Here is a 104,710-nt window from a genome sequence, read left to right on the forward strand (position 1 = left end):
ATGGTGATGACTACATATTTGACACCGCGACGTTTGCCTTCCAACAAAGCATGCCCAGTCAGGCGTGCGCCAGAAACACCATAAGGGTGACCAACGGCGATCGCTCCACCATTCACATTCAATCTATCCATAGGAATGCCTAGCTTGTCGGCGCAGTACAATACTTGCACAGCGAACGCTTCATTCAGTTCCCACAAACCGATATCATCAATGCCTAAGCCTGCACGTTTGAGCAATTTAGGAATCGCAAACACGGGGCCAATTCCCATCTCATCTGGCTCACAACCAGCCACTGCAAAACCACGAAACACACCCAATGGCTGCAAACCTTTACGTTCAGCGACTTGAGCATTCATGACGATAGTCATCGCCGCGCCGTCTGAAAATTGACTGGCATTGCCTGCCGTGATGACGCCATCTGGCAATGCCGTTCTGATTTGAGAAACTGCTTCTAAAGTTGTCCCTGCGCGTATCCCTTCATCGGCAGCAATCGTCACTTCACGCAAATGATGTTCGCCTGTTTCATTATCTGTAACGCGCATGGTCGTCGTTACTGGAATAATTTCCGCATCAAATAAACCGGCTGCGAAGGCAGCACTAGCACGTTGCTGGCTGCGCACACCATATTCATCCTGACGTTCGCGTGAAATCTGATAACGCTTGGCGACTATCTCTGCAGTTTCTAGCATAGGCATATAGACTTGCGGAATATGCTGTTGTAGCCATGGATCACTGAGCATGTGCTTATTCATTTCATTTTGCACACAAGAGATAGATTCAACACCACCCGCTGCGATGATATCGATCTCACCGGACATCACACGCTGCGCAGCCAAAGCGATAGATTGCAATCCGGACGAGCAATAGCGATTAATTGTGATACCTGGAACTGTGACCGGGCAGCCAGCACGTAATGCGATTTGTCGTGCGATATTGCGACCATTCGCACCTTCAGGAAATGCGCAACCGACCATTACATCTTCGATTTCAGCGTGCTCAAGATTGGCTCTTTGAATAACAGCAGTGAGCGTCGGCCCCGCCATACTCGCGCCGTGTGTCATGTTAAACGCGCCCTTCCATGACTTTGCTAATCCGGTGCGCGCTGTCGAGACGATCACTGCGTCTGTCATTTTTGTCTCCGTATACTTTTTGAGTTATTTAAAATTCTGCGGTGAGTTTTACTTGCTTATCGTTGACACTGAGATGTGCGGTTGAGCCTTGCATCAAGCTCGCTTTATCGTCGCAATGACCAAACGGTAGCCCAGTCACAATAGGTGTCGTGATAGTCGCGCGCAAAAACTTCAACATCGCCGCGAAGTCGTAGCCATTATCTTGTGGTGCTAAGCGGTAAGCAGAAAAATTTCCCAATACGATCGCCTTTTGTTTCGCCAACACGCCTGCCATATGAAGTTGAAGCAGCATGCGCTCAACACGATAAGGATGCTCTGCAATATCTTCCACAAACAGGATGCCACCTTCAATGTTTGGAAAATATTCGGTTCCAAGCAGATGACAAATCATAGCCAAATTGCCGCCCCATAATCTACCTTCGACACACAAATTTGCTTCTTGATCCGATTCAAATTCAAGATGGGTTTTGCGCTCACGCAAAGCTTTAAAAAATTGGTCTTGTGTAAATGGATGTAGTTCTTCGCGAGTAAAATCATTGCACAGCATAGGGCCGCATAAACTAGCCGTATCCGTCTTTGCCAACATCGCCAATTGCAAGGCGTTGAAGTCACTGTAGCCAACCAACCATTGACCGCTGCTGGCTATCTTTTGTAGATCGATATTTGGCAAAATTCTCGACAAGCCATAACTACCGCGCAAGCCCATCACGATATCGACCTCAGGATTGTCGATCGCGGCATTTAATTGATTCAAACGTTCTTGATCTGTCGCTCCAAAGCGTTCAAAACGCTCTGTATGCTGGTAGTAATTGATTACCTTAAATCCGGCGCTCTTCAGCGCCTGTAAACCGGCGTCAATATTCGTATCATCTAAAGCCGCACCGCTCGGTGCAACGATAGCGATGCAAGGATGTTCAGGGAGAATTTTGGGGAAAGAAATGGGCATCGCTAATACTCGTCTGTTCAGTAATCAGCGATCGATAATGGCTATCACTCGCCTAGCTTGTCTGATGGAATACGCGATTCTACCGCGGCACGGCGGCGCTCAGCAAAAAAATCCTTGAGTAGTTGCACACATTCCTCTGCCAACACGCCAGAGATCACTTCGGCATGATGATTGAGCTTTTCTTCTTTAAATAAATCGACAATCGAACCACATGCGCCAGTTTTGAAATCATGCGCACCAAACACGATACGAGAAAAACGTGCATGCATTAATGCACCAGAACACATGACACAAGGCTCTAAGGTGACATAGAGTTCACAACCAGGAAGACGATAATTGCCAAGAACTTCGGCTGCAGCACGCATAGCGACGACTTCGGCGTGCGCAGTTGGATCGTGGGTCGCTATCGGTTGATTAAAGCCACGAGCGATGATTTCGCCGTCCTTCACGACTACTGCGCCGACTGGGACTTCCCCTGCTTGCCAAGCCAACTTTGCTTGAGCGATGGCTTCAAGCATAAAAATTTCATCACTGATCATGGATTTTATTTAGACCGAAATGTTAGCCGCTATGTCGTGCCATTTAATCATGTAGTGAACTGTCTATTTATAGCGTTGGGGCTTATTTATTTCTTTTTGAAAAGAAATGTCCTAACAAGTAGGCAAATCCTGTACTAAATGTAATCGTTCGAGAAATGTGTGGCCAATCTGCAATTTCTAGGAAATGTAAAATTAAAACCCCGAACATAAAGCCCGCAACTGTAAAGAGAATTACAACTTGATCCTTTGGGCTCATTCTTCTAGTTCTTATTTTCGTAGATTCAATCGATTGCCTAGCCGTCAATCTCCGCCCAGCAATTAGGCGTTTCGTATAGCGTGATTTTCGTCAGAGATAAATGGCGACCATAACGATCGTGATAGACATCTTTGAGCATATCGAAGGCGATTTTGGCCAAGTTTTCAACCGTAGGAACGCGATCGATTACCACCGTTTTATGTCCAGGCATGCTTTCTAAGAATTGACGCACCGCCGTGTCTTTTTCATACACAATAAATGCATGGTCCCAAAGATCGACCAGATGTTTATTGGCAAGTGCTTTGATATCACCAAAATCCATGATCATGCCGTTATCAGACTCACCGTCTTTTTCGACGACATCACCAGTCAAGGTAATCAACAAGGTATAGCGATGCCCATGCAAATTGCGGCATTGGCTGTTGTGATCGGGAATCCGATGTCCGGTATCGAATTCAACTTTTCTGGTAATGGTTAACATGTATTGCCTGTGTACATAAGGTCAGACAAAACGTCATAGTCACGTCATGTCGACAGCTAATAAAAAATTATTTAAGGAATCTGCAGCAATTTATGCGTCTGCAAACTCAATTTCCATTTTGGATGCGCTTTGCAATAATCGATGGCTTTATGCAGATTGTCCTGCAATAAAGGCCCATCCATTGCTTGCAAATAATGATGTGTAAAATCGAGCGCTTCGTACGCATTTAAGTCCTGCCCCAACTGCGGAATCACGACTTTCAACTCATCGCCTTTGAGCACCACAAGTTGCGAACCCATTTTTGGGCTAACACAAATCCAATCCACGCCAGTCGGCACTTCTATCGTGCCGTTCGTTTCTATCGCAATTTCAAAACCCACATCGTGCATCGCATCGATTAAAGCCTCATCCAGTTGCAGCAATGGTTCTCCGCCAGTGAATACGACGAATTTACTGGCGGTATGCGTTTCAGGCCATAAAGAATTGATCCGAGCAGCAACAGCTTGTGGCGTCTTAAACTTACCACCACCTTCGCCATCGGTTCCAACGAAATCGGTATCGCAAAATTGGCAAACCGCTGTGGCACGATCTTCTTCACGCCCGGTCCACAAATTGCAGCCAGCAAAACGACAAAACACCGCAGGACGTCCAGCATGTGTGCCCTCGCCCTGTAAAGTGTAAAAAATTTCTTTAATGCTGTAGCTCAAAAGAAATCACTCCCACTCGATTGTCGCCGGTGGTTTTCCGGAAATATCGTAGACAACGCGATTAATTCCACGCACTTCATTGATAATGCGATTGGAAACTTTACCCAACAATTCATGTGGCAAATGTGCCCAATGCGCTGTCATAAAGTCTTGTGTTTGCACCGCACGCAAAGCCACCACATATTCATAAGTACGACCATCACCCATCACGCCAACCGATTTGACTGGTAAGAACACAGCAAATGCTTGGCTAGTCGCGTCATACCAAGTTTGTGGTTTTTCTGCGTTCGGATCAACGTAAGTATTACGTAATTCTTCGATAAAAATCGCGTCAGCACGGCGCAATAAATCGGCGAAATCTTTTTTAACTTCACCCAAGATACGCACGCCCAAACCAGGGCCAGGGAAAGGATGACGATACACCATGCTATGTGGTAAACCTAAAGCCACGCCCAATTTGCGCACTTCATCTTTGAACAATTCACGCAGTGGTTCTAATAACTTCAGATTCAAAGTATCTGGCAAACCACCGACATTGTGATGACTCTTAATTGTGTGTGAGCCTTTTTTACCTTTGCCTGCACTTTCGATTACGTCTGGATAAATCGTACCTTGCGCCAGCCATTTTGCGTTCTTAAGTTTGCCAGATTCTGCTTGGAATACTTCGACAAATTCACGACCGATGATTTTGCGCTTGGCTTCTGGATCAGTAACACCCGCCAGATGCCCCATGAACTGTTCTGTGGCATCTACATGAATCACCTTCACACCTAGATTGTTCGCGAACATTTCCATGACCATCTTGCCTTCATCGAGGCGCAACAAACCGTGATCGACAAAGACGCAAGTCAATTTATCGCCAATAGCGCGATGGATTAAGGCCGCTGCAACACTACTATCGACACCACCAGACAAGCCAAGAATTACCTCATCATCACCGACTTGAGCGCGTATCGACGCGACTGCTTCAGAAATATAATCTGGCATATTCCAGTCAGATTTGCAGCCACAGATATCATGCACAAAGCGACCAATAATCGCCTCACCTTGAATCGTGTGCGTGACTTCTGGATGGAATTGCACTGCATAAAAACGACGATCTTCATCCGCCATTGCGGCGATTGGGCAATTGTCGGTTGATGCCATCAACTTGAACCCTGCTGGCATTTCATTGACTTTATCACCGTGGCTCATCCATACCTTGAGCATGCCGTGACCTTCTGGTGTCACGAAATCGTTGATGCCTTCTAATAACTTAGTATGGCTACGCGCGCGAACTTCAGCGTAACCAAATTCACGTACTTTGCCGTTTTCAACTTTACCACCGAGTTGTTCTGCCATAGTTTGCATACCATAGCAAATCCCTAAAACTGGCACACCAGCGTCATACACCGCCAGTGGTGCACGTGGAGTATCGCCTTCAGTCACACTACTTGGGCCGCCAGATAAAATAATCCCAGCTGCGCCATAGTTGCGAATGAATTCATCGCTGACATCGTAAGGATAAACTTCAGAAAATACGCCAGCATCGCGAACACGGCGAGCGATCAATTGAGTAACTTGGGAACCAAAGTCGAGGATAAGGATTTTTGAATGCATGATTCTATAAAATAATCAAAGAGTAATATCGATTTGCTCTGGACTGGCCTGAACAATAGAATTGTTTTCTAATCGCCGAGCAGCAAGTAGGGCTTTTTCTGCGGAATGAATAAAAGTTTCAGGTGACACATTGGGGAAAACAGTAGTTGATGCAATCCCTATACTAATATTTATTTCTAATGTCTCACCCTCGAGTACTTCTGGATGTGTGATAACGGCAAGTCGTATGCGTTCTGCGACTGCGGCTGAGACTAGACTTGACGCGCCGGGCAATACTATCAAAAACGCGTCACTTTCAAATCGACCTAATGCATCAAATGGGCGTATGCAAGAACGAATTCGGCTAGCGAGCTTTAACAGGAAAGAGTCTCCCGCACCACTACCCAAACGCTCTCGTACATTCTGATACTGATTGACACCGAGATAAAGTAAAGATACTGGCTTTTCTGCCTTTAAACAGCGCTCTAACTCTATTCCTAATGAACGTGAAATAGCAGATCGATTCCACATTCCCAACACAGGATCAAGCAAAGCATCACGCTTCAAGTTACGGATTTGTTTTACCAGATCAAGTTGCTGCAATTTGAGCGCACCAATCACTAATTCCCGCTCAACCATCGACGCTAAATCAGCGAACAATAAACGAGATTCGTCATCAAACTCATGCTCAGCATAGTCAATCAGATAAATACAGCCAACAACTTGATCATTGGTATCAAAAATAGGATGCTGCGCGCAAAAGACAATGTGCGGTTCACCTTCTACCGAAGGATGTTTTGAAAAGTCTTCTTCAAAATTCAGATTATTGTAAATTCTGATTTCTTCAGAAAATCCTAGCATCTCACAGAAGTTAGCTTCGATACTCACCATAGAATGCTCGCTACGATCAAAGCGTTCTAATAACTTACCGAAACTAACTATGCAATTCGCAACCCCAAATAGACGTATTCCTAAGCGCTCAAACCTGGCAACTTTTGCCTCATACTTATCGAGGTCGACACGGGTATTACCCGAGCCTTCTAAAAACAACTCCATGCGACTAGCACGTTCCAAAGGTGTCACCATTTAGCTGCTCCGTAGTTGAGGCGCTATCGAATTTTAAACAATCGCGGCTTAATCGGCACGATAGTTAGGAGCTTCTTTGGTGATCTGAACGTCATGCACATGAGATTCACGCATACCAGCAGAAGTAATTTCGACAAACTCTGCTTTATCATGTAAATCTTGGATTGATGCGCAGCCGCAGTACCCCATAGAAGAACGAACGCCACCCACCATCTGATACAGAATCGCCAAGACGCTACCTTTATACGGCACACGTCCTTCGATACCTTCCGGAACCAGTTTATCGGCATTATTCGCAGCGTCTTGGAAATAACGATCAGCGGAACCATCGGCCATCGCGCCTAAACTACCCATGCCACGATAAGATTTGTAACTACGTCCTTGGAACAGAATAACTTCGCCTGGCGCTTCTTCGGTACCCGCAAACATACTACCCATCATCACCGTTGATGCGCCAGCAGCCAAAGCCTTGGACACGTCACCAGAGAAGCGGATACCGCCATCAGCGATACAAGGCACACCAGTGCCGCGCAAAGCAGCTGCAACATTGGCAATCGCTGTAATTTGTGGAACGCCAACACCAGCAACAATACGAGTGGTACAGATTGAACCTGGGCCAATACCCACTTTAACGGCATCCGCACCGTGCTCAACCAAGGCTAAAGCCGCTGCGGCTGTCGCGATATTGCCACCAATGACCTCGATATGTGGGTAATTGGTTTTCACCCAACGTACACGGTCCAAGACACCTTTGGAATGTCCATGAGCAGTATCAACGACAATCACATCGACACCTGCTTTAGCCAACAGATCAATACGCTCATCATTATCCGCACCGACACCCACCGCAGCACCCACACGTAATTTGCCTTGTTCATCTTTAGAGGCTAGTGGATGTTCTGTGGATTTTTGAATATCTTTTACGGTAATCAGGCCACGCAACTCAAATGCATCATCAACGACTAATACGCGTTCGAGGCGGTGCTTATTCATCAGACGCTTCGCTTCACTCAAATCAGCGCCTTCTTTCACGAAGACCAATTTTTCACGTGGCGTCATCTTTGCGCGCACTTCAGCATCTAATTCTTGCTCAAAGCGCAAGTCACGATTGGTGATAATACCAACGACAGTCTTACCTTCAACCACCGGGAAGCCGCTAATACCATGTTGAGAACTGAGTGAGATCACATCACGGATCGTCGTCGAAGGCGCAATCGTAATTGGATCACGCAAAACGCCAGATTCAAAACGTTTAACCTTAGCGACTTCACGAGCCTGCTCTTTGGGAGTCAAGTTTTTATGAATAATACCAATACCACCCTCTTGCGCCATCGCAATCGCTAGGCGACCTTCAGTCACCGTATCCATGGCAGCGGATACCAAAGGTATATTGAGTTTAATATTGCGTGTCAGATTCGTCGCAAGAGAGGTATCTTTTGGGAGAATATTTGAGTAAGCTGGGACGAGCAACACATCATCGAAAGTGAGTGCTTTTTGAAGAAGACGCATAGTGTTTCCTATAGGCGCAAAAGCAAATTATACAGAAAACTTGCCGATCCGTCTCGTTCCGTGTAAAACTCGCGATAAATTCTTTAAAAACTTTGTCATTCCCGTATAAGAAATCGAGTCAATCATGCAAAAAAAAGCTTTTTTCTCAACAATTATAGTGAGCTTAGCGCTGGTTTGTGCGAATACCGCGTTCGCACAGTACATCTGGCTCAACGACAAAGGTGTCAAACAGTATTCCGATCATCCGCCACCAAAATCTGTTCCAAAAGATAAAATTGTAAAATCTCCATTTGGGGTTGCGCGAGCCACCGATCAGGCTAACCCCTCCGAAAAGAAAGACGACATGGGCAAGAGCGAGATGGACAAAATTGAAAAACCAGTCACCCTCGCCAAAAAGAATGAAGAGTCCAATAAGCGCAGGATAGCGAAAGAAGAAGCAGAAAAGAAAGCGGAAATAGAGCAACAGAACACCGAGGCTAAGGCAAAAAATTGTGAGCGCGCAAAGTCTTACAAACAATCTCTCGACGAAGGTGTCCTCATCATGACGCGCAATAAAAATGGTGAGAGAACCGTACTCGATGAAACACAAAGAGCGAAAGAAGCGGCCGAAGCCAAAAAGATCTTAAGCGATTGCCCATAAGACCAAGGTGACGTAGCCTGAGTTACTCAGCACTATTCAGGCTACCATCACATTTTCCCCGTTTTATGCTCTCGTAAGGCACGACGGCGGCGCGCGTCCATAGGCTGCGCAATCAAAGCACGACAAATCTCAAGTCTGTCGCCAGAAGATAAAACATAGTCACGGGTCTTCTTTTTCCCAAACACGGCAAATGTGGCTTTCTCACTGAGCATTTGTTCGAGCTCGTGTCGTAAAGTCGGATTCAAACTCAAGAACACTTGATCAATAGTACTACCCTGCGCCACCTTCAGATCCAGCAAGACAGGGGCTGTCCCGTTTCTTGAATAACATAATTGAATAGCTAACAAACTAGCTAAATTCTGTGGCAATTGATCGACTGGCTTACTTTCCATAAACCACCTCAGCGCGCGCGCAAAACGCATCGACAAAACTATTAGTGATTTTTCCGAACACTGGACCAATTAAATGCTCCAGTAACTTACTAGAAAACTCATAGCGCAGATCAAATTCAATTTTGCACGCATCGCTGCGTAAAGCCGTAAAAGTCCACTGCCCATGTAATTGCTTAAAAGGTCCATCCACCAAACGCATTTCCATCTTATTCGGTGGAGAATTCACATTTTGAGTCGTGAAACTTTGCTTGATTCCGTGATAATTGATAGATAATGTTGCTTTAAGCTGCTCGTCCGAACGCTCAAGTACGTTGACGCCTCCACACCAAGGCAAAAACAAAGGATAATCTTCAACTTTTTCAACAAGAGCGAACATCTGTTCTGCACTGTAGGAAATTAAAACGTTTTTTTGGACGACTGCCATTATCTCAAGTCATTTGGTATGATCACAGACCGAATTTTAACCGAAACACCCCACTTCTCGGTGAATAAGCGCAATTTAACGCGTTCATCACCTTGTAAATTACAAGAACACAAAAATCAGTATGAGCATTGCAGATAATAAAAAGGCATTCCACGACTTCTTTATCGAAGAACAGTTCGAAGCAGGTATCGTGCTGCAAGGCTGGGAAGTAAAAGCGATTCGCGCTGGACGAGTTCAATTGAAAGAAGCTTATGTCATTATAAAAAATGGCGAGATTTTTCTATTCGGCGCTCATATTGGCGCGCTACCAACGGCATCAACGCACATACACCCAGATTCCGTAAGAACACGTAAATTGCTCTTGCATGCAGAAGAAATTAAAAAATTAATAGGTAAAGTGGAACGCTCTGGCTACACCATGGTGCCACTTAATATGCACTATTTAAACGGCAGAGTGAAATGTCAGATTGGATTAGCCAAAGGTAAAAAGCAACACGACAAACGAGAGTCAGAAAAAGAACGCGATTGGCAGCGTGAACAGCAAAAAATTATGAAGCAGCACCGTCGTTAATTTTTCTCTTGTCGTTTTAGATAAATATCTTCTCGCGCCTCGCGGATCTGCCGTCTGAGCGCGATACGCTCTTCAGGCGTGAGTCGATTAAATTTCGGCAATGGACGAGCCTCCATTTCAGAGCCAGAGCGAGCGGCTGTTGGCAAGCCGCTTTCATTCGAAATAGGCTGCCGCTGCGCGGCTTTTTCACTCAAGTGATGCAGACGCTCTTGATGCTCTATTTGACGTATCGCACGAAACTCTTCAACACGCCGCTGTCGCATTTCTTGTTTTCTGTTTGCCTCAAAGCTACGTTGCTGCGCAAATGCCACACTGATATCGCTTAATCCGACAACTAGCAGCACTCTCAAGCAAACCATATTGATACTTATTTTTTTCACAAAAAAATTCTTTCTACCTTCAAAATATTTTTGATTAGACTATTAGCGCTCCTATCTTTATCCAATGAAATTTGAGTTTAGCCATTGGACGAAACCTCAGACAGAATACCCACGTTGGAAAAGAGTGCCTTATTCACATTAGCTGAAAAATAACGATTATTTTTACTCTCTGCCTATTTTCCACCAAATTTTACTTAGCCTGCAAGCAGTGTAGAGAGAAAGCAGAGGCTTGAACAGGGGTATTCTGTAAGGTCTGTAACAGTTTGTAATGCCTATGAAAAATCAATACAGCGCGATGCCAATTCACAGTAAGATAAACACATTATCATCACAAAATGAATGACATGACTGATACCAAAGCCAAAATTTTAGTCGTCGATGACGATATTCGCTTGCGCGACTTATTGCGCCGATATTTGACTGAACAAGGTTTTCAAGTCGTCGTTGCAGAAAACGCGACCGCAATGAACAAACTCTGGCTACGCGAACGCTACGACCTACTGGTATTGGATCTCATGCTACCAGGTGAAGATGGATTATCGATTTGCAGACGCTTGCGAGGTGGTGGCGATAAAACGCCAATCATCATGCTAACTGCCAAAGGTGAGGATGTCGATCGGATTATTGGCTTAGAAATGGGTGCAGATGACTACCTCCCCAAACCTTTCAATCCGCGAGAACTAGTCGCACGTATTAACGCGGTTCTGCGTCGCCGTGGACCTGACGAAGTACCCGGAGCACCTCTAGAGCACGGGCAAGTCTTTAAATTTGGAGAATTTTGCCTAGATTTATCCAATCGCAGTCTAAAACGAAAAGATGAGCAAATCAATTTAACCACCGGTGAATTCTCAGTGCTAAAAGTATTTGCTCGTCACGCCCGACAACCGCTATCACGCGAAAAATTGATGGAATTAGCACGTGGCCGCGAATACGAGGTATTCGACCGCAGTCTAGACGTACAAATTTCTCGCTTACGAAAATTAATAGAAAAAGACCCGGGAACACCACAATACATACAAACGGTCTGGGGCTTAGGCTATGTTTTCATTCCTGATGGCCAGTCCAAATAGATGTTGGCGACTAAAAAACTGAGACGACTCTAGGCGAACTAAAGCGAACAACGCACAATATGCGCAATTATTTTCTTGCTTTGAGCGGGGTACGTAGCGCCCTTTTCTGGCGCACTTTCTTTTTACTGACTATCTTAGTAACGGCCAGTATGGCTGCATGGTTTATCAGCTTCAAACTGGTAGAACGCAAGCCACGCGCACAACAAATCTCAGGGCAAATTGTGTCCATGGTAACCATCACTCGCGCTGCTCTTACGCATTCTGCTGAAGACAAACGCCGCGAATTACTTCTAGACCTAGCGCGAAATGAGGGAATACGCATTTATCTAGTTGAGGAAAACGACAAGATAGTAGCGCAAGAAGATACCGTTTTTTTTGATGAACTTAAAAAATTAATTCAAGAAAAACTAGGCGCAAAAACCCAATTCGCAAGAGCGGTCAATGGTGAGGAAGGATTTTGGCTCAGCTTTGTCATTGATGAGGATCAGTATTGGCTAAGATTAGAACAAGATCGATTGCAAAATGAAACCAGCTTGCAAATATTAGGTTGGGCTAGCATCACGCTAATTTTAACTTTAGTCGGAGCCGTCTTCATTTCTCGACACATTAACGCGCCACTATCAAATTTAAGCCAAGCTGCACGTCAACTAGCGCATGGGCTACGTCCGCCTCCACTCCCTGAGAATGGCCCGAGGGAAATTAGAGAGACAAATGTCAGCTTCAATCAAATGGTGGACGATTTAGCCCGTAGCGAATCAGATCGCACCGTCATTCTTGCAGGCATTTCACATGACTTGAGAACGCCTCTGACCCGCTTGCAATTAGAATTAGAAATGGCACCTGTCGACGCCACGACTCGTGAGGCGATGCAATCCGACTTAAGCCAAATGGATGGCATCATTCAACAGTTCTTAGACTATGCTAAGCCTTTGCATGAATCCACATTTAACAGCGTCCACTTGAGCAGCCTAGTTGAAAAAATAGTTCAAGATGTGCAGCGCGACAGCAACGTTATCATACTGGCCAAAATTGATCCTGGCATTTCCATCACAGGGATAGAGATTGAGATTCAACGCTTATTTAATAATCTCATCCAAAACGCATTGCGTTACGCTCGTGATGCGACAACGAATCAAGTTAAATTAGAATTGGAATGTCGTTTTTCTGAACAGCCTAATAAGCCACTTGCCTGCATACGATTGAGAGATTTTGGGCCGGGCGTACCTAAAGAGGAAATAACTCGCTTGTTACGCCCATTCACGCGCGGCGATATCGCTAGGAGTCAAGCTAATGGTTCTGGTCTTGGCTTGGCAATCGTTGATCGTATCGTTAAACGCCATGGCGGCAAAATACGCTTACAAAATCATCCTGCCGGTGGATTGGATATACAAATTCTTATATCCGCTCACCGCACTTCTAAATAACCTAAGCCTAGACCATAAAATATGTCGCCGGAGATTTCTCTGCGGCGACATTTCTTGATCAAATCCAACTAGCTACTACATTTTTTATTTTGCCTCTGGATTGAGTTGATAACTCATACGCAAAGTCTCAGTCTTGGCGCTGGCTACGATCGGTGAAATATTCGCCGGTGAAACTTTCGCCGTGGGCGCCACATTCGTCACACCAGCATGGTTTAATACAACGCTACTCGCCTGAGCTTGCAACATGCTCCAGCTCACCGCGCCAGCCATCCCTATTCCCATCAATACGCTAAACAAAACAGGGGAACGCAGACCGGTATTTTTTTTCACTACGGTGAACGGTGTAGCGTCAGATATTTCCACAGGAATCGGCGATGCTTGCAATACTTCTTTCGCACGTTCACACCATTGTTGATGCTGTCCCTGCTCCAAGGTAAAACGATCTAATAATTGTTTAGTCAGAGCTTCTGCCGCACGCTTTTCCGCATCAATTTTATTTTGCAAAGCGAGTGTATTTTCTTTTTGCAAATCAACCTCGTTTTTCAATTCTGCTTGCAACGACAATGTCTGTGCTAACAGTGTTTGTTCCTCCAGTTTTTTTGCATTGACCAATGCTAAGGTCGCTGCCTCTTGTTGCACTCTCTCTGCCAATAATTCTTGCGCTTCCTGTTCTTTTTGCAAACGCTCTAAATTTTTATGACGCAAAGTTTGTGCTTCGAAAATCTGATCCGCTAATAGACGCGCGATTTGTTTTTCTGCCTCGGCATTTTCTTTTTCAAGCTGAGCTAAAGTTTCTTGTTGCTCACGATTTTTTTCGATCTCAGCCACATGTAAATATTCTTGTTCTGATTTAGCATTGGCGGCGATTGTCAAGGTCAATTCCGTTTCGAATCTGACTTTCTCTTCGCTAGCAGCAACACGCTCAGCCTCTAAACGAATTTGCGCCTGAACTAAGGCTTGATGTTCCAGGTCAGCACGTTTCTTGGCTTCCTCAATCACCAAGCTTTCTGCTTCCAGTTTTAATTCGATGTCACGCAAAGTCCTGTGATGTAAAGCCACCATTTCTTCTTCGAAGGCCAGTTGCTCTTGGGTTTTGATAGCGATCGCAGTCTCTAATTCTAAACGCGCTGCTTGCGCCTGTTGCAAGCGCAACAAATCACTACTTTGCGCTTCGGCAGTTGCAATCAATTCGGACTCTAATTGTGCTTGCTGTGTTGCTAAAACACGTGCTTCATTTTCGGCAGCGAGTCGATTCTGTAAAGCGATTCTGGCATCTTGCTCCGCCAACACGCGGTATTCGCACTCTTGTAGATAGGCTTGCTCGGTCTCTATACGTTTTGCAGTTTCCTCTGCCAAACATTGCTCAGCCGCACTCTTCTGTGCCAACAACTGTAGCTCTTGGCGTTCTAAGGCGACTCGTTGAGCTTCAAATTCTTTCAACTCCTCAGCTTGAGCTAAACGTTGTTCAATCAAACTTAATGCTGTTTTTTGCGCTTCGGTATGATCGCGTGAGCTAATCAATAAAGCATTTTCTTGGGCAAATTTTTCTTGGATAAGTTGAGCTGCCAATATTTCTTGCTCAGCACGTTGACTTTCAGCTTCGGCCAGCATACTTTCGAAACGTAGGCGCTCATTCAAAGCACTAATCGCACGTTGTTCATCTTCAATTTTTTGTTGAATCTCGGCGTTGAGTTGCAATTCAATTTGGGCTTGCTGTTCCGATAGATTAATAGATTGTTGCAAAGCATCGTTTTTCGTTTCTAGCGCTTTACTCGCTTGTACGCGCGCTGCAGCTTCTTTCTCAGCCAAAGCAAGATAGCGAGCTTCTTCTGCGTTCAACTGCTGCAATTCCAGACGTGCTTGTTCGTCTTGTTGTTGACGCTGCACCGCCAAACGTATTTTTTCTTCTTCAACAGCCTGTAATCGAGCTGCTTCATCTAAAGCATTTTTCTCAGCCGTTTGAGAAAACGCCAGGGTAACTAAACTCGCTTGTTCTTTCTCGATACGTTCTTGGTGCAACTGATGTAACTTCAACTCTTCGTCAACTCGCTGTTGCATTAAGTTTGCAAATAGATTTTGTGCCTCGGCATTGGCAGCTAAAGCTTCATGCAAAGCATTTTCTTTTGCTAAAGCAAACTCCGCATCTTGTTGTGCAAGGCGCGCTAATTCGCCATTGATCTCTGCATTTTTCAAGGCCGCTTTTTCTGCGACAGTTTGTGCTTGTAAGTTGATCAAAGTCGATTGTTCTATCGCTAATTTCTCATTACATGTGTCAAGTAATGCCTGATCCGCAGCACATCTTTGCTGGGCAGTGTGTTCCAGCTCAGCAATACGTTTTTTCTTTTGTATTAGCACCTGACGCGCTTGATCCTGCAAACTAGCATAAGCATGTACTTTGGCATGCAATGCCTGCTCCTCTTGCAGTTTGTCATGCTCTAATTGTTTAGCTAGAGCTTCCGCTTTAGCTCGTTCCTCGGCCAAAATGCGATTTTGTTTTTCTAAAGCCAAACGCGATTGCGCCTCTGCGACTGCAATGCGCTCTAACTCGGCTCTTTGTTTTTGTAATGCTTCATCTTCCAATGCAGCTTCTTTTTTCTGCAATTCTAATGCCGTGATTTCTTCCAAGCTTTGCAATGCTGTTTGCTGAGCCTGTAATTTAATCTTTTCAATATTGGCTAATTCGCAGGCACGTTTAGCGCGCAACTCGGTCGCTTCTTTAATTTGCAGTTCGAGTTGAATTTTCTCTTGGTTCTGCGCAATAAGATCGGCTTCCGCTTTATTTTTTTCTTCAATGGCCAGTCTAATTTTTTGCTCAGACGCTAAACGCTCCTGATGCAAACGAATATGATTTTGTTCTTCTGCGGTCTTGGCTTCTAGCTCTGCCAGTAATTGTTTTTCGATTGATTTTTTTTCCTCAATCAAGGCTAATTTGCGACGCTCTTCTTGTTCGCGTTCGCGCATTAATTTTGTCAATTCGATAGCTTCGTTGGCTTTGGATTTAGCAACATTGGCCGTTTGTCTTTGCGACTCAGCGTGCTCAGTCATTTTTTGCAGACGCACTTGTTCCGCCGCCATTAATTCTTGGCGAACTAATTTTGCTTCTTTTTCTTTTTCCTGACGAGCAAACAACATCTGTGCATGTTCGCGATCCGCTTTGGCACGCGCCAACACTTGTTCTGCAGCTTCGCGTTCTGCTTCTAATTTTTCTTGATTAGCCATTGCCGCATTGCGCTCTGCTTCCAAACGCAGATGCTCAGCCTTACTCATTTCCACTGCTTGACGCGCTTTCAGTAAGGCTAAAGCAGCTGCCTTACGCTGCAACTCTGCTTGCACTTGAGCTTGTTCCAATGCTTGTTTTTCCGCTTCTGATAGCGCCGCAATTGCCTCTTGCTGCTGACGCTCCAACATCTCTTTTTGGGCGGCCAAAGCGATAGCCTCTTCTTCCGCTTGCAAACGAGCTGCCGCTGCAAGCTCAGCATCTCTTTCACTTGCTAATTTTTCCTCTGCGGCTTGCAGTAGTTTCTCAGCAGATTCCGCTCTACGTTTTTCGGATATTAATTTTTCTTGAATCAACTCTAAGGCTTTACTTTCGGCTTCAACCCGACTTTGCTGAGTTTCTAATAATGCTTGCGAATCCTGATTTTTTTGAATTGCAAGCATGGCTAGCTGTTGACCTAGCTTTACATTCTCAACCGTATTTTCCAGCGCAATTTTCTCTGCTACGACTTTAGTTTCTTGCGCAATGCGAATGGCTTGCTGTGCCTGATGTTGCATGCTCAAAACTTCGGCCTGCGTTTCTTCCGTCTTGGCGATGGTTTCTGCTTCAGCGATGACTTTCTTCTCTGCTTCGACCTTAGCTTGAATCGCTCTCGCGGCGCGTTGTTCAGCCTCGGCGCGCATTTTTTCCGCTTTCGCTAATTCAATAATGCTTTGTGCTTTCGAATTGGCCGCCAAGTTGGCACGCTTTAAATATTCAGTCTGTACTGAAATCGCTGCTAGTGCTTTTTGCTCGGCGTCCGCTTTTTCTTTAGCTAACTGTACCGCTTCTCGTTCTAGAGCGGCCTTTTCACTCGCATATTTTTCTGCACGTTGTTCTTCTTCACGGCGCTGTTTTGCCATTTCAGCAGCTTCTAACTCAGCTTGACGACGACGTTTGGCTTCTTGATTGGCCTTTTCCTCTGCATCTAAACGCGCTCTTGCATTGGCGTCCGCATATTGTTCACTCTCAACACGAACCAATGCCTTGGTTTGTAATTCTTTTTCTGCCTGAATTCGTGATTCGGTTGCCAGGCGAATTTTCTCTTCGGCTTCACTACGTGCCAAAGCAGCTTCTGCGGCTATTTTTTCTGCTTGTTCGCGGCGATTTGCCGCTGCCAATAATTCTTGCTCGGCTTGCAAACGCAATTGAATCGCATCCGCTGCACGCTTTTCCGATTCAACTCTAGCTTGTGCAATGGCTTCGTACTCACGTTCCAACATAGCACGACCACGCGCCTCTTCACGAGCACGGATTTCTAACGGTGTACGATTTAAAGATACTTCTAAAGCAATCGCTTCAGCCTGATCGCGTTCGCGATTAATTTGCAGAGACTCATTGCGAATTTTTGCTAAACGTTCGGCATTCAAACGTGCTTCACGATCTTGTCGCTCACGTTCACGAGCTTGTTCGGCGATACGAGCATCAACCCGTGCGCGCTCAATCGCCTCTTGTTTCGCTGCATACGATGCCGCTGCGCGTTCCGCCGCCCATTGTTTGGCATTTTCTGATTCTGCGGCTAAGTTTTCGGCATCTAGTTTGGCTTTGAAATTGAGTTGTGTATCAATTTTGATTTGTTCTAGCGCCATTTTTTTCGCGCCTTGTTCATTTTTTATTCTGAGATCAGCTTGAAATTTGGCTTGCTGTTCTACCAGTGTGCGCTCTTGCAAGGCACGAATTTCTTGCGCATCACTAGCGATCCGTTCTTCGCTAGAGAGTTTTAAATCTAGCTCTGCCGCTAAACGGGCACGATGGCCATCGGCTTCTACTTGTTGTAACTGGCGATTTTCTTGGTTGACGTCATTAGCAACAATTTCGGCGGTTTCGGCTGTTTGCAAGTCCACCTTAGATTCTGCATTAGTGTCGGCATTCAATTCTGATTTCAAATCAGCTTGAGAACGGGCTTCTGCGGCTAAATCAGCGTTGGCATTCGCCTCTACTCTTGCAATCGCGGCACGTATAGCTTTGATATCGATACGTGCGTGTGGCGTCATATGATCTTCCGATGGCAAATCAGCCTGTGGATTCAATTGATCATCCAGCGCCAAGGCACCCATGGATAAGCGATTGAGTATCATTTGATTGTCATTCATTGCACACCTCGTCATTGAGTCTACCCTGCTGCTTGTTTGCGAATATCCGCTCTATGCAAGCTTGTAGGGGATTTGTATAGCTTGAATTATCGACTGATGGAAAATAAACGAAGCCTAGAGAAGAACGGGAAAAACACCGCATTTCCTGACTTTCAGTATTTTTTTGTTTCGCAGCGCCTGCTTCTGCATTTACGTCAGCGACCACCGACTTGTTTCTCTAGTTTGAAAAATAGTTCGCGGTGCAATATGAGCTTATGGTGAGAATGTCTAAACCGATCTAACGCAGGGTCAGCGATTATTAGTACAATCGGTGCAATCACTTATTTTTTTATTAAATTTTGACGAACGATGAATACCAACTCGCCACCATTGATAAACTCCAAACTACCCAAGGTAACAACCACCATCTTCGCTACTATGTCAGCCTTAGCGCACAAGCATCAGGCCATTAATCTGGGTCAGGGTTTTCCTGACTTCGAATGTGATCCGCGCCTGATAGAACATGTACATCAAGCGATGTTGGCTGGTCACAATCAATATCCTCTGATGTCGGGTGCGGCCCCCTTACGACAAGCTATCGCGACTAAAGTGAAGTCTTTGTACAAGCATGACTACAATGTTGATAGCGAGATCACGGTGACGGCTGGCGCAACACAAGCCATCATGACGACGATTTTGGCTTGTGTACATGCAGGTGACGAAGTGATCGTGATTGAGCCGGCCTATGATAGTTATGTGCCGACTATACAACTAGCAGGTGGTACACCTGTCTTGGTTGCCATGCGCTTCGAAAATGGTGAATTTAAGATTGATTGGGATGAAATTGAAAGCAAAATTAGCGACAAAACTCGCCTAATTATTATCAACTCGCCGCACAATCCAACAGGAAGCACTTTACTAACAAGTGACTTAGAGGCACTGGCGCAATTGACCAGAGATAATCAAATTTTAATTTTGTCAGACGAAGTCTATGAACATATGGTATTTGATAAACAAGCCCATTTATCATTAGCAAGTCATCCAGAATTGGCTGCCAGAAGTTTTATTATCTCCAGCTTTGGCAAAACCTATCATGTGACTGGTTGGAAAGTTGCTTATGTATTAGCGCCACAAACATTGAGCGCTGAATTTCGCAAAGTACATCAATTTAATGTGTTCACGGTTAACTCGGCGATGCAACTGGGGCTGGCAAGCTATATGCAAAACTCGGATGCCCATTTACAGCTAGCTTCTTTCTATCAAGAAAAACGAGATTATTTCCGAGCCGCTTTAGCAGAGTCGAATTTCCGTTTATTGGCAGTGAATGGCACGTATTTTCAATGTGTCGATTATTCTGGGATTTCAGATAAATCTGAGTTGGAATTTGCTAGCTGGCTTACTGAAGAAGTCGGTGTTGCTGCGATCCCAGTCTCCGCTTTTTATCAACAACAAACACAAAATAAATTAGTCCGTTTTTGCTTCGCGAAGAAAAAGGAAACTTTGGATGCAGCTTTAGAGCGGCTAACTAAGTTATAAAGCGCTGACAACATCATTGTTAATTTACAAATGAATTGCCGTTTACCCTAATTCAAAATCAAATTTCGACTACATGTCTTGCAAGAAAATGAGAATTGTGAAGTCTATTTTTCTTCAGAATTCTCTTCCTTTGCATTTTTGCTTTCTATCTTAGCGTCCAGCTTGGCTGCCCTTGCTTTACGCAGAAATGACTTCGCTTCTACGTTAATTCTTTTCAATACTTCTTGAACTTGGCGACGCTTCAAACGTAGATCGTCAAAACATGTAGTAACAAAAAAATTATCTTGGCATTGCAACTCTTTGTCACGTATGAAATTCTGCAAAACGGTCTGTACTTGATCTACTTTACTCAAGGCCAACTCGGCAACATCGTTTGCGCTGATAGAACCTGCAATAAATTCGCGATTCAATTCCTCTGTCATTTTTTCTAACAAACCATATTCAACTCGCGCAAGACTCTGTTGTGCCAGCACCGGAGTAGGCAAATAAACCTGGGCGATTAGCAGGCAAAATAGCAAAGCCAAAGCAGGCAATTTAATAAATTTTTTATTAAGCATGGGCAGGTGTATCCAGCATGGCATGAATTTCTCGTTGGTCAGCACTCATATACTCTTTAGATTGCATTTCTATAATGCGCGAGACCGTGCGATGAAATTCATTTGATAAAGTACCTTGTGTGTACAATAATTCAGGCGCTACTTCTGCCGACATAATGAGTTTTACTTTATTGTCATAAAACACATCGATTAGCCAAGTAAAGCGTCTCGCCTCTGAAGACATACCTGCCGACATCTGTGGGATAGACGAGAGTATGACCGTATGAAAACGGCTTGCGATTTCCAAGTAGTCATTTTGTGAACGAGGGCCACCGCACAAAGTCGTAAAATCAAACCAAATCGTGGTGCCGGCGCGGCGTAAGGATTTCAAACGTCGGCCTTCAATATCGACATAGGGATCTTCATCCTTGGTCTCTGCTACTTTTGCAAATGCAGCGCGTAAGCCTTGATCAGTTTGTGCATTCAAAGGCGTTAAATAAACTTCAACTTGCTCCAAGGCTCGCTTGCGATAATCATTGCCGGAATCAACATTTAAAATATCCAAGCGTTCTTTAAGCAAAGCGATAGTGGGCAACATCCGATCTCTGTGCAAACCGTCAGGATATAAAGTATCTGGTTGATAATTAGAGGTCATTACAAACGACACCCCATTATCAAATAATGCCTTCATTAAGTTATACAGCAACATCGCATCGGCGACATCTGAGACATGAAACTCATCAAAACAAATCAAACGATATTTTTTTGCAATACGGGCAGCAACTTCATTTAATGGGTCGGCGACACCTTTAAGCTCGTCTAACTCACGATGCACAGCGCGCATAAATTCATGAAAATGCAAGCGTGTTTTACGTACTACAGGCACCACTGAGTAGAAGCTATCCATCAAAAAAGATTTGCCGCGCCCTACGCCGCCCCACATGTAAACTCCACGTGGCACTTCAGGGCGACTAATCAAACGCACTAGGCGATTTGCACGTTTGGATTTGTATTCCACCCAATCGTCATAAGCTTGTTGCAAGCGATCCACCGCACGTTTTTGCGCGGCATCGACTTGAAAGCCGCGTTTATCAATTGCCTCTTGGTAAAACTCGTGAACGTTCATGACATTACGCAAAAAAGAAAATACATAAACCGCAGAGGCGCAGCCCACGCCGAGAAATCAATCAGTTTTCTCTGCGTACGCTGCGCCTCTGTGGCTAAACTCTTTTTTCTAATAAGTTAGAAAAAAATTAGAAGCAAATTATCAGAAGTTCAAAGAGCGCTTATCAACAGCTAACGCGGCTTCTTTCGTCGCTTCAGACAAAGATGGGTGTGCATGGCAAATACGTGCGATATCTTCGGAAGAAGCACGGAATTCCATTGCCACAACCGCTTCAGAAATCAATTCGGAAGCCATCGGGCCGACAATATGAACACCTAAGATTTCATCCGTCGTTGCATCAGCCAAGAATTTCACCATACCAGAGGTATCACCTAATGCACGTGCACGACCATTCGCCATGAACGGGAATGTACCTGCTTTGTAAGCAACGCCGTCTGCCTTCAATTGCTGTTCTGTGCGGCCAACCCATGCGATTTCTGGTGACGTGTAGATGACCCAAGGAATCGTATTGAAATTGACGTGACCATGTTGACCAGCGATACGTTCCGCGACAGCAACGCCCTCTTCTTCCGCTTTGTGTGCGAGCATAGGTCCGCGAACTACGTCACCAACTGCCCATACATTTGCCAAATTCGTTTTGCAATCACCATCAACAGCGATGAAACCACGTTCATCCAAAGCCAATCCAACTGCTTCCGCATTCAAACCATTTGTATTTGGCGTACGGCCAATCGAAATGATCAATTTATCGAATACGGCTTTGTGCTCGGTGCCTTTATCATCGGTGTAATTGACTGTGACATCATTTGCACCTTTAACGATTTCACCGATCTTGACACCAAGATTGATAGACAATCCTTGCTTAACGAACAACTTGTGCGCTTCTTTCGCGATTTGCTCGTCGACCGCGCCCAAGAATGTTGGTAATGCTTCGAGTACAGTCACTTCAGCACCGCAACGACGCCAAACGCTACCCATTTCCAGACCGATAACACCAGCGCCAATCACGCCTAATCTTTTCGGTACTGCTGCGATTTTCAATGCACCGTCATTCGACAAAATCAATTCTTCATCAAACGCTGCACCTGGTAAAGAACGTGCATTCGAACCTGTTGCGACGATAATATGTTTGCCCGTAATCGTCTCTTCCGCCTTGCCCGCCACTTTGATTTCATAAGCGCCATCAGCAGCTTTCACAAACGAGCCATGACCGTGGAAGAATGTGACTTTATTCTTTTTGAATAAGTAGACGATCCCGTCATTGTTTTGCTTCACGATGGTGTCTTTACGTTTCAGCATTTTCGCGACGTCTAGTTCCAAGCCACTTACACTGATACCGTGATCTGCAAAGGCGTGACCTGCGTGTTCATAGTGCTCCGATGATTGCAACAATGCTTTTGACGGAATACAGCCAACGTTAGTGCAAGTACCGCCTGGTGCTGGACCACCTTTGTCGTTAGTCCATGCATCGATACAAGCTGTTGAAAAACCTAATTGTGCCGCGCGAATCGCAGCGATATAACCACCAGGACCACCGCCGATAACGACGACATCAAATTGTTTGCTCATAGTCTTACCTTGTCAGGTTTACTTTTCAATAAATAATGGGGAATGAGCGCAGTCTATTTTTATCTAACAAAACTTTTGCGCTCATTAAAACGAACTTAGTCTTCTTCTGGAATAAAGATCCACGCCAGCAAATAGAAAATAATGCCGAAACCAAAGCAGGCAACGAAGATCACAAACACCAAACGCCAAATCCATGACTGCATGCTAGTGAATTTACCGAGGCCGCCGCAAACACCACCAATCCATTGGTCTGTTTTTGAGCGACGCAAATAATTCAATTGCGCGAATGGATTTTCCGCATTCGAATTGTTTGCCGAATTACCTGAATTACTTGCATTCAATCCAGCTAGTAATTTTTCTTTGGCCTGAGCAAACTCAGCATCAGTCAGTGCGCCCGACTGATGCAGTTTGTGCAGACGATCAATTTCGTCAGCAATATTCATAGGGTGCGGGCTCTTTATCGAGAGATTAGAGGTCTAACAACAAGCGCGCTGGATCTTCCAAGGCCTCTTTCATCGCGACCAAACCAAGCACAGCTTCACGACCGTCAATGATACGGTGATCGTAAGACATTGCTAAGTAGTTCATAGGACGAACAAGGATTTGACCATTTTCAACCACAGCGCGATCTTTCGTTGCATGTACGCCCAAAATAGCGGATTGTGGTGGATTGATGATCGGTGTCGATAACATAGAGCCGAAAGTACCACCGTTGGAGATAGAGAAAGTACCGCCAGTCAAATCGTCCAAAGTCAATTTACCGTCTTTTGCTTTAGCACCGAACTCGCCGATTTTCTTTTCAATTTCAGCGATTGTCATTTGATCTGCATTGCGCAAAATTGGTACCACCAAACCGCGTGGGGAACCCACTGCGATACCAATATCAAAGTAACCGTGGTACACAATGTCATTGCCATCAACAGAAGCATTCAAAATTGGATATTTCTTCAATGCTGCAACTGCTGCTTTAACGAAGAAGGACATAAAGCCCAATTTCACGCCGTGTTCTTTTTCGAACTTGTCTTTGTACTTGTTACGCAAATCCATGACTGGCGCCATATTGACTTCATTAAATGTTGTCAAAATCGCGTTAGTGGATTGTGATTGCACTAAACGTTCTGCAATACGTGCACGCAAACGACTCATAGGCACGCGCTCTTCTGGGCGATCACCAAGATTAGCAACCGCTGGCGCCGCAACTTGCTGCAAAGCTGGTTTCGCTGCTACTGGTGCCGCCAAAGGTGCCACTACTGGAGCAGCCTTGCCTGCAACTGCAGCCAATGCATCACCTTTTGTTACGCGACCGTCTTTACCCGTGCCATCAACTGCACCTGCAGATAAATTGTTTTCAGCCAAAATTTTTGCAGCAGCGGGCATTGCGATACCCGCAGCGGAACTTGCGCTAGCAGTGGCGACTGGGGCGGCTGCTGCTGCAACTGGAGCAGCGGCAGCAGGTGCGGATGCACCAGCACTTGCTTCCGTATCCATCATCGCAATTACTTCACCAGCAACGACTGTGCTGCCATCGCCTTTGATAATTTGCGTGATCACGCCTGCACCTGGTGCTGGCAATTCCAACACCACTTTGTCCGTTTCAACGTCAACTAAATTTTCGTCGCGGCTAACTGCTTCGCCGACTTTTTTATGCCAAGAGAGCAAAGTCGCTTCGGCGACAGATTCAGATAACTGAGGAACTTTTACTTCGATAATTGCCATGTTTATTCTCCGTGTAGGATGTCTATGTCTAATTCGGCACTGCGCTTTCTTTATTATTGGCAATGCCGCCTAGGATTATTTGGTCAAGATATAGCCCTTGAGTTTCGAAAAGGCTGCATCAAGCAATGCTTTTTGTTGCGCATAGTGCTTATCGTAGTAACCGACAGCTGGAGATGCGCTTGCAGGGCGACCTGCGTAAGCAAGCTTCTGACCTTCATCCAAACTTTCAAAGATATTGTGCTGAATTTGGAACCATGGACCTTGATTTTGTGGTTCATCTTGTGCCCAAACCAATTCCACCATGTTCGGGAATTTCTTCAATTCCGCGACAAAACTCTTATGTGGGAATGGGTAGAGTTGTTCCACACGAATAATCGCTGTATCAGTTTGTGCGCGTTCTTTACGTGCATTCACCAAATCATAGTAAACCTTGCCGGAGCAAGCGATCACGCGTTTGACCTTCTTCGTATCGATAGACTCATCCACTTCACCAATCACCGTATGGAAGCTACCTTTTGCCAATTCTGACAATGGAGAACCCGCATCCTTATTACGCAACAAAGACTTCGGCGTCATGATGACCAAAGGCTTACGGAATTGACGGATCATTTGACGACGCAACAGATGGAAAATTTGCGATGCTGTCGTTGGTTGAACGACTTGCATGTTGTTGTCTGCACACAATTGCAAGAAACGTTCTGGACGAGCAGAGGAATGTTCTGGACCCTGACCTTCATAGCCATGTGGCAGCATCATCACGAGGCCGCAAGCACGACCCCACTTCACTTCGCCGGAGCTAATAAATTGATCGATAACGACTTGCGCGCCATTCGCGAAGTCACCGAATTGGGCTTCCCAGATAGTCAACGTATTTGGCTCTGCGCTCGAATAACCATATTCAAACGCCAATACCGCTTCTTCTGACAAAACAGAGTCAATCACCGTGAATGGTGCTTGTTTATCGGAAATGTTTTGCAGTGGAATATACGTCCCTGCGTCCCAACGCTCACGTTTTTGGTCATGCAACACAGCATGACGATGAACGAAAGTACCGCGACCTGCATCTTGACCAGTTAAACGAATCGCGTAACCTGAAGATACCAAGGAAGCAAAGGCCAAGTGTTCGCCCATACCCCAATCGAGGTTCATTTCGCCACGACCCATTGCTGCGCGATCTGCCAACACTTTTTCTACCAAACTGTGTGGTTTAAAGTCGGCTGGAATAGTCGTGATGCGTTCTGCCAAACGTTTCAATTCAGTGGTTGGAACCGCAGTGTCTGCAGCATCGGTCCATTTCTTATTCAGGAATGGAATCCAATCAACTGCAAATTTATTCTTGAAATTAGAAATAACTGGATCAACTGTATGTTTACCTGCATCCATCGCATCACGGAAGGCTTTCACCATATCGTCGCCAGCCGTCGCTGCGATGGTGCCTTGCGCTGCCAATTTATCGGCATACATCTTACGTGTGCCAGGATGTTGAGCAATCTTTTTGTACATCAAAGGCTGTGTCAATGCTGGCGTATCTTGTTCGTTATGACCCAATTTACGGTAGCAGATAATATCGACCACAACGTCTTTCTTGAAAATCATACGATAATCAAGCGCGATTTGCGTTGCCAAGACCACTGCTTCAGGATCATCTGCATTCACGTGCAAGACTGGCGCTTCGATCATCTTAACAACGTCTGAGCAATACAAAGTAGAACGTGCATCACGTGGATCAGAAGTCGTGAAACCAATTTGATTATTGATGACGATATGCACGGTACCACCAGTACCATAGCCGCGTGTTTGCGCCAGATTCAAGGTTTCCATGACAACGCCTTGACCCGCGAAAGCAGCATCACCGTGTACCAAAATAGGCAACACTTGCGCGCCGTCTTTATCGCCACGGCGTTCCATACGTGCTTTCACAGAACCTTCAACCACAGGATTGACGATTTCCAAGTGAGACGGATTGAACGCTAATGACAAATGAACTGGACCGCCTGGAGTTGAGACATCAGAGGAGAAACCTTGGTGATATTTCACGTCACCAGCTGGCAAATCATCGGCATGTTTGCCTTCAAATTCAGCAAACAAATCTTGCGGCATTTTGCCCAAAGTATTGACTAGCACGTTCAAACGACCGCGGTGCGCCATACCAATTACGATTTCTTCCACACCGCGCTCACCTGCGCGTTGAATCGTTTCGTCAATGGAAGCGATAAAACTTTCCCCACCTTCTAACGAAAAGCGTTTTTGACCGACATAACGTGTATGTAAATAACGTTCCAAGCCTTCTGCTGCTGTCAAGCGTTCCAGAATGTGTTTTTTCTTTTCGGCTGTGAAGTTAGGTGTAGAGCGGATTGATTCTAATTTTTCTTGCATCCAGCGCTTTTCGGCTGGATCACCGATGTACATAAATTCGGCGCCGATAGAACGACAGTAAGTATCACGCAAGGAATTGAGCAGGTCGCGTAAAGAGGCGGTCTCTGTCCCAAAATAGGTGTTGCTGATATTGAACTGAGTGTCCATATCCGCGTCAGTAAAACCATAAAAACTCGCTTCCAACTCTGGGAGTGGTGGACGTTCTTGGCGTTGTAATGGATCGAGATTGGCCCAACGGCTACCCAAGAAACGGTAAGCGGCGATTAATTGCTGAGCGGCGACACGTTTGCGTCCCATTTCAGCGTCACCTGCTGCACTTACGGTACGGATAGGACCTTGTTTTGCACGTTCGGCAAATGAGGCGATGACTGGCGCATGAGCCACGTCGGGTTTAGCGGAACCATCAACAGCGGGAACGTGTTGCATGGCGTCGAAATACGCGCGCCAATTGTCCGGCACGGAGCCAGGATTGTTGAGATACGACTCATACAGTTCTTCAACATACGGCGCATTGCCGCCGAACAGATACGAGTTAGCGTTTTGTTGTTGCATCATATTGCTCACCTTTCTTCGCGCTTCGCGAGATTAGCGGGTTAATCTAACCTTCCGCGACACGGCCTGACCGGTTAGCGGATTGCACATCAAGTTGTGGGGAAGGACTCATTCGAAATTCTTTTTTCAACCGGAGATTTGACACGGCACTTCAGGAAATACCACTTCAAACAAAAGGAAGAATCTTGATTTTCAACATCAAACGCGAGAATAACATATTTCGCCATAAAAAAAGCGAGCATTTGATGCTCGCTTTTATAAAATATATTTAATCGCTTAAATAATAATTGCCATTAAATCTAATTAATTTTACTTAACGCTTATCGATCGCTGGAACATCACGTTTTGGAGAGCCAACAAACAATTGACGTGGACGACCAATTTTTTGCTCTGGATCAGAAATCATTTCTTTCCATTGTGCGACCCAACCTACTGTACGCGCCAAGGCAAAAATACCAGTGAACAATGCAGTAGGAATACCTAATGCACGTTGTACGATGCCAGAGTAGAAATCGACGTTTGGATACAACTTACGTGATACGAAGTATTCATCTTCCAAAGCGATTTTTTCCAAAGCCATTGCTAACTTAAACAATGGGTCGTCTTGCAAGCCTAATTCGTTCAAGACTTCGTAGCATGTTTCGCGCATTAATTTTGCACGTGGATCGTAGTTTTTATACACACGATGACCAAAGCCCATCAACTTCACGCCAGAGTTTTTATCTTTGACTTGCTCGATGAAACGAGGAATGTTGTCGACAGAACCGATTTCTTCCAACATGCTCAATGCCGCTTCATTTGCACCACCGTGTGCAGGACCCCACAAGCAAGCGATACCAGCTGCGATACATGCAAATGGATTCGCACCAGAAGAACCAGCCAAACGCACTGTTGATGTCGATGCATTCTGTTCATGATCTGCATGCAAAATCAAAATACGATCTAAGGCGCGGACCAACACTTCATTGACTTTGTATGGCTCGCAAGGATTCGAGAACATCATGTACATGAAGTTCGCGCTATACGACAAATCATTGCGTGGATACACGAATGGTTGGCCGATAGAGTATTTGTAGGCCATCGCGACCAAAGTTGGCATTTTCGCGATCAAACGAATTGCCGATACTTCGCGGTGGTGCGCATCATTGATATCTAAAGAATCGTGGTAGAACGAAGCTAATGCACCAACGGTACCAACCAATACGGACATAGGATGCGCGTCACGACGGAAACCGCGGAAGAAGAATTGCATCTGTTCGTGCACCATAGTGTGCTTAGTCACGGTGTCGACGAATTTTTGCTTTTGCTCAGCATTTGGCAACTCGCCATTCAACAACAAGTAGCAAGATTCTAGGAAGTCACCACCGTTTTGCGCCAATTGTTCAATTGGGTAACCACGATACAACAATTCGCCTTTATCACCATCGATGTAGGTGATGGAGGAGTTGCATGCCGCAGTCGACATGAAGCCTGGGTCATAAGTAAATTTGCCAGTGGCACCGTACAACTTACGAATGTCGATCACGTCAGGTCCGATAGAGCCTTTGTAAATTGGCATTTCGATCGATGGGGAGCCATCAGAAAATGATAGCGTTGCTTTTGTTTCAGAGTTGGTCATGGCTCTTCCTTCGTTGCAGGTGAGTCGTTAATAAAAAATGCAAAAACATGAGAAAAAACGAGCGAAATAAAATCCGTCAATTCGCGCTCTACATACAATCTTAAGCTGCGCGCAAACGCGTCAACAGCGCTTTCACATGAGGCAAATCGAGCTGATCTTCTGGCTCTTTTTTCCCCATCAACAAATCCATTAATGCATTGTCAGAGATGTCCATCAGGCGACTAAAAGCATCCACCTCTTCATCTGACATAGTTTCTTCATGCGCATCTAAAAAGCGCGTGAGTATCAAATCATTTTCTAGCAATCCGCGGCGCGCACGCCAACGTAATCTTGCTCGATTTACTGGATCGCTTTGATGCAAACCAGACATCACACCCGACATGATTTTTCCTATCTATTACTATCTATTAGACTGGTCAGAATCTTCTGTTTTATTTACCGCTTTAAACAAAAGATTCTGACTCAGGAAGCGCTAAAACGTTCATTAATGCTAGGCAAAACACTTCACTGCACCATCAAAATGAACATTTAGTGCTATTTACACTGCGCGACGAACCATCAATTCTTTGATCTTACCGATGGCTTTTGTTGGGTTCAAACCTTTAGGGCAAACGTCAACGCAATTCATAATAGTGTGGCAGCGGAACAAGCGATATGGATCTTCCAGATTATCCAAACGCGCATTCGTTGCTTCGTCGCGTGAATCTGCGATAAAGCGATATGCTTGTAACAAACCAGCAGGACCAACAAACTTATCTGGATTCCACCAGAAAGATGGACATGAAGTTGAGCAGCATGCGCACAAAATACATTCGTACAAACCGTCCAGCTCTTCGCGTTCTGTTGGGGATTGCAAACGCTCTTTTTCAGGCGGAATGCTATCGTTGATCAAGTATGGCTTGATTGAATTGTATTGCTTGAAGAATTGCGTCATATCCACGATCAAATCGCGAATCACTGGCAAACCAGGCAATGGGCGCAAAACGATAGGCTCAGACAATTCGTTCAGATTGGTAGTGCAAGCCAAACCATTCTTACCGTTGATATTCATCGCATCGGAACCACACACACCTTCACGGCATGAACGGCGCAAGGCCAAAGAATCATCAACGTCTGCTTTAATACGTTGCAAAGCATCCAGCAACATTTTATCGGTGTCTTGCAATTCGACGGTCAAGTCTTGCATGTAAGGCTTCGCATCCTTGTCCGGATCGTAGCGATAGATTTTAAATTTTAATGTACGTGCCATAGTGATCTCTTTAGAATGTACGTGCTTTTGGTTGGAAAGTTTCCACCGTGAGCGGCTTAGTTACAACTGGTTTGTAATCTAAGCGATTACCCTCTGAATACCACAAAGTGTGCTTCATCCAGTTTTCATCATCACGTTTTTCGTAATCGCGATGTGCATGAGCACCACGCGATTCCTTACGTGCATTTGCTGATGTGATCGTTGCTTTTGCAGTCTCGATCAAGTTATCCAATTCCAGCGCTTCTACGCGTGCTGTATTAAATACTTTGGACTTATCTTTGAAGGAAACGTGCTTACGACGTTCATCCAATTCCATAATCTTGCCCAAACCTGTTTGCAACAATTCGTCGGTACGGAACACACCGCAGTATTGTTGCATCGTGCTACGAATCGCATTTGCCACGTCTTGTACGCGCTCAGTACCAGTGCTGTTTTCCAACTTAGCCAAGCGAGACATTGCCAAATCAGCTGCGTCTTTTGGCAGATCTTTATTGCTGCGCGCTTTCAAATTGCTTGCAACAACGTGGTTACCTGCTGCGCGACCGAAGACGATCAAATCGAGCAAGGAATTTGTACCCAAACGATTCGCACCATGCACGGAAACGCAAGCGCATTCACCGATTGCATACAAGCCATTCACCACTTCATTCACGCCATTCTTCGTCGTGACGACTTGACCATGAATATTGGTTGGAATACCACCCATTTGGTAATGAATCGTTGGAACGACTGGAATTGGCTCTTTAGTCGCATCGACGTTCGCAAACTTGTGACCAATTTCCAAAATCGACGGCAAACGTTTTTGAATCGTATCTGCACCGATATGACGCAAATCGAGTAACACATGATCTTTATTCGGACCGCAACCGCGACCTTCTTTGATTTCCTGATCCATAGAGCGGGAAACGAAATCACGTGGCGCCAAATCTTTAAGCGTTGGCGCATAACGCTCCATGAAGCGCTCACCTTGGCTATTCACCAAAATACCACCCTCACCGCGTACGCCTTCTGTAATCAAAACGCCTGCCCCTGAAACGCCTGTTGGGTGGAATTGCCAGAACTCCATATCTTGCAAAGGCAAACCAGCACGCGCTGCCATACCCATGCCGTCACCGGTATTAATAAATGCATTGGTGGATGCTGCGAAAATACGACCCGCACCACCTGTTGCAAAAATAGTCGTTTTGGCTTCCAGCATCATGACTTCACCGGTTTCCATTTCGAGCGCAACGACGCCCAAAACATCACCTTCAGCATCACGAATCAAATCAATCGCCATCCATTCGACGAAGAAATGGGTACGAGCACGCACATTGCGTTGATACAGCGTATGCAACAGCGCATGACCTGTACGATCAGCTGCCGCGCAAGCACGTTGCACTGGCTTTTCACCAAAATTCGCAGTATGACCGCCGAATGGACGTTGATAAATAGTGCCATCCGCATTACGGTCAAATGGCATACCAAAGTGTTCTAGTTCGTAAACCACTTTTGGTGCTTCACGACACATAAATTCGATTGCATCTTGATCACCAAGATAATCACCACCTTTGACAGTGTCGAACATATGCCAAAACCAATTATCTTCCGACATATTACCCAGCGAGGCACCGATACCACCTTGTGCCGCTACGGTATGAGAACGGGTTGGAAAAACTTTCGACAGGACAGCCACATTCAGGCCAGCTTCTGCCAACTGTAAGGATGCACGCATACCGGAGCCACCAGCACCGACGATTACCGCATCAAAGCGACGGGAAGGGATTGCAGACTTAATTGCAGCCACGATTACATTCTCCACAAAATCTGTGCGGCGTAGCCAGCACAAGCGACCAACCACACGATAGTGGCGACCTGAAATACCAAACGCAATACAACTGAATGCGTCACATAATCCATCCAAACATCACGCATCCCTACCCAAACGTGATAGAGCAAAGCGATAACGACTGCGAAGGTCAGCAATTTGAACCACTGCATCGCAAAAATACCACTCCAAGCGTTGTAGCTTGATTCGCTAGAAGTTAAAAACAAAACTAATAATACGACGGTGTACACCGCCATTAAAATTGCTGTAACGCGCTGCGCCAACCAATCGCGCACGCCATATCCCGCGCCGACAACTAGGCGCTTTGATCCAATATTATTATTCGCCATTTTTAAAATACTCCAAACAATTTCAGTGCGACCAAAGCCGTCAAACTCAAGCTCACGAACAACACTGCGACCGCTGATTGACGGCCACTATCTTTATCCAAACCAAGATGAAAATCCATCAACAAGTGACGTACGCCAGCAGAAAAATGGTGTAAATAAGCCCACACCAAAGCCAGCACAACGAGCTTGACTGGTATCGATGCAAAGAACATATGCAACATAGCGAAGGACACTTCTGATCGTAGACTTTGATCAAGCAAATACAAAGCAAACGGCAGCAGCAGACACATCAACATGCCACTAATACGATGCAGAATCGAGACGAACCCCGCTAGCGGCAGTCGATAACCACCAAAGACCGCATCAGAAAGGCGCATCACACCAAAACGCTTCTTGTTTTTAACAACTTCAGACATAAATAAATTCCCCCAAAATGACTCGGCACTACAACTTTATAATTTTCGCCTATTTTGATGCATTGCACCAACAGATTTGATGGTTTTCTGAAAATTATTCTTAAATTTGATCAAGGATTAAGCAAATAACTTGGGTCAATCAATAATAACTGTACGGGTCAACTCAATTCATTCCGATAATGATGCGCATTCGTTAAGTACAAGCCGCGACGCAACTCCACTGCCTTATCACCATATGTAAATGAAATTCGCTCCACACTTAATAGCGGCGTACCGATCTCCACCTTTAATAATGCAGCACTATCTTGTTGCGCACATACCGCGCGAATTTCCTCTTGCGCACGTATCATGTGAGTGCCAAATTCAGACTCAAATAAGGCGTACATCGGCCCCTTATATTCATTTAGGCGCTCCATGGTTAGTCCCTTGAAGATGGCGCCCGGTAACCATAACTCCTCTAAAATAGTCGGCACGCCAGCGAAGAATTGTACTCGCTTTAGAAAAACGACGGACTCGCCCGCTTTCATTTCCAAACGGCGCGCAACCTCCGCCGGCGCACGCAAGCGCTTCACCTCTATAATTTTATTTTCTGGATAAGCGCGCTCACCGCTATCTGGGACTAAGCGCAAAAAACGAAATTGCGAACGCGCTTCATGATGTGTCGCGACAAAAGTACCCTTCCCTTGGCGCCGCACAACAAGATTTTCGGCAGACAGCTCATCAATGGCTTTTCGTACTGTTCCCTGACTGACTTTAAAACGCGCCGCCAACTCTATTTCGCTTGGAATGAGCTCGCCAGGTTTCCACTCACCTGATTGCAAGCTTTGCGTAATCAAGCCTTTAATCTGTTGATATAAGGGGCTGAATGTTGGCGCAGAAGATGCATACAAATCCGCATCGGAAGTTAGCAAACTTTTCGACTCATTTGGCTGCATAGTGGAAGGCACAGTTGGATTCATAGTCCGCAATTTCACCACAAAAACAGAGTATAAGTCTAGCGAAAAGTAAAAAACTTATCATGTCTTATATAAGACATAAGATATCGATTGACACAAACAAAGTGCCGCAATACACTTCGACAAATAAAAATGATTTAGCGCAAACTAACTCGCTTTATTAAAAAATTCCTGTAGAAATACACGAATCCAAAGCAATTTGGATCGCCTGCAAATGTTATTCAGCGGTATGATTTCAGCCGCTTACTTCATTTGAAGGATTTTGATTCGAAATTTGCGCCTTAATTTGTACCCTAATCGGCACGCAATTGATGAGATCGAGGATCTAATTTAATTCTTGGAATAAAGCATTACAATATTATTTTTACACCACTGCGGAGAAATACCATGTCTAAATCCCCTATGCGCGTTGCCGTTACTGGCGCAGCTGGCCAAATCGGCTATTCCCTCTTGTTCAGAATCGCCAATGGCGACATGCTGGGCAAAGATCAGCCAGTCATTTTGCAATTGCTAGAGATTCCTGATGAGAAAGCACAAAAAGCGCTGAAAGGCGTGATGATGGAAATCGACGATTGCGCATTCCCATTGTTGGCTGGTATGACAGCGCACAGCGATCCAATGACAGCATTCAAAGATATCGACGTTGCTTTGTTGGTTGGCGCGCGTCCACGTGGCCCAGGCATGGAACGTAAAGATTTGCTCGAAGCAAATGCGCAAATTTTCACGGTTCAAGGTAAAGCTTTAGATGCAGTTGCATCCCGCAATGTTAAAGTCTTGGTCGTTGGTAATCCAGCCAATACAAATGCTTACATCGCGATGAAATCCGCGCCTAACCTGCCATCTAAAAACTTCACAGCGATGTTGCGCTTGGATCACAACCGCGCACTGTCTCAAGTTGCGGCTAAAACAGGTAAAGCAGTCGCAGATATCGAAAAATTATGCGTATGGGGCAATCACTCTCCAACCATGTATGCTGATTACCGTTTCGCTACTGTTGCTGGTCAATCAGTCAAAGACATGATCAACGATCAAGAATGGAACAAAGACGTGTTCTTGCCAACAGTCGGCAAACGCGGTGCTGCCATTATTGAAGCGCGTGGCTTGTCCTCAGCAGCTTCTGCTGCAAACGCGGCAATTGATCACGTACGTGACTGGGTCTTGGGCACAAACGGCAAGTGGACCACGATGGGTATTCCATCTGACGGTTCCTATGGCATCCCAGAAGGCACGATGTTTGGCTTCCCTGTCACAACAGAAAATGGCGAATACACAATCGTTCAAGGTTTGGAAATCGATGAATTCTCCCGTGAGCGTATCAATGTCACACTCAAAGAATTGCAAGAAGAGCGTGATGGCGTGAAACACTTAGTTGGCTAATTGAGCTAAAACTGGGCTTGCCAATCAAGGCAAGCCCTTTAGTTTATATAGAAATATTTAATTTGAATTTGCTTGCAAACGAATTCAAACGCTAGTAGCCAGTTTTACCCGCCGATTTTTTGTACGACGATTTATTACAAGATCTATTAATGACATCAGCGACGATGCACCCATCTCAGGCATTATTTCAAGATCAGGCCGCACCAATTTTTTTACCAGTGTGTGATCACTATGCTGGCTCGGAAAAATTGATGCTGAAATCGTTGAGTCTACAAAACGAGCTTGGACCTATCTTTGACATCACATTCGACTGTGAAGATGGTGCGGCCGTTGGAAATGAATTGACCCACATACAAATGTTGACTCAGATCATTGCGTCTGAAAGCAACCAATTTAGCCGTATAGGGGTTCGCGTTCACCATCTAGATCACCCAGCCTTTGAGCAAGATATCCGTCAGCTTTTAAGCAGTCATGATGCCTGTAAAAAACTGGCTTATATTGTGCTACCAAAAGTAAATACGGTGCCTGAAGTTAATGCTGCTATCGATACTATTAATGAATTATCCCGCCTACACGATCGTCAATCAATTCCTGTACATCTACTAATTGAGACGCAAAGCGCGCTAGCTGATGTAGCGGATTTAGCGGCCATACCTCAAGTTGAGTGCCTGTCGTTCGGAATTATGGATTTCGTATCCTCGCATTGGGGCGCCATTCCAGCGAGCGCGATGCGTTCGCCATCCCAGTTTTCACATCCACTGTTAATGCGCGCCAAACTGGAAATCGCTGCGGCATGCCATTTGCATGGCAAAGTCCCCTCACATAACGTCACCACCGATTTTAAAGATCCGTCGATTACACTTAGTGATGCAACCAGAGCCAGCCAAGAATTTGCTTATACCAGAATGTGGAGCATACACCCAAGTCAGATTAAACCAATTATTAAAGCGATGGCGCCACGCAGCGCTGAAATTAATGAAGCAGTACTAATTTTAAGCTCTGCTCAAGAAAACCAATGGGGGCCGATAGAAATACTTGGTCGCCTACACGATAGAGCCAGCTATCGCTATTATTGGACCGTCTTAAAAAAAGCAAGTATGAGTGGCATCAACTTGCCCGAAGGTGCACAATACTTAATCTGAACAAATACGTTAAGCGAGCTATTGTTTATCTTAATCAAAATATGTATCGCCCCAATTAAATTACTGAATTTGAATTACCGAAGAGACACCATGAAATCATTACACTTATCTCAGCAGATGCTAGCCAAATTACTGATCGCCGTGTGTGCAACAGGCTTATCAGTATCAGCTTTTGCCGCTGACAGTCCTGCGTCAAATGTCGCTAAAAAATCAAGCAAAACAAAATCCAGCAAGGTTACTAAAACTGATAACAAAAAAAATGATTTTGATACGAGTGAGCCTGAGCCGAATATCGACCAAAGCGCAGACACGGAATATAAATGTGAACTCGGCAATTCTTTAGTGATGTACGCACACCCAGAAGACAATCAAAGTTTAGCGATGCGTTGGAAAAATCGTCTCTACAAATTAACTCGTGTAGAAACTTCCACCGGCGCGCACCGCTTTGAAAATCAAAAAGTCGGCCTAGTCTGGATCAATATTCCCTCCAAAGGTATGCTTCTTGATTCACGTCGAGGCAATCAATTAGCCAACGAATGTAAAAGCACCAAAATTGCCACATCAGGGGTCAACGAAACACTGGTTAAGTAGGCACAAATTTATCGAAAAGATCATTTTCAGATTTACGTAGTTCACTATTTAAAAAAATTGCACTATTAGTTTTAAATTCGTATCACCTCACTTCATTGTTCATCATCGAATATAAGGAACAGCCATGAGCCAAGCCAACTATCAAGACGCGTTTAAAACGCTGAAAGATTTTAAAATCACTGACACCAAGAAAGGTAAATTCTTTTCTTTGCCAGCACTCGAAAAAAATCTGGGCGTGAAAATTTCACGTTTACCAGTGTCCATTCGGATCGTGTTGGAATCCGTCTTGCGTAACTGCGATGGCAAAAAAGTGACAGAAGAACACGTCAAACAATTGGCGAACTGGGGTGCAACAGCGGCTCGCACTGACGAAATTCCTTTCGTTGTGTCACGCGTAGTTTTGCAAGATTTCACTGGCGTTCCTTTGTTGGCTGACTTAGCGGCGATGCGTAATGTCGCTGCAAAACAAGGTAAGAATCCAAAAAATATCGAACCATTGGTTCCAGTGGATTTGGTAGTTGATCACTCGGTACAAATCGATCATTTCCGTGAAAAGAAAGCATTGGATTTGAACATGAAGTTGGAATTCTCTCGCAACAACGAGCGTTACCAATTCATGAAATGGGGTATGCAAGCATTTGATACTTTCGGCGTCGTTCCTCCAGGCTTTGGTATCGTGCATCAAGTTAACTTGGAATACTTAGCACGCGGTGTGCATAAAGCAACCGACAAAAAGAAAAATGATGTGTACTACCCAGATACATTGGTAGGTACAGATTCCCATACCACCATGATCAACGGTATCGGTGTAGTTGGTTGGGGCGTTGGCGGTATCGAAGCTGAAGCGGGCATGCTTGGTCAACCAGTGTATTTCTTGACACCTGATGTAGTCGGTGTGAATTTGACTGGCGCATTGCGCGAAGGCTGTACAGCGACCGACTTGGTATTGACGATCACAGAAATGCTGCGCAAAGCAAAAGTGGTTGGTAAGTTTGTTGAATTCTTCGGTGAAGGCACACGTTCTTTGTCTTTGACGGATCGCGCAACGATCGCCAATATGGCACCAGAGTACGGCGCAACGATGGGCTTCTTCCCTGTGGATGAAGCAACAATCGATTACTTCAAAGGTACAGGTCGCACTAAAGCTGAAATCGACGCATTTGAAGGCTATTTCAAAGCACAAAAAATGTTCGGTATTCCGAAAAAAGGCGAGATCGATTACACGACAGAATTGTCATTAGATCTGTCCACGGTTGCACCATCTTTGGCTGGCCCAAAACGTCCACAAGATCGTATCGAAATTGGCAATGTCAAATCAACATTCGCAGATTTGTTCAGCAAGCCAACTTCCGAAAGTGGTTTCAACAAGAAGGCAGAAGACTTAGCTGCTGTGTACACCAATGCTGATGGCGTTAAAGTGAAGAACGGCGATATCTTGATCGCTGCAATCACATCATGCACCAACACTTCCAACCCTAGCGTTTTATTGGCTGCTGGTCTATTAGCTAAGAAAGCCGTCGAAGCTGATTTGAAAGTATCTCCGCACATCAAGACTTCTTTAGCGCCAGGATCTCGTGTTGTAACGAAGTATTTGGAAGCGGCTGGCTTGCTTCCGTACTTGGAAAAACTCGGCTTCGGCGTCACCGCTTACGGCTGCACAACCTGTATCGGTAACGCAGGTGATTTGACACCAGCGATGAACGAAGCGATTGTGGCAAATGATGTTGTGGCTGCCGCTGTATTGTCAGGCAACCGTAACTTCGAAGCACGTATTCATCCAAACATTCGCTCTAACTTCTTAGCATCGCCACCATTGGTTGTCGCATATGCGATCGCTGGTAATGTCACAAAAGATTTGATGACAGAACCTGTTGGCCGCGTCAAAGGCAAAGACATTTTCTTGGGCGATATCTGGCCAACTAGCGCAGAAATCAACAAGTTGATGAAGTTCGCGATGAATTCCAAAACATTCAAAGAGAACTACGCTGACGTTAAAGGCGCACCAGGTAAATTGTGGGAAGACATCAAAGGCGTGGCTGAAGGTGAAGTTTACAACTGGCCAGGTTCGACTTACATCGCTGAGCCGCCATTCTTCGCTGACTTCACGATGGAACCAAAAGCCGCTGCGACTGGCATTACTGGCGCGCGCGCATTGGGCGTATTCGGTGACTCCATCACCACCGACCACATCTCCCCTGCTGGCTCAATCAAAGAATCCAGCCCAGCTGGTAAATGGTTGAAAGAAAACGGCGTATTGAAGGCTGACTTTAACTCCTATGGTTCACGCCGTGGTAACCACGAGATCATGATGCGCGGTACGTTTGCCAACGTGCGTATCAAGAACTTGATGATTCCAGCGAAAGAAGATGGTTCACGTGTTGAAGGCGGCGAAACATTGTTCCAACCAACTGGCGAACAAATGGCAATCTACGATGCAGCGATGAAATACGTTGCTGAAGGTACGCCAACCATGATCTTCGGCGGCGAAGAATACGGTACAGGTTCTTCCCGTGACTGGGCTGCAAAAGGCACACAATTATTGGGCGTAAAAGCTGTAATCGCGAAATCTTTCGAACGTATCCACCGCTCTAACTTGGTCGGCATGGGTGTCTTGCCATTGCAATTCTTGGGTAGCGATAGCGTTGATTCTTTAGGTATTACTGGTAAAGAATCGTACGATCTGAAAGGTATCGAAAACGATATCAAGCCGCAACAAGAAGTCACCTTGGTAATCAATCGCGAAGATGGCAGCAAACAAGAAGTGAAAGTCTTGTTGCGTATCGATACACCAATCGAAGTTGACTACTACAAACACGGCGGTATCTTGCCATTCGTGTTACGTCAGTTGTTGGCTGCGTAAACTAGAGTGCTAGGCAGCTAGATGAATAAAAAAGGGACGAAGCTTTTGGGTTTCGTCCCTTTTTTTGTGATTCGACCATGAACGCTCTGTTTAAATTAGGTATCAGTGTGTGGCAAATTTCTAGCTTGATCGTTTTTTGACTAGCGACAAAGGCCGACAGAATTTGGATGCTAGTATCTCAGAGTTAGTTGGCTAATAGAGCAATAAGCTAAAAAGGTTATAAGTGCTTTTTATCGAATGGATTTTTGCTCTTGTATTCTATTTTTTTAAAATTACTTGCTTCACTATTTTGTTTAACTGGTCTTGCGTAACAAAGATACGGTGCCCAACATGCCTCAGCTAGCTTCAAATTTTATCGTCATTGACGCCAAACAAGCTGCAACCGAGATTCCAGTAACACCAAATATTTACGAAGAACTCGACGCAAATTTTGAGCAATTTAAAGGATGCATACTGGTGTCGGAATACACGTTTTCATCCGATTGGCCATCATGGGAAATGCATCCCCACGGAGATGAAACGCTTTATCTTATTTCCGGCGAAGCGAGCTTGTTGTTATACGCTGACGGTGAAGAGCGCCAAATTGAACTAAATACGCCGGGAAGTTTTGTCATTATCCCGAAGGGTGCGTGGCACACGGCCTTCGTGAAAACGAGTTGTAGGATTTTATTTATTACCCCTGGCGAAGGTACGATAAACGCTGTCGATCCACGCCCTCACCAAACACTTGGGGTCTGATTATTTAAAAGCTGAATACTTAAAAACTGATTTTCTGCATCGTCAACAAGATTGCACTAAAGCTGTAACACTTAAATTATTTTTCGTTTTTTTAACTTAGCAAAAGAGGAGTCTGTATGTGGAAAGCACTAGTCGGTTTTTTAGTTTTTGCAGCAATCGCTTTATTCTTTATTTTCAAAGCGGGCGATAAGATGGATTTGCAGGGCGAAGCAGGCGCACATGCTGGCGCGGCTTCTGAACATGTGTCAGCACCTTCGGCATCTGCAGCAGCCAGCACACCTGCACCTGTAGTTGATGCGGCAGCATCGACAGCATCCGCGCCTGTCGCGCCAGTTGTCGAAGCAAATTCGGCAGTAGCTTCTGCGTCCGCAAGTAAATAAGCAATGTATGTAGCTCAACTCAATGGTAGCTCAACTCATTAGTAGCTCGACTCAATAAAACAATAGCCAGACTTCGATCATAAAGTCTGGCTATTGTTTATCTAACTTTGCGATATTTTTTGGGATATTTTAAAAAATTCCTAATATCGCTTTTTAAGCTAATTAGTTGCGTTAAGTATTGGCAAAATTCAGCAAATCATCTCCAGCCAAACGATATTTCACCCATTCGGCCTGAGCCTTCGCACCAACGGAGTCATAAAAATCTATCGCAGGTTGGTTCCAATCCAAAACGCTCCATTCAAAGCGACCACAGCCCTCTTCTACCGCGATTTGCGCCAGGTGTCGCAATAAAAATTTACCGGCACCCAAGCCTCGATGCTTTGGTGACACGTATAAGTCTTCAAGATACAAGCCATTCCTACCCTGCCAGGTCGAATAATTATAGAAATAAACGGCGAAACCGATTGCTTCGCCATTTAATTCACAAATCAAGGCCTTGGCGGGTGACTCTACCGAAAAAATGCTAGTTTCAATTTCCGCGATACTGGCTTTAACTTCATGCTCTGCTTTTTCGTAGATCGCGAGTTCTACAATAAATCCATGAATAGTAGCTGCATCGGCTGGGACTGCTTTACGAATACTAATAGACAAAATAAACCTCTACGATGTTTAAACAATTAAAGTGCATTTAATGATTGCTCAATATCTGCAATCAAATCTTCCACATCTTCTAGACCAATATTGAACCGCACCAATATGCCCTTATCATTCCAAGTTTGGCGCATATTTTCTATGCGATATGGAACGCATAAACTATGCGAGCCACCCCAGCTAAAACCAATTTTGAAGAGTTTTAGTCGATTCACGAATTGATCGGTTTGTGCCTCTGTAAATTTCTCATCGAACAGCACGGAGAACAAACCACCCGCGCCCGTAAAATCACGCTTCCACACCTCATGTCCTGGACAATCATCCCAAGCTGGATGCAGTACTTTCGCGATTTCTGGACGACTCTTTAACCACGCAGCCACTTTGCGCGCAGCTACGTCATGCGCTTCAAAACGCAGCTTCATGCTTTGCAAGCCCCGCAATACCAAGTAAACATCGTCCATGCCTACGCCTAAACCTAAGCGCATATGTGCCATTAATAAGCGATTATTTAGCTCGACATCTTTGGTGATAACCGCTCCCATCAGTACATCCGAGCCACCGCTTTGATACTTAGTCAACGCCTGCATAGAAATATCAACACCGTGCTCGAAAGGTTTAAAAACCAGACCTGCTGACCAAGTATTGTCGAGTGCAACAAGCACACCCTTACTGTGCGCTGCCTTACAGATTGCGGGCACGTCGGCAACTTCCATCGACACCGACCCCGGTGCTTCAGTCCAGATCAATTTGGTATTTGGTAAAACTAAATCTATGATGCCAGCGCCTATCATGGGATCATAAAAACGAACACTGATACCAAAACTTCGTTTAAGCCACTCACCTTGCTCTTTGTTGGGGCCATAAGCGTTATCAGGTACCAAAACATCATCACCGGATTCAAGAAACGCCATATTCACCAAAGTGATCGCCGCCAAACCACTTGGCGTTAACACGCAATGATTACCACCTTCAATTTGAGCAATCTCGCCTTCCAATTGAAAACTGGTCGGGGTGCCGTGGAGGCCGTAAGTGTAAGTTGATTTATTGAGCCAACTACGTGCACGCATCGCTTCGACATCTTTAAACAGCACAGTCGACGCATGATGAATCGCACTCGGAAAAGCCAAGAATCCATCTGGCGCTTGGAAAGTAGGATGAACAATCGCAGTACCTGCGCCTGATGATTTGATAGCCATATAATATCGAGGAAAAAAAGTCAAAACAGATAAAAATAGGGGCGAAAATTCGCCCCTCACTTTACTACTATATCTAATTTAAATCGCTTCGCCCCACAGATCATGGGCGTCAGCAGCGGTGATTTTTACTTCAACGAACTCACCGACTTTCAACTTACGATGTGGTTCGAATGGCGGCTTAACATACACGACACCATCGATCTCTGGTGCATCCGCTGAGCTACGGCCAACACCACCACTGCGATCCAGACTATCAATCAAAACCCGCATGGTTTTACCAACTTTCGCTTGCAGACGTTTCTTAGAAATTGTCTCTTGTAATTCCATCACACGACGACGACGGTCTTCACGTACTTCGTCAGGCAATTGATTAGCGAGTTCGTTAGCAGTTGCACCTTCTACCGGAGAGTAAGCAAAACAGCCTAAACGATCAATTTCCGCTTCTTTCAAGAAATCTAACAAGTATTCAAACTCTTCTTCAGTTTCACCAGGAAAACCTGCAATGAAGGTGGAACGAATTGTGATTTCTGGACACATTTCACGCCAAGCTTTGATACGCTCAATATTCTTTTCACCGCTGGCTGGACGCTTCATGCGCTTAAGCACGTCAGGATGTGCATGCTGCAGAGGGACATCGAGGTAAGGTAGCACATGTCCATTATTCATAAACGGGATGATTTGATCGACATGCGGATAAGGATAAACATAATGGAGACGCACCCAAGCGTCATAGCGCTTAGCAAGTTCACCAAGTGCCTCGACCAATTGGGTCATGTGCGTCTTAACTGGCTTACCATCCCAAAAACCAGTGCGGAATTTCACATCGACACCGTAAGCACTCGTGTCTTGGGAAATGACCAGCAATTCTTTAACGCCTGCCTTGAATAAATTCTCAGCTTCGACCATGACCTCACCGATAGGACGAGATACCAAATCACCACGCATAGAAGGAATGATGCAGAAGCTGCAACGATGATTGCAACCTTCAGAAATTTTTAAATAAGCGAAATGCGTAGGTGTAAGCTTAACGCCCTGCGCTGGCACCAAATCAATGAAAGGCTCATGTGGTTTGGGCAAATGTTCATGCACTGCGCTCATGACTTCCGTCAATGCGTGCGGTCCAGTAACCGCTAGAACCTTCGGATGTATGCTTTTGATCAAATCGTTGCCCTCTGCGTCCTTTTTCGCACCTAGGCAACCAGTGACTATTACTTTGCCATTCTCATTGAGGGCTTCGGCGATTGCATCTAAAGACTCTTGTACAGCAGCATCAATAAATCCACAGGTATTGACCACGACTAAATCGGCACCGTTATAGGATTTGGCTGTTTCATAGCCTTCTGCACGTAATTGCGTGAGGATTTGTTCTGAATCGACCAAGGCTTTCGGGCACCCGAGAGATACGAAGCCAACTTTGGGTGCGGTCGCCGCAGAAGTAGGAGTAAGAGTTTCGTTAGACATAATAAAAAAGGATACAAAGCAATTCGCTATTGTACCCTTTCTTAGCTGCTTACTACAGCCTCAACGACGAGAGAATGTCGCAAGCATTTGAATTCATTACTTTTTCTTATCGTCTTGCACAAATGGAAAGCCGAACATATTTTTCGATTGATTCTGCATCTGCTCTTGCATTTGCACAAACAAATTTTTGCTCTGATCGATATAATTACCCATCATACCTTGCATCATTGGTCCCTGCACATTCATGAACTGTGTCCACATTTCAGGGCTAAACGGCTTGCCTTCAATGCCACCACTCGTACCTTCAGTTAATTTATTTTGAATATCAATAAATACCTGAATATTCTTTTCCAAATAGGAACCCATCATGCCCTGCATCGCATGACCGTAGTAACGAATAATTTGTGCCAACGCGACACTGGAAAACATCGGGGCACCACCTGCTTCGGCTTCTAGAATGATTTGCAACAAAATACTACGCGTCAAATCCTCACCTGTTTTGGCATCCACCACTGCAAAATCATCATTTTCCATAACGAATTGCTTGACGTCGACCAAAGTAATATAGCTACTGGTTTGAGTGTCGTATAAGCGACGATTCGGGTACTTCTTAATCAAATGCTTGCTTATTTTTTTTGTGCTATTCATTGCATTCTCGTGGAAAAACTGCATTAAAGAATAAAACTAAGGTGCTTACAATGCACTTAAAACACGTAAACACCTTAAAACGAATTTTGTACCTAATTCTATGCTGCGATACAGCATTATACTTAGTACTAAATTCTTGAGAATAGTTCAACCGCTGTTGGCAATCAATTACCCCATATGCAAACCACCGTTGATCGAGAAATCCGATCCGGTAGCATACCCCCCCTCTTCGGAGGCGATCCAAGCAACAATAGATGCGATTTCTTCGGGTTCAGCCAATCGTTTTACTGGAATACCAGACACAATTTTTTCCAGCACATCAGGGCGAATCGCTTTCACCATATCTGTCCCAACGTAACCAGGCGATACAGTATTAACAGTCACGCCCTTGGTCGCTACTTCTTGCGCCAACGCCATGGTAAATCCGTGAATACCGGCTTTTGCAGTCGAGTAATTTGTTTGACCAAATTGACCTTTTTGACCATTGACGGAAGAAATATTAATAATACGCCCCCAACCACGATCAACCATACTTTCAATCACTTGTTTCGTGACATTGAACAAGGAATTCAAATTCGTATCAATAACGGCATCCCAATCGGCCTTGCTCATTTTACGGAATTGGCCATCGCGAGTAATACCGGCATTGTTGACCAAGACATCGACTTCACCGATTTCGGTACGAACTTTTTCAAATGCGGCACGGGTCGATTCCCAATCAGAGACATTACCCTCGGAGGCATGCACATCAAAGCCTTCTGCACGCATATCGGCCAGCCATTTATCTTTACGCGGTGAATTCGGACCGCAACCAGCGACCACTGTGTAACCATCTTTACACAAACGTTTGCAAATTGGAGTTCCAATACCACCCATACCACCAGTTACATAAGCAATTCGCTTTGACATACTTAATCTCCAGAGTTTTTAGTAAATTTACTGCTAAGTTAACATCTACAACAATAGGTTTCGAATCTTCGTTCTCGCTAAGTTCGACAAAAAATATTTCCGTTTCAAAACACTAAGTACGCACAACACGCCGCTCGCAGCCAATAACAGATTCAATTGGCGCGCACTTTAACGTAGCGTCCCGGTGCAGACTCTATCTCACTATAAACTACATTACCTGCTTTCAGGGGGGCTTTTACCATCTTTCCTCCATGCTCTGACAAAAACTGAGCCCATTCCGGCCACCAACTACCCGGCACCTCTTGAGCGCTGTCAAACCATTGTTGAGGATCTTGACCAATCTTATCGTTAAGCCAGTAATTTCGTTTATTTTTTGATGCAGGGTTAATCACGCCTGCAATATGACCGGATGCTCCTAGCACAAAACGGTTTTTAGTTTTCTTTTTAGGATTCAAAATAGCAGTCGATGCATAAGCGGCTTGCCAAGGCACGATGTGATCTTCCCGAGAACCATAAATGAATACTGGAGCGTCAATTCGGCCTAAATCAACAGGACTTCCAGCGACCCGCAATTTGTTGGGAAGCATCAAGCTGTTTTCAAGGTAAGTATTGCGTAGATACCAGCAAAACATCGGCCCAGGTAAATTAGTACTATCAGAATTCCAGTACAACAAATCAAATGCTGGAGGTTTTTGACCTTTCAGATAATTGGACTGTACATAGTTCCACACTAAATCATTGGGTCTTAAACTTGAGAAAGTGCTGGCTAAATCACGGCCCGGCATTAAGCCACCATGTCCCAGCGTTTGCTCGCGCATACTGACTTGGAGTTCATCCACAAATACATCAAGCACCCCTGTATTACTGAAATCTAGTAAGGTGGTTAGCAGAGTCAAACTGCTGGCGGGATGAATACCACGATCGGCTAATACCGCTAATGCAGTCGAAAGTATGGTGCCGCCAACGCAGAATCCGAACGCATTCATTTTGTCTTGCTTGCTGATTTCCTGAACAACCTCAATCGCTTTCATCGCGCCTTGTTCTATGTAATCATCCCAAGTTACATCCCCCATCGATTCGTCGGGATTGGCCCATGAGATTAGGAAAACAGTATGTCCTTGCTCAACCGCATAGCGCACCAAGGAATTCTCTGGCTGTAGATCCAAAATATAGTATTTATTGATGCAAGGCGGCACCATCAACAAAGGACGTTGATGAACCGTTTTGGTCAGCGGAGAAAACTGTATCAATTGGAATAAGCGATTCTCAAAGATCACCTTACCTTCGGACGTCGCCACATTTTTTCCAACTTCAAAAGCGGATTCGTCAGTTAACGAAATGCGCCCTTTCTGCATATCATCGAGCATCTGCGAGATGCCGTGCATGAGACTCTCACCGCCTGTTTCGACCAACTTTGCCTGTGCCTCAGGATTAGTCGCTAGAAAATTAGCCGGTGACATCGCATCTATCATCTGTTGGACGGCGAAGCGGATTTTTTGACGTTTCTTTTCTGGCGCTTTAACCGAGTCCGCCAATAAGCTTAGAAAACGCGCATTGAGTAAGTACATTGCAGCATTGTACGCATGGTTGGTTTGCTTATGCCAATCCGGCGCGGAGAATCTTCTATCATTGAATTCAGGCAGTTTTGCCGATAAAAAATCTTTCCACAAATTGCCTAATTCTTCGAAATATTCCGCTTGTAGGCGAGTTAACACTTGTGGATCAAGTTCTGCACCAAATTCTTTCAGCATTTGAGGAATCGACGATTCATTTCCAAAAGGACTATGTTTCATCCAATCCTGCAAAGGATTTTGTTTCATTGCCTGCGCCATTATTTGCTGCATCCAACTGGCATACATCGATTGAAGATTGTCACTCATTGTGCATAATTCCTAGTTTTAGCGTATCGTCGCAATGTGCTGATCATTCGTGCAGCACTACCTTAAAAAAATTTAATTATCTATCCAAGCAACTTCTATATCTTTATGGCTTTTTTGTATCTTATCGCAATCGCATGGATTTATGTGGTGCTAATGATGTCACTGTCTGAATCCTCCCTCATTGCAGGGGTAATGACTTTCATTTTCTATTGCATCATCCCACTCAGTTTAATTCTCTACATATTGAGTTCACCGGCGCGCAAACGCCAACGTAAGCAAGAGGAAGATGCTCGACGGCAAGCTAACTCTTCCAAATCAGATTAGCCATACGACCAGTGCAGCCATCACGACGATAGGAATAAAAAAGCTCAGGTTGGCTCACAGTACAATACTCACCGCCATGTACACGCTGGACTCCATACTGATTTAAAATATCTCGGGCAACCCCATAAATATCCATATCGTATTTTTGCGTTTTGCCGATCAGCATTGGACGCGTTTTCATAAATCGATCTAGTTGCAAAACTTTTTTTGAAAATGCCAGATAAACATCCTCACCCACTTCAAATGCACTTGGGCCAATCGCCGGCCCTAGCCAGGCAGTCAGCTCAACCGCACCTTGTTCACGCAAAATCTGCACCGTATTTTCAATAATTTCGCCAGCCAAACCGCGCCAGCCAGCGTGAACTGCTGCCACGAATCGCCCATCTAATGAAGCCAATAAAATTGGCAAGCAGTCAGCAGTCAACACAGCACACACAACGTCCTTCGTTTGTGTATAGCAAGCGTCGGCCTCAACTGCTGCAATTGCTACATTTGCTGCGTTTGACACAAATGACTGCGAGTTTAAATTGGACGCATCAACTGCAATATTGCCATGAATTTGTGATAAGAATGTGACATCAGATGGCAATAAGGCATTCAGTAATGACCTGTTTTTCGACACTCGTGCGATATCGTCACCGACGTGATCACCAAGGTTTAAACCGCCGCCCCCCACACCATCATCGTAGGGAGCATCACTCACGCCCCCAAATCGAGTGGTGGAAAACGCATAAACATTGGTGGGCAAATCTGGCCAACTAGGCTTAATTAGGTTTAGCCCACTCTCATGACTCAAAAGATTCATTGCGAAGGCATACCCGCTTGCTCTAACAGAGCTACAAAATCAGCCTCCAAAGGAATACTCCACTCCATATCTTCTCCGCTCACAGGATGTATGAGTCCCAATCGACGCGCCTGCAGCGCTTGACGCGGGAAAAAACGTGCTAAATGCTGCTTACCATATAGAGTATCTCCCACCAGAGGGAAACCCAAAGATTGCATATGCACTCGAATTTGATGCGTACGTCCGGTTTCAAGACGACAGGCCACCAAGCTAACTGGAAAGCGCTCTAACATTCCGGTGGCTAAGCGCTGATAATGGGTAATGGCAGGCTTTGCCAAAATACTAAATGACACTGCCATCTTCAGACGATCTCGGCTATGGCGCGCCATCGCAGCATCCACCGTACCCGTTGAAATCGGCGTACCCCATACCATTGCTGCATACTCGCGCCTCACCGTGCGGGCTTGCAATTGACGCACTAGCTCGGTTTGCGCGGTTAATGTCTTCGCCACCACCATTAAACCTGAAGTATCTTTATCTAAGCGGTGCACAATCCCAGCACGTGGCACTTGCGCTAAAGCTGGGCGATGGAACAACAGCGCATTTAGTAAAGTCCCTGACCAGTTACCTGCGCCCGGATGTACCACTAAACCAGCAGGCTTATTCAAGATGATAATTGCGTCATCTTCAAAAATGATGTTTAGCGGAATATCTTCAGGAGTAAATGAATTCTCATCAGGCGAAGATTGAGGGATGATTTGAATCAGCTCGCCCCCAAGCATTGTTGTTTTAATCTTAGAAGGCTTGCCATCGACTTGTACGTGCCCGTCTTCTATCCATTGCTGAATACGACTACGAGAGTATTGCGGTACTAATTTAGATAAAACCTTATCTAAACGATCACCGCACACGCTATCAGGTAGGGTTATCGCAATGATTTCTGCAGGTTGAGCAAGTTGCTCGCTCTGGTCTTGATCAATTTCTTCGAGATCAAGCTCGGTATCAGGTAAAATCCCCACGTCTTTTGGTATAACATTAATTGCCATCGGCTATAATCCGTAAATTATTCTCATGCACGCAAAATTTATGCAAATCAAATATATAAAATTGGTCGGTCTTGCCCTCACTTTATCATTAGGCGGTTGCGGTATTTTTGGCGATAAAGTGGAAGAAAGTAAAAATTGGTCAGCTGAGAAATTATACGCTGAAGCGAAGGATGAATTGGCATCTGGTTCATATGAGCGTTCAGTTCAATTATTTGAAAAGCTTGAATCTCGCTACCCTTTCGGTGCCTATGCGCAGCAAGCACAATTAGAAATTGCTTATGCTTATTACAAACAAGGTGATCAAGCACAAGCCTTAGCCGCGATTGATCGTTTCATTAAATTGCATCCAAATCACGCCAATGTTGACTACATGTACTATCTGCGTGGCTTGGTGAATTTCAATGATGACATGGGCTTCTTAAGTTTCATCGCCAATCAAGATATTACTGAGCGTGATCCAAAAGCCACCAGAGATTCGTTCGATGCCTTTAAAGAATTAGCCATTCGTTTCCCAGAAAGTAAGTATACGCCTGATGCTATTGCTCGCATGAAGTATTTGGTCAATGCGCTGGCACAATACGATTTGCACGTTGCAAAATATTACTTACGTCGCAATGCTTACCTAGCGGCAGCAAATCGCGCTCAATCAGCGATTAAAGAATATCCAGATGCGCCGGCAAGTGAAGAAGCCTTAGTTGTGCTGATCAAATCCTACGAAGCGATGGGCATGACAGAATTAAGAGATGATGCAAAACGAGTTTATCTCAAAAATTTCCCAAACAGCAATCTGCTAGAAACTGGCGGTGTTAAAAAATCTTGGTGGAAATTCTGGGGCTAATTCCTAGTAAAGCAATGAGAGATCACAGGAAACTCAATGGCTTCATGAAAATGAAGCCATTTTTCTTTGCTTAGCGATGACTTAACATCAATCAACGAACTAGGCGCACCTTGGCTTTACTGCTTGCGACGATACACCCAATTACTTGAATTCGATTCCTCTTCAACAAACTGATATCCATCCCAATCAAATTCCTTTAATTTTTCTGGATGACGCACTCGATTCACTGCACAGTAACGTACCATAGAACCACGCGCACGCTTAGCGAAAAACGAGATCACTTTAAATTTGCCAGCAGAGTAATCCTGAAAAATCGGCTGAATAACTGGCAAGCCCAAGTCCTTGAGCATAATTGCCTTAGCATATTCATCTGAAGCTAGGTTCACGACAAATTTGCTTTTAGTCAGCAATAATTCTTGCTTCAAATGAGCGCTCAACTTTTCGCGCCAATAGGCATACAAATTATTTCCCGCACCATTCTTTAATTTAGTTCCCATCTCTAGACGGTAAGCATTAATTTTATCGAGAGGACGCAAGATTCCATATAAGCCCGATAAAATACGAAGATGCGATTGCAGGTAATCAATCTCTTTTTTAGGTAACTGACGCGCCTGCAATCCATCGTAGACGTCGCCATCAAATAAAAAGACCGCTTGTCGACTCGGCATAGTATCCTTGGAATCGCGCATAGAGGCAAAACGGTCAACATTAAGCTGGGCTAAATTAGGGGAGATATCCATCAGATTTTGCAGGTCTAGTAGACTCAAATCTGCCGCCAACTGAGATAAGTAAGCAGTTTCCTCGACAAAAATCGGTTCACTCGTCGCCTTCACCAGTGCGGGCGTTTCAAAATCAAGACTTTTTGCAGGCGATAACAAAATCAACATAAAAATTCAGTTCAAAATTAAAATTACTCAATTACTTATTAACACAAAATAAGGGCTTTCTTCCAAGCACCGCTATGGTGTGGATTAAATGTAAAAATACGTATGACACTTAAAATTGTTTTAGATACCAACGTTTGTTTAGACTTATTTGTATTCCGAGATCCTCGTTGGCAATCAATTAACGAAGGTCTCAATGACCGCACTTTACAAGCAATAACTCGTGCAGATTGCCGAGACGAATGGTTGGCCGTATTGCACTACCCTCATCTACCTGTCACCGAAGACACGAGAGCCGCGATTGTAACAACTTTCGACGAACACATAGTTATTGAAGAATGGCCACAGAAAAATATTAAGCTTCCCGTTTGTAGTGACAAAGATGACCAAAAATTTCTGGAAATTGCCCGAGATGCCGATGCCAAAATTTTAGTCACGAAAGACAAAGCCCTGCTGAAGCTGGCCAGAAAAACTCAACAATTAAATCTATTTATTATTGAAACTCCTGAAAAATTTTGCGCTCGCTTAGTTGCAAATCCGCAAGCTTTGTAAATAAATTCACTAATTCAGTAATTAAGTGATGACAAATTTTGTTGCACGGGGTTATCCTTACAACATGCAAGTCTGCTTGCTGTCGGTAAATTTTTTCAAATCCAACTTCCTTCACGACAGCATGGCTTTATGCCGAGATTTATCTTGAAATCACACTTGTTTTTACGCACATTAGCGCTTACAAAGAATAAGTTTCAATGTACATCCAGCAATCAATATTGGCGACTATGGAGAATAAAGAATTATGACAGACTCAGCTGATGATCTAGACGCACTGTTTGAGGAAATGGCGACACAAAGAGACAGTAATCCTGTAGTGGCTCCGGCTTCCGAAGTGACCCCTGTAGACGAGCCGTCTCCCACGAAACTGAATTTACAGGTTGGTACTGACCCAGGTAAGCCAATGTTTGACCGTTTGGGCAACTTAGTTCGCATGATGCATGATTCCATGCGCGAGCTAGGTTATGACCGCTCTCTTTCTGATGTTGCTTCTCAAATCGCTGACGCACAAGGTCGCTTAGAGTATGTCGCTACGCTTACTGAGCAAGCCGCCAATAAAGTGCTTAATGCCACCGACGCCGGTATTCCTGAGCAAGATGCGCTAGCAAAAAATGCTAAAGATATCGATGAACGTTGGGGTACCCTATTTGAGGGTAAGCTAAGTATTGATGACTTCAAAGTGCTAGCATCAGACTCTAAATCATTCGCCAACAAAGTGCTGGCATCGACTGATGCTGAGAAAGCGCGTTTGCTCGACATTATGATGGCTCAAGATTTTCAAGATTTAACTGGCCAATTAATCAAAAAAGTATTAATTATTACGCAAGCAGTGGAACATGAGCTTGCTCAAATATTGCTCGACAATGCACCTTCTGAATTGAAAGAAAAAGCCATAGAACTGATGGAAGGGCCGTCTGTCCCTAATGCTGCACTTGAGCAGGACGACGTAGACAACCTACTTGATAGCTTGGGTTTCTAAATGGATGATATGCTCAAAGAGTTTGTCGTTGAAGCCTTAGATTTGGCGATCAACGTCGAAGAACATCTGCTCTCCTTACAACGTAATCCAGAGGATATGAATACCTTAAATGCGGTGTTTCGTTCCTTTCATACGATTAAAGGTGGTGCGGGATTCATGAACCTGTCAGCCATGGTATCTGCCTGCCATCTGACTGAAAACTTATTTGATGCCCTGCGCACTGGCAAATCCCCAGTGACGCCAATTGCGATTGAAGCAGCCTTAGAGGCTAGCGGTTTTGTATCAGATCAATTGACAGCGCTCTCCAATGGCACAGACCCTGATCAACTATCGACAATGCCAGCAGCCTTAGAGCAGCTTTTGAACGATGCGATCGAAGGCAAAGTCGGCGCCGCACCGATTAAAAAAGAAAGTAAAGTTGAGGCCGCCGCGAGTGCACCTGCCACAACCGCCGCTAATACTGAAATTCTGGCAGCGAGCACCAATGGAGATGTACCTTGGGAAGCCTATTATCGGGCAGTTACGCCACCAGGAACACTGCCTGAAGTTACCGCAGTCAATCCTGTCATCAAACAAGAACAAGAAGCCGTCAAAACTTCATTGGCGAGCAACGACATCAAACAATCTGCTCCTGCTAAAGAAGAAAGTATTCGTATTGATGCGGTCAAGCTTGATGTCCTGCTGGAAGTTGCTGGCGAATCTGTTCAAGCCGCGAATCAGGCAGCCGTTCTACTGGAGAAATTAGGGCAGTTTTCATTTGATGGTGATGCAGCGCCGCTCATGACGGCGCTCACCGAAACTTTGAATCGCGCATCCCGTTATTCGACTGAGTTACAACGCGCCACCTTGGCAACGCGCATGCAACCAGTTGGTCGCCTTTTCCAAAAATTCCCTCGTTTAATTCGCGAGTTGGCAAAAGATTTGGGCAAAGATGTCGATTTGGAAATTTCTGGTGCAGAAACGGAAGTGGATCGTGTCGTGGTGGACAGCTTGTATGATCCACTAGTGCATATGCTGCGCAACTCCTTAGATCACGGTATTGAGTCAGCCGAAGAACGTGCTCAAACCACGAAGCCTGCACGCGCCAAGATTCTACTTAAAGCGTGGCAAGAAGCCAGTAGCGTCATGATAGAAGTTACTGATGACGGCAAAGGCATGGATGCGTCTCGCTTACGTGAAAAAGCTATTTCCAAAGGCTTGATCAGCACCCACGAAGCCAAAACTGATGACGAAGCTTTCCAATTAGTGTTCTTACCAGGCTTCTCGACTAAAGAAGTGGCATCTAGCGTCTCTGGACGTGGTGTTGGTATGGACGTAGTGAAAACTGCCGTAGAACGCCATCGTGGTGCAATACGCATTAGTTCTCATCTAGGTAAAGGTACGACATTTATCATTCGTCTGCCCATCGAGTTGTCGATTGTACCGACAATGCTAGTCAGAACCGCAGGCGCTTCATTGGCATTGCCGATGTCGACTGTGCAACGCGTGGTGGAGCTACCAGAGACTTTCGAGAGTGTTGGTGGACAACCCGTATTGCGAGATTTAGGACGGCCGCTCCCAATTCGCTCTCTGGGTCAAGTTCTTGGCTATGAGAAAAGTACAGAACGAGTGGGTATCGTAATTGCAGCCCCCAACCCTTATATCATTTCTGTTGATTCGGTAGATGGCACCTCCGACTTAGTCATCAAACCATTAACTTGCATCTCAACGCCGGGCATCACGGGCACCGCCCGCTCAGCTGAAGGAGAGTTAGTATTGGTGATCAGCTTGTCATTCTTGTTAGATGGCTGCAAGGTCGTCGAACGTCATAGCGCCTAACCCCTCGTAACTTTAAAAGTTCAACATTCAACACTCAATAGCATCCAGCGACATTGCGCAATTACCTAGCGCAATGGTACTGGATGCTAGCTCAACATAAATAGCGGTTCTCTGTCAAAATAGCGATTCGATCTTATCTCGCGCTATTGCGGCGATTCACTATCCATAATGAGCAATTCAGATACCCGCACGATGTCCCCTCTACGTTTTCACAAACGCTTTGCTAGTTTGGGATCGACCTTTTACACCGAATTACAGCCGTCTCCGATAAAGTCGCCGTACTTGATCGCGACTAGTCCACCTATGTTAGCGGAGTTCAATCTATCCGCCGAACAAATGCAAACGCAAGAAATGATAGAAATTTTTAGTGGCAATCGCACCGCGCCAGATAGTAAGCCGCTAGCCGCAGTCTATTCAGGTCATCAATTTGGTGTTTGGGCAGGACAACTTGGTGATGGTCGCGCGATTTTACTCGGTGAACTAGCTTCAAAGCGCAAGGATGTGCTGCATGAAATTCAATTAAAAGGGGCTGGTATGACGCCCTACTCTCGCATGGGAGATGGTCGAGCCGTCTTACGTTCATCCATTAGGGAATTTCTCTGTTCGGAAGCGATGGCTGGCTTAGGCATCCCCACCACCCGCGCACTCTGCCTTACTGGCTCGGATCAATACACGATGCGGGAAATGCCTGAAAAGACCGCTATCGTCACCCGTACTGCACCTAGTTTTATACGTTTTGGCTCTTTTGAGCACTGGTATTACAACAATCAAGCTGAACCATTGCAACAACTTGCCGACTTCGTCATTCAACATTACTACCCAGACTTAGCTCAGACTGACAATCCGTATCAAGCCTTATTGCGTGCAGTGGTCAATAAAACCGCGGATCTGGTGGCGCAATGGCAATCTGTTGGCTTCATGCACGGCGTGCTCAATACCGACAATATGTCGATACTAGGCCTCACTTTGGACTATGGACCATTCGGTTTTATGGATGGCTACGATCCCGCCCACATTTGCAATCATAGTGACCATCAGGGACGTTATTCCTACCAAATGCAGCCACGTATAGGACAATGGAATTGCCACGCATTAGCGCAAGCACTGCTGCCCTTAATTGGCGAGGTGGACTCTGCACAAGAAGCACTATCTTGCTATACCGAACAATTCGAACGCAGCTATGATCGCCTCATGCATGCCAAATTTGGCCTGACGACATTCATGCCTGAGGATCAAGACATCTTCAATGAATATCTCGAACTAATGGCCGAGGCAAAAACGGATTTTACTATCGCGTTCAGGCAACTCGGTCGCCTACAAATCGCAGATCAACAAAACGATCATTTCTTACGTGACCTATTTATTAATCGAGAACGACTTGATCAATGGTTAGTAAATTATCGTCAACGCCTACAACTAGAAAATTCACAGGACTTAGAACGTCAAACCAGCATGAATTTGACCAACCCAAAGTATGTCCTGCGCAATTACCTTGCACAACAGGCCATAGAACGCGCGGAGCAAAAAGACTTTAGTGAAATTCATAAACTACTGAGCATCCTAGCCAAACCCTACGATGAGCAAATCGAACATGAACAGTATGCGCAACTTCCTCCTGATTGGGCGACCACTTTATCGGTAAGTTGTTCTTCCTGAGAAAATAGAGCAACGTATTTCATTCACTCAAATTAGCCATAAATCACCCATAACTCAGCCATAAATTTGCAATAAGTTTGCAATAAACCAGCAACAAATTAGATTGGAATCGACATGAACAAAATAAAAAAAACTGACAGCGAATGGCGTCGCCAGCTTTCCGATATGGAATACGAGGTAACTCGCCATGCGGCGACCGAACGCGCCTTCACAGGCAAGTTTTGGGATCACCACGAAGTTGGCACTTATACCTGCGTTTGCTGCGACACGCCGCTATTTGAATCTGACGCTAAGTTTGATTCTGGCTGCGGCTGGCCCAGCTATTTCAAAGCACTCAATCCCGAACATGTGAGGGAAATCCCTGATTACTCACATGGCATGACGCGCATTGAAATTGTGTGTAATATCTGCGACGCCCATTTAGGTCATGTCTTTCCTGATGGGCCGCCGCCGACTCGCTTACGTTATTGCATTAACTCTGCTTCGTTAAAATTCAAAGCAAAGAATTAAAGTTAATTCTCACTACACTCTACACATTATGATGAAATTCTTGTTTGACGTTTTTCCGGTAATCTTATTTTTCATTACCTACAAATGGGGTGAGAAAAACGCTGAAGCTTCACAACAACTCGCCAACCAAAATCTGTCCCATTTAACTGCAGGCAACGGTGTCGGCATCGAACAAGCACCAATTTTGTTGGCAACTGCACTTGCGATTGTTGCGTCTATCCTACAGATTGCCTATTTAGTTATTTCAAAAAAGAAAGTCGATCCCATGCTTTGGCTTTCTTTTTTCATCATCACGGTCTTTGGTAGTGCCACAATTTATTTCCAAAATGACGCTTTCATTAAATGGAAACCAACCATCATTTACTGGGCCTATGGTGCCGCCTTTTTACTGGGTGAATTCGTCTTTAAAAAGAATCTCCCCAAGTTAGCCATGGGAAGCCAGATTACGATGCCAGATGACATATGGCGCAAACTAAGCATAGTTTGGGCACTCTATTTTTTAACTATGGGCATACTCAATATCTACGTCGCTTTCTCTTATTCGCAAACGACTTGGGTCAGTTTCAAGCTCTACTCCATCGGTGCCTTACCGGTGTTTTTAATTCTCCAAAGTTTCTACCTGGCAAAATATATTGAGGAGCCAAAATGAGCCTATCAGTGACCAGAATACAGGCTATACAAAACCGATTAGAGTCAGCACTGCAGCCAGTCTCCTGCGAATTAAGTGACGATTCAGCAGCACACAAAGGACATGCCGGTGCGGCCAGTGGTGCCGGACACTTCACTGTTACAATTATTAGCGAAAAATTTGCTGGTTTAAATCGCATTTCCCGCCACCGTCTAGTGTATGATGCCGTTGGCGATTTAATGCACACGGAAATACATGCACTCGTAATCCATGCTTTAAGTCCTTCCGAAGCTTCGCAATAAACCTATTTGTTAACCGTTTTTGTTTTATTTACTTTGTTATTTTAGGAATAGATAATGACTTTTAAACCCGCTCATTTGCTGGTTGTACTTCTAGTAACCGCATTCCCTGCGATGGCGCAGAATTTGGCAACGGTCAATGGAAAAGCAATCCCTGCTTCAAAAGCAGAACCATTTGTAAAACAAGCTTTGGCTCAAGGTCAAAAAGACACGCCACAGTTGCGTGCCATGATCAAAGACCGTTTGGTTGGTACAGAAGTATTGTTACAAGCTGCAGAAAAAGCGGGTTACGGCAAAAATGAAGATGTAAAAGTTCAAATTGAGATGGCTCGTCAGCAAATTTTGATTCAATCTTTGATGCGTGCTCACGTAGAAAAAAATCCTGTATCCGAAGCTGACATCAAAGCGGCTTACGATAAATGGAAAACACAAAATGGCGACAACGAATACCATCCTTTCCATATTTTGGTAGACAAAGAAGATGATGCAAAAGCCATCATTTCCAAATTGAAAGCTGGCGCTAAATTTGATGAGTTAGCGAAGCAATCAAAAGACACTGGCTCTGCTGGTAAAGGCGGTGATTTGGATTGGGTTTCCCAAGCCAACGTACCACCAGCGTTCGCTGCGGCTTTGGCTACCTTGAAAAAAGGTCAGTTCACAGAAACGCCAGTAAAAACAGAAGTTGGTTTCCATGTCATCAAGTTGGATGATGTACGTCCATTGAAATTGCCAACTTTAGATGAAGTGAAGCAACAAATTGCTGAAAGCTTGGTACAGGAAAAAGTTCAGGCTTATCAACAATCTCTGATCAAAGCGGCTGTGATCAAGTAATTCACGATCGCTACCTTAATCATCGGTTTAATCATCGACTTAAGACGCAAAAAAAGACGCTCTCGGGCGTCTTTTTTGTTATCAATCTGGCGCTTATGCTGAGGTCTAGCTACACACCCATTTTCTCCAGCATGCTGCCGAGTTCACGCAGAGCTGGTTCTAACTTGGGATGATTGCTTGCAAAACGCGCATAAATAGCGCGTGAACGATCGCTCAAGGCTGCATACAAGGGATCATCTGGATTTTCATCTTTTGCTAAGACGGTTTCGATATCTTGATGCAAATTTTGTAGCAAGGCCTTCATTTCTGAGTCAACCTGTTCAGTCGTATGCAAGCCATCCTGCAATTGCTTTAACAGACCTTTTAACATATCGCGTTTCATCGTTTTCTCCTTAATTCTTCAAATAACACATTAGCTCAGCTCGACGGATCATAGATCACAAACCACAGATCGAAGAGCTTAGATTGATTACGCTTTATAGAGCAAAGCGACTACCTCGGCGGCGATTCCCTCTTCTCGTCCTAGGTAACCCAGTTTCTCGTTGGTCTTCGCTTTGATATTCACTTGCGACGGCAACACTTGCAAATCATCTGCGATATGTTCAACCATAATAGGAATATGCGGCGCCATTTTGGGCTGCTGAGCAATTATCGTCGCGTCTAGATTTCCTAGTACATAGCCGCTCTCATGCACACGCGAAATCGCTTCTCTGAGCAAAACGCGCGAATCGGCACCGGCAAATTGAGCATCGGTATCAGGGAATAATTTACCGATATCACCCAAAGCCGCTGCGCCTAATAAAGCATCGGTAATCGCATGCAGCAACACATCCGCATCCGAATGCCCTAACAAACCAGTTTTGTGCGGTATATCAACACCGCCAATAATCAATTTACGTCCTTCAACCAAAGCATGGCAATCGTAACCTTGGCCGATACGAAACGGTAAAGGCATGCTGCTAGCCTGTTTTTTTATGCTTGCGCTCATAACTCTTTAAAAAATAAATTTAAAAATTCCAAATCTTCGGGCACGGTCAATTTACGATTGCGTATCGCACCTTCTACTAGTTTAGGGCTATAGCCTAGCGTTTCAATAGCGCTCGCCTCGTCAGTGACCTCTATCGCGTTTTCTAAAGCGATTGCTAATAAACCTAGTCCAAACATTTGTGGTGTTTGCGCTAGCCATAAATCTTTACGCTCTACCGTTGTCACCTTCCCTGCCGCGTAACGCTTAACCGTATCCACTACAGCCAAGGCAAGCAAACCGCCATTCACGTCGTCGCCTATGGCATCAATCAATTTACTGACCAACATGGGGGTCAATCCCGGCCGAGCGGCATCATGCACCAGCACTTGATCATGTTCTTGGTAGTGACTGAACTTACGTATGACTTCCAAACCATTTTGCACCGTATCTCGACGCGTGGAGCCACCACAATTAAGTACGGTCAACTTATCATTCGCGGCTAAAGCCTCATCGATAAAGGCATCTTCTGCACTGACTACGACAAAAATGTGGTCAATTTGCGGACAATTGAGAAAACAATCAACGGTCCTTTGCAAAACACTTTTCCCAGCCAAATCCAGATACTGTTTTGGTACATCACTTGCCATGCGCGCCCCCACCCCAGCAGCTGGAATCAGTGCAATATAGTTAGGCTTCGTGCCAATTACATATTTTTCGTGCAAATGGCGTGGCACATCAGATAAGTCGGAAGAATGTTGGGTCATTTCAAGGATACAAGTAGCCGTGCATGCGCATCGTTTATAATTGACCTTCATTTTAACCGCCAATTCCTGCCGCTGGGCTTTTTCCAGACTGATTAGCATGAATTTGCAAAACTCCTTGCTTTACATCTAATGTCTTTCGATTTCATCAAAGCGCTACCCAAAGCGGGTCACCGATTTGTGTTGCCGTCTACGCACGGTTCTGCCGACGCCTATGCCATCGCGCAAGCTGCTATTGCATTAAAAGCGGAACAAAGATTTTTAACCATTTTTGTCGCCAGCCCAGCAGACGCTCAACGCTTGCTCAGTGAGTTACCGTGGTTTGCGTCAGATCTTCGCTGTCACTTGCTACCGGATTGGGAAACGCTCCCATACGATGCGTTTTCGCCGCATCAAGATCTAGTGTCCGAACGTCTCGCTACTTTATATGAAATCAATAGTGGCAATTGCGATGTGTTGATCGTTCCCGCCACCACGGCTTTAGTCCGCATGGCACCGCCCTCGTTTTTAGCGGCCTACACCTTCTTTTTTAAAGTGGGCGAAACCCTCAACGAAGCCAAGCTCAAAACACAATTAACTTTGGCTGGCTACACGCATGTGTCGCAAGTCATGTCTCCTGGCGAATATTCTGTACGCGGTGGCTTGATTGATTTGTTTCCTATGGGTTCGGTGCTGCCTTATCGACTGGATCTATTTGGCGACAGCATAGAAACTATACGTACTTTCGATGCGGATACCCAACGCTCACTGTATCCGGTCAAAGAAGTTCGTTTACTGCCTGGTCGTGAATTCCCCATGGATGAAGCGGGTCGCAGCGCATTCCGTAATCGTTGGCGTGAACAGTTTGAAGGTGATCCATCTCGCTCTACCGTGTATAAAGATATTGGCAATGGAATTGCGTCTGCCGGTATTGAATACTATTTACCCTTATTTTTTGAATCGACGGCGACACTTTTTGATTATCTGCCACAGAACACGCATTACGTCTTGATTGGCGATATCGAAGAAGCGATACAACGATTTTGGACGGATACCCGCTCACGCTATCAGTTTTTAAAATCGGACAGAGAGCGCCCTGTTCTGCCGCCAGAAACCATCTTCTTACGTGATGAAGATTTTTTTGCGACTTTAAAATCGGAATCGCGTTGGGTGGTACAAAACGGTGGCGCAGCGTCTGAAGTGTCGAGTTTTTTACCTGATATCGCCGTTAATCGTCGCGCCGATGATCCACTGACGAATCTGCGTTCGTATTTATTACAAACCGATAAGCGCGTTTTCATCTGTGCAGAAACGGCCGGACGTCGCGAAACTTTGCAACAATATTTCCGCGATTTCAATTTAGAAATCAGCGCCAGCGAAGATTACACAGACTTCCTTACCAGCAGTGCCAAACTGGTTTTGGGTGTCGCCCCTTTACACGCAGGGTTCCAGACGCATGACATTGCGTTTATCACCGAAACTGAGTTATATGCTGGTTCAGGAAAACGCATAGGTCGCAAAAAACAAGAAGCGGTCACGCAAGTTGAGCACATGGTGCGTGACTTGTCAGAATTAAAAATTGGCGATCCTGTCGTGCATAGCAACCATGGCATCGGTCGCTACATGGGTCTGATCAGCATGGATTTAGGTGAAGGTGAAACTGAATTCTTACACCTAGAATACGCCAAAGACACCAAACTCTACGTACCTGTGTCGCAGTTGCATGTGATCTCACGTTATTCTGGCGCTTCGCCAGACGACGCGCCACTGCATGTGCTTGGCTCAGGACAATGGGAAAAAGCCAAACGTAAAGCTGCCCAACAAATCCGTGACACCGCTGCCGAGCTACTCAATCTGTACGCACGTCGCGCTTTGCGCCAAGGCCATGCTTTTGAATATTCGGCGCACGACTACGCCGCCTTTGCTGATAGTTTTGGCTTTGACGAAACACCTGATCAGGCCGCTGCAATTACTGCGGTAATTGGCGATATGACCTCGGGTAAACCGATGGACAGACTCATTTGTGGCGACGTAGGTTTTGGGAAAACCGAAGTCGCTTTACGCGCCGCTTTTGTTGCCGTCATGGGTGGCAAGCAAGTCGCAATTCTCGCGCCAACCACACTACTGGCAGAGCAGCACGCGCAAACTTTCACCGATCGCTTCGCCAATTGGCCGGTGAAAATTGCCGAATTATCTCGCTTCAGAAGCGGAAAAGAAATCGCACAAGCCATCAAGGGAATGGGTGATGGCACTGTCGATATCGTGATCGGCACGCATAAACTATTATCCGAGGATGTGAAATTCTCACGTCTCGGTTTAGTCATCATTGACGAAGAACATCGCTTCGGTGTGCGCCAAAAAGAAGCTCTGAAATCACTGCGTGCAGAGGTTGATGTACTCACCTTAACTGCGACGCCGATTCCACGTACTTTAGGTATGGCTTTAGAGGGTTTACGCGATTTCTCCATCATTGCTACTGCGCCGCAAAAACGCTTAGCAATCAAAACTTTCGTTCGTAGTGAAGGCGATTCGGTGATCCGTGAAGCCTGCTTGCGCGAATTAAAGCGCGGTGGACAAGTCTACTTCTTACACAATGAAGTGGAGACCATAGAAAACCGTAAAGCCATGCTCGAAGCACTCCTACCTGAGGCTAGAATAGGCGTTGGTCACGGCCAAATGAACGAGCGCGATCTGGAAAAAGTAATGCGCGATTTTGTCGCACAACGCTACAATATTTTATTGTGCACCACGATTATCGAAACTGGTATCGACGTCCCTAGTGCCAATACTATCATCATGCACAGAGCCGATAAATTTGGTCTGGCGCAGTTACATCAATTACGGGGACGCGTCGGTCGCTCGCACCACCAAGCCTATGCCTACTTGTTGGTACACGATGTCCAAGGTTTAACCAAGCTAGCGAATCGCCGTTTAGAAGCCATCCAACAAATGGAAGAATTAGGCAGCGGCTTTTACCTCGCTATGCATGACTTAGAAATTCGCGGCGCTGGCGAAGTTCTAGGTGATAATCAATCGGGAGAAATGTATGAAATTGGCTTCCAAATGTATTCCGATATGTTAAGTGAAGCCGTACGCAGTCTAAAGAATGGCAAAGAACCAGATCTTGCCGCACCACTTTCCACCACAACCGAAATCAATTTACACATCCCAGCTCTCTTACCCAGCGATTTTTGCGGTGATGTACACGAACGCTTATCTATCTATAAGCGTCTGGCCAATTGCAACAAGCTGGATGCGATTGATGATTTACAAGAAGAGATGATAGATCGTTTTGGTAAATTACCAGAGCCGGTCAAATCACTATTAGAAACACATCGCCTACGTATTGCGGCTAAACCTTTAGGCATTATCAAAATTGATGCCCACAGCGAAGCGGCGACACTGCAATTTGAGCCACAACCGCCAATCGATGCCATGCGTATTATTGAATTGGTTCAAAAAAACAAACACATCAAACTAAACGGACAAGATAAGTTGCGAATTAATGCCAACATGCCTGATCTGGCTGCACGGGTGGCTCAGATCAAGAGCACGATGAAAGCACTGCACTAATCTTCTGTCGCACCATTCACTATGCACACTATGAATCTGATACTACAAAGTTTAAATCCTATCTTGACTCAACAAGCGGCAAGCATTCAAAGCATTGCCCAACTATCTGGCGCGCAGCAAATCGTAGCGATAAACGACAACGCAGTTCGCCTAGAAGATGTGCAATGCGATGCAAAAATTCTGCAAGCAATTCAAGAGCTATGCTTGACCGCCCAGTTCGACGTTTATCATGGGCCACAAGCTCAACTCAGTGATTTCAAGCTGGTTGCGATGGATATGGATTCCACGTTGATCACCATAGAATGCATAGATGAAATAGCCGACATGCAGGGTCTCAAACCACAAGTTGCAGAAATCACCGAGGCCGCAATGCGCGGTGAGATTGAATTCCAAGAAAGCCTAATTCGTCGTGTTGATTTGTTAAAAGGCTTAGAGGCGTCTGCTCTACAGCGCGTCTATGATCAACGCCTACAATTATCATTGGGCGCAGAAAATATGCTGAAGCAAGCTCAACAAGCAGGTATGAAAACCTTATTAGTGTCAGGTGGATTTACCTTCTTCACCGACAGAATGAAGTCACGTTTAAATCTTGATTATACCCATGCCAACGTGCTTGAAATCATTGACGATAAGCTGACAGGCAAAGTCATAGGCACTATCGTTGATGCCGACGAAAAGAAACGCACAGTGGAAAAAGTGTGCGCAGAACTTGGTATCAGCCCGCAACAAACCATCGTCATGGGCGACGGTGCGAATGATCTGAAAATGATGAGCATTGCCGGGCTATCCGTCGCCTTCCGCGCAAAACCTGTGGTGCGAGCGCAAGCTAATGTTGCTTTGAATTTTGTGGGTTTGGATGGAGTTTTGAATCTATTTTAGTTTGCAGATTCCACCTAAAAAAATCGGGCAATTTGATTTGCCCGGCATAAATCCCATTTAGGGTGAGAGAGAAAATATTTGACACCCATCTTCATCCTAGCCTTTCCCTTGAAAGGAAAAGAACGTTACAAGGCGGATGAGATTGGCGATGAGCTGATCGCACAAGTTTAGATCGCCTTACAGTTTTTTGATCTCAATTTAATGCTTTCAAGGCTTAATACGAAACACCACATCCACATTCTGCTTATACTTTAACCAAGTGGGCACATAAAAATCTTTTGTCGTTGGCTTATGTTGAACCGCCTGCTCTTCACGTTTGATCGCGCCATCAAGACCTAATAAGGTACTTATACTTTTCAAGGGTGATTGCGATACAGCGCCGACAATTCCTAACCGTACCGACAGTCCCTGCGCCAAACGCTTCGCATTGTCCTTAGCGTTCGTCGTTGCCATGATCACCAAGTCATTTTGAATTTTATCCATATCGCTACGTCCAAAATTGACCGAAAAATTTCCTACAAAGGGCTTCGCCAATAGACCCGCAATAATCATGTTCCACTTTTGCAGATCACGAATGACGATATGGAAATTGCGCAAAAGTCGAAATTTCTTAGGTGCATCGGTCGCATCGGCATACTCAACATCGCTCACAAAGCGTTTAATGTCGGCCGCCTCAATATCATCCGAACTCAATCCCTGCGACGCCAAAAATGTAATCACCTCCGCCGATGCTTTTTCCAGCATACTAAAGGTCATCTCAGGATCAGCACTCAGCTCGGTCAATTCGAAATCAATTTCACCGAGATCGGGCCGCATGCTAAGTGTTGCTTCGCCGGTCGCGTGGATAAATGGGTAAGTAGGTAAGGATGAAGCGATTACAGAGCTAGTCAGCATTAAGCTTATCAAGGCACAAAGGCCTTTCGATACTATCTTCACAAAATATTCCAATCACAAATAGATTTCGACGCTACCAGATATTCTCTCCTAAAGAATATCTGGCGAGTTAAAAAATTAATTAATCTAGCTTCCACACGTATTGAACTTGCGTGATCGTTGCTTGCGGTTTGCCGTTAATCATTCCAGGATTTTGTGTGCATTTTCCTGACAACAGTTGATTCCTAACCGCGTTATCAAGTGACTCATGACCGCTTGATTTTAGGACACGGACTTTTTCAATGCGTCCTTTTGCAGAAGTAGCGATCGCAAGTGTCGTCACACCAGTCGCTTCCTTGCTCAATGCTTCGCGTGGGTACTCTGGTCTACACCCAGGTTTCTCAAAATCAATGCGAGCCTTAGTCACTCCATCTTTATTAATGCTCGTCTTACTCTTTGGCACATTAACACCTGCTTTGACTTCTGATGCCTGCTCAAGAAACTCGCTTGCAATCAGTGGCGAACTCTCTACATCCGAATCAGTCGCATTTTCATTTGAGATCGCTACCACTTGATTTGGTAGGGTTGAGCGGCTGTGTGATGATAAGGCTGGGATTGCCGCGTTTGCAGCGAAGCCTACGCAAACTGTCGCGATACTTACTACTGACACCGCGGTTTTCCAATTAATACTTTGTACTTCTGGACGTATTAAACGTTTAATTCTGGACATAAGATTTCCTCCATGTGCCGCTTGGGCGAGTTGAGGGGTGGTGAATTGGAGTAACTCCAACTCTTGTAAAGCAAGCGCCAGACGCCGCGGTTCGCCGAGCATGCTTGCAGCTAAATCATCCGCAATATTTTCTCTTTCATTACGGATTTTTTTTGAAATCCACCAAACTGCTGGGTGGAAAAACAAAATCATTTCTATCAAATTTTGGATCAGATTAATTAGATAATCATGGCGCCGAATATGCGCCAACTCATGTGCTAGCAAGGCTTGCAAGTAAGACGGCTCCATGCCTGTCACTAAGGAAGCTGGCACCAAAACCATAGGACGCAGCCATCCTATCGTGAGCGGACTGTCTATATCTTTTACGACACGTAATAAGACGCGTCCAGGTAAGGCAAATTGCTGTGCCAAATCATCGAGCTGCGCTTGCCAGTAGCTGTTAACCTGTCCGCGTTGTCCGCTGCCATAACCTTGCAACCACCACAATCCAAGAAAGAGACGTATGCTCAATAGGCAAACCACCAAAGCCCAACACAAAACGATCCAATGCAAATTAGTTTGAATTATGTTACCCACTTGTATTAATGGATGAGCTTCTAATGTCGGCGAAGATACCTGCGCGGTCGTTTGAAACACCACCTCAATATTCGTTCCACGCTCTAGTGCTTGCACAAATTTCCACGCTGGCAGTGCCGCACATGATAATAAGGCGGCACATGCGATTGCATAGCGCCATTGCGCCTTGGCTTTTCGCGTCACAAGCAACATCATTGCCAATACGATTGCAATAACAAAACCTTGCCAGACAAAATGAACGAGGCTCCAACCAAGCGCTTGAATCAGGGTCTGCAATAGATTGGATAGTTCTCTAGTCATTTCTCGTCTCCGTGCAAAAATTTCTGAATCTCAGCACGCTCTTCTTTACTAACATGACTGCGCAAAGCTGCTAGGACTAAAGCCTTGGCTGAACCAGAAAAAGCCTTCTGTATCAAATCTTTGACTAGGTTGGTTTGCAAATCATCCTGTGCCTCGACTGCGCTATAAACATGCGCGCGCTGACTTTCATCACGTGCGAGTAGGCCTTTGCTATGCATCACTTGCAGCATGCGCAAGACCGATGCATAGGCCAACTCTGGTCGCTCTTTAACACCAGTTTCATGGACTTGTTTAGCGGTCGCAGGTCCCAATACCCACAGCAACTTGAATATTTCCATTTCCGCTGCGGTAGGTTTCGGTATTACATTCTTTTTGCCCTGATGGGTACCGGAGTTACTCATTATTGTTCCTTTGCACAAAGTAGATCTATTTGTCTAGACTAAATTATCTAGATTAGTTTGTCTAGATAATTTTTCTGAATTTGAATATAAAGTTCTCGGTGTCGCATTTACACCAATTGAGAACTTTTATCGAGCTCTCTTATCGAGCTTTATTGCGCACCGTAAGAATCAAAATGAAATTGCGTGGCACAGGATATAATCAAACACGATGCCGCATTACAAGTGCCCCACTTAAGACTATACGCACTTGGCTATAAACACTTCGAATTCTTTTCAAATTCTTTTTATTGGAGAACCTATGATTGACGTTTATTCTTGGCCTACGCCGAACGGCCACAAGATCCATATCATGCTCGAAGAATGCGACTTGAGTTACCGAGCTATCCCAGTCGATATCGCGGCAGGTGATCAATTTAAAGCTGACTTTTTAGCGATTTCACCCAACAATAAAATTCCCGCGATAGTCGATGCCGATGGTCCAGAAGGGAAACCAATTGCGCTCTTTGAATCCGGTGCAATCTTGGTCTATCTCGCCAGTAAAGTGGGACGATTCTTAGGTGAAAGTGATAGGCAGAAGTACCAGACGCTGCAATGGTTGATGTTCCAAATGGGTGGACTAGGACCTATGTTAGGTCAGGCACACCACTTCCGCATTTACGCGCCAGAAAAAATTGACTACGCCTATGACCGTTATACAAACGAAGCCAAGCGTTTATACAATGTCTTAGAAAAGCAATTAAGCCAGCAATCTTATCTGGCCGGAGAGCACTACAGCATTGCTGATATTGCGTGTTTTCCCTGGACTCGATCTGCAGCAAATCAAGGTATCGATTGGGCCGACTATCCGCATACCAAACGATGGTTTGATGCAATTAATGAGCGCCCTGCCGTGCAACGAGGTCTGAAAGTGCTCGCCGATTTAAGAAAACCATTGACCGATGACAAGAGCAAAGATATTTTGTTCGGTAACACGCAATACACAAAAAAATAGGACGCTTATAGGCGGCAGTTGATGCAAAACAGCCGCCTATTATCCGATATCCATTTTAAGCAATCATATTAGTAGCGCCAGCACACCGACCATCTTAAGAATCGAGAACATCATGCGACGCGCACCGAAAAAGAAAATTCAAAAATTAGCTGGCGATGCTCTCCGTATCGCTAATTTATCTCATGCGATATCGCAAGCTGGTAGCCGCCTAGAAGACAATGATTGGCAATCTTTGCTCGATACTTTAGTGGCAAAAAATCTAGAACTAAAGCACCAATCGGTACTTGATTCCGCGGCCGAACATGTTTTCACCAACCAGCCAGAAGCCTACGAAGTACTGATCGAAGCCATAGAATCAATTGCCACCTCAGGCAACGTAAAGGTAGGCGATTCCAACTATGATTTACTTTTGGTTGCTGCGCCTATCTTGGCGTGGAGTCGTTTTGAGATCGCTTCCGGCACTATTCCTTCCACCATACTAAAATCTTTAACTACCAGTTGGCGCGAATCCCTTCTTTGTAAGGGAGTGCAAATAAGTATTTTGCCCAACTTATATTCTATCGATCAGCTACCGCAAGATCACTGTGCGATCAATGAATTGATGCATCAGACGGCTGAACACTTTTTGCAAGATAAGGCGATAACGCCGGCGAAAGACTTACCCAAAACCGTGCCCTTTCTGGCCGACAGTCGTTATTTATTAGGCGTCATTATTGCACCTGAAAATTCGCCTTTATTCCAATGGCAAATGACGCCCTCACCTTTCGATATCAGTAAAGCCAAAGAAGCTGCCGTCTTATTGTGGAAACAAAGAGCACATGCCGATGTGGCCCACTTATTACCTGGCTGTGGATTCGAATTTTTGCTACCTGAAGCCTACTATTCAGCCTGTCGTGAAGCGGATATTTTGGTACGCCCAATTTCTATACGCTCAGCCGTTTTCTATCTGACGCAGACCTTAAATGTAGAGGCCTCTGATCTAGGCGCAATCGTCGCGCGTTTTGGCCCCGAAACCCACCCAGGACAAGTCGATGAGCTACGCATAGGCTTTACCCTAAAAGGTGAGCCAGAAATCATCTATGGCGTGATTTGGCCGCTGTATCAACAAGAAGATGAAGTCAATGCACTAATAGGCCCGTCTATCTCTACTATGGACGAACGTGAAGGTGACATCCCGACCTTGCTCAAAGAGAGCGGACTGACGAATATACGAATGTTGGAAGATATTTTTGGTTTAGAGTTTTGCGATGATTGCCAGGCTCCCTTGTATGCTGATGCCGAAGGAGAATTAGTTCATCCAGAAATGCCCGAAGATGCGCCGCCGGAAGGCTCGGTACATTTCCACTAGCGTTTTGCGATAACGCCGCTCCGGTAAAAATGCATAAAAGAAAACAGTCAGACATTTAGTCTGCCTGTCTTCTTTTATAGGTCTAGATACGAGATACTACGGAAAATAAAGAATAAAAAATATCACCAAAGTTTGAACGGATGCTTAAACAAATTCGCATTTGCATAACGATGGTCGTGGCTAACCTCCTCGCCACACCAAGCTGGTTTAACGAAGGCTTGATCAACGCTATTTAACTCAACTTCAGCAACCACTAAACCCGCATTATCACCAAAGAATTCATCCACTTCCCACACCAAATCTTCTATCACAATGCGATAGCGATTCTTTTCGATCAAAGGCTGTTCGCACAAACCATCTAATAGCTCTTGTGCATCGCTCACAGGAATCGGGTATTCCCACTCTCCTCTAGCAATACCCTCGGTTTTACCTTTGATCGTCAACATGGCGGTTTGATCTTCGATCCGCACTCGCACCACACGATTCGCTTGAGAACTGAGATAACCCTGACGCATAAAAACAGGTTTGACTAGCGTCTTCCAGTCGTCTGCGACGACCAGAAATTTGCGTTCAATTTCTATACCCACTTTAGTTTTTCACGATATTTCTTACAGTGGTCAAAATAGGCTGCAACATTGCTTCACCCAATTTCATACTACGAGAACCATCCCAGCCGACTTCGAGATCTGGCATGTTGGCGTTGTCTTTGAATGGCAATTCTAAAGTTAAGGAAACACACTTGTAAGTGTGACCTATATACTTGGAAGCCAGCTTCAATAAGTCTTCGTTGTACTTACTCGCTTCGTAGCCAAACTTAGTCTGAAAATCGGGACTAGCAGCGCAGAAGCTGTTTACGAATGCAGTTTGCTCTTGCATTTGTTTTTCAGTGAAACCTTCTAACATTTCGCTGCCTGCCACGAAGACATAAGGCAAACCTTCGTCGCCGTGAATATCGAGGAACAAGTCGCAACCGACTTCTTCGATCTTCTTTTTCACGTGATACACTTCAGGACTAGTTTCCAGCGAAGGTGTCATCCATTCACGATTCAAATTCGCGCCTGCGGCGTTGGTACGCAAGTTACCGCGCACAGAACCATCCGGATTCATATTTGGCACCACATACAAAACCGCCTGATCCAAAATAGCACGAGCGATAGGATTGGATGGATCAAGCAACGCATTCAAGGTTCCCTCAACCAACCATTCCGCCATGGTTTCACCCGGATGTTGTCGCGCGATAATCCATACTTTCTTCTTCGCGGATGGATTTCCAACAACGACCAAATTGAGGTCTCGACCATCGACCGTGCTGCCTAAATCTTCCACACGCACTTGATCGGATTGCTCCACGCTACCCAATAACGCTAAATGACGCTCCCAGCTGTACGGCTCAAAATAGGCGTAATACACGCTGTCTGTGTCAGGCGTGTGTTTAATACTCATCACCTTGCCATCGAATTCAGTCTCAACGCGGAACCAATTTTCGCGATCATAACTGGCTACGGCACGATAATTCACCCAGCCATCCGGATAAGTCGCTTGACCCGCATTCATAATATGTATCGTCGCATCTTGATCACGCGCTCCCTGCAAACGGAAATAAAACCATTGTGAAAATTCGGCATTCGAATCGGAACGCAAATTCAATTGAATATTTCCTACATCCGCGGTGCTGAGCACCTCAATAGCACCCGCATCAAAATTTTGACTGATCTTTATCGACATAGTGATCTCTTTAAGTAATGGTAGATAAGTGAGTATAGATAAGCTTGCTCGTGACAAGTATCAAATCATTCGCGCCAATTAACTGCGCCAAACCGCTATTGTGACCGCTTTTAAACTAGTCTGACAATCTCTAAAACAAAAATGAATAAGGATATTTAACGATGTAATTTAATGAGCAGCTAATTGCGCGGGTTAATGCGCACATTGATGAGCAACTTAATGAGCAACATAAGGAACAACCTAAAGAGCAAATACGTTCTCATTTTTTGATGGATAAAAAGTAGCAAATACCCTATAATCGCTCGTTCACAGTCGGGGCGTAGCGCAGCCTGGTAGCGTACGTGCATGGGGTGCACGGGGTCGCAAGTTCGAATCTTGCCGTCCCGACCAAAAAATTGAGATGGCGTAGCATATAACTTGCTACGCCATTTTTTTATACTCTTTTTCCTTGATATTTATTAACGCAGCCTATATAAAAATGAGCCTTATAGGCTGACAACAGGCTTGTAATTTATGGCAAAGACCGTGCAAAGTTATTAATTGCAGCGACATCGGCAGGCATAGAAATAAAAGGAATTTCTTCTCGCTCTAAAACTACCCTCAGCTCAGCATCGATTTTTCTAGCATCTTCCTCGTTTTGAAAACGCCCTGTTTGCACGTATTTTTTATCACTACGCTCGACTAATAAATTAATATTGTCATGACGGTGATACCACTCCAAAATTTGCCGTTTTGTTTTGTCGACATCGCAAATATTCTCTCTATAAGTCTCGTTGTAATAGAGAATCTGCATCAAAGCACATTCTGTCACCAGGTACTGTACTTGCCCATCCAACAAATCGAGCATTTCAAATTGTCGCTGTGCGATACGATATTGATTTCTTAATGCATCATAATCTTTTTGCCAGACCAAAGATTTCGCATAATCAGGGATTTGCTCTACTGATTTATGTCGAAGGTTTAAGTTGAGAATAATGGCAGATGAGAAGAGAGATTTGTCGCAACCAGGACCACCAATGATATTAATCACCTTGGTTGGATAAAGACGCATTTTACTGTCGTGGCTAAGATGGGCGCTACCCGTAAATTGAACTGTCATGATGACCTCGATAAAGAACCCATGCAACATTCAGGAGCTTTATAGTAGCACGAGCAATTCAACTACGCATGAATGATAGACCGTTCAAATGTTCAATATTTAAATTAGATTTTTATGCTCGAATTCAGAAGATAAAAAAATAGGATTAAATCACAAGTGATCTAATCCTATCAGCAATCATATCGAATTGAATTTACTACAATCAATCGACACGAATTACTTGGTCGCCAATGCGGAATTTTTCGCGACGGTCACCCATCAATGCGCGCAAATCTTTGATACTTAAATCACTGATTTCATGCATACGAATCAACAAAGACGCACCAACCGGTAAATGGTGGTGACGAATTTTACTGATAACAGGTGGTGCAACTTCCAACGCACGGGACAATGCTGCATCATTTTTCAAATGCAATTGCTTAATTAAAGTATCCAATAAATTATTTGGATTGTAATCAAAGTCATCTGACTTCAGGTCTAATAAATTTGCCATTCTTTTACTCACTCTTCACAAAATACAGCCAAATACATCTGTACGAACCATTACTGAAATAGTATGGTCGCTAATTTTAATTTCAACCCTGTTCTTACAAAATAATAAGAACTGAACCTAGGCGCTTTAGAACAGCCATTGTGTCAAACAGCAAGCTCATCATTATCAAAAACGATGCCTACCCTAAGTGCAGCGTAAATGATTGAGGATGATCAATAGAACACAAAAATACGTCCTAATTTGACTTTTTTTCACGTTTTTGATCTGTGCCAAATAATCGCGTCACTTGATTTGGCGGAAAGACAGGGATTTGAACCCTGGATACGTCATAAACGTATGCCGGATTTCGAGTCCGGTGCATTCGACCACTCTGCCATCTTTCCAAACTATCAAGTGTAGCCAAGCGCGGATTGTAGCAAAGTTCAAAACGGTTTGGTAGCCTGTTTTTTTAGCAATCAGACAAGCTTAAAGCCTTAGTTTGCTTAGGGTTTCGAATTTATTTCTTAAATAGATAGGGCAACAAACTTTATTTCCCTAGGAAAACAATGCTTAGGCAAAAATTTTAGAACAATATTTCATAAACTGAAGCGCTCCTCATAATTTGTTAAATTATGTGAAAAATCGTACAAGTACGAAAATTAAGCTTCACAAATACAATTCAAATAACAATTTAGACAATAAATTGCGGCATTTTTTGAATTGACATCAACATGTCACATTCAATCACTACCCTAAGACCCCATAGCCAACTCGCCACAACAGCGACGCCTCACTTACTGACTTAACTGCAATAACAAAAATGAAAAATTGTTTAAAGCAATCAACGGACTATGGAAATCGAACTCATTCAAGCTAGGGAGTACTTTGTGCACCAATCCGTAAAATCTCAGTTTTCTGCTCCACATGCTCAGAAAAACTCAGACAGCTTGGAGCAGCTTAATCGTATTATCCAAGAGCGACTCTTACACGCACGTTTTCAACCAATTATTCAAATGAGTGATGGCAGTATCTTAGGCTACGAAGGCTTAATACGTGGCCCATCGGACAGTCCATTACACTCGCCCATTAACTTATTTCAAGCTGCATTCGAACATAATCTGACCGTCAAAATAGAGCATTTGTGCCGACGAGTCGTATTGGAGCAATTTAAAGCGCTTAATTTACCTGGCAAGCTTTTTCTCAATGTCAGCCCAGAATGTTTATTACAAAGAGATGCCAAACATGGAGAAACGCTGGATTACATCCATGAACTAGGCATTAATCCAGAGCGGGTGATTATAGAATTAACCGAATATCAACCAACGCACGATTATGTTCTGCTACGAGAAGCGGTGCGGCATTATCGAAGAATGGGATTTGAAATCGCCATTGATGATCTGGGTGAAGGTTTCTCCAGTTTGCGACTATGGTCTGAGCTCAAACCGGAGTTTGTTAAAATTGACATGCACTTCATTCACGGCATAGACCATGATGAAGTTAAACGACAATTTGTCTTGTCAATACAAAATATTGCGGAAAAATCCGGAACAAAAGTTGTCGCGGAAGGCATTGAGACGCAAGCGGAACTTATTACACTGCGCGATCTCGGCGTCGCATGTGGTCAGGGTTACCACGTCGCAAAGCCGCATGCCAATCCAGCCAAAACCATCTCCGCAGAAGTCGCCAAAATTTTGTCGGCCAAACCAAACGCACCAATAACGCCCCGGACAACCACCTCAACCTCGATGGTGCCGATCAAGCACTTACTCAAATCGCCAGTCACCATTAACTCTACTATCTTAAATAGTCAGGTAGAAAATCTATTTCTGGCCGATCCAAAACTCAAAATTATCCCTGTCGTCGATGGCCACCAACCTATAGGCATCATCAATCGTCACAATATGATTGACCGATTTGCCCGCCCATATCAGCGCGAACTTTATAGCAAAAAACCGTGCTCGGTTTTTATGGATATCAATCCTTTGGTGGTGGAGCATGACACCAGCTTACAGCAGGTCAGTCACCTGATCGTCGAAGCAGATCCAGACAGTCTGATCAATGGCATCATCATTACTGAAAATGGTCGTTATCTTGGATTGGCAACAGGACCCGACTTAATGCGTCAAATCACCAAAATGCAAATCGATGCAGCGCGTTACGCCAATCCCCTCACCCAACTACCTGGCAACGTCCCGATCAATCAACACATTGATCAATTAATTCAGCATGAAAAATCATTCATGGCATGTTACTGCGACCTCGATCACTTTAAGCCATTCAATGATGTATATGGCTATCAACGCGGTGATGAAGTGATACAAATGACGAGCAAAGTCTTAGCCACGCATTGCGACCCGCAAATAGATTTTATTGGGCACATAGGAGGTGACGATTTTATTATTTTGTTTCAAAGCACCGATTGGGAAGAACGCTGCAACAGCATATTGGACGATTTTGCGATTGCAGTTAACGAATTCTATAGCAATGAGGATAGGGATCGTGGCGGCTATATCAGCGAAGACCGACAAGGAAAAAAAGTATTCTATCCATTGATCAGTCTATCGTTGGGGGTTATACGTTCGCAAGCTCAGCAGTATTATTCACATCATCAAATCTCAGTCGCAGCGGCGGATGCAAAGAAGCAAGCCAAACGCATACATGGCAATAGTTTATTCATAGATCGCCGTAAAAGCGATCTACTGCCCACCTAAAATAGAACGAAAAGATAGACGAAGCTAGCACTAGCTGGCATCCCTTTCAGTTACATTGAATCACTTGCTTTGCCCCGGCATATTGATCCAGCAAAAACGGCATCCAAATGGATGCCGTTTTTAGAAAAAAAGAGTTTAATCAGGTTTAAGCTGGCACCAGCAACTTCTCGATACCACCCATGTACGGACGCAAAGCTTCAGGAATCACGACACTACCATCTTCTTGCTGATAGTTTTCCAATACTGCGACCAAAGTACGACCAACCGCCAATGCAGAGCCATTTAAGGTATGCACAAACTCGGTTTTGCCTTGTGCATTTCGGAAACGCGCTTGCATACGGCGAGCTTGGAAAGCCCCCATATTCGAAATGGATGAAATCTCACGATAAGTATTTTGCGCTGGCAACCAAACTTCTAAGTCATAAGTCTTCGTCGCACCAAAGCCCATGTCACCTGTACATAAGCTCATCACACGATATGGCAAACCGAGTTTTTGCAAAATCATTTCTGCATGAGTCACCATCTCCTCCAGCGCCTCGAAGGATTTTTCTGGATGAGCAATTTGTACCAATTCAACCTTATCAAATTGATGCTGACGGATCATGCCACGCGTATCACGGCCATAACTGCCGGCTTCAGAACGGAAGCACGGCGTGTGTGCAGTCATTTTGATAGGCAAATTGTCTGCATTCAAAATCTCATCACGCACCGTGTTGGTCAAAGTAACTTCGGAAGTAGGAATCAAATACAAAGACTCACCTTCACCGTCTTGACCACCTTTTTTAACCGCAAACAAATCTTCTTCAAATTTAGGCAACTGACCTGTGCCACGCATAGAATCTGCGTTCACCATGTAAGGCGTGTAGTGTTCGGTGTAGCCATTTTCCATGGTTTGCGTGTCAAGCATAAATTGCGCCAACGCACGATGCAAACGAGCCATGCCACCTTTTAAAACAGCAAAACGGGAACCCGTTAACTTCACTGCCACATCAAATTCCAATCCCAAACGCGCACCAACATCGACATGATCTTTCACGTCGAAATTGAAACTTGCTGGCTCACCAAAGCTACGCACCACCACATTGCCGGTTTCATCTACCCCAACTGGCACAGATTCATCAGGCAAATTAGGAATCGTCAACAAAAAATTATTTAAAGCGACTTGCACTTCGCCCAAACGTACTTCGGATGCTTTTAACTCATCCGCAATCGCTGCGACTTCTGCCATGACCGCAGACGCATCTTCTCCTTTACCTTTAAGCATACCGACTTGTTTGGACAGAGAATTACGTTTGCCCTGCAATTCTTCAGTGCGCATTTGTATCTGTTTGCGCTCGGCTTCTAGGCCATTAAAGGTAGCGACATCAAGAATAAATTTGCGAGTAGCCAAACGAGCGGCAACAGCGTCGATGTCTTTACGGAGCAGTTGAATATCAATCATGATCTTAAGGAATATGAGGTAAATTGTGTTCTGCGTTTTTTCAAACTTGATTTTGAAATACCCAAAAATATCTCAAAATACTTTAGTTCAATAACGCATCGCGACTAAGCAAAAAACGTATTGTAACAAGGGACCTGCATTTCCTCTATGCTTTAGTAAAAAAAGCACAAAACGATCAATGGCATTTATCATGTCATCATTTTTTTATGCGGATTACATTTTCTCTTTGTTTCTTTCTATATTTATTTTTAAGGCAAGAAAGCAGCCTTAAATAATTAACTTGGTAATTAACTTAGGTAATTAACTCAATGGTAGATACAAAACTTCACAAACAAATCGCCCGAATAAGTACGGTAATGCTTGTCAAGAACAGGTAAGCCGTGGATAATCCCGACCTCGCATAAAAATACGCAAAAAAATTCATTTAAATCATCTGCCCGCCTCGCGGGTTTTTTATTTAATTGAACTGGTGAAAAAGCACAACAGATCAAAATAGGCTTGAATTTCGGCTTAACTTTCCAATCTATTACTTGTGCTTGAAACTGGTATTTGCTTTGCTCCCTATTTTGCTTTTGTTGTTGCCATCCAAATTTGATTGGCATTTTGTTGTCGCACTTGATTTGTTACATGAAAAACAGCTTAACACCATCCGAATCGCAATCCACTTCTGCAACTGTGTCAGCAAATACAAAGACACTCAAATTAGGCAAACCTCTGTCACTCGCCAAAACTAAGGGCGCCGCTGCACAAGCGGAGACCCGTACTTTTGAGACGCCCATCCTGACAGAATCACCAGAATTAGAGAGCGGTGACATCATTAAAACGCAGGTGCAATCCGTTACTGTTGTCACTAAACGCCGCTCACGCTTAGCTTTAGTCTCATCACAAACGACGCAAGCGCCAACGGACGAACCCATAGCAAATGCAAACAACGAGGACAACATAAGCACGGCTGGAATTGAGTCTGCGCCTACTGAAACGATGGCGACAGAATCTCCAGTGGATGCCACTGCACCCGCTACTGCTACGCCAGACATCATTGCAACTGAAGCTGAAGCAAGTTCAGATGCAATAGACGACTACGCGCAACAAATGCTGACGCGACCAGCAGGGCCAGCGCCTGTCATCAAAGTAAAGAAAAAGAAAATCATTGCGGCTGAAGTCAAGCCAGCCACAGTAGTTGCGAATGATGCTGTAACAGCAAAATCGCCTGAGGTACCAGATACATCAGTATCGGCAACGACAAAAGCTAATATGCTCAATGCAATTGAGACACCGGTAGCGAAAGCCGCGCCTAAAGCTCGTGTTGCAAAAACGCCCATCAGCGCGGTTGAAACCACCACGGGCAGCGCCGCTGCTAGTGTCGACACATCGGCCTATGCGTTTCCAACGGTCAAAGAAGCAGCACGTCGCGGCCGCAAACCTTCTTCTCCGCAAGCATACAACGAAGAGATCCATGCTTTCAACGCACTCGAATCAGCGGAGTTAAAGCGTGCTGCGCGCGTCAAAGCGGGCAAAGCCAGTGTTGCAAGCGCCAGCAAAGAACAGTTGGAAGAATATCGCCAACGTCTCACCAAATTAATTCAATTGGGTAAAGATCGTAGTTATCTAACCCATGCTGAAATCAACGATCATTTGCCTGAAAATGTCGATGATCCAGAAATGATACAAGGCATTATCAGCACCTTAAATGACGTCGGTATCGCGGTCTATGATCAAGCACCTGACGCGACGATGTTGCTATTGTCGGATAATGTCGCTACTTCCGTTAGCGATGACGATGCGGAAGCAACGGCCGCAGCAGCCTTGTCTACGGTTGACTCTGACTTCGGGCGCACCACCGATCCAGTTCGTATGTATATGCGCGAAATGGGCGGCGCTGAGCTATTGACACGTAGCGGTGAAATTGAAATCGCCAAACGTATCGAATCCGGCTTAAAAGACATGTTGCAAGCGATTTCAGCCTGTCCTTCTGTGATTAAAGAAGTGCTACATACAGCGGAAAAAGTCCGCAATGATGACGTAATTATTGATGACATCATTGATGGCTTCCATGTACCCGAGAGCTTAGATATCGCACCATCCATCTTAGCGTCTAGCGACGACGAAATCGATGAAGATGAAGACGACGAAGAAGGCGGCGCAGCGGAAACCAGCAACACCTTAAGTGCCGAACAATTGGCGCAAATGAAAGTGACGGCATTAGAAAAATTTGCGGCAATCAAAACCAGCTTCGACGATATGTTTGCGCAAATTGAACAAAATGCCTACAAGTCACCAACGTACGAAGCGGCACAAGAAAACGTCGCCAAAGAAATGGAAAGCATACGTTTCAGCGTCAAAACCACTGAAAAATGGTGTGACATTTTGCGCAAACAGATGACGGAATTGCGTCAAACTGAAAAACGCATGCTGGAATTATTAGTCGATCGTTGCGGTATGCCACGTAGCTATTTCATCGCCACCTTCATGAGTAATGCAACCAATCGCGATTGGTTAGAACAAGAAATGGAAGCGCGCGAAGCCTATGGTGCAGTCCTCAAACGCAATATCCATGCGGCACGAGAATTACAAGGTCGCCTCATCGTGCTAGAACAAGAAGCGAAAATTCCATTGACGGAATTACGAGCCATTCACAAAAAAATGATCTCGGCGGAAAAGCGTACCCGTGACGCCAAGGCGGCAATGACTGAGGCCAATTTGCGTCTGGTAATTTCTATCGCAAAAAAATACATCAACCGTGGCATGCAGTTTTTAGACCTAATCCAAGAAGGCAATATCGGTCTGTTAAAAGCGGTCGATAAGTTCGAATACCGCCGTGGTTATAAATTTTCTACCTATGCTACTTGGTGGATACGCCAGGCTATTTCGCGCGCGATCGCGGATCAGGCTCGTACTATCCGCGTACCCGTGCATATGATAGAAACGATCAACAAATTGAATCGTATCAAACGCCAATGCTTGCAACAAAATGGCACAGAACCCGATCCAGCGTTGATCGCAGAAAAAATGGATTTACCGGAAATCAAAGTTCGTGAAATCTTAAAAATCGCAAAAGAACCTGTGTCCTTGGACGTGCCTATCGGCGACGATGGCGATTCACAATTGGGCGACTTTATCGAAGACAATATCACCTTATCGCCTATGGCTGCTGCAATGCAAGCCTCAGTACAAGGTAAATTGAAAGAGATTTTGGACGCTTTGAGCCCGCGCGAAGCGAAGGTATTGCGCATGCGTTTTGGCCTAGAAATGGCGAGTGATCATACTTTAGAAGAAGTGGGTAACCAATTTGACGTTACACGTGAGCGTATCCGTCAGATCGAAGCGAAAGCAATGAAAAAATTGCGTCACCCTTCTCGCTTAGAACAATTAAAAAGCTTGCTTGAAAACAATTAATCGCTCATTCAAACACTGCAAAAAGACAGCGAATACACCAATATCGATTTTGAGTCGATCAATTCCATGACCACTCATTATTGATATTGGTGGCAATTCAACGGACAAATCTACGAACAGCTGCTCGCAACCCTCCTGCGCGAATACAAACAATAGCACACGCGTTACTCAAGATAAAAAATCTAATGCAAACTGCACCTGTTGCAAACGCGCTTCTAAGCTTCCCTCCACCAGCATAAATGGAATTTGACGTTCATCTAAAAGAGCAAGTAAATCTTCATGTACTTTTTGACGCACTTGTGGCGATTCACGTAACAATCCGTCGGGCTCCCATGGAAAATCGGGCGCAGTCACTATTGTGAATTGATAATTGTGCGCTAGTTCCAGTACTACGAGTTCAGGATCAATCTCATCAAAATAATGACGGCTATACAGCGCGGTCATCAACGGTGTGGTATCGCAAAATAACCACGAGCGCGCATTCGCCGCTGCTAGATTTTCTCTAGCTAACTGCGTTTTGGCAATCAATAATTGGTCTTCTGAAACTGGAACACGCCCACCTACTTCAACGAATTCACGCAAATATTCTGGCACCCATAAGGTCTCAAAATGCGCAGCCAAGGCTTGCGCCAACTCTGATTTTCCAGAAGACTCTGCGCCTAGAATTGCAATACGATTTACAGGTACATTTGCCACACTGGTTTCACCTAGTTCGCTCGTTGCCATTGCTGTTACTGGACTATTCAAACCTATATCCGCTTCTATTTTTTTCACTTCACTACTTTCTAAGATTCTACTTTTTATTCTGCTTTTTATTCTGCGTTCGATTCCATTTTTGACCGAAGATAAATCGATTTCCATACGCGCGCGCCATGTATCGCCATAACGACAAACACCGCATATAAAATCGCAGTCAACATCAAATTTTTATAAAGATACAGAGCGACATACAACACATCGACGACAATCCAGACCATCCAATTTTCAATTTTCTTACGGGACAATAAGGCTTGTCCCAACAAACTGCCAGCAGTTAAGAATCCATCTGCCACGGGCACATCCGTATCCGTACAAAATTTCAAAAACAGATACAGCAAAAAAAACATACTCAAACCAATAGCGCCAGAGCGCCAACGCTCGCTTGCGCTAAGGTAACTCACGGATAATTGACCACCTTCACTTGCGCCACGCAGCCATTGCGACCAGCCCCAAACGGATACCAAAATAAATACAAATTGCAGCCCCATATCACCATACAGTCGCACCTCAAAAAATACTAATGCGTATAGTGCCGAAGACAAAATGGAAAATAGCCAGGCCCAATGGATCTGCCGAATGTTCAAACCCACGGTAAGCAAGGAAAGTAAAAATGAAATGAGCTCCAGAGGCGTTGTGGCAAAACCAAACGCCAAAGCTATATTTTGATTCATCAGGATTTTTTCTAAATTAAACGATAAGCGTTTTTTGTGAGAGCGATACTTGAGAACTGTTTTTCAATGTTTAAAGATCGTTTTCAGGTAACTCTCACTTAGTTCTCAGTAGGCGTGTATTCTTGCATGTAGATACTTCATTGCGCCGCTTTACCCTTTACACCAGCGCAGTAATCTTTCGCTTCAGTTGCGCTGGTGAACCAATAATAATCTGCCTTACCAGTCGCTTGAAGGTAGCTCTGCACATCATGCAGATCTGGCTTTACTTCTATGAGTTGTATCACCATCACCTCTGCCCCTTTCTTTTTCTGTTTCAAATGCCAGGGCACCGCAGTTTCGGCACGCACATGCTCACCTCCAGCGACCAACATTCCTCGTGCAGTCTGTGCCATCGCCGAGGCCATACTGGCATCTTTTGCCAATTGTATGTGTAGCATAGGCGTCAGCGTCTCGCGACTTTGCATACCGCAATGCGAAGTAAAAATCTGATCTAACAAATAAGACTTAATCGTCGGTGTCGCCTGGAAAACCGTCTCAAATCGTGGATTTTCCAGCATCGATTTTTCACCTTCGCGATAAATCTTAGAGATAAATGATTTGCTGATATTGCCGGATTTTAAAGCTTCTTTATTCAAGGCTGCTTGAAATAAAGTGCCATAACTCGCCCAATCCCATGACTTCGCTGACCAGCTCAATATGGTATGCATCTGCTCCAAGCTATTACCCGATTTTAAGTTCGCCAATGCCTGATCTTGGCTGTCATCCAGCATCTCAAAAATGACTTTATCTGCCGCTGGTGCAGTGACATTTTTCAAGCGCGCTTGTATTAGTAAAAGCTCTAGTCGGTGATGCTCAGGATTATCATGTTTTTCACCGACAAACACGTAAGCAGGCGACTGCACTTTTTCCAAAAGCTTTGCCTCATCAATCCAGCTGCCATCAGACTGACTAATTTTATTCACTAAAGGATGAGACACATTCATTTGTGCGGAAACGACGCCGCTAGCAACCATCGCCAACAGACAAACTAGCCATGGAACACGGCGAAAATACGGGTGAAGGTGCATAGTCAGCTTTCAAAAAATTTTGAAGACTGACTATAACTTGTCAGATGACTGTGAGCAAGCTAAGAGCATCAATCAAAGATTAATCATTCTCTATTTTGATGCAAGCTAATTTTTGAGACGACTTCGGCAAATCCCGTTTTAAGCAGCTTCGACAATTGAAAAAAATCGGATTAGGCGAAGTCGGCGAGCTGCCCGGCAAGTACCGGGCAGCGCACACCTAGCTACCATCATGCATATCGGTTGCATGTACAGCAGATAGGTTAAATTTTACTTAAACAGTGTGACATTGCTATGACAAGTGCATGTCATGAAGTTTAGCTTCTTACGCCCATTTCCAAAAATTTGATAAAAACAAGTTTTTTGTAGAAATACTTATTTTTTATCAAAGCTCTTAGCGCCAAACCCTCTAAGATTGCCATAAAGCACTATTTGTCATCTTAAAAAGACTTGAAAGATATCATTCAATGAAACGACTGCGATGCCAAACAAACTCAATTAAAACACGAGTGACTTTGTCTGTGCTCGTGATTTTTATCCTGAGTTTGTGGTTCATGGCGTTCTATACCAGTCTGACTCTACGACAAGATATGGAGAAACTATTAGGTGAACAACAAACTGCCAAAGCCGCCTATCTAGCCAACACTGTAAATAGTGATTTTGTGGACAGGTTTAATGCCTTGAGCAACGCCGCAGCAGAGATCACGCCCGAGCTATTTCAAAATCCAGAACAATTACAAGCTAGCTTAGAACGCAATACACTGCTGCAGAATTTATTCAATGCTGGTACGTTTATCACAAGAACAGATGGAACAGCTTTGGCCTCGGCACCCAAAAGTGTGGATCGCCTTAATCTGAATTATTTGGACCGCGACTATATCCGTACACCTATAGAAACTGGTCAGCAAACCGTAGGAAAGCCCGTCGTCGGTAAACGCATCAATGCGCTTTTATTCGGCATGGGTGTCGCAATTCGCGATGCAAAAGGTCAAGTCATAGGTAGCTTAGCTGGCGTCACCAATTTATCGAACAAAAATTTCTTGGATCATATCTCTGATATGGATAGTCATCGTTCTGAAAACTATCAGATCATAGCTCCCCAGCATCAAGCCATCGTTTCCACCTCCGACAAAAATATAACATTCCAAGCAATTTCACTACCTCGCTTTGAGACATTATTGCCCAACATGCACGAACCACGTTTTCAATATGGTATTCGTACTAATGCATTTGGGGATGAAGAATTTACCGCAGTCAAATCGATTTCCCTTCCCAATTGGAACCTCAATATTTCGCTACCAGCAAAACTCGCGTTCGAACCTATCAATGCGATGCAGCGACGGATTATTTTTAGCGCGATCTTATTAACCCTTTTTGCGGCGGGCTTTACTTGGTGGATTTTAAAATGGCAGTTATCGCCCATCTTTACGACGATTAAAACCATTTCGTATCAAATCAAACATCGCCAGGTTTTATCTCGTCTGCCTATTATCAAAAACAATGAAATCGGACAACTGATAGGATCATTTAATAATTTGATTCAAAAAATGGAGCTGCGCGACGAAGCCCTCAAAGAGAGTGAAGCTCGCTTTCGTACTTTAACTGAAATGTCCTCGGATTTTTACTGGGAAAGTGATCATGAACATCGTTTTATCTCACGAACATTTAGCCACCATCAACACTTACAATTCGACGATCTCGCCAGTAATTTAATTGGCTTTCCGTTGTGGGAAGTGCCTAATCTCGACATTGAACCAACTGCCTTAGATGAATTAACAGAGTGTCTGACAAAACATTTGCCGTTTCGTGAAATTGAGCTTTCCCCCAAGACAACCTCGCTGCTACCAAACAAAACAGATTATTTAGCCCTCAGCGGAGACCCAGTTTTTAATGCGGAAGGAAAATTTCAAGGTTACAGAGGGATCGCAAAAAATATCAGCTTACGCAAACAAGCGGAAGCCGAATTTAGGCTCGCGGCCAGTGCCTTCGACGTCCAAGAATCCATGCTGATTACGGACGCTAATGGCACTATCTTGCGAGTCAATAAAGCCTTCACCAAAACCATGGGCTATGCACCTGAAGAAATAATAGGGAAAATGCCTAACCACCTAAAATCTGGAGCACAAGATGAACACTTCTATCAGGCAATGTGGAAATCAATCCGCGACACGGGTAGCTGGCAAGGCGAGATTTGGGACAAACACAAAGATGGCGAGGTACTCCCCTATTGGCTAGTCATTTCCGCAGTCAAAAATGCCGAACAAAAGATAACGCACTACATAGGCGCACATTACGATCTCAGTGAGCGAAAATTAGCCGCAGAGCGCATCAATCACCTCTCCTATTTTGATCAATTAACCGACTTACCCAATCGTCAACTATTGATCGACAGGCTCAAACAAAATATGGCAAACAGTAGCCGTAATCTTAACCACTGCGCTTTGCTATCGATCGATATTGATCTCAAAGGAACCAACGATTTACTAGGGCATGAAATAGGTGATCAATTAATTCAACAAGTTGCGAGTCGACTTAATCGATGTGTCAGGGAAGGAGATACTGTCGCACGTATAGGTGGCGATGAATTCATCGTTATGCTAGCGGGCTTGAGCGACAACCAAGCGGAAGCCGCCAGCCATAGTGAAGAGATGGCGACCAGAATTCGGGCCGCTCTCAACGAAATCTACCATTTTGATAATTGTAGCCATCACAGCACTGCCAACATTGGGCTAAGCGTTTTTCAAGGACATCAATTTGAGGTCGAGGATTTACTCAAGCAAGTCAATCTCGCCATGGAGAGAGCGAAACAAGAAGCAAAGAGCGGCATTTGTTTTTTTGATCCCGCAATGGAAGTGGCTGTCATGCGGCGAGCCGCTATGGAGAATGATTTACACATCGCCATCGCTGAGCACCAATTTCAACTCTATTACCAAGCCCAGCTTCTTTACACTGAACCTGACAATAGTCGTAGCAATGCGAGACTGACTGGCGCAGAAGTTCTACTACGTTGGCAACACCCTGAACGCGGCACCATATCCCCTGCCGAATTTATCCCATTGGCAGAAGAAACTGGCTTGATTTTAGCTTTAGGCGAATGGGTCTTAGAGCAGGCTTGTCAGCAGCTAGCACTTTGGCAGCAAAGCCCCGACACCGAACATCTCACATTAGCAGTCAACGTTAGCGCACATCAATTTAGACAAAAAGACTTTGTACACCAAACATTGTCGATACTGAATAAAACTGGGGCCAATCCTTATCGACTAAAATTAGAATTGACTGAAAGTCTGTTAGTCTCAGAAGTCGAAGGCGTCATCGAAAAGATGTTTGAACTCAAAGCCAACGGCATCTCATTTGCGTTAGATGATTTTGGCACTGGCTATTCGTCCCTCGCGTACCTGAAACGCTTACCTTTAGATCAATTAAAGATCGATCAATCGTTTGTACGCGATGTGTTAAATGACCCTAATGATGCGGTTATCGTTAAAACCATCATCGGCCTGGGAAAAAGCTTGGGATTAGGCGTTATCGCAGAAGGTGTGGAATCAGCACTGCAAAAAGAATTTCTACTAGAGGCTGGCTGCCATGCTTTTCAAGGCTACTTTTTTAGCAAGCCTCTGACGCTAGACGGATTTGAACATTTATACCGATCACAACTAACAGTGTTCTAAACTCAGGCATAAACATCAACAACGATTTATCCCGTACAGTCACCAAGGCACGGCAACCCAGCAGTAATACCTTGTGTATCACTATCCATCAAGAGGTAAGAATTTGTAATAAGTAAGGAATCCCTTGTTGTGATTCTTTATATTTAGAACCGTAGTATGTGTTTTATTGTATTCCTACCCTATAGTGAATATTCGCCCGCGATGTATGCGGGCTTTTTTTTGCATTTTTCAATTTAAAGCAAAAACGAAAACATTTGCCTGATTCAACAAATCCTCGTATAATGCGAGGCTCACTTGCAGTGCACTTGTGCACCAAACATGTGATCCAGTGGTGGTCGTAGCTCAGTTGGTAGAGTCCAGGATTGTGATTCCTGTTGTCGTGGGTTCGAGCCCCATCGTCCACCCCAGAATTAATAAAAATGCCCGCACTTGCGGGCATTTTTATTTGCAGAACGATTTTTAGAAGCATTTTTAAGCGCATTACTCGCAATAAAAATGAGGATCGCAAACTTATTTAAGCCATCACGACCCACCATCTTTAAAAAAGTCTGCCGCCTTAAATTACCATTGTTGGATTAGCCGCTTTGAGTTTTTGCAGGGCTTCGATTAAGAGATCTGGATTATTCAAAGCCAATTTTTTCGTGTCTGACAAGGTTTGTCGGAAAGCTCGGGCACCGACCAGTCCAAAAGTTAAACCCAGCATGTGGCGCGTAATACTATTGAGTTTCAAGCCTTTGCCATTTTCGCCAAACTTTTGCAGTTGCTGACGTATGTAAGGCAACATGGCCAATACGACCTCTTCTCTTGTCTTTGGGATACTGGTATCGCCATAATAGCGCGCGTCAAAATCCGTCATCAAAAAAGGATTATGGTAGGCTTCACGACCCAGCATTACACCATCGACGTGTAATAAATGCTCGTCAATTTCCTGCAAAGTTTTGATTCCGCCATTAATAATAATTTCCAAATTAGGAAAATCTTTTTTCAGGCGATATGCGTAATCGTATTTCAGCGGTGGAACTTCGCGATTTTCCTTGGGTGATAGACCTTTTAATATCGCATTTCTGGCATGCACTACAAATGTTTTACAGCCCGCATCAGCGATTTGACCAACAAAATCTCTGACAAAATCATATGACTCTACGTCATTAATACCTATCCTATGCTTCACAGTGACATCAATATCTACTACGTCACGCATCGCTTTCACGCAGTCAGCAACCAAATTGGGTTCCGCCATCAGGCATGCGCCAAATGCGCCTTTTTGTACACGCTCCGAGGGGCAGCCACAATTTAAATTGATTTCATCATAGCCCCACTCTTGCCCGCGTTTGGCGGCAATCGCGAGATCAGCAGGCTCACTACCGCCCAATTGCAAAGCAACTGGATGCTCTTCCTGATTAAAATCTAAATGGCGCGCGACGTCGCCATGAATTATCGCGCCGGTGGTCACCATCTCGGTGTAAAGCCAAGTATGCCGCGAAATATAACGATGGAATAAGCGACAATGCCGATCAGACCAGTCCATCATGGGGGCTACGGAGAGACGGCGTGAGGGAAGAACAGGAGAATTCACCATAAGTACTGAAGTGCGGGTAAAAATAAACAGGCGCTATTGTAACCTTTGTGCCCTTCCTACGCCCTGCATCCTATTTCAACGCATTGCAACGCATCCCCCGCCGCCAATCAGCTTTGCTTAAAGTGAATTTTATTTTGCTTTATTTTCCTTAGAGGCAGCTTCATCAACTGGCACTTGGTTCAATTCCCAGGTCTGCCAATCGCTGCCAAATAATTCAGCTGGGTGCGCCGTTCGGTCAGCTCCATTACCACACGCCAAAGCATCCGAAGGGCAGTACCGATCGCAGCCCCAACAAATTCGCTCAGGATTTTTCGGATTCACTGGAAATTTTTTACTCATAGAATTTTCGTGACCAGATTGTTAGATTATCCGTTCATTAGATGGCAAATAGCCCACATCACCCCATGAGCCACCTCACATTTATATCACAACGTGATATAAAATATCGAAAACATTGCTTTAGCTTGATCAAAAACAAAGCAACTGCGAGGCAACTGCACAGCCAACATCCGATTTCAATATTGCCCCATCCTTCATTTCTAATTTCTATTTTCAATGCTTAAAAATCTCGATCCTAATCCTAACCATCAACCTAATCACAAGCACGACCATAGCGGCGGATCAGATACAACAAAGCTGAGTAAGTATGAGTTCGAACAAATTGCGGACTTTCGATTTCAATTGCGAGTTTTTCTAAGATTCAGCGAAGACATTACACAAACTTATGGTGTAACCGTTTTGCAGTATTTATTACTATTGCAAATCAAAGGCTACCCCGGAAAAGACTGGGCAACCATCGCTGAATTAGCGCATCGCCTGCAATCACATCATCATGGAGTCGTGGCCTTAGTTAGCCGTTGTGAAAAAGCAGGATTGGTGCAACGTCAGCCCGGACGAGAAGATAAACGCTGCGTCGAAATACATTTACTCCCCAAAGGCGAACAACTACTCAACGAAATCGCCCTGCTACATAAAAATCAAGTTAAGCACTTACAGCAAGTGATCGCGCGTGTTCATCACGATACGAGCACGAATTAAATTGCGAAAAATCTGATGAAGCTATTCTCTCAACTCTTTACCAACTTAGATTGGCTGCGCGGTTTTTTGCCGAGCAAAGTGAATGTCAATTATCTTGAACGTGCTCGCGCTTGCCTTGGTGCGCTAACAGGTATCTTAACGACCGCCCTCCTATGCCATCATTTGCTCAGTAGCCAAGCAAGTCTGCCCTTTATTATTGCCCCGATGGGCGCTTCAGCGGTTTTACTTTTCGCGCAACCATCCAGTCCGTTGGCGCAGCCGTGGTCACTATTAGCAGGAAACATGCTCTCGGCATTGGTCGGCGTCACTTGCGCGGTCTATCTTGGCAGTACACCGTTCGCAGCTGCACTCGCTGTCGCTGCGGCGATTGCAGCGATGTTCACCTGCCGTTGTCTGCATCCGCCTGGTGGTGCAATCGCCTTGTCAGCAGTCCTCGGCGATAGCGCCATCCACGAATTGGGCTTTCGCTATGTCTGGCTACCCGTGGGTTTAAATTCGATATTACTATTAGCACTAGCGATTATTTTTAACAATTTAACGCGACATCGCTATCCACACCAACAGCAACACGACAACAAGAACGTACACAAAACTGCTGACATTACTCCAATTGCACGGCTCGGGTTTAGCGCTGAAGATGTGAACCAAGTCATCCAAAAATATGATGAAGTACTCGATATTAGCCCCGATGATTTAGCGAATTTATTTGCCCAGACGGAAATGCATACTTACCGACGTCGCTTTGAAACCATCAGCTGCGCCGATATCATGTCACGCGACATGGTGAGTGTGAACTACGAAACACCCTTAGATCAGGCATGGCAATTACTCCGCAAACACAAGATTAAGTCTCTCCCAGTCATCAATCAGGATAAACAAATCGTCGGCATAGTAAGTTTAGTAGACTTTATGAAGCACGCTAGCCTCGATCACTATCAAGGTTTAGACAACAAGTTAAAGCGATTTGTCGAACAACTGTTTCAAAATCAAACTGGCAAAAAGCGCATTGTGGGAGAAATTATGACGACCAAAGTGTATACCGCCCAAGATAATGCCCACATCGTTGACTTAGTGCCCGTGCTATCTGATGGAGGGATGCATCACATACCTATCGTCGATCAAATTGGGCATCTGGTTGGTATCGTGACACAATCGGATCTAATTGCCGCACTGTACCGCGCTCGTTTAAACGATGTACAAATGCTCGATATCGACGCAAAATAAGCATATTGACGACAGCCTCAAATTTACTCAATTATCGAAAGCGACTATGCAAACCGAGCACTTTTGGATGCCATTTACGGCCAATCGACAATTCAAGGCCAAGCCCCGCTTATTAAAAAGCGCCAAAGGCATGTATTACACCAGTGAAGATGGTCGAGAAATTCTTGATGGTACCGCCGGACTTTGGTGCGTCAATGCGGGCCATAATCACCCCAAAGTCGTACAAGCGATACAAGCGCAAGCAGCGTCATTAGACTTTGCCCCCACCTTTCAAATGGCTCATCCGCTTGCATTTGAAGCCGCCAGCAAACTCGCATCAATGGCACCGAAAGCATTAAACCGAGTTTTCTTTTGCAATGATGGTTCTGAAGGCGTCGATACTGCCTTAAAAATGGCACTCGCTTATCACCGTGCACGCGGCGATGCGGCTCGATGCCGTTTAATAGGTCGAGAACGTGGTTATCACGGCGTGGGATTTGGCGGTATCTCGGTTGGGGGCATCGCCGGCAATCGCAAACAGTTTGGCTCAGGATTAGCCGGTGTCGATCATCTACGTCACCCTTTAAACATCGCAAAAAATGCCTTTAGTAAAGGTCTGCCTGAGCATGGTGCGGAGTTAGCTGATGAACTCGAACTACGTCTATTAACTTTACACGATGCTTCTAGTGTCGCAGCGGTCATAGTAGAACCGCTGCAAGGCTCAACTGGGGTTATTATTCCACCACAAGGCTATCTACAAAAACTACGCGACATCTGCACTAAGCATGGCATTTTATTGATCTTTGATGAAGTAATTACTGGTTTTGGACGTTTAGGCAGCGCCTTTGCTGCTGACTATTTTGGTGTTATGCCTGATATGATCGTATGCGCCAAAGGTCTGACAAATGCAGCGGTTCCTATGGGTGCGGTGATTGCCACTCAAACGATACATGATGTCTTGGTAAATGCGGCTCCCAAAGATCAAATCGAATTTTTCCATGGCTATACCTACAGCGCACATCCACTCGCATGCGCAGCGGCGATTGCGACTTTGGAAGTTTATCGAGAAGAAAAAATATTTGAAGCGGCCGCCGCAATGGCGCCCTATTTTGAACAAGCTGCTCACAGCTTACGCGGACTGCCGCATGTTAAAGACATACGAAATCTGGGCTTAGTCTGCGGTATAGAATTAGAGCCACAAATCGGTAAATCAACGACTCGCGCCTATGATATTTTCGAAAAATGTTTCTGGGAAAAGAACTTATTAATCCGCACTACGGGCGACATCATTGCTTTATCACCGCCGCTCATTATCGATAAAGCGCAAATCGATCGCTTATTTTCTCAACTCGCTGATGCGATCCGCGAACTAGCAAATTAAAGCCCAGATAGCCCATGATTTATTCAGGCAGGAACCAAGATTATTTAATGTTGCTTCCTGCCAACAATTAAGCCGCGAGCCGTTTTACGTTTACAGCATACGCGCTAACAAGGCCTTATCGTATTTAGCGTCGAGCGGAATCCTAACCTTGTGTCCCGCGCCGCCAATGACTTCAATCGCTTCATTATGCTTATTGCGAATCGCTGCTAAATCGACGATTTCGTTGCCACTAGGATGAATAATTTCAATTTTATCTCCTACGGAAAAACGATTTTTCACCTCCACTTCGGCCCAGCCATCTGCCACCGATAAAACATTGCCGACGTACTGACTGCGATACGCTTTTGAAACACCTTCCATATAGTTTTGATGTTCTTGCGTGTGGTGACGTTGATAGAATCCGTCGGTATAACCACGATTTGCCAGGCCATTTAACTCGCCTAACAACTGTTCGTTGAATGGGCGCCCCGCGACCGCATCATCGATCGCACGGCGATAAGTTTGCGCTGTTCGTGCAACGTAGTAGAGAGACTTAGTGCGACCTTCTACCTTCAGAGAATCAACACCAATTTTTGTCAGCCGTTCAACGTGCTCAATCGCACGCAAGTCTTTAGAATTCATGATGTAGGTGCCATGCTCATCTTCTAAGATCGGCATGAAATTACCCGGACGACCGGCTTCTTCAATCAGATAAGGACGATCGGCCAGAGGATGACGCGGCATATCCCCCATGGCCGAGAATGACTGATTCGCCTCTTCTAACGCTTTGTTGAAATCAAATTTAATTGTTTCAACCGGAATACGTTGCAAGTCGCCCGTTTCATTTTCGGTTGCATTTTCAACTTTGTAATCCCAACGACAAGAATTGGTGCAAGTACCTTGATTCGGGTCGCGGTGATTGAAGTAACCGGACAACAAACAACGGCCTGAGTAAGCGATACATAGTGCACCATGCACGAACACTTCGAGTTCCATTTCTGGACAACGCTGCTTGATTTCCTCAATCTCATCCAAAGACAATTCACGCGACAAAATCACGCGGGTTAAGCCCATTTTTTGCCAGAATTTAACGTCAGCCCAATTCACTGCATTCGCCTGTACGGATAGATGCACATTCACTTCCGGCCATTTTTCGCGCACCATCATAATCAAGCCAGGATCGGCCATAATCAGCGCATCTGGCTTCATGGCGATCACTGGTTCCATATCATTCAGATAGGTTTTGAGTTTGGAATTGTGCGGAAAAATATTGCTAGCAACAAAGAAAGACTTACCTCGAGCATGTGCCCCTTCTATGCCTTGTTGCAAAATATCCAACGTAGAAAATTCATTATTACGTGCCCGCAAACTATAACGAGGTTGCCCCGCATACACAGCATCGGCACCGAAATCGAACGCAGCATGCATTTTTTCTAAAGAACCAGCGGGCAACAACAACTCTGGCGCTTTCAACTTAGCGGAATCTGTGGCTGAAGGATTTGACATAGGAATACCATTAAAAAATACGGCAATCTGATTCAGGCGCGCTGGCCTGATGATCGGCGCTTAAAGTTAATCAATTTTACGAAATTTTTACACAAATAAACTGGCTCGTACTGCGCAAAAACAAGCAAGGCGCTTGTTCTACCCAGCTTTCGACAAACGCTCTTGCCGAAAGGCCATCACTTCATTAAATATCAAGGCGCTTAACACTACCGTACCGCCAAGCAAAGTTGCTTTGGCGGGCTCCTCGCCAATTGCGAGCCATACCCAAAATGGGCCTAGTACGACTTCAAGCAAAGACAATAACGAAATCTCTGGCGCTGTTAAACCTTTCGCTGCGTGCACCATGATCATGCACGGCAAGCCAAGTTGAAACACACCCAAGGTCGCCAAAATAATTAAATCATGGGTAGAAGCTGAAAACGGTAGAGCGAATGGCAGCATCAGGACCGCAGACAAAAGTCCTCCGACCAAAACCGCCGGAATCAAATCCACGTGCTGGCCACCTTTTTTTAAGATAATCACATTTGCTGCAACCGCGAAAGGCACGCACAAAGCTAACATTACGCCAATCAAACCACGTGCATCGAGCTTAGAAAAACCATCAACAAACATCCAAAGCATGCCTGCGAAGGCGACAAAAATGGCTAGCCAAGTACGACGTGGAATTTTTTCTGCCAAAAAAATCCAAGCAAAAATGGCCGTCAATAGTGGCGCAAAGCTCTCCACAATTAAGGCATTCGCGACAGTTGTCATGGTTAATGCCAACATGAAGCAAGTAAACATCGCAGCCCACATAAAACCTGAGGCTAAACCATAAGGTCCAAGAGCGATTATTTTTTTACCTAGCTTGCCTTTATGCTGCCAAGCCAATACCAAGGCCACAAAAATCGCTGCAAAAAAACTACGCCAAAAACTGACTTCAAAACCACGCGCTGATTCCAAATGACGCGATAAGACACCGGCTGTACTCCACATAGTCGGGGCGATAATCATCAACAATAATGCCACTTTATGGCTGGGTTGCTGCATGCACAAACTCCGAAGTTAAAAAGCAGAAACCCGCTTGATGTGGCATCAAGCGGGCTCGTGTTGAAACCAATTCAAATAATAATTAAGCTTCGCGAGATGCTTTTTTACGCTCATGCTCTTTCAAGAAGCGCTTACGCAAACGGATGCTCTTCGGTGTGACTTCAACCAATTCATCATCTTCAATGAATTCAACTGCGTATTCCAAACTCATTTGAATTGGTGGTACCAAACGTACCGCTTCATCCGTACCAGAAGAACGAACGTTGGTTAATTGCTTACCTTTGATCGGGTTCACAACTAAGTCGTTGTCACGTGAGTGGATACCGATAATCATGCCTTCGTAGACTGGATCGTTATGCACCACAAACATGCGACCACGATCTTGTAATTTCCAAATTGCGTAAGCAACAGCAGCACCGTCATCTTGAGAAATCAATACACCGTTACGACGACCAGCCAACTCACCTTTAGAATTATCCACTGGAGCGTATTCATCAAATACGTGACTCATCAAACCGGTACCGCGTGTCAAGGTCATGAATTCGCCTTGGAAGCCGATCAAGCCACGCGCGGGAATACGGTATTCCAAACGTACACGACCTTTGCCGTCCGGTTCCATGTTTTGCAAGTCACCGCGACGACGACCGAGTTCTTCCATCACGCCGCCTTGGTTAGTCTCTTCCACGTCAACGGTCAAGTTTTCATACGGCTCATGGCGCACGCCATCAATCATTTTGAAAACTACACGTGGACGGGAAACTGCCAATTCGAAACCTTCACGACGCATGTTTTCGATCAAGATCGTCAAATGCAATTCACCGCGACCAGAAACTTCGTATGTGGAGTCATCACCTTCAGCTTGCACAACGCGCAAAGCCATGTTGGATTTCAATTCACGTTCCAAACGATCACGGATTTGACGTGTCGTTACGAATTTACCTTCGCGGCCAGCCAATGGTGAGCTGTTAACCATGAAGTTCATCGTCAAGGTTGGTTCGTCGATCTTCAGCATTGGCAAGCCTTCCGGTGTATCCGGTGCGCAAATAGTAGAGCCGATACTGATTTCCTCGATACCATTGATCAACACGATATCACCAGCCAAAGCTTCATCGACTTGAACGCGATCCAAGCCTTTGAATGTCAATACTTGATTGATACGTGCTTTTGTTGGCTTGTCTTCCGGACCATTCATCCATACGACATCTTGACCACCACGAACACGACCACGCAGGATACGACCTACGCCAATCTTACCAACGTAAGAAGAGTATTCAAGAGAAGTGATTTGCAATTGCAATGGACCATTTGGATCATCTTCACGTGCAGGAACGTGTTTCAAAATCGCGTCAAACAAAGGTTCCATATTACCTTCACGCACAGTGTCTTCGAGACCAGCGTAGCCTTTAAAACCAGAAGCGTAAACGATAGGGAAATCTAATTGCTCATCCGTCGCGCCGAGCTTGTCAAACAACTCAAATGTCGCATTCACTGCTTTTTGCGGATCTGCATTTTCACGGTCAATCTTGTTCACAACCACGATAGGTTTCAAACCTAAAGCCAAGGCTTTACGTGTCACGAAGCGAGTTTGTGGCATTGGACCTTCTTGCGCATCTACTAGCAACAAAACGCTGTCAACCATGGACAAGACGCGTTCCACTTCGCCGCCGAAGTCCGCATGGCCCGGGGTATCAACGATGTTGATATGGGTGCCTTTGTACTCCACAGCACAGTTTTTGGAAAGAATCGTAATACCGCGCTCTTTCTCAATATCGTTGGAGTCCATAACGCGATTATCAACTTGTTGATTATCACGGAAAGTGCCAGATTGACGCAGCAATTGATCCACCAGCGTTGTTTTGCCGTGGTCAACGTGAGCGATAATGGCGATGTTGCGAATAGCGCGAATATTGTCGGTCATGATTGTGTTTATTTAGAGGTAATTCGGATAACCCACGATTATAGCATGTTGCAACGCAAAACTACCGCCTTGATTACAAACATTGCAGATATTTTCGTCATTATTTCAAAGACTTACTACGTATTGATGACAAAAAAGTGAATTCTTGGCATGCCAAGCAATGTGGCGGCAAGGCCAAGTCACGCATCATCACATGCAAAAATATGAAGAATGGGCTCTTGAAATATCAAGTCGACACCACATTTGATATTCACTTTGTACGATTCATTGACTCTATCAATTCCTAAAATTCTTAAATATCGAGGAAAGCATGTCAGAAAAACAAACCCTAGGATTTCAAGCTGAAGTTTCACAGTTACTCCAATTGATGATTCATTCTTTATATTCAAATAAAGAAATTTTCTTAAGAGAGCTTATTTCGAATGCTTCGGATGCATCCGATAAATTGCGTTTCGAGGCGATTAACGATGCCAGCTTATTCGAAAACGACTCCGAATTAAAAATCAAAGTCAGCTTCGATAAGGCAGCGCGCACCATCACCATTGCAGACAACGGGATTGGTATGTCGCGTGACGACGCGATCAATCATTTGGGTACGATTGCGAAATCTGGTACCAAAGAATTTTTTGCCAAACTCTCAGGCGACCAACAAAAAGACGCCGCCATGATTGGCCAATTTGGCGTTGGATTCTATTCTGGCTTTATCGTGGCCGATAAGATGACCGTTGAGTCCCGTCGCGCTGGCACGGCTGCGAGCGAAGGCGTACGCTGGGAATCAGCAGGTGCAGGCGATTTTAGCGTCGAACCAATCACCAAAGAAGATAGAGGGACGGCCATCACTTTGCATTTACGCGAAGGCGAAGATGACTTCCTGTCGTCTTGGAAACTGAAATCCATTATTCGCACCTACTCAGATCACATCTCTTTGCCGATCTTGATGCAAAAAGAAGAATGGGATGATGAGAAAAAAGAACAAGTATTGAAAGACGAGCTCGAAACTGTCAATCAAGCAAGTGCTTTGTGGGCGCGTAGCAAGTCTGAGATCACACCTGAACAATACACAGAATTCTACAAACATATCTCACATGACTACACTGCACCACTGACGCATACACACAATCGCGTCGAGGGTCGTAGCGAATACACGCAATTGCTGTACATTCCAAGCCGTGCACCATTTGATATGTGGGATCGCAATAAACGCGGTGGTATTAAGCTCTACGTTAAACGCGTCTTCATCATGGACGATGCCGAACAATTGATGCCAGTCTATTTGCGCTTCGTCAAAGGCATCATTGATTCCAACGATTTACCGTTGAATGTCTCTCGTGAGATTTTACAAGAGTCCCGCGATATCAAAGCGATTCGTGAAGGTTCGACCAAACGCGTACTCGGCATGTTGGAAGATTTAGCGAATGCTGAGGGCGATGAAGCCGAAAGCAAAAAAGAAAAATTTGCCAGCTTCTGGAAAGAATTCGGTCAGGTATTAAAAGAAGGTATCGGTGAAGATGCTGCGAATAAGGATCGCATTGCTGCCCTGCTCCGTTTCGCGTCTACGCATAACGATAGCGACGCACAAAATGTGTCATTCGCTGACTATTTAGCGCGCGCCAAAGAAGGCCAAGACAAGATCTACTACGTCACTGCCGACACCTACGCTGCAGCGAAAAACAGTCCACATCTAGAAATCTTCCGCAAGAAAGGCGTCGAAGTCTTATTGCTGACAGATCGCGTCGATGAATGGATGTTGTCTTTCTTAACTGCATTCGAAGGCAAAGATTTGGTCTCCGTAGCCAAAGGCGATTTGGATTTAGGCAAATTGGAAGACGAAGCTGAGAAAAAACAGCATGAAGAAACCGAAACCCAATTCAAAGACTTAGTTGAAAAAATGAAGACTGCCTTGGCCGATAAAGCCAAAGACGTTCGCATTACTTTCCGCTTGACGGATTCACCTGCCTGTTTAGTTGCGGATGAAAATGAACTGTCAGGCAATTTAGTTAGAATGTTGAAAGCCGCTGGTCAAGCAGCACCTGAATCCAAGCCGATCTTGGAAGTGAATCCGGATCATCCATTGGTGCAACGCTTGAAATACGAAGAAGCCAAATTCAATGACTGGTCGCACATCTTGTTTGATCAGGCGGCTTTGGCTGAAGGTGGCACACTTGAGGATCCAAGTGCATTTGTGAAACGTCTCAACGAGATGCTATTGAACGTTAGCAGATAACATAGAGCTGTAGCTGTACCAATAAAAAAACCGGAAATCAAATTCCGGTTTTTTTATTTACGAGGATTTATATTTACAAATTAATGAGTAACTCGAGTGGTTCGTCGATCCGACAATAAACGAACGCGATCACCTGGACGGAAACTTTCATCAGCGTCTTGAGTAATTGCCTTTAGTTCACCATTATCAAGACGCACAGTGATTTCCACACCGCGTCGAGTATTCGCATTTGACTCGACGTTATTACCGATTATTCCGCCAACAACAGCACCAACGATACCAGTCGCTGTAGAGCCGCGCCCACCGCCCACACTAGATCCAGCTAAGCCGCCCAAAGCCGCACCAGTTAAAGTTCCGACACCGCTACGTCCACCATCAATCGTTACCTCTCGAACTGACTCTACCACCGCCATACGAACTGACATCTCATTCTGAGTTTGATAAGGACGATACACACTACCTGAAGTATGAGTGGAAACACATGCTGTCGTCGTTAAGGTAGCGGCGAGTACGGCAGCAACCATTATTAATTTTTTCAAAATAAACTCCTTACTTGGTTTAACGTAAGCTTCACGTCACTTGTACATATGAATGGATTACCTGTCAGCTTACAACGCAAAATTTAACATTCAGTTGACAATTTGACCGACAATCTAGACACAATAGATATTAGGGCATCCCAGTTAGAAATCAATGACACATTCAATAACATAGCGTTTACAATCAAGCTTTGCTGCTGTTATATCAATACTCAGCGATATTTAACGATATTGAGCGAAATTTATCGTAAGCATTTGTTTCAACGCATGACAATCAGGTCAGTGCCTGCATACTTCTCACTATGTTAATTAAACGAAAATCTATAGAAGCTGAATCCAACTACCGCTCGGGACCGAGCGCCGTTAAAAAAGACAGTCCGCGTAAACCCAAGTTTGCCCCGGTAACACTGTCAGAACACGACGGCGTGCGCTATCTTCATTTTGGTACCGAATGGGTACAGGGCGCGATGCGTCTGCGTAAGCCAGACTGGCTGGAGTTGGAATATGCACAGCAGATGATGGCTTGGATGCTATTTCATGATCAACCAAAACAGCTGGCACAACTTGGACTCGGCACTGCTGCCCTCACCAAATTCTGTTATCGCCAATTCCCATCAGCCAAAGTTACGGCTGTTGACTTAAATCCTGCAGTCATTATGGTGTGTGAGAGCATGTTTAAACTTCCACCCAATGACGATCGACTCAAGGTCATCGAAATGGATGCGATGGATTTTGTGCTCGATTGCGACCATCATGGGCAATTCCAAGCGCTTCAAGTTGACCTATATGATGCTACCGCGCGTGGCCCTGTGCTCGACACCACAGAGTTCTACCAAGGCTGTGCCGATTGCTTATCCGCAGACGGTGTATTGACGGTCAATTTATTTGGTGACCACCCCAGTTTTGCCAAGAATATGAAAGTCTTGCGCTATGTATTTGGTACGGTTTTATGTTTGCCCGAAGTACACGACGGTAACGTCGTTGCCATCGCGTTCAAACAGCGTTTAAAACTTGATTTGGACGTTTTATACCGACGTGCGGAAGCAATTCAATTACAAACCAAATTGCCGGCACGTAGCTGGGTTGATGGACTCGCGAAAACCCAGTAGTACAACTTAGACTAAGAATCAGCATAGCAACTAATATCGACTAATATCGGCAAGCAGCGGTAGCTGCCCTTCAACTCTACTTAATAAAAATATGAATCCAACACCGAAAAATTTAAGCCTGCAACAAATTTTCACTTGGTTGATGGAGGACGGCATCATCAAAAAAGAAGATGCCAAAGTAGCGTTTAATCACACACGGGGCATACTTAAAAATGGCACCGCCAACATGCACCCATTCACCGCAATTGCACAAGCCAAATTATATTCAGCGCTGCGTTCCCAACATTTATTGACCTTAGATTGGGTTACCGAATGGGCGGCAAGAAAAAGCGGTTTACCGTTCTATCGCATAGACCCTTTGAAAATCGATTTTACAAAAGTGTCGGATGTGATGTCCTCCACGTATGCGACTCGTTTTAATATTTTGCCGGTCGAAGCAAATAATGACAGCGTCACGATCGCCACGACCGATCCTTACAATAACGAGTGGCTTGATGAAATTGCTAAAATCACGCAAAAAGAAATCAAACTGGTTCTAGCCAATCCACTCGAAATCGCGCAATACACTACCCAGTTTTTTTCGCTGGCAAAATCCATTAAAGATGCGCGCAAAGCCAATGGAAACGACGTCGCCTTACGCAACAACTTCGAACAATTAGTCGAACTTGGCAAATCCAACAAACAAGTCGATGCCAACGATCAGCATGTGATTAACATCGTGGATTGGCTATGGCAATTCGCCTTTGATCAACGCGCTTCGGATATTCACTTAGAACCTAAGCGCGACATGGCCGCGATACGCTTTCGTATCGATGGCGTTTTGCATCAAGTCTATCAAGTACCTGCAATCGTCATGATCGCTATGACGGCGCGGATTAAACTATTAGGACGTATGGACGTGATCGAGAAACGTCGCCCGCAAGACGGTCGCGTCAAAACTCGTACCTCGGATGGACAAGAAGTTGAATTACGCTTATCCACTTTACCAACCGCGTTTGGCGAAAAATTGGTGATGCGTATTTTTGATCCTGAAGTCGTGGTGAAGACCTTACCGGAACTTGGTTTTCCTCAAAACGATGCGATACGCTGGGATCATTTAACGCAAAAGCCACACGGCATTATTTTAGTAACTGGCCCAACAGGGTCAGGAAAAACCACGACGCTCTACACCACCCTAAAAGCGCTGGCGACGCCGGATGTGAATGTCTGTACGGTAGAAGATCCTATAGAAATGGTAGAAGGCTCCTTCAATCAAATGCAGGTGCAATCGAACATCGACCTGTCATTTGCCGATGGCATACGAGCCTTGATGCGACAAGATCCGGACATTATTATGGTGGGTGAGATTCGCGATTTACCCACTGCTGAAATGGCGATACAAGCAGCATTAACTGGTCACTTGGTACTCTCGACTTTACATACCAACGATGCGCCATCTGCCATTATGCGGCTATTGCAATTAGGTGTGCCTTACTACCTGCTGGAAGCAACCATAGTCGGCATCCTGGCACAACGTTTAGTGCGCACCTTATGCCCGCATTGCAAATCCGACGATGGGGAAATTCAAGATCCAGTCTGGTCGGCATTGGTTGAGGACTGGCCTATCGCCAAGCCCGAAAAAGTATATCGTCCTGTAGGCTGCCTAGAATGCCGTCAAACGGGTTACAAAGGACGTACTGGCTTGTATGAGCTATTAACCGTTACGCAGACATTTAGTAAGTTAATACAACAGGACTCCGACATTCATGCCTTACGCAAACAAGCGATCAATGATGAAATGAAACCCTTACGTATTGCCGGCGCACACAAAATTATCGATGGCGTAACAACGGCAGATGAAGTATTAAAAGTAACATCGGCGTTGTTTTAATAAATTTAATTCAAATTAAAATGAATCGGTGAGGGTATCAATATTTTCATTCTGAAAACATTGATACCCAAACAAAAAAAACAAACTCCTCACCTAAAACATTTTTAACAAAAAATCTTTTCACACTTGTTTCAGGTAAAAAAGCTTTGTGTTAGATTGTCAGACCAGTTCCATTTAAGTGCTCCCAGCATGAAGTAAATTGCGCCTGCACAATAACTCTTCCGATAGTAACTGGTTTTTGGATACCATCTACTCATGGATTTGTACGCTTTAGATAGTGAAGTCGTAGCACTTGAAACCACACTCTCGTTTCTCGACGGCACAGCTCGCCTCAATAATCTCTTAAGCCTAGCTTGGTACCTGCGCCAATCTCAAAATGATCGTAGCTTGATGCTACTTGAAGACGCCAACGCACTATTGGCTCAGATTACATCTGCCCCATCACAAATAGAAGAACGTATTCAGTATCAATCAAGAGGCGACCTGATACGTGGCGAAATTCACTGGCTACATGGCGAGCTCAAACAGGCTTTAAAATTTTCACACCAAGCATTGCAGCATTTCAGTGCACTACAAAATTTTACCGGGGTCGGTGATAGCTATTTTCTACTGAGCTCAATACACAGGGATTTGGGCGAAATCGAACAGCGCGACCATTTTCTCAAAGTCGCGATAGAACAGTTTCATATTGCCAAAGACACGACACGCTTTCAAATTGCCCTGGCACGTAATTTACATAACAGCGCCATCAACGATCCGGCCCAAACGGCCACTTTACTTAACAAGCATTTTTCAAGTGAACATCACTATCACGCTGCCGTGCGCACTTGGTTGGATAGTGCGCGCGCCATCGTTGCCAATAAAATCGGTGAGCTAGGTGAATCTTGCCATTTACATATACGCGCACACCGAGCCGCACTAGAGACGGGCCAAATACGACATGCGATCTTAACTGCAACCAATGCGGGGGACTCATTCGCCACCTTAGGCGACCTGGATGCGGCACTAGAATGGGACGTTGCAGCCTTGGCCTTGGCTCGTGAACATCAATGGCCAGGCTCATTGGCGATTGCACTACTCCAAACTGGGAATGCCTTACGTCTATTAGGTCGTTATCCTGAAGCAAAAGAAAAATTATTAGAAGCCTTACGTATCCAAGAAAAAATACCGGACTCACGCACTTATGCGCACACCTTGGCATACTTAGGTGACCTGTCGATTGACTTGGAAACGCCCTACGAAGCGCTACGCTTTTTCGAATTAGCAGCGGAAAGAATTCAAGTTCATAACGAGCCTGTTTTTATTTCTGACTGCTGGCGCGGTCAAGCGATTGCCTATTGTCGTCTAGGTCAAGCTAAATTAGCTCACGAAAAAATCCAACACGCCTTAAGCATTGCACGCGAGCAAAAAAATTTAGACGAGCAAATCAAGTGCTTAAGAGTCTATGCCGAAATAGCCAATAAACACCCAGGTCTGCTGTGTTCCGAAGAAACAGCAAGGCAACTTAGTTTGGCCTATTTACTTGAAGCATTGGCGCTGTGCGAGAACCTCAAAGCCGGCAACATTCCGGCAACATTGTTGGACGAAGCCGCTACGCGGAGAAAACAAAGCATACCAACTCCGAAATTCAAAATTACAATTCTATCTCAAGCCTTCAACGGTGAAGGCACTATTTTGAGGAGAATTGATCATGAATCACGA

At 44.9% G+C, this 104,710-nt stretch carries 90 protein-coding genes and 3 tRNA genes (1 of these 93 running past the window's edge); 37 read left to right on the plus strand and 56 right to left on the minus strand.

From position 1 onward, the window contains the following. From ACFFJH_RS19790 to guaB, 8 genes are all read right to left on the minus strand, one after another. Nucleotides 1-1,130: the 5' portion of an acetyl-CoA C-acyltransferase gene (locus tag ACFFJH_RS19790; protein ID WP_390214835.1), read on the minus strand. Its footprint begins 49 nt before the window's first position; 1,130 of the gene's 1,179 nt are visible here — the first part of the coding sequence; the start codon lies at nt 1,128-1,130; its stop codon lies beyond the left edge, outside the window. A 28-nt stretch (nt 1,131-1,158) separates the two neighbouring features. Next, nucleotides 1,159-2,076: an LD-carboxypeptidase gene (locus ACFFJH_RS19795; protein WP_390214837.1), complete on the minus strand. Its 918-nt coding sequence runs from the start codon at nt 2,074-2,076 to the stop codon at nt 1,159-1,161. A gap of 44 nt (nt 2,077-2,120) precedes the next feature. Further along, nucleotides 2,121-2,615, minus strand: coding sequence for a tRNA adenosine(34) deaminase TadA (gene tadA, locus ACFFJH_RS19800; RefSeq protein WP_390214839.1), 495 nt, complete (start codon nt 2,613-2,615; stop codon nt 2,121-2,123). A gap of 293 nt (nt 2,616-2,908) precedes the next feature. Continuing rightward, entirely contained in the window at nt 2,909-3,352 is a 444-nt protein-coding gene (gene queD, locus ACFFJH_RS19805) for a 6-carboxytetrahydropterin synthase QueD (RefSeq protein WP_189344196.1), read from the minus strand. A gap of 71 nt (nt 3,353-3,423) precedes the next feature. After that, a complete protein-coding gene (gene queE, locus ACFFJH_RS19810) occupies nt 3,424-4,059 on the minus strand; it encodes a 7-carboxy-7-deazaguanine synthase (protein WP_390214841.1) in 636 nt (211 codons plus the stop codon). Between the two features lie 6 nt (nt 4,060-4,065). Further along, on the minus strand, nt 4,066-5,658 hold the full coding sequence (gene guaA, locus ACFFJH_RS19815; RefSeq protein ID WP_212673777.1) for a glutamine-hydrolyzing GMP synthase: 1,593 nt from the start codon (nt 5,656-5,658) through the stop codon (nt 4,066-4,068). A 15-nt stretch (nt 5,659-5,673) separates the two neighbouring features. Beyond that, entirely contained in the window at nt 5,674-6,723 is a 1,050-nt protein-coding gene (locus ACFFJH_RS19820; protein WP_390214843.1) for a GGDEF domain-containing protein, read from the minus strand. A gap of 48 nt (nt 6,724-6,771) precedes the next feature. Further along, nucleotides 6,772-8,232 carry an IMP dehydrogenase gene (gene guaB / locus ACFFJH_RS19825; RefSeq protein ID WP_390214845.1) on the minus strand — a complete coding sequence of 487 codons (1,461 nt, stop codon included), beginning with the start codon at nt 8,230-8,232 and terminating at the stop codon, nt 6,772-6,774. Nucleotides 8,233-8,356: 124 nt separating this feature from the next. On the opposite strand from guaB, the gene ACFFJH_RS19830 reads away from it, so the two are divergent. Continuing rightward, nucleotides 8,357-8,872 (plus strand): DUF4124 domain-containing protein, encoded by a 516-nt coding sequence (locus ACFFJH_RS19830; RefSeq protein ID WP_390214847.1) that lies wholly within the window; start codon nt 8,357-8,359, stop codon nt 8,870-8,872. Nucleotides 8,873-8,919: 47 nt separating this feature from the next. On the opposite strand, the gene ACFFJH_RS19835 is transcribed toward ACFFJH_RS19830, so the two are convergent. Next, on the minus strand, nt 8,920-9,264 hold the full coding sequence (locus ACFFJH_RS19835; RefSeq protein ID WP_390214849.1) for an RnfH family protein: 345 nt from the start codon (nt 9,262-9,264) through the stop codon (nt 8,920-8,922). Beyond that, complete coding sequence (locus tag ACFFJH_RS19840; RefSeq protein ID WP_390214851.1) at nt 9,254-9,688, minus strand: type II toxin-antitoxin system RatA family toxin; 435 nt, start codon at nt 9,686-9,688, stop codon at nt 9,254-9,256. The genes ACFFJH_RS19835 and ACFFJH_RS19840 overlap by 11 nt, the downstream gene beginning before the upstream one ends. 115 nt (nt 9,689-9,803) lie before the next feature. Here ACFFJH_RS19840 and smpB point away from each other — a divergent pair, with 115 nt between their 5' ends. Continuing rightward, nucleotides 9,804-10,259, plus strand: coding sequence for an SsrA-binding protein SmpB (gene smpB / locus ACFFJH_RS19845; protein WP_390214991.1), 456 nt, complete (start codon nt 9,804-9,806; stop codon nt 10,257-10,259). On the opposite strand, the gene ACFFJH_RS19850 is transcribed toward smpB, so the two are convergent. Further along, a complete protein-coding gene (locus ACFFJH_RS19850) occupies nt 10,256-10,639 on the minus strand; it encodes a hypothetical protein (RefSeq protein WP_390214853.1) in 384 nt (127 codons plus the stop codon). The genes smpB and ACFFJH_RS19850 overlap by 4 nt on opposite strands. Before the next feature lie 344 nt (nt 10,640-10,983). Here ACFFJH_RS19850 and ompR point away from each other — a divergent pair, with 344 nt between their 5' ends. Together ompR and ACFFJH_RS19860 are read left to right on the plus strand one after the other, a co-directional pair. Beyond that, the gene (gene ompR / locus ACFFJH_RS19855) at nt 10,984-11,709 is read left to right on the plus strand and encodes an osmolarity response regulator transcription factor OmpR (RefSeq protein WP_390214855.1); all 726 of its coding nucleotides are present in this window, start codon (nt 10,984-10,986) and stop codon (nt 11,707-11,709) included. A 59-nt stretch (nt 11,710-11,768) separates the two neighbouring features. Further along, nucleotides 11,769-13,133 (plus strand): ATP-binding protein, encoded by a 1,365-nt coding sequence (locus ACFFJH_RS19860; RefSeq protein WP_390214857.1) that lies wholly within the window; start codon nt 11,769-11,771, stop codon nt 13,131-13,133. Between the two features lie 84 nt (nt 13,134-13,217). Here ACFFJH_RS19860 and ACFFJH_RS19865 read toward each other — a convergent pair whose 3' ends face one another. Then, nucleotides 13,218-18,482, minus strand: a complete 5,265-nt coding sequence (locus ACFFJH_RS19865) for a hypothetical protein (RefSeq protein ID WP_390214859.1) — start codon at nt 18,480-18,482, stop codon at nt 13,218-13,220. 348 nt (nt 18,483-18,830) lie between these two features. Here ACFFJH_RS19865 and ACFFJH_RS19870 point away from each other — a divergent pair, with 348 nt between their 5' ends. Next, entirely contained in the window at nt 18,831-19,997 is a 1,167-nt protein-coding gene (locus tag ACFFJH_RS19870; RefSeq protein WP_390214861.1) for a pyridoxal phosphate-dependent aminotransferase, read from the plus strand. A gap of 104 nt (nt 19,998-20,101) precedes the next feature. On the opposite strand, the gene ACFFJH_RS19875 is transcribed toward ACFFJH_RS19870, so the two are convergent. From ACFFJH_RS19875 to ACFFJH_RS19935, 13 genes are all read right to left on the minus strand, one after another. Then, nucleotides 20,102-20,554, minus strand: a complete 453-nt coding sequence (locus ACFFJH_RS19875; protein WP_390214863.1) for a hypothetical protein — start codon at nt 20,552-20,554, stop codon at nt 20,102-20,104. Continuing rightward, complete coding sequence (gene zapE / locus ACFFJH_RS19880) at nt 20,547-21,659, minus strand: cell division protein ZapE (protein WP_390214865.1); 1,113 nt, start codon at nt 21,657-21,659, stop codon at nt 20,547-20,549. The genes ACFFJH_RS19875 and zapE overlap by 8 nt, the downstream gene beginning before the upstream one ends. A gap of 141 nt (nt 21,660-21,800) precedes the next feature. After that, entirely contained in the window at nt 21,801-23,228 is a 1,428-nt protein-coding gene (gene lpdA / locus ACFFJH_RS19885; protein ID WP_390214867.1) for a dihydrolipoyl dehydrogenase, read from the minus strand. Between the two features lie 95 nt (nt 23,229-23,323). After that, on the minus strand, nt 23,324-23,671 hold the full coding sequence (locus ACFFJH_RS19890; protein ID WP_390214869.1) for a PspC domain-containing protein: 348 nt from the start codon (nt 23,669-23,671) through the stop codon (nt 23,324-23,326). Between the two features lie 25 nt (nt 23,672-23,696). After that, a complete protein-coding gene (gene odhB / locus ACFFJH_RS19895) occupies nt 23,697-24,944 on the minus strand; it encodes a 2-oxoglutarate dehydrogenase complex dihydrolipoyllysine-residue succinyltransferase (RefSeq protein WP_390214871.1) in 1,248 nt (415 codons plus the stop codon). A 75-nt stretch (nt 24,945-25,019) separates the two neighbouring features. Next, nucleotides 25,020-27,875 (minus strand): 2-oxoglutarate dehydrogenase E1 component, encoded by a 2,856-nt coding sequence (locus ACFFJH_RS19900; RefSeq protein ID WP_390214872.1) that lies wholly within the window; start codon nt 27,873-27,875, stop codon nt 25,020-25,022. A gap of 310 nt (nt 27,876-28,185) precedes the next feature. Then, nucleotides 28,186-29,490 carry a citrate synthase gene (gene gltA, locus ACFFJH_RS19905; protein ID WP_212673793.1) on the minus strand — a complete coding sequence of 435 codons (1,305 nt, stop codon included), beginning with the start codon at nt 29,488-29,490 and terminating at the stop codon, nt 28,186-28,188. Nucleotides 29,491-29,590: 100 nt separating this feature from the next. Beyond that, nucleotides 29,591-29,860, minus strand: a complete 270-nt coding sequence (locus tag ACFFJH_RS19910) for an FAD assembly factor SdhE (RefSeq protein ID WP_212674450.1) — start codon at nt 29,858-29,860, stop codon at nt 29,591-29,593. A 168-nt stretch (nt 29,861-30,028) separates the two neighbouring features. Continuing rightward, on the minus strand, nt 30,029-30,739 hold the full coding sequence (locus tag ACFFJH_RS19915) for a succinate dehydrogenase iron-sulfur subunit (protein ID WP_390214875.1): 711 nt from the start codon (nt 30,737-30,739) through the stop codon (nt 30,029-30,031). A 10-nt stretch (nt 30,740-30,749) separates the two neighbouring features. After that, nucleotides 30,750-32,525: a succinate dehydrogenase flavoprotein subunit gene (gene sdhA / locus ACFFJH_RS19920; RefSeq protein WP_390214877.1), complete on the minus strand. Its 1,776-nt coding sequence runs from the start codon at nt 32,523-32,525 to the stop codon at nt 30,750-30,752. A 2-nt stretch (nt 32,526-32,527) separates the two neighbouring features. After that, complete coding sequence (sdhD, locus tag ACFFJH_RS19925) at nt 32,528-32,896, minus strand: succinate dehydrogenase, hydrophobic membrane anchor protein (protein WP_390214879.1); 369 nt, start codon at nt 32,894-32,896, stop codon at nt 32,528-32,530. Between the two features lie 2 nt (nt 32,897-32,898). After that, entirely contained in the window at nt 32,899-33,312 is a 414-nt protein-coding gene (gene sdhC, locus ACFFJH_RS19930; RefSeq protein ID WP_390214880.1) for a succinate dehydrogenase, cytochrome b556 subunit, read from the minus strand. Nucleotides 33,313-33,470: 158 nt separating this feature from the next. Continuing rightward, nucleotides 33,471-34,247 (minus strand): GntR family transcriptional regulator, encoded by a 777-nt coding sequence (locus ACFFJH_RS19935; protein WP_390214993.1) that lies wholly within the window; start codon nt 34,245-34,247, stop codon nt 33,471-33,473. A 408-nt stretch (nt 34,248-34,655) separates the two neighbouring features. Here ACFFJH_RS19935 and ACFFJH_RS19940 point away from each other — a divergent pair, with 408 nt between their 5' ends. The 6 genes from ACFFJH_RS19940 (at nt 34,656) to ACFFJH_RS19965 (ending at nt 41,356) form a co-directional block, all read left to right on the plus strand. Next, nucleotides 34,656-35,645, plus strand: a complete 990-nt coding sequence (locus tag ACFFJH_RS19940) for a malate dehydrogenase (protein WP_212673799.1) — start codon at nt 34,656-34,658, stop codon at nt 35,643-35,645. 149 nt (nt 35,646-35,794) lie between these two features. Beyond that, complete coding sequence (locus tag ACFFJH_RS19945) at nt 35,795-36,787, plus strand: HpcH/HpaI aldolase/citrate lyase family protein (protein ID WP_390214882.1); 993 nt, start codon at nt 35,795-35,797, stop codon at nt 36,785-36,787. A gap of 90 nt (nt 36,788-36,877) precedes the next feature. Continuing rightward, nucleotides 36,878-37,378 carry a hypothetical protein gene (locus ACFFJH_RS19950; protein ID WP_390214884.1) on the plus strand — a complete coding sequence of 167 codons (501 nt, stop codon included), beginning with the start codon at nt 36,878-36,880 and terminating at the stop codon, nt 37,376-37,378. 124 nt (nt 37,379-37,502) lie between these two features. Then, nucleotides 37,503-40,238 (plus strand): aconitate hydratase AcnA, encoded by a 2,736-nt coding sequence (acnA, locus tag ACFFJH_RS19955; protein WP_390214886.1) that lies wholly within the window; start codon nt 37,503-37,505, stop codon nt 40,236-40,238. Between the two features lie 330 nt (nt 40,239-40,568). After that, complete coding sequence (locus ACFFJH_RS19960) at nt 40,569-40,976, plus strand: cupin domain-containing protein (RefSeq protein ID WP_390214888.1); 408 nt, start codon at nt 40,569-40,571, stop codon at nt 40,974-40,976. Nucleotides 40,977-41,092: 116 nt separating this feature from the next. Beyond that, nucleotides 41,093-41,356 carry a hypothetical protein gene (locus tag ACFFJH_RS19965; protein WP_390214890.1) on the plus strand — a complete coding sequence of 88 codons (264 nt, stop codon included), beginning with the start codon at nt 41,093-41,095 and terminating at the stop codon, nt 41,354-41,356. Nucleotides 41,357-41,527: 171 nt separating this feature from the next. On the opposite strand, the gene ACFFJH_RS19970 is transcribed toward ACFFJH_RS19965, so the two are convergent. The 6 genes from ACFFJH_RS19970 to phaC all read right to left on the minus strand — a co-directional run bounded on the left by ACFFJH_RS19970 (nt 41,528) and on the right by phaC (nt 48,101). After that, nucleotides 41,528-42,007, minus strand: coding sequence for a GNAT family N-acetyltransferase (locus ACFFJH_RS19970; protein WP_390214892.1), 480 nt, complete (start codon nt 42,005-42,007; stop codon nt 41,528-41,530). A 26-nt stretch (nt 42,008-42,033) separates the two neighbouring features. Then, a complete protein-coding gene (locus ACFFJH_RS19975) occupies nt 42,034-43,203 on the minus strand; it encodes a cystathionine beta-lyase (RefSeq protein ID WP_390214894.1) in 1,170 nt (389 codons plus the stop codon). Between the two features lie 78 nt (nt 43,204-43,281). Continuing rightward, nucleotides 43,282-44,664, minus strand: a complete 1,383-nt coding sequence (rimO, locus tag ACFFJH_RS19980; RefSeq protein WP_390214895.1) for a 30S ribosomal protein S12 methylthiotransferase RimO — start codon at nt 44,662-44,664, stop codon at nt 43,282-43,284. 96 nt (nt 44,665-44,760) lie between these two features. Beyond that, complete coding sequence (gene phaR, locus ACFFJH_RS19985; protein ID WP_390214897.1) at nt 44,761-45,312, minus strand: polyhydroxyalkanoate synthesis repressor PhaR; 552 nt, start codon at nt 45,310-45,312, stop codon at nt 44,761-44,763. Between the two features lie 168 nt (nt 45,313-45,480). After that, nucleotides 45,481-46,221, minus strand: coding sequence for a 3-ketoacyl-ACP reductase (locus tag ACFFJH_RS19990; RefSeq protein ID WP_390214899.1), 741 nt, complete (start codon nt 46,219-46,221; stop codon nt 45,481-45,483). 152 nt (nt 46,222-46,373) lie between these two features. Next, on the minus strand, nt 46,374-48,101 hold the full coding sequence (gene phaC / locus ACFFJH_RS19995) for a class I poly(R)-hydroxyalkanoic acid synthase (RefSeq protein ID WP_390214902.1): 1,728 nt from the start codon (nt 48,099-48,101) through the stop codon (nt 46,374-46,376). A gap of 114 nt (nt 48,102-48,215) precedes the next feature. Here phaC and ACFFJH_RS20000 point away from each other — a divergent pair, with 114 nt between their 5' ends. Next, nucleotides 48,216-48,425 carry a hypothetical protein gene (locus tag ACFFJH_RS20000; RefSeq protein WP_390214995.1) on the plus strand — a complete coding sequence of 70 codons (210 nt, stop codon included), beginning with the start codon at nt 48,216-48,218 and terminating at the stop codon, nt 48,423-48,425. Here the strand turns inward: ACFFJH_RS20000 and pgeF are convergent. After that, entirely contained in the window at nt 48,403-49,230 is an 828-nt protein-coding gene (gene pgeF, locus ACFFJH_RS20005) for a peptidoglycan editing factor PgeF (RefSeq protein ID WP_390214904.1), read from the minus strand. The two genes, ACFFJH_RS20000 and pgeF, sit on opposite strands and share 23 nt — an antisense overlap. Beyond that, entirely contained in the window at nt 49,227-50,255 is a 1,029-nt protein-coding gene (locus tag ACFFJH_RS20010) for an RluA family pseudouridine synthase (RefSeq protein WP_390214906.1), read from the minus strand. Before ACFFJH_RS20010 ends, pgeF begins: the two co-directional genes overlap by 4 nt. A gap of 40 nt (nt 50,256-50,295) precedes the next feature. Here ACFFJH_RS20010 and ACFFJH_RS20015 point away from each other — a divergent pair, with 40 nt between their 5' ends. Continuing rightward, nucleotides 50,296-51,093 (plus strand): outer membrane protein assembly factor BamD, encoded by a 798-nt coding sequence (locus tag ACFFJH_RS20015; RefSeq protein ID WP_390214908.1) that lies wholly within the window; start codon nt 50,296-50,298, stop codon nt 51,091-51,093. A 116-nt stretch (nt 51,094-51,209) separates the two neighbouring features. On the opposite strand, the gene yaaA is transcribed toward ACFFJH_RS20015, so the two are convergent. Then, nucleotides 51,210-51,980 (minus strand): peroxide stress protein YaaA, encoded by a 771-nt coding sequence (yaaA, locus tag ACFFJH_RS20020; RefSeq protein WP_390214910.1) that lies wholly within the window; start codon nt 51,978-51,980, stop codon nt 51,210-51,212. A gap of 102 nt (nt 51,981-52,082) precedes the next feature. On the opposite strand from yaaA, the gene ACFFJH_RS20025 reads away from it, so the two are divergent. The 8 genes from ACFFJH_RS20025 to ACFFJH_RS20060 all read left to right on the plus strand — a co-directional run bounded on the left by ACFFJH_RS20025 (nt 52,083) and on the right by ACFFJH_RS20060 (nt 59,250). Beyond that, nucleotides 52,083-52,529, plus strand: a complete 447-nt coding sequence (locus tag ACFFJH_RS20025; protein ID WP_390214912.1) for a putative toxin-antitoxin system toxin component, PIN family — start codon at nt 52,083-52,085, stop codon at nt 52,527-52,529. Nucleotides 52,530-52,773: 244 nt separating this feature from the next. Further along, the gene (locus ACFFJH_RS20030; RefSeq protein WP_390214914.1) at nt 52,774-53,508 is read left to right on the plus strand and encodes a protein phosphatase CheZ; all 735 of its coding nucleotides are present in this window, start codon (nt 52,774-52,776) and stop codon (nt 53,506-53,508) included. After that, a complete protein-coding gene (locus tag ACFFJH_RS20035; protein WP_390214916.1) occupies nt 53,509-55,326 on the plus strand; it encodes a chemotaxis protein CheA in 1,818 nt (605 codons plus the stop codon). It begins immediately after the preceding gene. A 168-nt stretch (nt 55,327-55,494) separates the two neighbouring features. After that, entirely contained in the window at nt 55,495-56,982 is a 1,488-nt protein-coding gene (locus ACFFJH_RS20040) for a protein adenylyltransferase SelO (RefSeq protein WP_390214918.1), read from the plus strand. Nucleotides 56,983-57,096: 114 nt separating this feature from the next. Next, the gene (gene msrB, locus ACFFJH_RS20045) at nt 57,097-57,492 is read left to right on the plus strand and encodes a peptide-methionine (R)-S-oxide reductase MsrB (RefSeq protein ID WP_390214920.1); all 396 of its coding nucleotides are present in this window, start codon (nt 57,097-57,099) and stop codon (nt 57,490-57,492) included. Nucleotides 57,493-57,520: 28 nt separating this feature from the next. Then, nucleotides 57,521-58,141 (plus strand): septation protein A, encoded by a 621-nt coding sequence (locus ACFFJH_RS20050; RefSeq protein WP_390214921.1) that lies wholly within the window; start codon nt 57,521-57,523, stop codon nt 58,139-58,141. Next, nucleotides 58,138-58,422: a BolA family protein gene (locus ACFFJH_RS20055; protein ID WP_390214923.1), complete on the plus strand. Its 285-nt coding sequence runs from the start codon at nt 58,138-58,140 to the stop codon at nt 58,420-58,422. Before ACFFJH_RS20050 ends, ACFFJH_RS20055 begins: the two co-directional genes overlap by 4 nt. Nucleotides 58,423-58,476: 54 nt before the next feature. After that, nucleotides 58,477-59,250 carry a peptidylprolyl isomerase gene (locus ACFFJH_RS20060; protein ID WP_390214926.1) on the plus strand — a complete coding sequence of 258 codons (774 nt, stop codon included), beginning with the start codon at nt 58,477-58,479 and terminating at the stop codon, nt 59,248-59,250. Between the two features lie 109 nt (nt 59,251-59,359). Here ACFFJH_RS20060 and ACFFJH_RS20065 read toward each other — a convergent pair whose 3' ends face one another. The 3 genes from ACFFJH_RS20065 to ispD form a co-directional block, all read right to left on the minus strand. Next, nucleotides 59,360-59,632 (minus strand): DUF4404 family protein, encoded by a 273-nt coding sequence (locus ACFFJH_RS20065; protein WP_390214927.1) that lies wholly within the window; start codon nt 59,630-59,632, stop codon nt 59,360-59,362. An 87-nt stretch (nt 59,633-59,719) separates the two neighbouring features. Next, the gene (gene ispF, locus ACFFJH_RS20070) at nt 59,720-60,205 is read right to left on the minus strand and encodes a 2-C-methyl-D-erythritol 2,4-cyclodiphosphate synthase (RefSeq protein ID WP_390214930.1); all 486 of its coding nucleotides are present in this window, start codon (nt 60,203-60,205) and stop codon (nt 59,720-59,722) included. 29 nt (nt 60,206-60,234) lie between these two features. Continuing rightward, the gene (gene ispD, locus ACFFJH_RS20075) at nt 60,235-60,981 is read right to left on the minus strand and encodes a 2-C-methyl-D-erythritol 4-phosphate cytidylyltransferase (RefSeq protein WP_390214932.1); all 747 of its coding nucleotides are present in this window, start codon (nt 60,979-60,981) and stop codon (nt 60,235-60,237) included. A gap of 129 nt (nt 60,982-61,110) precedes the next feature. Between ispD and mfd the strand changes: the two genes are divergently transcribed. Together mfd and serB are read left to right on the plus strand one after the other, a co-directional pair. Further along, the gene (gene mfd, locus ACFFJH_RS20080; RefSeq protein ID WP_390214934.1) at nt 61,111-64,530 is read left to right on the plus strand and encodes a transcription-repair coupling factor; all 3,420 of its coding nucleotides are present in this window, start codon (nt 61,111-61,113) and stop codon (nt 64,528-64,530) included. Between the two features lie 30 nt (nt 64,531-64,560). Further along, nucleotides 64,561-65,409 (plus strand): phosphoserine phosphatase SerB, encoded by an 849-nt coding sequence (serB, locus tag ACFFJH_RS20085; RefSeq protein WP_390214935.1) that lies wholly within the window; start codon nt 64,561-64,563, stop codon nt 65,407-65,409. A 207-nt stretch (nt 65,410-65,616) separates the two neighbouring features. Here serB and ACFFJH_RS20090 read toward each other — a convergent pair whose 3' ends face one another. From ACFFJH_RS20090 to ACFFJH_RS20100, 3 genes are all read right to left on the minus strand, one after another. Next, nucleotides 65,617-66,303, minus strand: coding sequence for an SIMPL domain-containing protein (locus ACFFJH_RS20090; protein WP_390214937.1), 687 nt, complete (start codon nt 66,301-66,303; stop codon nt 65,617-65,619). Nucleotides 66,304-66,424: 121 nt separating this feature from the next. After that, nucleotides 66,425-67,888: a TonB family protein gene (locus ACFFJH_RS20095; protein ID WP_390214939.1), complete on the minus strand. Its 1,464-nt coding sequence runs from the start codon at nt 67,886-67,888 to the stop codon at nt 66,425-66,427. Further along, the gene (locus tag ACFFJH_RS20100) at nt 67,885-68,289 is read right to left on the minus strand and encodes a BlaI/MecI/CopY family transcriptional regulator (protein WP_390214941.1); all 405 of its coding nucleotides are present in this window, start codon (nt 68,287-68,289) and stop codon (nt 67,885-67,887) included. Before ACFFJH_RS20100 ends, ACFFJH_RS20095 begins: the two co-directional genes overlap by 4 nt. Nucleotides 68,290-68,587: 298 nt before the next feature. On the opposite strand from ACFFJH_RS20100, the gene ACFFJH_RS20105 reads away from it, so the two are divergent. Beyond that, complete coding sequence (locus tag ACFFJH_RS20105; protein WP_390214943.1) at nt 68,588-69,280, plus strand: glutathione binding-like protein; 693 nt, start codon at nt 68,588-68,590, stop codon at nt 69,278-69,280. 112 nt (nt 69,281-69,392) lie between these two features. Beyond that, nucleotides 69,393-70,628 carry a DUF2863 family protein gene (locus tag ACFFJH_RS20110; protein WP_390214945.1) on the plus strand — a complete coding sequence of 412 codons (1,236 nt, stop codon included), beginning with the start codon at nt 69,393-69,395 and terminating at the stop codon, nt 70,626-70,628. Nucleotides 70,629-70,750: 122 nt separating this feature from the next. On the opposite strand, the gene ACFFJH_RS20115 is transcribed toward ACFFJH_RS20110, so the two are convergent. Further along, on the minus strand, nt 70,751-71,215 hold the full coding sequence (locus ACFFJH_RS20115; RefSeq protein ID WP_390214947.1) for a CYTH domain-containing protein: 465 nt from the start codon (nt 71,213-71,215) through the stop codon (nt 70,751-70,753). A 1-nt stretch (nt 71,216) separates the two neighbouring features. Next, the gene (locus ACFFJH_RS20120) at nt 71,217-72,353 is read right to left on the minus strand and encodes a M14 family metallopeptidase (protein WP_390214949.1); all 1,137 of its coding nucleotides are present in this window, start codon (nt 72,351-72,353) and stop codon (nt 71,217-71,219) included. Nucleotides 72,354-72,666: 313 nt separating this feature from the next. Between ACFFJH_RS20120 and ACFFJH_RS20125 the strand changes: the two genes are divergently transcribed. After that, nucleotides 72,667-72,743: transfer RNA gene (locus tag ACFFJH_RS20125), tRNA-Pro, on the plus strand. Nucleotides 72,744-72,864: 121 nt separating this feature from the next. On the opposite strand, the gene ACFFJH_RS20130 is transcribed toward ACFFJH_RS20125, so the two are convergent. The 3 genes from ACFFJH_RS20130 to ACFFJH_RS20140 form a co-directional block, all read right to left on the minus strand. Then, nucleotides 72,865-73,452, minus strand: a complete 588-nt coding sequence (locus tag ACFFJH_RS20130) for a hypothetical protein (protein WP_390214950.1) — start codon at nt 73,450-73,452, stop codon at nt 72,865-72,867. A 202-nt stretch (nt 73,453-73,654) separates the two neighbouring features. Then, on the minus strand, nt 73,655-73,945 hold the full coding sequence (locus ACFFJH_RS20135; RefSeq protein ID WP_186889660.1) for a hypothetical protein: 291 nt from the start codon (nt 73,943-73,945) through the stop codon (nt 73,655-73,657). A gap of 292 nt (nt 73,946-74,237) precedes the next feature. Next, nucleotides 74,238-74,328, minus strand: a tRNA-Ser gene (locus ACFFJH_RS20140). Nucleotides 74,329-74,811: 483 nt separating this feature from the next. Here ACFFJH_RS20140 and ACFFJH_RS20145 point away from each other — a divergent pair. After that, on the plus strand, nt 74,812-76,635 hold the full coding sequence (locus ACFFJH_RS20145; protein ID WP_390214952.1) for a GGDEF domain-containing protein: 1,824 nt from the start codon (nt 74,812-74,814) through the stop codon (nt 76,633-76,635). A 145-nt stretch (nt 76,636-76,780) separates the two neighbouring features. Here ACFFJH_RS20145 and serS read toward each other — a convergent pair whose 3' ends face one another. Next, on the minus strand, nt 76,781-78,076 hold the full coding sequence (gene serS, locus ACFFJH_RS20150) for a serine--tRNA ligase (RefSeq protein WP_390214953.1): 1,296 nt from the start codon (nt 78,074-78,076) through the stop codon (nt 76,781-76,783). A 305-nt stretch (nt 78,077-78,381) separates the two neighbouring features. Next, a complete protein-coding gene (locus tag ACFFJH_RS20155) occupies nt 78,382-78,678 on the minus strand; it encodes a hypothetical protein (protein ID WP_390214955.1) in 297 nt (98 codons plus the stop codon). Nucleotides 78,679-78,703: 25 nt separating this feature from the next. Here ACFFJH_RS20155 and rpoD point away from each other — a divergent pair, with 25 nt between their 5' ends. After that, nucleotides 78,704-81,472 (plus strand): RNA polymerase sigma factor RpoD, encoded by a 2,769-nt coding sequence (gene rpoD, locus ACFFJH_RS20160; protein WP_390214956.1) that lies wholly within the window; start codon nt 78,704-78,706, stop codon nt 81,470-81,472. A gap of 168 nt (nt 81,473-81,640) precedes the next feature. Here the strand turns inward: rpoD and ACFFJH_RS20165 are convergent, their stop codons facing one another. The 3 genes from ACFFJH_RS20165 to ACFFJH_RS20175 all read right to left on the minus strand — a co-directional run bounded on the left by ACFFJH_RS20165 (nt 81,641) and on the right by ACFFJH_RS20175 (nt 83,969). Further along, nucleotides 81,641-82,246, minus strand: a complete 606-nt coding sequence (locus ACFFJH_RS20165) for an AAA family ATPase (protein WP_390214958.1) — start codon at nt 82,244-82,246, stop codon at nt 81,641-81,643. Nucleotides 82,247-82,284: 38 nt separating this feature from the next. Continuing rightward, nucleotides 82,285-82,902 (minus strand): nicotinamide riboside transporter PnuC, encoded by a 618-nt coding sequence (gene pnuC / locus ACFFJH_RS20170; protein ID WP_390214959.1) that lies wholly within the window; start codon nt 82,900-82,902, stop codon nt 82,285-82,287. A 137-nt stretch (nt 82,903-83,039) separates the two neighbouring features. Beyond that, nucleotides 83,040-83,969, minus strand: a complete 930-nt coding sequence (locus tag ACFFJH_RS20175; protein WP_390214961.1) for a ChaN family lipoprotein — start codon at nt 83,967-83,969, stop codon at nt 83,040-83,042. Between the two features lie 464 nt (nt 83,970-84,433). Between ACFFJH_RS20175 and ACFFJH_RS20180 the strand changes: the two genes are divergently transcribed. Both ACFFJH_RS20180 and ACFFJH_RS20185 read left to right on the plus strand, forming a co-directional pair. After that, nucleotides 84,434-87,634 carry a bifunctional diguanylate cyclase/phosphodiesterase gene (locus ACFFJH_RS20180; RefSeq protein WP_390214963.1) on the plus strand — a complete coding sequence of 1,067 codons (3,201 nt, stop codon included), beginning with the start codon at nt 84,434-84,436 and terminating at the stop codon, nt 87,632-87,634. A gap of 331 nt (nt 87,635-87,965) precedes the next feature. After that, a tRNA-His gene (locus ACFFJH_RS20185) sits at nt 87,966-88,041 on the plus strand. A gap of 149 nt (nt 88,042-88,190) precedes the next feature. Here ACFFJH_RS20185 and dusA read toward each other — a convergent pair. Both dusA and ACFFJH_RS20195 read right to left on the minus strand, forming a co-directional pair. Then, nucleotides 88,191-89,213: a tRNA dihydrouridine(20/20a) synthase DusA gene (gene dusA / locus ACFFJH_RS20190; RefSeq protein WP_390214966.1), complete on the minus strand. Its 1,023-nt coding sequence runs from the start codon at nt 89,211-89,213 to the stop codon at nt 88,191-88,193. A 129-nt stretch (nt 89,214-89,342) separates the two neighbouring features. Further along, nucleotides 89,343-89,552: a DUF3079 domain-containing protein gene (locus tag ACFFJH_RS20195; RefSeq protein ID WP_390214968.1), complete on the minus strand. Its 210-nt coding sequence runs from the start codon at nt 89,550-89,552 to the stop codon at nt 89,343-89,345. A 216-nt stretch (nt 89,553-89,768) separates the two neighbouring features. Between ACFFJH_RS20195 and ACFFJH_RS20200 the strand changes: the two genes are divergently transcribed. Genes ACFFJH_RS20200 through aptA form a run of 3 tightly spaced genes read left to right on the plus strand, consistent with a single transcriptional unit; the run spans nt 89,769 to nt 92,835 of the window. Further along, nucleotides 89,769-90,251, plus strand: coding sequence for a MarR family winged helix-turn-helix transcriptional regulator (locus tag ACFFJH_RS20200; protein ID WP_390214970.1), 483 nt, complete (start codon nt 89,769-89,771; stop codon nt 90,249-90,251). Between the two features lie 15 nt (nt 90,252-90,266). Continuing rightward, the gene (locus tag ACFFJH_RS20205; protein WP_390214972.1) at nt 90,267-91,475 is read left to right on the plus strand and encodes an HPP family protein; all 1,209 of its coding nucleotides are present in this window, start codon (nt 90,267-90,269) and stop codon (nt 91,473-91,475) included. 46 nt (nt 91,476-91,521) lie between these two features. Next, on the plus strand, nt 91,522-92,835 hold the full coding sequence (gene aptA, locus ACFFJH_RS20210) for an omega-aminotransferase AptA (protein ID WP_390214974.1): 1,314 nt from the start codon (nt 91,522-91,524) through the stop codon (nt 92,833-92,835). 90 nt (nt 92,836-92,925) lie between these two features. Here aptA and trhP read toward each other — a convergent pair whose 3' ends face one another. The 3 genes from trhP to typA all read right to left on the minus strand — a co-directional run bounded on the left by trhP (nt 92,926) and on the right by typA (nt 97,267). After that, nucleotides 92,926-94,320 carry a prephenate-dependent tRNA uridine(34) hydroxylase TrhP gene (gene trhP, locus ACFFJH_RS20215; protein ID WP_390214976.1) on the minus strand — a complete coding sequence of 465 codons (1,395 nt, stop codon included), beginning with the start codon at nt 94,318-94,320 and terminating at the stop codon, nt 92,926-92,928. A 138-nt stretch (nt 94,321-94,458) separates the two neighbouring features. Further along, the gene (locus ACFFJH_RS20220) at nt 94,459-95,349 is read right to left on the minus strand and encodes a DMT family transporter (RefSeq protein WP_390214978.1); all 891 of its coding nucleotides are present in this window, start codon (nt 95,347-95,349) and stop codon (nt 94,459-94,461) included. Between the two features lie 82 nt (nt 95,350-95,431). Next, on the minus strand, nt 95,432-97,267 hold the full coding sequence (gene typA, locus ACFFJH_RS20225; RefSeq protein ID WP_212673842.1) for a translational GTPase TypA: 1,836 nt from the start codon (nt 97,265-97,267) through the stop codon (nt 95,432-95,434). A 310-nt stretch (nt 97,268-97,577) separates the two neighbouring features. On the opposite strand from typA, the gene htpG reads away from it, so the two are divergent. Beyond that, nucleotides 97,578-99,491, plus strand: a complete 1,914-nt coding sequence (htpG, locus tag ACFFJH_RS20230; protein ID WP_390214980.1) for a molecular chaperone HtpG — start codon at nt 97,578-97,580, stop codon at nt 99,489-99,491. Between the two features lie 80 nt (nt 99,492-99,571). Here the strand turns inward: htpG and ACFFJH_RS20235 are convergent, their stop codons facing one another. Next, nucleotides 99,572-100,030, minus strand: coding sequence for an outer membrane lipoprotein (locus tag ACFFJH_RS20235; RefSeq protein WP_390214981.1), 459 nt, complete (start codon nt 100,028-100,030; stop codon nt 99,572-99,574). Between the two features lie 302 nt (nt 100,031-100,332). On the opposite strand from ACFFJH_RS20235, the gene ACFFJH_RS20240 reads away from it, so the two are divergent. The 3 genes from ACFFJH_RS20240 to ACFFJH_RS20250 form a co-directional block, all read left to right on the plus strand. Continuing rightward, entirely contained in the window at nt 100,333-101,139 is an 807-nt protein-coding gene (locus ACFFJH_RS20240) for a spermine/spermidine synthase domain-containing protein (RefSeq protein WP_390214983.1), read from the plus strand. Between the two features lie 91 nt (nt 101,140-101,230). Further along, on the plus strand, nt 101,231-103,009 hold the full coding sequence (gene tfpB, locus ACFFJH_RS20245) for a type IV pilus assembly ATPase TfpB (protein ID WP_390214985.1): 1,779 nt from the start codon (nt 101,231-101,233) through the stop codon (nt 103,007-103,009). Nucleotides 103,010-103,264: 255 nt separating this feature from the next. Continuing rightward, the coding region (locus ACFFJH_RS20250) for a tetratricopeptide repeat protein (protein WP_390214987.1) at nt 103,265-104,710 on the plus strand (1,446 nt) is incomplete at its 3' end.

The organism is Affinundibacterium danionis (assembly GCF_042432465.1).
Classification (GTDB): Bacteria; Pseudomonadota; Gammaproteobacteria; order Burkholderiales; family Burkholderiaceae_D; genus Undibacterium; species Undibacterium danionis.

What these genes read in the sequence shown, in the direction of transcription:
- ACFFJH_RS19795 (WP_390214837.1), bottom strand. Translation starts at nt 2,076, where the DNA reads ATGCCCATTTCTTTCCCCAAAATTCTCCCTGAACATCCTTGCATCGCT.
- tadA (WP_390214839.1), bottom strand. Translation starts at nt 2,615, where the DNA reads ATGATCAGTGATGAAATTTTTATGCTTGAAGCCATCGCTCAAGCAAAG.
- queD (WP_189344196.1), bottom strand. Translation starts at nt 3,352, where the DNA reads ATGTTAACCATTACCAGAAAAGTTGAATTCGATACCGGACATCGGATT.
- guaA (WP_212673777.1), bottom strand. Translation starts at nt 5,658, where the DNA reads ATGCATTCAAAAATCCTTATCCTCGACTTTGGTTCCCAAGTTACTCAA.
- ACFFJH_RS19820 (WP_390214843.1), bottom strand. Translation starts at nt 6,723, where the DNA reads ATGGTGACACCTTTGGAACGTGCTAGTCGCATGGAGTTGTTTTTAGAA.
- guaB (WP_390214845.1), bottom strand. Translation starts at nt 8,232, where the DNA reads ATGCGTCTTCTTCAAAAAGCACTCACTTTCGATGATGTGTTGCTCGTC.
- ACFFJH_RS19830 (WP_390214847.1), top strand. Translation starts at nt 8,357, where the DNA reads ATGCAAAAAAAAGCTTTTTTCTCAACAATTATAGTGAGCTTAGCGCTG.
- ACFFJH_RS19835 (WP_390214849.1), bottom strand. Translation starts at nt 9,264, where the DNA reads ATGGAAAGTAAGCCAGTCGATCAATTGCCACAGAATTTAGCTAGTTTG.
- ACFFJH_RS19840 (WP_390214851.1), bottom strand. Translation starts at nt 9,688, where the DNA reads ATGGCAGTCGTCCAAAAAAACGTTTTAATTTCCTACAGTGCAGAACAG.
- ompR (WP_390214855.1), top strand. Translation starts at nt 10,984, where the DNA reads ATGACTGATACCAAAGCCAAAATTTTAGTCGTCGATGACGATATTCGC.
- ACFFJH_RS19860 (WP_390214857.1), top strand. Translation starts at nt 11,769, where the DNA reads ATGCGCAATTATTTTCTTGCTTTGAGCGGGGTACGTAGCGCCCTTTTC.
- ACFFJH_RS19865 (WP_390214859.1), bottom strand. Translation starts at nt 18,482, where the DNA reads ATGAATGACAATCAAATGATACTCAATCGCTTATCCATGGGTGCCTTG.
- ACFFJH_RS19870 (WP_390214861.1), top strand. Translation starts at nt 18,831, where the DNA reads ATGAATACCAACTCGCCACCATTGATAAACTCCAAACTACCCAAGGTA.
- ACFFJH_RS19875 (WP_390214863.1), bottom strand. Translation starts at nt 20,554, where the DNA reads ATGCTTAATAAAAAATTTATTAAATTGCCTGCTTTGGCTTTGCTATTT.
- zapE (WP_390214865.1), bottom strand. Translation starts at nt 21,659, where the DNA reads ATGAACGTTCACGAGTTTTACCAAGAGGCAATTGATAAACGCGGCTTT.
- lpdA (WP_390214867.1), bottom strand. Translation starts at nt 23,228, where the DNA reads ATGAGCAAACAATTTGATGTCGTCGTTATCGGCGGTGGTCCTGGTGGT.
- ACFFJH_RS19890 (WP_390214869.1), bottom strand. Translation starts at nt 23,671, where the DNA reads ATGAATATTGCTGACGAAATTGATCGTCTGCACAAACTGCATCAGTCG.
- odhB (WP_390214871.1), bottom strand. Translation starts at nt 24,944, where the DNA reads ATGGCAATTATCGAAGTAAAAGTTCCTCAGTTATCTGAATCTGTCGCC.
- ACFFJH_RS19900 (WP_390214872.1), bottom strand. Translation starts at nt 27,875, where the DNA reads ATGATGCAACAACAAAACGCTAACTCGTATCTGTTCGGCGGCAATGCG.
- gltA (WP_212673793.1), bottom strand. Translation starts at nt 29,490, where the DNA reads ATGACCAACTCTGAAACAAAAGCAACGCTATCATTTTCTGATGGCTCC.
- ACFFJH_RS19910 (WP_212674450.1), bottom strand. Translation starts at nt 29,860, where the DNA reads ATGTCTGGTTTGCATCAAAGCGATCCAGTAAATCGAGCAAGATTACGT.
- ACFFJH_RS19915 (WP_390214875.1), bottom strand. Translation starts at nt 30,739, where the DNA reads ATGGCACGTACATTAAAATTTAAAATCTATCGCTACGATCCGGACAAG.
- sdhD (WP_390214879.1), bottom strand. Translation starts at nt 32,896, where the DNA reads ATGGCGAATAATAATATTGGATCAAAGCGCCTAGTTGTCGGCGCGGGA.
- sdhC (WP_390214880.1), bottom strand. Translation starts at nt 33,312, where the DNA reads ATGTCTGAAGTTGTTAAAAACAAGAAGCGTTTTGGTGTGATGCGCCTT.
- ACFFJH_RS19935 (WP_390214993.1), bottom strand. Translation starts at nt 34,247, where the DNA reads ATGCAGCCAAATGAGTCGAAAAGTTTGCTAACTTCCGATGCGGATTTG.
- ACFFJH_RS19940 (WP_212673799.1), top strand. Translation starts at nt 34,656, where the DNA reads ATGTCTAAATCCCCTATGCGCGTTGCCGTTACTGGCGCAGCTGGCCAA.
- ACFFJH_RS19945 (WP_390214882.1), top strand. Translation starts at nt 35,795, where the DNA reads ATGACATCAGCGACGATGCACCCATCTCAGGCATTATTTCAAGATCAG.
- ACFFJH_RS19950 (WP_390214884.1), top strand. Translation starts at nt 36,878, where the DNA reads ATGAAATCATTACACTTATCTCAGCAGATGCTAGCCAAATTACTGATC.
- acnA (WP_390214886.1), top strand. Translation starts at nt 37,503, where the DNA reads ATGAGCCAAGCCAACTATCAAGACGCGTTTAAAACGCTGAAAGATTTT.
- ACFFJH_RS19960 (WP_390214888.1), top strand. Translation starts at nt 40,569, where the DNA reads ATGCCTCAGCTAGCTTCAAATTTTATCGTCATTGACGCCAAACAAGCT.
- ACFFJH_RS19965 (WP_390214890.1), top strand. Translation starts at nt 41,093, where the DNA reads ATGTGGAAAGCACTAGTCGGTTTTTTAGTTTTTGCAGCAATCGCTTTA.
- ACFFJH_RS19975 (WP_390214894.1), bottom strand. Translation starts at nt 43,203, where the DNA reads ATGGCTATCAAATCATCAGGCGCAGGTACTGCGATTGTTCATCCTACT.
- rimO (WP_390214895.1), bottom strand. Translation starts at nt 44,664, where the DNA reads ATGTCTAACGAAACTCTTACTCCTACTTCTGCGGCGACCGCACCCAAA.
- phaR (WP_390214897.1), bottom strand. Translation starts at nt 45,312, where the DNA reads ATGAATAGCACAAAAAAAATAAGCAAGCATTTGATTAAGAAGTACCCG.
- ACFFJH_RS19990 (WP_390214899.1), bottom strand. Translation starts at nt 46,221, where the DNA reads ATGTCAAAGCGAATTGCTTATGTAACTGGTGGTATGGGTGGTATTGGA.
- phaC (WP_390214902.1), bottom strand. Translation starts at nt 48,101, where the DNA reads ATGAGTGACAATCTTCAATCGATGTATGCCAGTTGGATGCAGCAAATA.
- pgeF (WP_390214904.1), bottom strand. Translation starts at nt 49,230, where the DNA reads ATGAATCTTTTGAGTCATGAGAGTGGGCTAAACCTAATTAAGCCTAGT.
- ACFFJH_RS20010 (WP_390214906.1), bottom strand. Translation starts at nt 50,255, where the DNA reads ATGGCAATTAATGTTATACCAAAAGACGTGGGGATTTTACCTGATACC.
- ACFFJH_RS20015 (WP_390214908.1), top strand. Translation starts at nt 50,296, where the DNA reads ATGCAAATCAAATATATAAAATTGGTCGGTCTTGCCCTCACTTTATCA.
- yaaA (WP_390214910.1), bottom strand. Translation starts at nt 51,980, where the DNA reads ATGTTGATTTTGTTATCGCCTGCAAAAAGTCTTGATTTTGAAACGCCC.
- ACFFJH_RS20025 (WP_390214912.1), top strand. Translation starts at nt 52,083, where the DNA reads ATGACACTTAAAATTGTTTTAGATACCAACGTTTGTTTAGACTTATTT.
- ACFFJH_RS20030 (WP_390214914.1), top strand. Translation starts at nt 52,774, where the DNA reads ATGACAGACTCAGCTGATGATCTAGACGCACTGTTTGAGGAAATGGCG.
- ACFFJH_RS20035 (WP_390214916.1), top strand. Translation starts at nt 53,509, where the DNA reads ATGGATGATATGCTCAAAGAGTTTGTCGTTGAAGCCTTAGATTTGGCG.
- ACFFJH_RS20040 (WP_390214918.1), top strand. Translation starts at nt 55,495, where the DNA reads ATGAGCAATTCAGATACCCGCACGATGTCCCCTCTACGTTTTCACAAA.
- msrB (WP_390214920.1), top strand. Translation starts at nt 57,097, where the DNA reads ATGAACAAAATAAAAAAAACTGACAGCGAATGGCGTCGCCAGCTTTCC.
- ACFFJH_RS20050 (WP_390214921.1), top strand. Translation starts at nt 57,521, where the DNA reads ATGATGAAATTCTTGTTTGACGTTTTTCCGGTAATCTTATTTTTCATT.
- ACFFJH_RS20055 (WP_390214923.1), top strand. Translation starts at nt 58,138, where the DNA reads ATGAGCCTATCAGTGACCAGAATACAGGCTATACAAAACCGATTAGAG.
- ACFFJH_RS20060 (WP_390214926.1), top strand. Translation starts at nt 58,477, where the DNA reads ATGACTTTTAAACCCGCTCATTTGCTGGTTGTACTTCTAGTAACCGCA.
- ACFFJH_RS20065 (WP_390214927.1), bottom strand. Translation starts at nt 59,632, where the DNA reads ATGAAACGCGATATGTTAAAAGGTCTGTTAAAGCAATTGCAGGATGGC.
- ispF (WP_390214930.1), bottom strand. Translation starts at nt 60,205, where the DNA reads ATGCCTTTACCGTTTCGTATCGGCCAAGGTTACGATTGCCATGCTTTG.
- ispD (WP_390214932.1), bottom strand. Translation starts at nt 60,981, where the DNA reads ATGACCCAACATTCTTCCGACTTATCTGATGTGCCACGCCATTTGCAC.
- mfd (WP_390214934.1), top strand. Translation starts at nt 61,111, where the DNA reads ATGTCTTTCGATTTCATCAAAGCGCTACCCAAAGCGGGTCACCGATTT.
- serB (WP_390214935.1), top strand. Translation starts at nt 64,561, where the DNA reads ATGAATCTGATACTACAAAGTTTAAATCCTATCTTGACTCAACAAGCG.
- ACFFJH_RS20090 (WP_390214937.1), bottom strand. Translation starts at nt 66,303, where the DNA reads ATGCTGACTAGCTCTGTAATCGCTTCATCCTTACCTACTTACCCATTT.
- ACFFJH_RS20095 (WP_390214939.1), bottom strand. Translation starts at nt 67,888, where the DNA reads ATGACTAGAGAACTATCCAATCTATTGCAGACCCTGATTCAAGCGCTT.
- ACFFJH_RS20100 (WP_390214941.1), bottom strand. Translation starts at nt 68,289, where the DNA reads ATGAGTAACTCCGGTACCCATCAGGGCAAAAAGAATGTAATACCGAAA.
- ACFFJH_RS20105 (WP_390214943.1), top strand. Translation starts at nt 68,588, where the DNA reads ATGATTGACGTTTATTCTTGGCCTACGCCGAACGGCCACAAGATCCAT.
- ACFFJH_RS20110 (WP_390214945.1), top strand. Translation starts at nt 69,393, where the DNA reads ATGCGACGCGCACCGAAAAAGAAAATTCAAAAATTAGCTGGCGATGCT.
- ACFFJH_RS20120 (WP_390214949.1), bottom strand. Translation starts at nt 72,353, where the DNA reads ATGTCGATAAAGATCAGTCAAAATTTTGATGCGGGTGCTATTGAGGTG.
- ACFFJH_RS20130 (WP_390214950.1), bottom strand. Translation starts at nt 73,452, where the DNA reads ATGACAGTTCAATTTACGGGTAGCGCCCATCTTAGCCACGACAGTAAA.
- ACFFJH_RS20135 (WP_186889660.1), bottom strand. Translation starts at nt 73,945, where the DNA reads ATGGCAAATTTATTAGACCTGAAGTCAGATGACTTTGATTACAATCCA.
- serS (WP_390214953.1), bottom strand. Translation starts at nt 78,076, where the DNA reads ATGATTGATATTCAACTGCTCCGTAAAGACATCGACGCTGTTGCCGCT.
- ACFFJH_RS20155 (WP_390214955.1), bottom strand. Translation starts at nt 78,678, where the DNA reads ATGCCAATCAAATTTGGATGGCAACAACAAAAGCAAAATAGGGAGCAA.
- rpoD (WP_390214956.1), top strand. Translation starts at nt 78,704, where the DNA reads ATGAAAAACAGCTTAACACCATCCGAATCGCAATCCACTTCTGCAACT.
- pnuC (WP_390214959.1), bottom strand. Translation starts at nt 82,902, where the DNA reads ATGAATCAAAATATAGCTTTGGCGTTTGGTTTTGCCACAACGCCTCTG.
- ACFFJH_RS20175 (WP_390214961.1), bottom strand. Translation starts at nt 83,969, where the DNA reads ATGCACCTTCACCCGTATTTTCGCCGTGTTCCATGGCTAGTTTGTCTG.
- ACFFJH_RS20180 (WP_390214963.1), top strand. Translation starts at nt 84,434, where the DNA reads ATGAAACGACTGCGATGCCAAACAAACTCAATTAAAACACGAGTGACT.
- dusA (WP_390214966.1), bottom strand. Translation starts at nt 89,213, where the DNA reads ATGGTGAATTCTCCTGTTCTTCCCTCACGCCGTCTCTCCGTAGCCCCC.
- ACFFJH_RS20195 (WP_390214968.1), bottom strand. Translation starts at nt 89,552, where the DNA reads ATGAGTAAAAAATTTCCAGTGAATCCGAAAAATCCTGAGCGAATTTGT.
- ACFFJH_RS20200 (WP_390214970.1), top strand. Translation starts at nt 89,769, where the DNA reads ATGCTTAAAAATCTCGATCCTAATCCTAACCATCAACCTAATCACAAG.
- ACFFJH_RS20205 (WP_390214972.1), top strand. Translation starts at nt 90,267, where the DNA reads ATGAAGCTATTCTCTCAACTCTTTACCAACTTAGATTGGCTGCGCGGT.
- aptA (WP_390214974.1), top strand. Translation starts at nt 91,522, where the DNA reads ATGCAAACCGAGCACTTTTGGATGCCATTTACGGCCAATCGACAATTC.
- trhP (WP_390214976.1), bottom strand. Translation starts at nt 94,320, where the DNA reads ATGTCAAATCCTTCAGCCACAGATTCCGCTAAGTTGAAAGCGCCAGAG.
- ACFFJH_RS20220 (WP_390214978.1), bottom strand. Translation starts at nt 95,349, where the DNA reads ATGCAGCAACCCAGCCATAAAGTGGCATTATTGTTGATGATTATCGCC.
- typA (WP_212673842.1), bottom strand. Translation starts at nt 97,267, where the DNA reads ATGACCGACAATATTCGCGCTATTCGCAACATCGCCATTATCGCTCAC.
- htpG (WP_390214980.1), top strand. Translation starts at nt 97,578, where the DNA reads ATGTCAGAAAAACAAACCCTAGGATTTCAAGCTGAAGTTTCACAGTTA.
- ACFFJH_RS20240 (WP_390214983.1), top strand. Translation starts at nt 100,333, where the DNA reads ATGTTAATTAAACGAAAATCTATAGAAGCTGAATCCAACTACCGCTCG.
- tfpB (WP_390214985.1), top strand. Translation starts at nt 101,231, where the DNA reads ATGAATCCAACACCGAAAAATTTAAGCCTGCAACAAATTTTCACTTGG.